The sequence below is a fragment of the Actinoplanes subglobosus genome (assembly GCF_042650585.1).
Taxonomy (GTDB): domain Bacteria; phylum Actinomycetota; class Actinomycetes; order Mycobacteriales; family Micromonosporaceae; genus Actinoplanes; species Actinoplanes subglobosus.
Genome location: NZ_JBHSBL010000019.1, coordinates 332,881 through 448,223, shown reverse-complemented (window position 1 = coordinate 448,223; position 115,343 = coordinate 332,881). Strand labels below are relative to the sequence as shown.

The 115,343-nt window shown below is 70.6% G+C and carries 87 protein-coding genes and 1 pseudogene (1 of these 88 running past the window's edge); 49 read left to right on the top strand and 39 right to left on the bottom strand.

The genetic code is table 11. The annotated features are described in order from the left end of the window. The 3 genes from ACFO0C_RS27485 to ACFO0C_RS27475 all read left to right on the top strand — a co-directional run. Positions 1-2,671 carry the 3' portion of a hypothetical protein gene (locus ACFO0C_RS27485; RefSeq protein WP_378069581.1) on the top strand. Its footprint begins 179 nt before the window's first position, so 2,671 of the gene's 2,850 nt are visible here — the last part of the coding sequence; its start codon lies off the left edge, out of view; it ends in the stop codon at positions 2,669-2,671. Next, positions 2,616-4,769 carry a hypothetical protein gene (locus ACFO0C_RS27480; RefSeq protein WP_378069580.1) on the top strand — a complete coding sequence of 718 codons (2,154 nt, stop codon included), beginning with the start codon at positions 2,616-2,618 and terminating at the stop codon, positions 4,767-4,769. Before ACFO0C_RS27485 ends, ACFO0C_RS27480 begins: the two co-directional genes overlap by 56 nt. 479 nt (positions 4,770-5,248) lie before the next feature. Further along, the gene (locus ACFO0C_RS27475) at positions 5,249-6,163 is read left to right on the top strand and encodes an NPP1 family protein (RefSeq protein ID WP_378069579.1); all 915 of its coding nucleotides are present in this window, start codon (positions 5,249-5,251) and stop codon (positions 6,161-6,163) included. Positions 6,164-6,203: 40 nt separating this feature from the next. Here ACFO0C_RS27475 and ACFO0C_RS27470 read toward each other — a convergent pair whose 3' ends face one another. From ACFO0C_RS27470 to ACFO0C_RS27460, 3 genes are all read right to left on the bottom strand, one after another. Then, a complete protein-coding gene (locus tag ACFO0C_RS27470) occupies positions 6,204-7,202 on the bottom strand; it encodes an Acg family FMN-binding oxidoreductase (protein WP_378069578.1) in 999 nt (332 codons plus the stop codon). Positions 7,203-7,481: 279 nt separating this feature from the next. Further along, positions 7,482-7,949 (bottom strand): hypothetical protein, encoded by a 468-nt coding sequence (locus ACFO0C_RS27465; RefSeq protein WP_378069577.1) that lies wholly within the window; start codon positions 7,947-7,949, stop codon positions 7,482-7,484. 83 nt (positions 7,950-8,032) lie between these two features. Continuing rightward, positions 8,033-8,716: a response regulator transcription factor gene (locus ACFO0C_RS27460; protein WP_378069576.1), complete on the bottom strand. Its 684-nt coding sequence runs from the start codon at positions 8,714-8,716 to the stop codon at positions 8,033-8,035. Between the two features lie 105 nt (positions 8,717-8,821). Here ACFO0C_RS27460 and ACFO0C_RS27455 point away from each other — a divergent pair, with 105 nt between their 5' ends. Further along, positions 8,822-10,213: a sensor histidine kinase gene (locus ACFO0C_RS27455; RefSeq protein ID WP_378069575.1), complete on the top strand. Its 1,392-nt coding sequence runs from the start codon at positions 8,822-8,824 to the stop codon at positions 10,211-10,213. A 21-nt stretch (positions 10,214-10,234) separates the two neighbouring features. Here the strand turns inward: ACFO0C_RS27455 and ACFO0C_RS27450 are convergent, their stop codons facing one another. Both ACFO0C_RS27450 and ACFO0C_RS27445 read right to left on the bottom strand, forming a co-directional pair. After that, the gene (locus tag ACFO0C_RS27450; RefSeq protein WP_378069574.1) at positions 10,235-10,888 is read right to left on the bottom strand and encodes a response regulator; all 654 of its coding nucleotides are present in this window, start codon (positions 10,886-10,888) and stop codon (positions 10,235-10,237) included. Continuing rightward, on the bottom strand, positions 10,885-12,006 hold the full coding sequence (locus ACFO0C_RS27445) for a sensor histidine kinase (RefSeq protein ID WP_378069573.1): 1,122 nt from the start codon (positions 12,004-12,006) through the stop codon (positions 10,885-10,887). The genes ACFO0C_RS27450 and ACFO0C_RS27445 overlap by 4 nt, the downstream gene beginning before the upstream one ends. A gap of 157 nt (positions 12,007-12,163) precedes the next feature. On the opposite strand from ACFO0C_RS27445, the gene ACFO0C_RS27440 reads away from it, so the two are divergent. Then, positions 12,164-12,571, top strand: a complete 408-nt coding sequence (locus ACFO0C_RS27440) for a DUF6326 family protein (RefSeq protein WP_378069572.1) — start codon at positions 12,164-12,166, stop codon at positions 12,569-12,571. Between the two features lie 49 nt (positions 12,572-12,620). Here the strand turns inward: ACFO0C_RS27440 and ACFO0C_RS27435 are convergent, their stop codons facing one another. From ACFO0C_RS27435 to ACFO0C_RS27425, 3 genes are all read right to left on the bottom strand, one after another. Beyond that, positions 12,621-13,019: a hypothetical protein gene (locus ACFO0C_RS27435; RefSeq protein WP_378069571.1), complete on the bottom strand. Its 399-nt coding sequence runs from the start codon at positions 13,017-13,019 to the stop codon at positions 12,621-12,623. A gap of 91 nt (positions 13,020-13,110) precedes the next feature. Beyond that, positions 13,111-14,334: a vWA domain-containing protein gene (locus ACFO0C_RS27430; RefSeq protein ID WP_378069570.1), complete on the bottom strand. Its 1,224-nt coding sequence runs from the start codon at positions 14,332-14,334 to the stop codon at positions 13,111-13,113. After that, entirely contained in the window at positions 14,331-15,482 is a 1,152-nt protein-coding gene (locus ACFO0C_RS27425) for an AAA family ATPase (RefSeq protein WP_378069569.1), read from the bottom strand. The genes ACFO0C_RS27430 and ACFO0C_RS27425 overlap by 4 nt, the downstream gene beginning before the upstream one ends. Positions 15,483-15,641: 159 nt before the next feature. Between ACFO0C_RS27425 and ACFO0C_RS27420 the strand changes: the two genes are divergently transcribed. Continuing rightward, positions 15,642-18,062 (top strand): hypothetical protein, encoded by a 2,421-nt coding sequence (locus ACFO0C_RS27420; protein ID WP_378069568.1) that lies wholly within the window; start codon positions 15,642-15,644, stop codon positions 18,060-18,062. Positions 18,063-18,087: 25 nt separating this feature from the next. Continuing rightward, positions 18,088-18,330 carry a hypothetical protein gene (locus tag ACFO0C_RS27415; RefSeq protein ID WP_378069567.1) on the top strand — a complete coding sequence of 81 codons (243 nt, stop codon included), beginning with the start codon at positions 18,088-18,090 and terminating at the stop codon, positions 18,328-18,330. A gap of 12 nt (positions 18,331-18,342) precedes the next feature. Here the strand turns inward: ACFO0C_RS27415 and ACFO0C_RS27410 are convergent, their stop codons facing one another. Genes ACFO0C_RS27410 through icmF form a run of 3 tightly spaced genes read right to left on the bottom strand, consistent with a single transcriptional unit; the run spans position 18,343 to position 23,020 of the window. After that, positions 18,343-19,092, bottom strand: a complete 750-nt coding sequence (locus ACFO0C_RS27410; protein ID WP_378069916.1) for a helical backbone metal receptor — start codon at positions 19,090-19,092, stop codon at positions 18,343-18,345. Positions 19,093-19,097: 5 nt separating this feature from the next. Continuing rightward, positions 19,098-19,811: a MarR family winged helix-turn-helix transcriptional regulator gene (locus tag ACFO0C_RS27405; protein ID WP_378069566.1), complete on the bottom strand. Its 714-nt coding sequence runs from the start codon at positions 19,809-19,811 to the stop codon at positions 19,098-19,100. After that, positions 19,808-23,020, bottom strand: coding sequence for a fused isobutyryl-CoA mutase/GTPase IcmF (gene icmF, locus ACFO0C_RS27400; protein WP_378069565.1), 3,213 nt, complete (start codon positions 23,018-23,020; stop codon positions 19,808-19,810). Before icmF ends, ACFO0C_RS27405 begins: the two co-directional genes overlap by 4 nt. A 110-nt stretch (positions 23,021-23,130) precedes the next feature. Here icmF and ACFO0C_RS27395 point away from each other — a divergent pair, with 110 nt between their 5' ends. After that, positions 23,131-24,138, top strand: a complete 1,008-nt coding sequence (locus tag ACFO0C_RS27395) for a tocopherol cyclase family protein (protein WP_378069564.1) — start codon at positions 23,131-23,133, stop codon at positions 24,136-24,138. A 40-nt stretch (positions 24,139-24,178) separates the two neighbouring features. Here the strand turns inward: ACFO0C_RS27395 and ACFO0C_RS27390 are convergent, their stop codons facing one another. The 5 genes from ACFO0C_RS27390 to ACFO0C_RS27370 form a co-directional block, all read right to left on the bottom strand. Then, positions 24,179-25,009, bottom strand: a complete 831-nt coding sequence (locus ACFO0C_RS27390) for an ABC transporter ATP-binding protein (RefSeq protein ID WP_378069563.1) — start codon at positions 25,007-25,009, stop codon at positions 24,179-24,181. Further along, entirely contained in the window at positions 25,006-26,061 is a 1,056-nt protein-coding gene (locus ACFO0C_RS27385; RefSeq protein WP_378069562.1) for a FecCD family ABC transporter permease, read from the bottom strand. Before ACFO0C_RS27385 ends, ACFO0C_RS27390 begins: the two co-directional genes overlap by 4 nt. After that, entirely contained in the window at positions 26,058-27,101 is a 1,044-nt protein-coding gene (locus tag ACFO0C_RS27380; protein ID WP_378069561.1) for a FecCD family ABC transporter permease, read from the bottom strand. The genes ACFO0C_RS27385 and ACFO0C_RS27380 overlap by 4 nt, the downstream gene beginning before the upstream one ends. Further along, on the bottom strand, positions 27,101-28,138 hold the full coding sequence (locus ACFO0C_RS27375; protein WP_378069560.1) for an iron-siderophore ABC transporter substrate-binding protein: 1,038 nt from the start codon (positions 28,136-28,138) through the stop codon (positions 27,101-27,103). The genes ACFO0C_RS27380 and ACFO0C_RS27375 overlap by 1 nt, the downstream gene beginning before the upstream one ends. Before the next feature lie 191 nt (positions 28,139-28,329). Next, positions 28,330-29,442: a hypothetical protein gene (locus tag ACFO0C_RS27370; protein ID WP_378069559.1), complete on the bottom strand. Its 1,113-nt coding sequence runs from the start codon at positions 29,440-29,442 to the stop codon at positions 28,330-28,332. Between the two features lie 252 nt (positions 29,443-29,694). On the opposite strand from ACFO0C_RS27370, the gene ACFO0C_RS27365 reads away from it, so the two are divergent. Both ACFO0C_RS27365 and ACFO0C_RS27360 read left to right on the top strand, forming a co-directional pair. Further along, the gene (locus tag ACFO0C_RS27365) at positions 29,695-30,114 is read left to right on the top strand and encodes a hypothetical protein (protein ID WP_378069558.1); all 420 of its coding nucleotides are present in this window, start codon (positions 29,695-29,697) and stop codon (positions 30,112-30,114) included. Continuing rightward, positions 30,111-32,132 carry a M48 family metalloprotease gene (locus ACFO0C_RS27360; protein ID WP_378069557.1) on the top strand — a complete coding sequence of 674 codons (2,022 nt, stop codon included), beginning with the start codon at positions 30,111-30,113 and terminating at the stop codon, positions 32,130-32,132. Before ACFO0C_RS27365 ends, ACFO0C_RS27360 begins: the two co-directional genes overlap by 4 nt. Before the next feature lie 102 nt (positions 32,133-32,234). Here the strand turns inward: ACFO0C_RS27360 and ACFO0C_RS27355 are convergent, their stop codons facing one another. Both ACFO0C_RS27355 and ACFO0C_RS27350 read right to left on the bottom strand, forming a co-directional pair. Beyond that, positions 32,235-32,663: a hypothetical protein gene (locus ACFO0C_RS27355; protein WP_378069556.1), complete on the bottom strand. Its 429-nt coding sequence runs from the start codon at positions 32,661-32,663 to the stop codon at positions 32,235-32,237. A 267-nt stretch (positions 32,664-32,930) separates the two neighbouring features. After that, positions 32,931-34,493: a helix-turn-helix transcriptional regulator gene (locus ACFO0C_RS27350; protein ID WP_378069555.1), complete on the bottom strand. Its 1,563-nt coding sequence runs from the start codon at positions 34,491-34,493 to the stop codon at positions 32,931-32,933. A gap of 131 nt (positions 34,494-34,624) precedes the next feature. Between ACFO0C_RS27350 and ACFO0C_RS27345 the strand changes: the two genes are divergently transcribed. The 8 genes from ACFO0C_RS27345 to ACFO0C_RS27310 all read left to right on the top strand — a co-directional run bounded on the left by ACFO0C_RS27345 (position 34,625) and on the right by ACFO0C_RS27310 (position 44,986). Then, positions 34,625-36,385 (top strand): SIP domain-containing protein, encoded by a 1,761-nt coding sequence (locus ACFO0C_RS27345; protein ID WP_378069554.1) that lies wholly within the window; start codon positions 34,625-34,627, stop codon positions 36,383-36,385. Between the two features lie 44 nt (positions 36,386-36,429). Then, positions 36,430-37,419, top strand: coding sequence for an ABC transporter substrate-binding protein (locus ACFO0C_RS27340; RefSeq protein ID WP_378069553.1), 990 nt, complete (start codon positions 36,430-36,432; stop codon positions 37,417-37,419). Continuing rightward, the gene (locus ACFO0C_RS27335; RefSeq protein ID WP_378069552.1) at positions 37,416-38,459 is read left to right on the top strand and encodes a FecCD family ABC transporter permease; all 1,044 of its coding nucleotides are present in this window, start codon (positions 37,416-37,418) and stop codon (positions 38,457-38,459) included. Before ACFO0C_RS27340 ends, ACFO0C_RS27335 begins: the two co-directional genes overlap by 4 nt. After that, positions 38,456-39,508 (top strand): FecCD family ABC transporter permease, encoded by a 1,053-nt coding sequence (locus ACFO0C_RS27330; RefSeq protein WP_378069551.1) that lies wholly within the window; start codon positions 38,456-38,458, stop codon positions 39,506-39,508. The genes ACFO0C_RS27335 and ACFO0C_RS27330 overlap by 4 nt, the downstream gene beginning before the upstream one ends. Further along, a complete protein-coding gene (locus ACFO0C_RS27325) occupies positions 39,505-40,317 on the top strand; it encodes an ABC transporter ATP-binding protein (RefSeq protein ID WP_378069550.1) in 813 nt (270 codons plus the stop codon). Before ACFO0C_RS27330 ends, ACFO0C_RS27325 begins: the two co-directional genes overlap by 4 nt. Then, positions 40,318-41,502, top strand: a complete 1,185-nt coding sequence (locus ACFO0C_RS27320) for an alpha/beta hydrolase-fold protein (protein WP_378069549.1) — start codon at positions 40,318-40,320, stop codon at positions 41,500-41,502. A gap of 176 nt (positions 41,503-41,678) precedes the next feature. Beyond that, a complete protein-coding gene (locus ACFO0C_RS27315; protein WP_378069548.1) occupies positions 41,679-43,232 on the top strand; it encodes an ABC transporter transmembrane domain-containing protein in 1,554 nt (517 codons plus the stop codon). Next, positions 43,229-44,986, top strand: coding sequence for an ABC transporter ATP-binding protein (locus ACFO0C_RS27310; protein ID WP_378069547.1), 1,758 nt, complete (start codon positions 43,229-43,231; stop codon positions 44,984-44,986). Before ACFO0C_RS27315 ends, ACFO0C_RS27310 begins: the two co-directional genes overlap by 4 nt. Positions 44,987-45,000: 14 nt before the next feature. Here ACFO0C_RS27310 and ACFO0C_RS27305 read toward each other — a convergent pair whose 3' ends face one another. Continuing rightward, a complete protein-coding gene (locus ACFO0C_RS27305) occupies positions 45,001-46,197 on the bottom strand; it encodes a hypothetical protein (protein ID WP_378069546.1) in 1,197 nt (398 codons plus the stop codon). 699 nt (positions 46,198-46,896) lie between these two features. Between ACFO0C_RS27305 and ACFO0C_RS27300 the strand changes: the two genes are divergently transcribed. The 12 genes from ACFO0C_RS27300 to ACFO0C_RS27245 all read left to right on the top strand — a co-directional run bounded on the left by ACFO0C_RS27300 (position 46,897) and on the right by ACFO0C_RS27245 (position 62,525). Next, complete coding sequence (locus ACFO0C_RS27300; RefSeq protein ID WP_378069545.1) at positions 46,897-49,242, top strand: glycosyltransferase; 2,346 nt, start codon at positions 46,897-46,899, stop codon at positions 49,240-49,242. Then, on the top strand, positions 49,239-49,841 hold the full coding sequence (locus ACFO0C_RS27295; protein WP_378069544.1) for a hypothetical protein: 603 nt from the start codon (positions 49,239-49,241) through the stop codon (positions 49,839-49,841). Before ACFO0C_RS27300 ends, ACFO0C_RS27295 begins: the two co-directional genes overlap by 4 nt. Next, positions 49,841-50,833, top strand: coding sequence for a hypothetical protein (locus tag ACFO0C_RS27290; RefSeq protein WP_378069543.1), 993 nt, complete (start codon positions 49,841-49,843; stop codon positions 50,831-50,833). The genes ACFO0C_RS27295 and ACFO0C_RS27290 overlap by 1 nt, the downstream gene beginning before the upstream one ends. A gap of 1 nt (position 50,834) precedes the next feature. After that, positions 50,835-52,928, top strand: coding sequence for an acyltransferase family protein (locus ACFO0C_RS27285; RefSeq protein WP_378069542.1), 2,094 nt, complete (start codon positions 50,835-50,837; stop codon positions 52,926-52,928). Positions 52,929-53,184: 256 nt separating this feature from the next. Beyond that, a complete protein-coding gene (locus ACFO0C_RS27280; protein ID WP_378069541.1) occupies positions 53,185-56,217 on the top strand; it encodes an AfsR/SARP family transcriptional regulator in 3,033 nt (1,010 codons plus the stop codon). Between the two features lie 243 nt (positions 56,218-56,460). Beyond that, on the top strand, positions 56,461-56,847 hold the full coding sequence (locus ACFO0C_RS27275; protein WP_378069540.1) for a hypothetical protein: 387 nt from the start codon (positions 56,461-56,463) through the stop codon (positions 56,845-56,847). Further along, complete coding sequence (locus tag ACFO0C_RS27270; RefSeq protein WP_378069539.1) at positions 56,844-58,124, top strand: WD40 repeat domain-containing protein; 1,281 nt, start codon at positions 56,844-56,846, stop codon at positions 58,122-58,124. Before ACFO0C_RS27275 ends, ACFO0C_RS27270 begins: the two co-directional genes overlap by 4 nt. A gap of 87 nt (positions 58,125-58,211) precedes the next feature. Next, complete coding sequence (locus ACFO0C_RS27265) at positions 58,212-59,078, top strand: pyridoxal-phosphate dependent enzyme (RefSeq protein WP_378069538.1); 867 nt, start codon at positions 58,212-58,214, stop codon at positions 59,076-59,078. After that, positions 59,066-59,338, top strand: coding sequence for a hypothetical protein (locus ACFO0C_RS27260; protein WP_378069537.1), 273 nt, complete (start codon positions 59,066-59,068; stop codon positions 59,336-59,338). Before ACFO0C_RS27265 ends, ACFO0C_RS27260 begins: the two co-directional genes overlap by 13 nt. Positions 59,339-60,267: 929 nt before the next feature. Next, positions 60,268-60,951: a TVP38/TMEM64 family protein gene (locus ACFO0C_RS27255; protein WP_378069536.1), complete on the top strand. Its 684-nt coding sequence runs from the start codon at positions 60,268-60,270 to the stop codon at positions 60,949-60,951. 11 nt (positions 60,952-60,962) lie between these two features. Further along, positions 60,963-61,541, top strand: a complete 579-nt coding sequence (locus ACFO0C_RS27250; protein ID WP_378069535.1) for a DUF998 domain-containing protein — start codon at positions 60,963-60,965, stop codon at positions 61,539-61,541. A 282-nt stretch (positions 61,542-61,823) separates the two neighbouring features. Then, the gene (locus ACFO0C_RS27245; protein ID WP_378069534.1) at positions 61,824-62,525 is read left to right on the top strand and encodes a hypothetical protein; all 702 of its coding nucleotides are present in this window, start codon (positions 61,824-61,826) and stop codon (positions 62,523-62,525) included. On the opposite strand, the gene ACFO0C_RS27240 is transcribed toward ACFO0C_RS27245, so the two are convergent. Beyond that, on the bottom strand, positions 62,505-63,317 hold the full coding sequence (locus tag ACFO0C_RS27240) for a metal-dependent hydrolase (protein ID WP_378069533.1): 813 nt from the start codon (positions 63,315-63,317) through the stop codon (positions 62,505-62,507). The genes ACFO0C_RS27245 and ACFO0C_RS27240 overlap by 21 nt on opposite strands. 154 nt (positions 63,318-63,471) lie before the next feature. Between ACFO0C_RS27240 and lepB the strand changes: the two genes are divergently transcribed. Next, the gene (gene lepB, locus ACFO0C_RS27235) at positions 63,472-64,029 is read left to right on the top strand and encodes a signal peptidase I (protein ID WP_378069915.1); all 558 of its coding nucleotides are present in this window, start codon (positions 63,472-63,474) and stop codon (positions 64,027-64,029) included. Between the two features lie 38 nt (positions 64,030-64,067). On the opposite strand, the gene ACFO0C_RS27230 is transcribed toward lepB, so the two are convergent. From ACFO0C_RS27230 to ACFO0C_RS27220, 3 genes and pseudogenes are all read right to left on the bottom strand, one after another. Continuing rightward, positions 64,068-64,853 (bottom strand): SMI1/KNR4 family protein, encoded by a 786-nt coding sequence (locus tag ACFO0C_RS27230; RefSeq protein WP_378069532.1) that lies wholly within the window; start codon positions 64,851-64,853, stop codon positions 64,068-64,070. A 40-nt stretch (positions 64,854-64,893) separates the two neighbouring features. Beyond that, positions 64,894-65,862 carry a phosphotransferase family protein gene (locus tag ACFO0C_RS27225; protein WP_378069531.1) on the bottom strand — a complete coding sequence of 323 codons (969 nt, stop codon included), beginning with the start codon at positions 65,860-65,862 and terminating at the stop codon, positions 64,894-64,896. An 89-nt stretch (positions 65,863-65,951) separates the two neighbouring features. Beyond that, positions 65,952-66,374: pseudogene (locus ACFO0C_RS27220) on the bottom strand (transposase); the annotation flags it as partial. A gap of 529 nt (positions 66,375-66,903) precedes the next feature. Between ACFO0C_RS27220 and ACFO0C_RS27215 the strand changes: the two are divergent. The 6 genes from ACFO0C_RS27215 (at position 66,904) to ACFO0C_RS27190 (ending at position 80,141) form a co-directional block, all read left to right on the top strand. Further along, positions 66,904-67,281 (top strand): effector-associated constant component EACC1, encoded by a 378-nt coding sequence (locus tag ACFO0C_RS27215; RefSeq protein WP_378069530.1) that lies wholly within the window; start codon positions 66,904-66,906, stop codon positions 67,279-67,281. Next, a complete protein-coding gene (locus tag ACFO0C_RS27210) occupies positions 67,278-69,383 on the top strand; it encodes a caspase family protein (RefSeq protein ID WP_378069529.1) in 2,106 nt (701 codons plus the stop codon). The genes ACFO0C_RS27215 and ACFO0C_RS27210 overlap by 4 nt, the downstream gene beginning before the upstream one ends. Positions 69,384-69,737: 354 nt before the next feature. Then, a complete protein-coding gene (locus ACFO0C_RS27205) occupies positions 69,738-70,118 on the top strand; it encodes a transposase (RefSeq protein ID WP_378069528.1) in 381 nt (126 codons plus the stop codon). Further along, positions 70,090-70,377, top strand: coding sequence for a hypothetical protein (locus tag ACFO0C_RS27200; RefSeq protein ID WP_378069527.1), 288 nt, complete (start codon positions 70,090-70,092; stop codon positions 70,375-70,377). The genes ACFO0C_RS27205 and ACFO0C_RS27200 overlap by 29 nt, the downstream gene beginning before the upstream one ends. A 626-nt stretch (positions 70,378-71,003) precedes the next feature. After that, positions 71,004-78,479, top strand: coding sequence for an alpha/beta fold hydrolase (locus ACFO0C_RS27195; protein WP_378069526.1), 7,476 nt, complete (start codon positions 71,004-71,006; stop codon positions 78,477-78,479). Between the two features lie 150 nt (positions 78,480-78,629). Further along, positions 78,630-80,141: a GGDEF domain-containing protein gene (locus ACFO0C_RS27190; RefSeq protein WP_378069525.1), complete on the top strand. Its 1,512-nt coding sequence runs from the start codon at positions 78,630-78,632 to the stop codon at positions 80,139-80,141. A 74-nt stretch (positions 80,142-80,215) separates the two neighbouring features. Here ACFO0C_RS27190 and ACFO0C_RS27185 read toward each other — a convergent pair whose 3' ends face one another. The 4 genes from ACFO0C_RS27185 to ACFO0C_RS27170 all read right to left on the bottom strand — a co-directional run bounded on the left by ACFO0C_RS27185 (position 80,216) and on the right by ACFO0C_RS27170 (position 83,532). Next, positions 80,216-80,761, bottom strand: coding sequence for a hypothetical protein (locus tag ACFO0C_RS27185; protein WP_378069524.1), 546 nt, complete (start codon positions 80,759-80,761; stop codon positions 80,216-80,218). Position 80,762: 1 nt separating this feature from the next. Continuing rightward, positions 80,763-82,430, bottom strand: coding sequence for an alpha/beta hydrolase (locus ACFO0C_RS27180; protein WP_378069523.1), 1,668 nt, complete (start codon positions 82,428-82,430; stop codon positions 80,763-80,765). 1 nt (position 82,431) lies between these two features. Beyond that, complete coding sequence (locus ACFO0C_RS27175) at positions 82,432-82,740, bottom strand: WXG100 family type VII secretion target (protein WP_378069522.1); 309 nt, start codon at positions 82,738-82,740, stop codon at positions 82,432-82,434. A 135-nt stretch (positions 82,741-82,875) separates the two neighbouring features. Continuing rightward, on the bottom strand, positions 82,876-83,532 hold the full coding sequence (locus ACFO0C_RS27170; protein WP_378069521.1) for a hypothetical protein: 657 nt from the start codon (positions 83,530-83,532) through the stop codon (positions 82,876-82,878). 124 nt (positions 83,533-83,656) lie between these two features. Between ACFO0C_RS27170 and ACFO0C_RS27165 the strand changes: the two genes are divergently transcribed. Further along, positions 83,657-85,801: an RCC1 domain-containing protein gene (locus ACFO0C_RS27165; protein ID WP_378069520.1), complete on the top strand. Its 2,145-nt coding sequence runs from the start codon at positions 83,657-83,659 to the stop codon at positions 85,799-85,801. A gap of 214 nt (positions 85,802-86,015) precedes the next feature. Continuing rightward, a complete protein-coding gene (locus ACFO0C_RS27160) occupies positions 86,016-87,602 on the top strand; it encodes a pectate lyase family protein (protein ID WP_378069519.1) in 1,587 nt (528 codons plus the stop codon). A 64-nt stretch (positions 87,603-87,666) separates the two neighbouring features. On the opposite strand, the gene ACFO0C_RS27155 is transcribed toward ACFO0C_RS27160, so the two are convergent. Continuing rightward, the gene (locus tag ACFO0C_RS27155; RefSeq protein WP_378069518.1) at positions 87,667-88,326 is read right to left on the bottom strand and encodes a hypothetical protein; all 660 of its coding nucleotides are present in this window, start codon (positions 88,324-88,326) and stop codon (positions 87,667-87,669) included. Positions 88,327-88,478: 152 nt separating this feature from the next. Between ACFO0C_RS27155 and ACFO0C_RS27150 the strand changes: the two genes are divergently transcribed. Together ACFO0C_RS27150 and ACFO0C_RS27145 are read left to right on the top strand one after the other, a co-directional pair. After that, complete coding sequence (locus tag ACFO0C_RS27150) at positions 88,479-89,054, top strand: GNAT family N-acetyltransferase (protein ID WP_378069517.1); 576 nt, start codon at positions 88,479-88,481, stop codon at positions 89,052-89,054. Between the two features lie 132 nt (positions 89,055-89,186). Then, complete coding sequence (locus ACFO0C_RS27145) at positions 89,187-89,807, top strand: PilZ domain-containing protein (protein WP_378069516.1); 621 nt, start codon at positions 89,187-89,189, stop codon at positions 89,805-89,807. A gap of 50 nt (positions 89,808-89,857) precedes the next feature. Here ACFO0C_RS27145 and ACFO0C_RS27140 read toward each other — a convergent pair whose 3' ends face one another. Then, on the bottom strand, positions 89,858-93,613 hold the full coding sequence (locus ACFO0C_RS27140) for a GH92 family glycosyl hydrolase (protein WP_378069515.1): 3,756 nt from the start codon (positions 93,611-93,613) through the stop codon (positions 89,858-89,860). Between the two features lie 195 nt (positions 93,614-93,808). Here ACFO0C_RS27140 and ACFO0C_RS27135 point away from each other — a divergent pair, with 195 nt between their 5' ends. Both ACFO0C_RS27135 and ACFO0C_RS27130 read left to right on the top strand, forming a co-directional pair. After that, positions 93,809-96,505 (top strand): hypothetical protein, encoded by a 2,697-nt coding sequence (locus ACFO0C_RS27135; protein WP_378069514.1) that lies wholly within the window; start codon positions 93,809-93,811, stop codon positions 96,503-96,505. A gap of 623 nt (positions 96,506-97,128) precedes the next feature. After that, positions 97,129-97,590, top strand: a complete 462-nt coding sequence (locus tag ACFO0C_RS27130; RefSeq protein WP_378069513.1) for a phage tail protein — start codon at positions 97,129-97,131, stop codon at positions 97,588-97,590. A gap of 9 nt (positions 97,591-97,599) precedes the next feature. On the opposite strand, the gene ACFO0C_RS27125 is transcribed toward ACFO0C_RS27130, so the two are convergent. Next, positions 97,600-98,010: a hypothetical protein gene (locus ACFO0C_RS27125; protein ID WP_378069512.1), complete on the bottom strand. Its 411-nt coding sequence runs from the start codon at positions 98,008-98,010 to the stop codon at positions 97,600-97,602. Positions 98,011-98,195: 185 nt separating this feature from the next. Here ACFO0C_RS27125 and ACFO0C_RS27120 point away from each other — a divergent pair, with 185 nt between their 5' ends. The 4 genes from ACFO0C_RS27120 to ACFO0C_RS27105 all read left to right on the top strand — a co-directional run bounded on the left by ACFO0C_RS27120 (position 98,196) and on the right by ACFO0C_RS27105 (position 104,335). Beyond that, positions 98,196-100,274, top strand: coding sequence for a M14 family zinc carboxypeptidase (locus tag ACFO0C_RS27120; protein WP_378069511.1), 2,079 nt, complete (start codon positions 98,196-98,198; stop codon positions 100,272-100,274). A 156-nt stretch (positions 100,275-100,430) separates the two neighbouring features. Continuing rightward, a complete protein-coding gene (locus ACFO0C_RS27115; RefSeq protein ID WP_378069510.1) occupies positions 100,431-101,774 on the top strand; it encodes a polysaccharide deacetylase family protein in 1,344 nt (447 codons plus the stop codon). A gap of 213 nt (positions 101,775-101,987) precedes the next feature. Beyond that, positions 101,988-103,064, top strand: a complete 1,077-nt coding sequence (locus ACFO0C_RS27110) for a hypothetical protein (protein ID WP_378069509.1) — start codon at positions 101,988-101,990, stop codon at positions 103,062-103,064. Between the two features lie 8 nt (positions 103,065-103,072). Then, positions 103,073-104,335, top strand: a complete 1,263-nt coding sequence (locus tag ACFO0C_RS27105) for an ABC transporter substrate-binding protein (RefSeq protein ID WP_378069508.1) — start codon at positions 103,073-103,075, stop codon at positions 104,333-104,335. Here ACFO0C_RS27105 and ACFO0C_RS27100 read toward each other — a convergent pair. Both ACFO0C_RS27100 and ACFO0C_RS27095 read right to left on the bottom strand, forming a co-directional pair. Further along, on the bottom strand, positions 104,332-104,496 hold the full coding sequence (locus tag ACFO0C_RS27100; protein WP_378069507.1) for a hypothetical protein: 165 nt from the start codon (positions 104,494-104,496) through the stop codon (positions 104,332-104,334). The two genes, ACFO0C_RS27105 and ACFO0C_RS27100, sit on opposite strands and share 4 nt — an antisense overlap. Beyond that, entirely contained in the window at positions 104,496-104,984 is a 489-nt protein-coding gene (locus tag ACFO0C_RS27095) for a DUF6624 domain-containing protein (RefSeq protein ID WP_378069506.1), read from the bottom strand. The genes ACFO0C_RS27100 and ACFO0C_RS27095 overlap by 1 nt, the downstream gene beginning before the upstream one ends. A 231-nt stretch (positions 104,985-105,215) precedes the next feature. On the opposite strand from ACFO0C_RS27095, the gene ACFO0C_RS27090 reads away from it, so the two are divergent. Continuing rightward, positions 105,216-105,752, top strand: coding sequence for a phosphotransferase (locus ACFO0C_RS27090; RefSeq protein ID WP_378069505.1), 537 nt, complete (start codon positions 105,216-105,218; stop codon positions 105,750-105,752). On the opposite strand, the gene ACFO0C_RS27085 is transcribed toward ACFO0C_RS27090, so the two are convergent. Genes ACFO0C_RS27085 through ACFO0C_RS27060 form a run of 6 tightly spaced genes read right to left on the bottom strand, consistent with a single transcriptional unit; the run spans position 105,688 to position 112,248 of the window. Next, a complete protein-coding gene (locus ACFO0C_RS27085) occupies positions 105,688-105,954 on the bottom strand; it encodes a CBU_0592 family membrane protein (RefSeq protein WP_378069504.1) in 267 nt (88 codons plus the stop codon). The genes ACFO0C_RS27090 and ACFO0C_RS27085 overlap by 65 nt on opposite strands. Before the next feature lie 9 nt (positions 105,955-105,963). Next, positions 105,964-106,974, bottom strand: a complete 1,011-nt coding sequence (locus ACFO0C_RS27080; protein WP_378069503.1) for a helix-turn-helix domain-containing protein — start codon at positions 106,972-106,974, stop codon at positions 105,964-105,966. Between the two features lie 52 nt (positions 106,975-107,026). Continuing rightward, positions 107,027-109,090, bottom strand: coding sequence for a hypothetical protein (locus ACFO0C_RS27075; RefSeq protein WP_378069502.1), 2,064 nt, complete (start codon positions 109,088-109,090; stop codon positions 107,027-107,029). Further along, on the bottom strand, positions 109,087-110,055 hold the full coding sequence (locus tag ACFO0C_RS27070) for a hypothetical protein (RefSeq protein WP_378069501.1): 969 nt from the start codon (positions 110,053-110,055) through the stop codon (positions 109,087-109,089). The genes ACFO0C_RS27075 and ACFO0C_RS27070 overlap by 4 nt, the downstream gene beginning before the upstream one ends. Continuing rightward, on the bottom strand, positions 110,046-110,993 hold the full coding sequence (locus ACFO0C_RS27065; RefSeq protein WP_378069500.1) for an AAA family ATPase: 948 nt from the start codon (positions 110,991-110,993) through the stop codon (positions 110,046-110,048). The genes ACFO0C_RS27070 and ACFO0C_RS27065 overlap by 10 nt, the downstream gene beginning before the upstream one ends. Next, a complete protein-coding gene (locus tag ACFO0C_RS27060) occupies positions 110,986-112,248 on the bottom strand; it encodes a toll/interleukin-1 receptor domain-containing protein (RefSeq protein WP_378069499.1) in 1,263 nt (420 codons plus the stop codon). The genes ACFO0C_RS27065 and ACFO0C_RS27060 overlap by 8 nt, the downstream gene beginning before the upstream one ends. 147 nt (positions 112,249-112,395) lie before the next feature. Here ACFO0C_RS27060 and ACFO0C_RS27055 point away from each other — a divergent pair, with 147 nt between their 5' ends. Next, positions 112,396-113,427 carry a hypothetical protein gene (locus tag ACFO0C_RS27055; RefSeq protein ID WP_378069498.1) on the top strand — a complete coding sequence of 344 codons (1,032 nt, stop codon included), beginning with the start codon at positions 112,396-112,398 and terminating at the stop codon, positions 113,425-113,427. Between the two features lie 120 nt (positions 113,428-113,547). On the opposite strand, the gene ACFO0C_RS27050 is transcribed toward ACFO0C_RS27055, so the two are convergent. Then, the gene (locus ACFO0C_RS27050) at positions 113,548-115,134 is read right to left on the bottom strand and encodes a cellulase family glycosylhydrolase (RefSeq protein ID WP_378069497.1); all 1,587 of its coding nucleotides are present in this window, start codon (positions 115,132-115,134) and stop codon (positions 113,548-113,550) included. Between the last annotated feature and the right edge of the window lie 209 nt (positions 115,135-115,343).

Here is a 115,343-nt window from a genome sequence, read left to right as displayed (position 1 = left end):
CCCCGTGCGGTGGCCGGCTGTTCTGCCAGGCTGGTACGAGGATCTGGTGAACGCGCTGCCGGGAACCCGGACCGGTTTACGGCTCGCTCCCGCCGTGCCGGTCTTCGTGTCGGGACCCCGGCAGCTCCTGACGCTTCCGCCGGAAGCCGTCCTGGACGCCGTCCTCGGCCGGGATCCCGGCCACCGATGGATCTTGATCGAGGACCGGGCCTCCGGCGCCGAGTCGCCACCCTTCGATCTGCCGCTCGTCATCGTGGGCGTCGGTGACCGGGGCGCGGATGTGCTGCGGGCCGCCCAGGAGAGCCCGTGGATCAGCGACGATCACGATCTGCAGCCGCACCTGGCCGACCTGATCTGGGTGGACGATGCCACCGGCGTGGCCGACCTGCTCGCCCGCCGGGACATCGATCTGCTGGTGCTCGACGCCTTCGACGCCGCCGAGCTGGCCGGTGCCGCCACGGCCCGCCCGACACGCCAGGCCCGGGTGGCCATCGTCCTCGGGTCCTCCGGCCCGCCCGAGCTGATGCCACCCGTGGGCGACACGTTTCCGGCTCGCAGTGTCTTCACCGTGACCGGCGCCCCGGGCGACCAGGACCGCCTGGTGACGTCCCTTCTGCGAGCCGTCAGCCATGACCTGCCGCTCCACGACGCGCTCGGCGAGATCCGGAACGGGTCACCGGCCGGCATCCGGCTGTCGGCGTCACCCGACTCTCTGCACGATCTCCGGCTGTCGTCGGCCTGGGCCGGAATCGACGAGAAGGCCATGACCATGTCCGGGTTCGTCGGAGCCGGTGTGGTCGAACCACCCGGGGATCTCCAGCCATTGACCGGTGACCTGGTGGCGAATCTCCAGGAGGCCCGCCGGCTCGAGGTGGACTTCGCGCGGGAGAGCCACGGCCTTCACGTCCTGGCCGAGGCACGGCTGCGCCTCGGCTCGGCAGAGCAGACCCTGACGGCCTTGCGGCAGGCGGCCCCCGCCGGCCGGACCGACCGGCCCGCCGATCGCGTCCGGGTCGTCAACCTGGCCTTGAAACGCCGAGGCGAGCAGGTCGCCCCGCAGGGAACGGGGTCCGTCTTCGTCGAGCGCGTATGTTCGCTGGCGGCCGGTGAACGCTACCAACTCGACGTGCAGGTGGGCGCGAACTGGCCGGTCAGCCTCGTCACCGGCGAACAGCCGGCGGTCGACCTGCTGCTGCCGGACGATCGGGACGGTCACGAGCTGCACGCGACGGTCTTCAGCGACACGGTCGACATCCTCGGTCCGGCCGTCGTCGCGATGCGGTTGCCGCCGTCCGGGCCGTCGGAGACGGTGACGTTCGCTCTCGCCACCCGGGCGCACGGGCCGGCGTGGGCCCGGGTGGGTCTCTATCATCGGGACCACCTGCTGCAGACGTACCGGCTGGAAATGCTGGTCGAGGAATCCGAGCGGCGGCATCCGGTCCCGGTCGTGCACGCCGTCCTCCAACACAGCGCCACGTGGGATTGGACCAACCTGGACACCTTGAAACCCCGCGCGCTGTCGCTCATCGTCAACCATGCTCCGAGCGGCGACCACCGGCTCTTCGTGAAGTCGGACGACGTAGCCGCCGCAGTACCGCTGAGGGGGCAGCGCGCCCAGGCCGCCACCGACACCATGCGTGAGATCCTGAGCGACGCGGTCGACGAGCGGATCACCTCGCCGGTGGCCCTGTGGCGCATCGCGACCCAGGGCCGGAGCCTGTTCCAGGCGATCTTCAACCGTGTCGACCCCGCCGTTGCGGAAGCCCTGCGTCGGATGAGGGCGGGGAAGGATCTGACGATCCAGATCGTGCGGGCCGACGTCGACGAAGCGCTGCCCTGGACGCTGGTCTACGACTGGCCCCTTCCGGACCACCGGTACGGCCAACCACCACCGCCGGTCTGTTTCGGCCGGACGGACGACGGGCAGCAGTGCGATCACGCGCCCGGCGACCGGCAGATCTGCGTGTACGGCTTGTGGGGCATCCGGCACCACGTCGAGGAACTGCTGGCGGATCCACGGGTCGCCGACATGCCGCCGAGCATCACGATCACCGATCCGGGCGCGCTGGTCGCCCTCGGCGTCGATGACGAGGCGACCGGTAGCATGCTCGGACGCCTGTCGCAGCTGCTGAATCCTCGCAATGTGCGCCGCCTCGGGGCTGAGGAACACCTGCTCGACAACCTCTTCGACCCGGCGCGTCCCGCTGTGGTCATCGTCCTCGGCCACCACGAGACCCGGGACATCAACGACCAGCCGCAAGGTTCCCGCATCGCCCTGCTGAGCGCTGACGGATGGCTGCAGCCCGACCGCATCACGGACCGCCGGGCCGACGACGGCGAATGGCAACCACCGCACTCCCTGGTGATGCTTCTGTCCTGCAGATCGGCCGCCGCGGGGCCGACCGAGCTGACGAGCTTCCTGTCTGCCCTCAACGGCGCACGCGCGGGCGCCATCGTCGGAACCGAGTGCGATGTCTACTCCGACCTGGCCGCCGACTTCGCCACCACTCTGCTGACGGCCATGAACGGCCCCGGCCCCGACGGTCATCCGCAGGCCTTCGCCCAAGCCGTCCGGGTCGCGCGGAGGAACATTGTGATCGACAAGGAGGACATCCGTGGCCTCGCGTTCGACGCGTTCGGGCCGGCGGACCTGGTATTCGCCCGCCGGTAGGCCCGCTGTCGCGCTCGTCGCGACCGTCGTGGCCCTGTTCCCGCTCGTCCCGGCAGCCCCGGCCGCCGCAGCCGACGTGGTGGTTCTCCCGGAAGGAGCCACCGGCACGATGCCGGCCGAGAACCCGGCGAAGGTCAGTATCGCCATCGGCCCCGCACCCGGAGCCGACCTGGATTCCGCTCCGATCACCGCCGAGGTACACCAGGTACTCCGCAACGGCGCCCCGCTCTCCGCCGCAGGCCTCGTCACCGCGACGGTCGTGACACCCATTCCCGCACTGGAACTGACGGTGAACACCGACCTGCTACCGGCACCCGGGGCGTACACGGTCCGTCTGTCGCTGGCCCAGGGTGCCGGGAAACAGCTGATCACCGTGACGCTGAACTGGCCACCCGGCCAGCTCGTCGCACCGGCCACCCTCACGCTCCAGCGGACCTTGCCGTTGTTGCCGGGCGACGACGCCGACATCAGCAAACCCCGGTTGACGGTTCGTGCCGGACCGGCCAGCCGCATCGTGGGCCTGTCCGATCATCAGGTCGAGCCGGACGACCCACAGATCGTGGTGAGCACACCCGGCCAGGGCCGGCCGTTGGGGCCGGGCGATCACGTCGATCTTCCGTACACCGTGACCGGCGGCACTGATCCGGGCTCCGTCGTACGCACGGTGCGGCTGTCGTCTCCGCAACTGTCCGAGCCGGTGCCGATCACCTTCACCGTCGTCACCCGCCGGCACCCCGGGCTCATCGCGGTGGCCCTGATCCTCGGGGTGCTTCTCGGTCTGGTCCTGCGGATCCTGTTGCCTCGTGCCGCGGCCTGGCGGGCCCGCGGGCAGCAGCGTAGAGAACTCGAGCTGCAACTGGCGGGCCTCGGCTCGCAGTACCCGGATGACGGGTTCCGGGCGTTTCTCGGCGTACAACAGGACCGGCTCCGTGGTGCCCGCGGACCGGCGATCACCGAGGTGGTGGCGACGGTCCGCAACGACGTCACCGCCCGGCTGCAGAGCCTGCAAGCCGAGCTGACCGCCCTCGACGACCGTTATCGGTCGCTGGCCGAAGTGCTGCGGCCGACGTGGCACCTGCCCGCCGCCTTCGGCGAGGACCTGAAAGCGGGTCGTGCCGCCGCGGATGCCGCGGACGCGGCGATCACCGCCGGGGACGCCGGATCGGCACGCGACAGCCTCGATACGGCGACCGACCGGACTGCGGATCTGGCCCGGCGCGCAGTCACCTGGAGCACCCAGCTCGGCGGCTGCCTGGACGATCTCCGGGCGGCCGCCGGCGATCGCAGCAAGGGCGAGCTGGGCAACCTGCTGATCGCGGTCCGCGCCACCGAGGAGCAGATTCCGGCCGCACCGGCGTCCGATCCGCCGACGAATGCCGAACTCGGCCGGCTACTTCGTCAGGTCCACATCACGGACGACCTGCTCGCGAACCTCCGGACCCGCATCGACGCGGTGCTGGCCGAAGCCGCCACCATCGTCGGGTCGCTGCGGACCGCCGGGCAGGATGTCACCGGCGTGGAGCAGGCGATGACCCAGGTACGCGAGGCGCAGCACCGGTTCGGCACCGACCCGATCACCGCGATCACCGCCGCCGCACCGGCCCTCGAACGCCTCGTCGCCGCGGAGCTGGAGGCCATTCGCCAGCCGATGAAGGCCCAGCCGGATCCGGCCGTCGATCAGAAGATGGGCACCGGTGACATGGTCGGCGCAACCGGCGACGTGATCGACAAGCTGCGGTCCACCGGACGCACGAAGCTGGGTTCGGCGCCCGCGGCGCCCGCGACAACCCCACCCGCCGATGTGGCCGTGCCCGCGTCCACCGCCCCGCCCGGTGTCGTGCTGGCCGCCCGGGCGCCCCTTCGGGACCAGCTGCGGGCCGCGCCCCAGGGGATCCTGCTCGCCGTGGCGGGCGCGGGCGTCCTGCTCCTGCAAACCCTGGCCGCGCTCGCCGTCGTGCTGCTCATCGGGTACGGCCTGTTCCTTCCCGGGTGGACGGGCACGCTGCAGGACGTGACCAAAGTCGTCGTCTGGGCCTTCGCGATCGACCTGTCGGTCGCCGGGCTCACGGCACTGCTGGCCCCGGCCAACGCACTGTGACCGGCAGGCTTGGGCTCAGTCGGAGTCGAGGCCGTGGCAGACGGTCGTGGTGCAGCCCTCGCCGAGGCCGTGGCAGGTCGGGCAGCGGTCGGCTTGCGCGGTGGTGGGGGCGGGATCCTTCATGACGATCTCCTCGATCAGTGGTGGTTCACTGATCACCCTGCTCCGGTCGCGGCGGCCCCGGCAGGGTCTTCCGGCCCGCCCACGGATGACCGAAAGCGGTCGCTGATGTCGTAGCCGGCCGGCCTGACATACTCTTGATCTTCCCTTGCGCAGCGTCCAGAATGTCCGCGGCTGTCACTGTCCACGGACTTGGACCGTCGTTCCCCATTCTTGATCCACGCGGATCAGCCGTTCCCCTCCGGCCACCGCAAGGAGCACCTCCGGCATGGGCATCACACCGTCCACCCTCGGAAACCAGCGAACGACTCGGCCTCCGACGGTTCCTGACCGTCGCGGGCAGCGCTCTCGCCCTGGTCGTGGCCACCTCGGTACCGGCGTTCGCCGCACCGCCGGCCGAACTGCCCGGTAACGCCGACATCCTGGAACGGACCTGGCAACCGGCCTACGACTACGACACCGATGGCTGCTACCCGACTCCGGCGATCGGCCCCGACGGCACCGTCAACGGCGGGCTCACCCCGACCGGTTCGCTCAGCGGCGAATGCCACGACACGTCCGACCTCGACAACACCAACGGGTACGCGCGATACCGGTGCAACAACGGGTGGTGCGCCATCGCGTACGGCCTGTACTTCGAGAAGGACCAGGCGCTGGCGAACAGCTCGATCGGCGGGCACCGGCACGACTGGGAACACGTCGTGGTCTGGGTGCGGAACAACCAGGCCGTCTACGTTTCCACCTCGGCGCACGGCGAGTTCACCGTGCACCCGGCGAGCAGCGTCCTCTGGGCCGGCACCCATCCCAAGATCGTCTATCACAAGGACGGGGCGAGCACCCACGCGTTCCGGCTCGGCAACAGCAGCGACGAACCGCCGGAGAACGCCTACGGTACCTGGCAGTATCCGTCCCTGGTCGGCTGGAACGGATTCCCCAGCACGACCATCCGGGACACCCTGAGCGGGTACGACTTCGGCAGCGCCAACTTCGGGCTCAAGGACGCCTACTTCGCCACCGCCCTGAGCCGGGCCATGCCTTCCGGGATCACCTTCGACCCCGGCTCGACGGCGACGAACGACCTCGAGCTGGTCAACCGGGCCACCGGCAAGTGCCTCGACGCCTACGACTGGTCCACCGCCGACTCCGGCCGGCTGCTCAACCCGAACAGCGGCAAGGTCGCCGATGTCGCCGACTGCGACAGCGCCGACGGCACCGACGTCCGGCTCTGGACCTGGCTGGGCAACCAGTGCCAGCAGTGGTCACTGCAACCCTGAACGTCAGGCTCCGTGGGAGCAGCCGGCCACCCGGTCCCGCTCAGTCCTCGATGTCGAGGACCTCGAACGGCTTGCGCCGCGGAGACGGGGGCACGGCTTCGGCCGAGTCGATGTAGCCGAGCCTGACCACCAGGTACGGGTCGCCGCCGTCGGCCAGCAGCCGGCTCAGCAGCTGCCGGGGCCAGACCACCTCGACCGCCTCACTGATCGGTGCGGTCGCCAGGCCCTCGGCGGTGGCCCGCAGGAGGAGCGCGGACATCGCTTCGCCACCGCGGAGCAGGTCCGCCGGCCGGTCCGAAGCGCCGAAGATGACGACGTAGGCGGCGCCTTCGTCCCGGCCGGTGCCGGCGGCCAGGCCGGGGGAGCCGCCCGGAAGGAACTCGCGGACAGGCACCGGCCGCGGGCCCGATGCGGCCACGGTGTCCGGCGGGACGCCGTCTCCGGTCCATGCCGGCCGGTGTGTCCACGCGGTGAGCTCGGCGCGGTGTGCCGGATTGATGTAGTTGACGTAGGCGGCCAGGTCGACCGAGTCGGCCAGCTCGCCGACCCGATCGTCGGGAACCACGTGCAGACGGGCGCCCTCGGCCTCGACGAGCGTGCGCAGGCGGCCCAGCGTCTGCTCGCTCACACGACGCTCACCGAACGCACGGCGGTCGGTGCGGCGCCGGCTGACCGCCGCGACCAGGCTCCGGGCGGCGGGATCAGGATCGATGCGACACGTGACACGGATCCGGGCGAGCAGGTCCGGGCGGTGCTCCGCGGGGAACCGCCGCACCTCGGCCCGCCACCCGGCAGCCGCCAGGGCCGTCCGGGCGTGGTGCAGGGCGCCGCCGCAGCTGAGCAGCAGAAGGCGTCCCTCGGTGTCGGTGGCTCCGAGACGGCGGTCCGGGTCGGCCGTCAGCTCGAGCACGTCACCGGCGAGGCGCCACCTCCACGGTTGGGTGTTGAACACCGACGGCGCTCGCAGGGAGACCCGGACAGCCTGTTCCAAGGCGTCGCGGGCTTCGGCACCGGCAATGTCGTTCGTCGAATCGGTCATCCGCAACACACCTCCGGAGGCGTCGGTGCCCTCACCGTGGCAGGCCCTTGCGGATGATCGTCAGGGTCGAAAGACCCGAGGCGGCGCACCGTCATCCGGCCCGGCCGGGAATGAATCGGACCGGAACCCGGCCGGGCAGGATGAGGACGGCTCCGGGTCAGGATGAAGCATTGGGCGCCGGAGCGACGCCGGCCGTGCAGGAGGACGGCGGCTCCGGGTCAGGAGGACGCGCTGGGCGCCGGAGCGATGCCGGCCGTGCAGGAGGACGGCGGCTCCGGGTCAGGAAGACGCGCTGGGCGCCGGAGCGACGCTGGCCGGCGGTGCCGGACGCTCCCGGCGGTGCTCGCCGCGGCCGTTTCCGCGGTCTCCGGGGCGCCCCTCTCCGCGATCGAAGCCGGGTCTGCCGGGGCGCGCGTCATGGTGGCCGCGTTCGTCGCCACGGTGACCGCCCGCGGCGAAGGCGCCGATCGTCACACCGGCGCCGAGCAGCAGACCCAGAGCCATGGCCGCGGCGACGGCGAGCACCGGCACCCGCCGGCGATACCACCGGTCACGGACCGGAACGGGCGCCGCTGCCGCTGCGGCTGCGGGGGGCGCCACGGCCGGTGGAGGCGCGGGCTGCGGGCCGGCGGGGGAGGGCGGCGGCGGTGCGGAGGGAGAGTCGGCCGGCGTGGAGCCGGCCACGGCGGACACGTGTGTCGTGTCGTCACCGTCGTCGTGCGGTTTGCCTGGCGTCAGGTCGCTCATCGGGATTCCTTCGGAGGGGGCCACGGATGCTGCCCCGCAACGTTCGCAGAGTGCACCTGAAATAATGCTGAAGAAGCTTCTGGTCAGGCGTTGCCGGCGATGCGGTAGCCCGTACCGCGAACCGTCTCGATGGTGTTGCGGCCGAACGGGTGATCGATCTTCTTGCGCAGGTAGCCGACGTACACCTCGACGATGTTGCGGTCCCCGCTGAAATGCGCGTCCCACACGTTCTCGATGATCGCGGCCTTCGTGACCGCCCGGTCCCGGTTGCGCAGCAGGAACTCCAGCAGGGCGAACTCGCGGGGCGTGACCGGGATCTGCGTGTCGCCGCGACAGACCCGGCGCTGTGCCGGATCGAGGGTGAGGTCGCCGGCGGCCAGGACGGCTGGTCGCTCCGGTGCGCCCCGGCGGATCAGGGCACGCAGGTGCGCGATCAGCAGCACGAACGAGAACGGCTTGGTCATGTAGTCGTCGGCGCCCAGGTCGAGGGCGTCGGCCTCGTCGTACTCCCCGTCCTTGGCGGTGAGCATCAACACCGGGGTCCAGATCTGCCGTGACCGCAGCTGCCGGCATACCTCGTAGCCACTGAGGCCGGGGAGCATGATGTCGAGGACGATCGCGTCGTACGCGCCGTGCGGACTCTCGGTGGCGGTCCACAGGCCGTCGGGACCGTCGTGGGCCAGGTCGACCGTGAATCCTTCCCGGGCCAGGCCGTCGCGGATCGTCTCCGCCAGTTCCGCCTCGTCCTCGACGACGAGAATCCGCATCGGGTACCTCCTGCTCCGGTCTCCAAGATTGCCCTCGACGAACTGAGAATCCGCTGAACAGCGTTTTCAGCGTTCGTTCAGCCGGCGCTGACTAGCGTTGCGGCCATGCGCAGGCTCCTGCCCCGCAGGCTCGGTATCCGCCTGCGATCCGCCATCGCCGCCGGGCTGGTGGTGGCGGTGGCCACCGTGCTCGCCGGTGCCGTGCTGCTGGTGACCGCCCGCGGCATTCTGCTCGACAACGTGACCACGGCGGCGACCGACCGGGTCGACCAGGTCGCCGCCGCGCTGCGGACCGGCAACCAGGCGGCGCTGGACGCGGCGTTGAGTCCGGCCGAGCCGGGCCGCACCCTGGTGCAGGTCGTCGATTCGGCCGGCCGGGTGGTCCGCTCGTCGCCGGGCCCCGGCCCGGACCGTCCGTTGTCGGCGTCGCGTCCGGAGCCGGGCCGCGTCGCGGGGGAGACCGGGCGGATGCGCATGGGCCGGCACGGGCCGTTCCGGGTGCTGGCCGCCGGGGTGGAGACGCCGTCCGGCCGGCAGACGGTGCTGGTGGCGCAGTCCCTGGAGACGGTCAACGAGGCCACCGGGGCGATCGTCGCCGCGTTGCTGGCCGGGATGCCGCTGCTGGCCCTGGTGGTCGGGGTGGCGACGTTCGTGTTCGTCGGGCGCACGCTGCGCCCGGTCGAGGCGATGACCGGCCGGGCGGCGACGATCACCGCGACCAATCTCGATGCGAGGCTGCCGGTGCCGGACTCGGACGACGAGATCGCCGCGCTGGCCTCGACGATGAACACGATGCTGGACCGGATCGAGGTGGCCTCGGCGGCCCAGCGCCGGTTCGTCGCCGACGCCAGTCACGAGCTGCGCAGCCCGCTGGCGACCATCCACGCCAACGCCGACCTGCTCCGGGCCGCCGTGCTGGAGGAGTCCGCCGAGCGGTCGGTGACCCGCATCCACCGGGAGAGCACGCGGCTGGCGCGCCTGGTCGAAGACCTGTTGCTGCTGGCCCGGGCCGACGACGGAGCGCTGCGGCTGCGCCGGGCGGAGGTCGACCTCGACGATCTGGTCTTCGCCGCGCGGGAGCGAGTCGCGGTGGAACGACCGGGTCTGCGTGTCGAGGGCGACGTCGTCGCGGTCCGGGTGATCGGGGACGCCGACCAGTTGCACCGGCTGTTGCGCAATCTGGTCGACAACGCGATGCGTCACGCCCGCGACCGGATCACCATCACCCTCGGCCGTGCCGGGGAGCAGGCGGAGATCGTCGTCGGCAACGACGGCCCCGGCATCGCGGCGCCGGACCGGGAGAAGATCTTCGACCGGTTCGTACGGCTGGACGACAGCCGGTCCCGTCAGGACGGCGGGACCGGATTGGGCCTGTCGATCGCCCGGGAGATCGCCGTCCGGCACGACGGCACCCTGACCGTCGACGACCTGACCGACGGCGCCGCCTTCCGGCTGCGGCTGCCGGCCGGGACCACCGGTGCGGCGTCACCGCCGTGACGACCCCGAGCGCGCCGCAGGTCAGGGCACGCGGCCGGTCTGGTATGCCCATATGGCCAGCTCGACACGGTTGCGGGCGCCGAGTTTGGTCATCAGGCCGGTGAGGTGGAACTTCACCGTGCTCGTGCTGATGTGCAGGTCCCGCGCGATCTCGGCGTTCGTCCGGCCCTGGGCCACCCTGACCAGCACGTCCTCCTCCCGGTCGGTCAGGGCCTCGACCGGTGGGGGCGCCGCGCCGGCCGGGCCGCCGGTGGCGAAGGTGGCGAGCAGCCGGCCGGTGACCGCCGGGTCGATGAGAGCGTCACCGCGGACGGCGGCGTGCAGCGCCTGGACCAGCTGCTCCGGTTCGGCGCCTTTGAGCAGGAAACCGCGGGCGCCCGCCCGGAGGGCACCGTAGATGTGCTCGTCGGTGTCGAAGGTGGTGATCACGACGACGGCGATCGGGTCGGAGGTCTCCGGTCCGGCGAGCAGACGGGTGGCTTCGATGCCGTCCAGGATGGGCATCCGGATGTCGAACAGGCACACGTCGGGTCGTAGACGGTGGGCGAGCGCGACGGCCGTACGCCCATCGGCTGCCTGACCGACCACCTCGATGCCGGGCCGGCCGTTGAGGATCGTCGACAGCCCCGCCCGGACGATGCCCTGGTCGTCGGCGATGAGAACGCGGATGGTCATGGCGTGCCGCCTTCGCGGGGGACGACGGCCCGTACGATCCAGCCGCGCTCTTGATCCGGCCCCGCGGTGAGTGAACCGCCCAGCAGTTTCATCCGCTCGGCCATGCCGACCAGACCGAATCCGGATGTGGCGGCCGCCGGCGTGATGCGCGCCCCGTCGTCACTGACGGTCAGCCGGACGTCGGTAGCGGTGCCGGTCACTTCGATCCGGACCCGGGTCGCCCGCTGGGCGTGGCGCTGGGTGTTGGTGATCGATTCCTGGGTCACGCGGTAGAGGGCGCCCTCGACGGCCGGTGGCAGGTTCGTCAGGTCACCGCGTAGTTCGACACCGACGTGCAGCGGATCGGTGTGGTCGGTGGCGAGGCGTTCGATGTCGGCGATCCGGCGCTCGGGGACAAGTGGTGGCCGCTGCCGGCGGTCGCGGAGCGCGCTGACCATCGTGCGCATCTCCGTGAGCGTCCGGGCCGCCTCCCGGTCGATGGTCTCGAGGGCCTCGGTCGCCCCGCTCAGCGACGAGGACCGGGCCAGGAACAGGCCGGCCTGGGCCTGGATCGCGATCGCGGAGACGTGGTGGGCCACCGTGTCGTGCAGTTCACGGGCCAGTCGCTGGCGTTCCTGGAGTTCGGCCTGCACGATCAGCTGTTCGCGGGCGATGTGCCGGTAGCGCACCGACGCCCCCACGGCCGCGGCGGACAGCACTACGGCTGTTCCGGCGGTCGTTTCGGCGTACCCCGGGAAATCGACGCCGACGATGACCGCCAGAGCCACCGTGATGACCGCCGACCCGATGGCCGCGTCCCGGCCGGAACCCCATCGCAGCAGCGAGTAGGCCAGGATCAGGACCGCCCACCCGCTGTGCAGGACCACGGGTGCGGTGCCGGTGACGAACGTGGCGGTGTCGAGGAGGGCGAACCCGCCGAAGGCGTACACCACCGCGGGCAGCGGATGGGTCCGCCGGACCAGGACCGCGAGCGCCAGGCCGGCTCCGAACACGACGGCGGCGGGCCGCCAGGTCAGGTCCAGGAAGATGCCTTCGTACGCGAGCACCGCCAGCACCGGGGCGGCGAGGATCCCATCGCGCCGCACGCCGGCCCGTAACGTCGTCGCAGCGTTCACCACGACTGTCACGGTATCGACGGGAAGCTCTCGCCGGACCGGTCTGCCGGCCAGTGGTCCGCCTGGCCGATGGGCCAGGGCAACGTCGGCCGGAGGACCCGGGCCTGCGGGTACCGGTGCGGCTGAGACTGAGGACCGTCCTACTGGGAGGAGGCGGCCCGTGATCGACACCAGGGTCGACGTGAAGGTCGTGCTGTGCGGACTGTGGGTGAGCACGCTGTTCGTGTTCGCCTATGTCGACATCTTCGGATTCTTCCGTGCCGACGTGATCAGTGGCGTGCTCGCCGGTGAGGTGTCCGGCACCGGGTTCGCGGTCGATCAGACCTTTCTGCTGCTCACGACGCTGTACATCGCGCCCGCGGCGCTGATGGTCGTGGTCTCGCTGCTCACCCGGGCGCGGGTCAACCGGATCGCCAACATCGGCGTCGGCCTGTTCTACGTGGTGACCGTCGCGGCGACGCTGATCGGTGAGAGCTGGATCTACTACCTCGTCGGCAGCCTGATCGAGATGGCGCTCCTGCTGGCGGTCGTGCGGGTCGCCTGGACGTGGCCGTCCGAAGGGGGCTGAACCGCCCCCGGCGGGGCGGTCAGCTCGGCGCGGTGCGCGGTCCTCGCGGTCAGCTGTACGTGATGCTGGCGAAGCCGCTCGTCGATTGGATCACGAACATCTGCAGGCAGTCGCCGTCACTGTCGGCGATTTCTTGAACGAATCCGTTGGAGGTCTTCACGATGAACTGGCTCTTCCCGGGCCCGATGATCGTCTCGTCATCGTCGAAGCGCGTTCCCTCGGTGGTATGGGCATAACGCTTTATGGCGTACGAAGAATTGTTGACCACGTAGAGATTGACGTCAGAGGTACTCGATTCCTGAGGTGGGGACGGTGATTCGCTCGTGCATCCCAGAACGAATACCCCAGAGTGGGTGAAAGGGCTGGGCTGGGCATGTGCGGGCGTACCGGGAATTCCCGCGAACATCAGTCCCGCGGCGGCCGCCAATGCCTTGTAGCGAGGTGTCATACCATTCTCCCTTGTGGTAGGTGAAACGGAATCGGAACTTCGCGTCGAGGCTACTCGCGGCCACTGGTGCCCGGTGCTGAATCGGCGAGGGTCAGATGATTCCCGGGACGACTTTGTGCATCCACGCCGGGACATCGCAGCGGTCACCGTCGAGGAGCAGGACCACATAGCGGGCCCGGGGATTCTGCGGCGGCGGTGTGTGGTGCCAGGGGGTGTCGCCGTCGGTGGCGACGATGACGATGTCGGCCGCGGGCCGCAGGGAGGCGGACGCGGTCAGGCCGGCCCGCATGTCGGTTCCGCCACCGCCTAACAGGGCGATGTCGTCGACGCGGCGGAGCCGCCGTGGCTGTGCGCTGGCGGCGTCACAGGCCAGAATGCGGACGCTGTCGCCGCGTAGCGTCCGGGCGATGACCCGTAGTTCGGCCTTGACCTGGGCGAGCATCCGATCCGAGACGGATCCGGAGGTGTCGATGACCATGTCGAGCCGCGGTGGTCGGGGCTGCCGCATGACCGGCAGGGCGATGCCGGGTACGGCACTGGCCCGCCGGGAGACACGGGTGTAGGTGTAGTCCCGCAGCCCGGCGACGGTGGCGCGAGTCCGGCTGACGACACTGTGCAACTCGCGACGCCAGTCGACCTGCGGGGTGAGGATCTCGTCGGCGATCCGCAGCAGACCCGCGGGCACGTCACCCATGGCTCGCTGGTGCGATGTGATGTCCTTGGCCACCTGGCGGCGGATGAGTTCGGCGCGGGCCCTGTCGACGCTACCGTCATCGGGATCTTCGGTGCTGTCCCAGGGCCGGAGGCCGCCGGTCACGCCGGAACCGCAGTCGTCGGGCGGGCCGACATCCGATCGAGGCCGAGCGGCTGACAGTGCCTCCACCAGGAGCCGGTACAGCTGCTCGGTGGTCATGCCGGGATGCGCGCCGGGAACACCCAGCCGGACACGAGCCCTGGCCGGAGGAAGCACGACGGAAGCTCCGTGCAGGATCTCGTTGACCACGACGTCGGCGGCTGTCGTATAGAGGTGTCCTCTGTCCTGAGGTTCCAGCAGCGCGGACCAGCGGTCGGCGTGCTGGTGCAGCAGATGGCTGAGTTGGTGGAGCCACAGCCCGGCGGTCTCCTCGACGGTGAGTTTCCGCACGAGCCCGGGGCTCACATAGATGCGCCAGCGGCTGTCGATGGCGCACTCCGGTACGAGCGGTGTCACCACCGGAACCATCGCGTAGAGGCCGGACCGCAGGTAGGGAAGGAGATCCCCGGCGAGGACGCGGCCGGCCGCCAGGCGGAGCGTGGCCTCACTCTCGGAGGTCACGGCGTTCGCCCGGGTTGCCGGGTGAGCATCCCGATCTCCTTGAGGATCGGCGCCAGGGCCGTCATCTGAGCCCGGCTCGGCTGGGCACCTTGTGGGCGGACCGTCCTGTCCGCCCACCGACGCGCGTAGATGAAGGCCATGTCGGCCAGGCCGGCCTCGGCGATCTTCGCCAGGATGTCACCGCAGGCCTGCCAGCGTTGCGGAGTGATGTCGCGGGACAGGGCGTTGAAGACGGCCGCGGCGGTCGCGAACACTTTGTCGCCGCGCTTGACGGGCACGATGTAGGAACCGGGGTCGAGAAGGAGCGCCTCCGGGTCGGGCAGGTCGAGTCTGCGAAGGAACTCGCTGAACTCGCCGGCGGCGCCGACCCCGACCGTGCCGTTGAGCAGCAGCGCGATGACCGTGGCGGGGCAACCGGCAGCGTTCGCGGCGGCGTACAGCTTGGCCGCCATCTCCCAGGTCCGTGGAGTGGGAAAGGCCCGCCCCGCGTCAGATGACGAGGAGGGCATCCTCGTGACGAGGTCCGGCCGAACGTTCAGGAAGGCCGCGACCAGAGCCTTGGCGTCGGTGAAGGCGTCCGCGATCGTCCGGTCGTCCACCGGCGGCACGGTGATCCGCGGCCAGCCGATGGTGAAGCCGTCCCGGACCACGTCGGCGGGCAGCGCCCATTCCAGGTGCAGGAACCGGTTGGCCAGTGGTGGTGCCAGGTCCCATCCGTCGGCCGCGACGTCCGGCGGGTTGGCCGCGGCGACGCTGCGAGTACCGGCCGGGAGTTTGATGTCGCCGACCCAGCCGGTCAGGATGGGGCGCAGCAGCGCGGCCTGGGTCGCTGGGGGAGTTGTGCTGATCTCGTCGTAGAAGACGATCGCGGTGACACCGCGGCTGTCCAGGTCGACGATCCGCCGGGCCCAGTCGGGCGGGAGTCTGCGGGCGGTGCCGGTGACCGGATCGATTGCCGGGATGCCGCCGAAGTCGCTCGGTTCGTGCAGCGAGGCGATCACGGTTTCGACGTGCACGCCGAGGTCGGCACCGAGCGCTTCGACCACACTGCTCTTGCCCTGGCCGGGGTCGCCCCAGAGCACCACGGGGACGTCGGCGAGCAGCGCCACTCCGAGGGCCGTGACGGTGTCTGCGTAGTGCCGGTTCATGCCGGTGATCATGGCGGAGGGACCTGGTGGGCACGCAGGCGGGTTGGGTACGGTCTCCGGAACTCGATCAACGGTAGGCGGGGCGGACCAGTGGCACTCGGTGATTCATGGACGGGCTCTCTGGCGCCGGCGCTCGCGGAAGCGATCACCACCGTCGCCGTGGCAGGCTCGGTCCGTGTCCCCGAGAGTCGGCAGGACCTCCTGGACTGGGTCGACGCCGGGCTGCCGCCGATCTGGACATGGTGCGACTACTCCATCGCTCGCGGTCACAGCACCGGCGAGATGCACGAGATCCGGATAGTCGGCGAGGCCGTCGCACTCACCCACCATGATGCCGCCGCCCGCGACGGTGAGATCGTCAGGGCAGAGGCCCGAGGGCGTCATCTCGCCTGCTACGCGATGGCCGAGGCGCTCGCCAGTGACCAGCCGATCAACGGCGCGACGGCTGCGGCCTGGCGTCTCGGGCGGGACGCCGCCAAGCGCCTCAAGCGCATGCGGTCGATCTGGACGGCGTACCGCTGGATCCGTGCCGGGCGCGACCTGGATGCCATGGATCCGGCCGTCCTGGGTCACCCGCTCGGCGCCGCTGCGTCGCAGTTCCTCGCCGTCCCGGCACGACCGCCGGTGGTGGTCCGCCCGGTCTGGGCGATCCCGGATGCGGACGGATCCCTGCCGTCCCAGGTCCGGGAGGCGCTTGCCGCTCTCACCCCGAAAGCCGCCGTGACCACTCCCCGGCAGCTGGTGGCGCTGGTCGAGGGAGGCCTGCCGCCGGCGCGGTTGCGATGCGACGGTGTCATGCACCAGATCCAGGTCGTCGGCGACCAGCTCCGGCTCAGGGACCACGACGACACCGACGTGCCCAGTGCCTGTCACGGCCTGGCGGAATCCATCCGCGGCGCCGAGCCGCTGACCCGTACCGGCCGCAAGGAGGCCGGCTACCCGCGGCAGCACCCGGGTGAGTTCCTCTCCAGCACCCAGACTCGCCGGGCCGAACAGGTGCGGACCGTGTGGCTCGCCTACCGGTGGCTGAAGGCCGGTCACACCCTGGACGAGGTGGGCCCGCTACTCGTCCGGGGGCCGGGGCCGGAACACGGTGGTGAGTGGCTCGACGCCGGGGTCGCGGCCCAGCAGGTGGCCGCCTGGTACGGGTATCAGGATCTGGCCGGCTGTCTCCGCTGGCGCCGGTCGCCACACGTGGACCCGGCTGCCAGCCTGGCACTCGACGAGGCCCGCTCCAGTGGTCGTTGGACGATGCGCGCGTGTCTCGCTCTGCTGGGTGACGTCCGTCGGCGGCCACCCTACCGATACATCGACGACAGTGAACTCAAAGAGGCTCTGCGCCGGATGCGGACCGAGGCCACCGGCCCGGCCGGAACCGCCGACGGGGACCTGCACGACTGGTTGCATCGCGGCTGGATCCGCGTGACGACGCCGGACGACTGCCTCACCTATCGCGCGGTTCTGACGGCGAGCGGACTGCGCCGTCTTGTCGCGCTGTGGATTCGATCCTCGTGGTTCCGTCAGCACGACCTTTCGCCACCGGCTCATGTGGACGAGAATTTCCGGGAGGTCCTGCGGTTCGCCGAACTGGTCAAGCTGCTCAGGCAGGCCGACGTCCACGAGGTGACGGTCGACTCGTCGGGCTCGATCACGCTCACCAACAAGTTCGACGGCCCGACTGACCTCGCCGACGTCGACCGGCTCGGATTGCAGCGCCGGGGTGGTCCTCGCCAACGGTTCGACCGCTCCCAGCGAAACGCCGTCATCGAGCACACGAGTGCGGTGGCCGCCCGGCACGGGATGCCGCTGCGAATCGATCTGCGCCGGATGACCGCCGAGGGATCGCAGACCAGAGGGCTGGCGGCCGGTGCACACTGGTGCGACACGGTGCCGGCCCTTCTCGCCGACGCGATCGCGATGGTGGATCCGGCCATGCAACCGGCGTCCGCGGACGAGTTCCGCCATTGGGTGGAGGCGGGTCTTCCCACTGTCGAGGTCCGCTGCGGCGAGGAGACACATCAGCTGAACGTGGTGGGCGAGCGCATCGTCTACACCGCCCACGATTCCGCGCTGCGGGAGGAGGACGAGTTCATGGCCGCCCTCTCGGGTGAGCCGATCGCCTGTTACGCCACCGGCGAGACGCTGAGCGGCACGGAACCACTGCTTGATCCGGACGACACCTATCGCCGCGGCGAAGGCGTACTCCTCGCGGCATACCGGACCGTGTGGCTGGCCTACCGCTGGCCGCGATCTCCACGAGATCGCGCCGCTCCTCGACGCCGGGCCCGGACCGGAGCAGGCCGGATCATGGCTCGCCGCGGGTGTTCCGGCCGACCGGGTCGCCGTTTGGCAGCCGCTGCACGACCTGGCCGGCTATCAGCGCTGGCGGTCCTGGCCGGAGGTCGGTGCGGTGCAGGCCGCGGCACTCGACAGGTACGGCATCGAGCCCGACGATCTGGACGCATGGCAGCGGCGCGGCGTGCCTGCGGCCTTCCTTGCCGGCTGGCTCGACCGCATTCGCGACGGCTCCGTAACCGAGGAGGAGGTCCCGGGCTGGGTCGCTGCCGGCATCGCCGGTGAGGACCACCTGCGCTACGACCTCGCGATGCCGCTCAAGCGGTTCCTCAAATGGCAGGCGACCGGCCTGCCGCCGCGTCACATCCGGGCCTACGAGGATTCGGGGCTCAAACCGAAGATCATTCAGGGGTACGGCCAAACGCTCGGCCTCGCCTCGGATCCCGTCAGATACGTGATCGAACGGCTTGGTCAGCCGCCCTACGGCGATCACACCCGTTCCCGGGTGGAATCGAATGCCAGGCTGCTGCTCGAATACTCGAAGAGCTGGTAGGTCGGATGGCGGTCAGCGGATCTGGTCGAGCAGGGCGGTGCGGGCGGTGGCCAGGGACGGGCCGTACCAGGTGAGGTGGCGGCCGGACACCAGGACCGTGCGGAGGCCGGGGAACGCCTCCGGGCCGTCGTCGGCGGTGAAGACGTACGGCTCGTCGGGGAGCAGCACCAGGTCCGCGCCGGCCGACCGCAGGTCGGTGAGGTCGACGTGCGGGTAACGGCCGTCGGCATCGGCGAATACGTTGACCAGGCCGAGCCGGGTCAGCAGGTCGCCGGTGAACGTGCGGGCGCCGACGACCATCCACGGGTCACGCCAGATCGGCACGATCACCCGTAGCTGCGGATCTGGTGCGGGACGGGTCCACTGGGACGCCGCCTCGCGCAACCAGCCCGGTTCACCGGCGGCGAGGACGTCGCTGAACAGGCGCCGCATCGAGCGCAGCGCGTCATCGAGGGACTCGATCACGGTGACCCATACCGGCACCCCGGCGGCGCGCAGACGGTCCACGTCGAGACGGCGGTTCTCCTCCTGGTTGGCGATCACCAGGTCCGGTTCCAGCGCGACGATCGCCTGCCGGTCCGGGTTCTTGGTTCCCCGTACCCGCGGAAGGTGAAGTCGGGGTGGGTGTGTGCACCAGTCGGTGACCGCGACCAGCCGGTCCGGGACCGTCACCGCCAGCGCCTCGGTGAGTGAGGGCACGAGCGAGACGATCCGGCGCGGCGGCCGGTCGACGGTGATCGGGAAACCGAGGTCGTCGGCCAGACGGCTCACTCGTCGAAATCCCCGGCGGCCTGGCGGAGGTCCCTGAGCGTGCCGAACAGCTGGTGCATGCCGGGGGAGGAGAGTTCAGCCCGGCCGAAGACCTGCTCGTTGAGCAGTCGCGTGGCCCGCATGGCGGTGTCGCGGCCGGCGTCGGTGATCGTGACGAGCACGCCGCGGCCGTCGTTGGGGTCCGGGCCCCGCTCGACCAGCCCGGCGGCCTCCAGGCGGGAGGCCGCGTTGGTGACGCTGGTCGGGTGGACCTGCAGACGGGCGCCGGCCTTGGCCATCGGCAGCCGGCCGTGCCTGGTGAACGACAACAGCATCAGCAACTCGTAGCGGGCGAAGCTGAGCTGCAGCGGCCGCAGCACCTCGTCGACCCATGACTGCACGATGGCCTGCGCGCGCATCAGCGAGGTGACGGCAGCCATCCCGTCGGCGGCGGACTCCCAGCCGTGGTCGCGCCAGAGCCGCGCGGCTTCCCCGATCGGGTCGAACGGGAGCCGTGCGCTCGTCACCGGTGTCCTCCTGGGGTCGTCCGGCAGCGGTTCGCCGGACAGCGGGTCGTCCGACGACGGATCGACGGACAGCGGGTCGTCCGGCAGCGGTTCGCCGGACAGCGGGTCGTCCGGCAGCGGTTCGCCGGACAGCGGGTCGTCCGACGACGGTTCGTCGGACAACCCGGAGATTACCGCGCGGCCGGAGACCGCCACCTCGGTCATACGTTGCGTCGATACTGGCCGCCGACCTCGAAGAAGGCGCTGGAGATCTGGCCGAGTGAGCAGTAGCGCACCGCGTCCATCAGGGCGGCGAACACGTTGTCGCCGTTCATGGCGGCCGCCTGGAGCCGTACCAGAGCGGCGGGTGCCTCCGCGGCGTGCCGGGTGTGGAAGTCGGCGAGCCTCGCGAGCTGCGACTGTTTCTCCTGCTCGGTGGCGCGGGCCAGTTCGACGGACTGCGGCGTGGTGTCGTCGCGATGCGGGTCGAGGAAGGTGTTGACACCGACGATCGGCAGGCTGCCCTCGTGTTTGCGGTGCTCGTAGAGCATCGACTCGTCCTGGATGCGGCCGCGCTGGTAGCCGGTCTCCATGGCGCCGAGCACACCGCCGCGTTCGGCGATCCGGTCGAACTCCTCCAGCACGGCCTCCTCGACCAGGTCGGTGAGTTCGTCGATGATGAACGAGCCCTGCAACGGGTTCTCGTTGCCGGCCAGGCCCCACTCCTTGTCGATGATCATCTGGATGGCGAGGGCCCGGCGCACCGACTGCTCGCTGGGTGTGGTGACGGCCTCGTCGTAGGCGTTGGTGTGCAGGCTGTTGGCGTTGTCGTAGATCGCGCACAGCGCCTGCAGGGTGGTGCGGATGTCGTTGAAGTCCATCTCCTGGGCGTGCAGCGACCTTCCCGACGTCTGCACGTGGTACTTCAGTTTCTGGGAGCGCTCGCCCGCACCGTAGCGTTCGCGCATCGCGACGGCCCAGATGCGCCGGGCGACCCGGCCGATGACCGAGTACTCGGCGTCCATGCCGTTGGAGAAGAAGAACGACAGGTTCGGTGCGAAGTCGTCGACGGCCATGCCGCGGGCCAGGTACGACTCGACGTAGGTGAATCCGTTGGCCAGGGTGAACGCCAGCTGGCTGATCGGGTTCGCCCCGGCTTCGGCGATGTGGTAACCGGAGATCGACACCGAGTAGAAGTTGCGCACCCGGTGGTCGATGAACCACTGCTGGATGTCACCCATGCAGCGCAGCGCGAACTCGGTGGAGAAGATGCAGGTGTTCTGCCCCTGGTCCTCCTTGAGGATGTCGGCCTGCACGGTGCCGCGGACGGTGGCCAGGGTGCGGGCCACGACCTGGTCGCGCGGCTCGTCGGGGCAGGCCTCGATCTGCTGGTCGATGGCGGTGTTGAGGAACATCGCCAGGATCGCCGGGGCCGGCCCGTTGATGGTCATCGACACCGACGTCGTGGGTGAGCAGAGGTCGAAGCCGTCGTAGAGCGCCTTCATGTCGTCGAGGGTGGCGATCGAGACGCCGGAGGTGCCGACCTTGCCGTAGATGTCGGGCCGCAGGTCCGGGTCGCGTCCGTAGAGGGTGACCGAGTCGAACGCGGTGGACAGCCGGGTGGCGTCGCCGCCGCGGCTGAGCATCTTGAAGCGCCGGTTGGTGCGGAACGCGTCGCCCTCACCGGCGAACATCCGGGCCGGGGCCTCGCCCTCGCGTTTGAACGGGAACACCCCGGCGGTGAACGGGAAGAACCCGGGCAGGTTCTCCCGGCGCAGGAACGACACCAGTTCCGCGTCGTCACGGGTCCGCGGCAGAGCCACCCGGCGCACCCGCGAGCCGGACAGTGTCCGGCGGGTCAGCGGGGTACGGATCTCCCGGTCGCGGACCTGGTAGATGAACTCGTCGCCGGAGTAGGCGGCGACCCGCAGCGGCCAGGACTCCAGCAGGTCACCGACCTCGGGCAGCACCTGACGGTCGTGGTCGGCGGCCAGCCGGCGCACCGGCTCGGCGGCCGGGGCGTCACCGAGCAGCTCCATCGTCGTGCGCAGGGCCTGACGGCGGCGCACCACCTCGGCCTGGTCGGCGGTCGTGCGGTGGTAGTCGCGGATCGCGTCGGTGATGTCGGCCAGGTAGCGGGCCCGGGCCGGCGGCACGACACTGGTCAGCCCGGAGGAGGCGCGCACGTCGACGGCCGGCAGCGTGCCCGGTTGCACGCGGAGCCCCCGGCCGGCGAGCAGGTGCCGAAGTTCCTGGTAGAGGGCGGTGACTCCGTCGTCGTTGAATCGGGCGGCGCTCGTCCCGTACACCGGCATCTCCTGCCAGCCGGAACCGAACGCCTGCCGGTTGCGGACCAGCTGCCGGGCCACGTCGCGGCGGGCGTCCTCGGCGCCTCGCCGCTCGTATTTGTTGATCGCGACGACGTCGGCGAAGTCGAGCATGTCGATCTTCTCCAGCTGCGACGCGGCGCCGAACTCGGGCGTCATCACGTACAGCGCCACGTCGGAGAACGGCACGACTCCGGCATCGCCCTGCCCGATGCCCGGCGTCTCCACGATGACCAGGTCGAACCCAGCTGCCTTGACCGCCACCAGGATGTCGTCGAGATTCTCGGGCAACTGCGATCCGGCGGTACGGGTGGCGAGCGACCGGAAGAAGGTACGCCCGGCCTGCCCCGTCTCCAGCGTGTTCATCCGGATCCGGTCACCCAGCAGGGCCCCACCGCCCCGGCGCCGGGTCGGGTCGACGGCGAGGACCGCGACGCGCAGCTTGTCCTCCTGGTCCAGTCGCAGTCGGCGGACCAGTTCGTCGGTCAGCGACGACTTGCCCGAGCCGCCGGTGCCGGTGATCCCCAGAACCGGGACCACGCGGGCGGCCGCCGGGCCGCGCAGCCGGTCGACGAGCTCGGGGGAGCGGCCCGCCTCGAGGACGGTGATCGCCCGGGCCAGGGCGGCCGGGTCGCCGCCGAGCAGGGCCTCGACGTCGGGACCGGCGGCGGACAGGTCGACGTCGCAGGCCCGGATCAGCTGGTTGATCATGCCGGGCAGGCCGAGTCGCTGCCCGTCCTCCGGCGAGAAGATGGTGACGCCGCGCTCGCGCAGCAGCGCGATCTCCTCCGGCACGATCACGCCGCCGCCACCGCCGAAGACCCGCACGTGCCCGACGCCGGCCTCGGCCAGCCGGTCCACCAGGTAGCTGAAGTACTCCACGTGGCCGCCCTGGTAGGAGGAGATCGCCACCCCCTGGGCGTCCTCCTCCAGCACGGCGCGCACCACCGTGTCGACGCTGCGGTCGTGGCCGAGGTGGATCACCTCGGCGCCCTGGGACTGCAGCAGCCGGCGCATCACGTTGATCGCGGCGTCGTGGCCGTCGAACAGGCTCGCGGCGGTCACGAACCGGACCGGGTGAACGGGGACGTGCAGCTCGGCAGCCATTGCCGCTCCTGACACTCAAGATACGTGGACGTCCTTGTACTTTAGGTCCAGATGCTAGGAAGTCCAAGTATCTTGGCCGGTGAAGACGTACCGGTGGGTAGAGTCCTGGGATGGCCCTCCGCGTACCGGAACGGTTCGTCACACGGGTGCGTTCGACGTTGCACCCCGAAGGATTCCACGGCCAGCGGGAGACCCGCGGCTTCTTCGAAGGCTGGTACGTCAAACTGGTCAGCGCCGACCGCGGCCATCGCTGGGCGGTGATCCCCGGTGTGTTCCTGGGACTCGACGGCGACGACGAGGCGTTCGTCCAGGTCCTCGACGGCACCACCGGCCGGTCCTGGTACCAGCGCTACGACCGGTCACAGTTCGCCGCCCGCCCGGACGCCTTCGACGTGACGGTAGGACCCAACCGGTTCACCGCGGAGGGGATGACCCTCGACGTCGAGGAGGCCGGGCTGCGGGGAGAGGTGCGGTTCACCGATCCGCTGGACCCGTGGCCGGTCCGGGCATGGTCGCCGGGCAGCATGGGCTGGTATGCATGGGTGCCCCGGATGGAGTGCTACCACGGCATTCTGTCGTTCGGGCACGGGCTCGACGGCACGCTCGACACCGACGGCGGCCCGGTCCGGTTCGACGGCGGGCGCGGCTATCTGGAGAAGGACTGGGGCCGGGCCTTCCCGTCGGCCTATGTCTGGATGCAGACGAACCACTTCACCGAGCCCGGCACCTGTCTCACCGCGTCGATCGCGCTGGTGCCGTGGCTGCGCGGCGAGTTCCGCGGCATGGTGGTGGGGCTCCGGCACGACGGGCGGTTGCACCGGTTCACCACCTACACCGGCGCCCGGACGACGGCACTGGAGGTCGACGACGACCACGTCCGGTGGCGCCTGCGCTCCCGGCCGGGCGCCACACTGGACCTCGTCGCGGACCGTACGCGAGGGGGTCTGCTGCACGCCCCGATCCGTACCCAGATGCACCGCCGGGTCGAGGAGACCCTCGACGCACGCGTCCGGGTGCGGTTCGCCGACCCGGACGGCCGGGTGGTGCTGGAGGACGAGGGCCACGGTGCCGGCCTCGAAGTGCACGGCGATCTGCGGAGGCTGCTCGCCGCACGCTGACCGGGCTGCCGGGGCGGTGCACGCCCCGGCAGAGCCGGTCTCAGGAGGTGGCGACCGCGGCCGGCTCCTCGGCCGGGGCGTCGTGCCGGCCGATCGGGATCACCAGCGGCTTACCGGAGACCGGGTCGTCGATGACCTTGCAGTTCATGCCGAACACCGTGCGGACGGTGTCCACCGTCAGCACGTCGGCGGGGTCGCCCTGGGCGTGGATCGCCCCGCCGGCCATCGCGATCAGATGATCGGCGTAGCGAGCCGCCATGTTCAGGTCGTGCAGCACCATCAGCACGGTGGTGCCGCGCTCCCGGTTGAGGTCGATGAGCAGGTCCAGCACCTCCACCTGGTGACTGACGTCCAGGAAGGTGGTCGGCTCGTCGAGCATCAGGATGTCGGTCTGCTGGGCGAGCGTCATCGCGATCCACACGCGCTGCCGCTGCCCGCCGGACAGTTCGTCGACCGGGCGGTCGGCCAGCGTCAGGGTGCCGGTCATCTCCAGCGCCCGGTGCACCGCCGCGTCGTCCTGCGCCCCCCACCGGGTCAGCACCCGCTGGTGCGGGTGCCGGCCGCGGGAGACCAGGTCGGCGACCACGATGCCCTCGGGGGCGATCGGCGACTGGGGGAGCAGCCCGAGCGTGCGGGCCACCTCCTTGGTCGGCTGCCGGTGCAGGTCCTTGCCGTCCAGCACCACCCGGCCCTCGCGCGGGGCCAGCAGCCGGGACATGGCCCGCAGCAGGGTCGACTTGCCGCAGGCGTTCGCGCCGACGATGGCGGTGATCCGGCCGGGCGGCAGACGCAGGTCGAGCGCGTCGACGACGGTCCGCTCGCCGTAGCCGAGGGTGACCTTCTCGACGTCGAGAGTGTGGGCTTCGGTCACAGGGAGCCTCCCGCGCGGTTGATGCGGATGAGCAGGAACACGAGGTACGGGGCACCCAGCGCGCCGGTGATCACGCCGACCGGGTAGCGGGTGCCGAACGCGTACTGCGCGGCCAGGTCGGCGACGAGCACCAGCAGTGCCCCGACGAGCCCGGCCGGCACCAGGATCGACCCGGCCGACCCGACGAGGCGGGCGGCGATCGGGCCGGACAGGAACGCGACGAACGCGATCGGCCCGGCGGCGGCGGTGGCGAACGCGATCAGCGCGGTCGCGGCGATGATCGCGGCGAGCCGGGTCCGTTCCACCGGCACCCCGAGCGCTGCCGCGGTGTCGTTGCCGAGCCTCAGCTGCTCCAGGTTGCGGGTCAGCAGCAGGAGCAGCGGCACGAACACGATCATCGCGCCCAGCAGCGGCTGCACCTGGTCCCAGGACGACGAGTTGAGGCTGCCGGTCAGCCACCGCATCGCCGTCTGCAGATCCCAGGAGGCGGCCCGGATGATGACGTAGCTGACGATGCTCTCGAGCATCGCGGCGATGCCGATGCCCACCAGGATCAGCCGGGAGCCGAGCATGCCGCCGCGATAGGCGAGCAGGTAGATGGTCAGCGAGGTGATCAACGCGGCACCGATGGCCAGCAGCGAGACCGTGGTCGCGGACGGGATCTTCATGATCACGATCGCCCAGACGGCCGCGGCGCTGGCACCGGTGGAGATGCCGATGACGTCCGGCGAGGCCAGCGCGTTGCGCAGCATCGTCTGGAACATCGCCCCGGCGATACCGAAGGAGAACCCGGTGAGGACGGCCAGCGTCGCCCGGGGCAGCCGCAGCACACCGACGGTGAACGTGGCCCCGCGGACCTGTTCGCCGATGATGACCCGCCACACCTCGCCCGGGGTGTAGAAGGTCTTGCCGACCATCAGGCTCACGCAGTAGACGGCGAAGACGAGGAGAGCCAGGACGGTGACCACCGTCCGTACCCGGCGGGCCCGCCGGGTACGGCCCCGGACGAGGTCAGCGACGCCGACATCCCTGGTGATGGTCGCGCTGCTCATAGGGCGGACACCTTCTGCCGTCGTGCGATGTAGATGAAGAACGGGGCACCGACCAGGGCGGTGACGATGCCGACGTCGACCTCCGACGGGCGGGCGACGACCCGGCCTATCACGTCGGCGGTGGTCAGCAGGATCGCGCCGACCAGCGCCGAGTAGGGCAGCAGCCAGCGATGGTCGATGCCGATCAGCAGCCGGCACACGTGCGGCACGACGAGCCCGACGAAGCCGATCGGCCCGGCGACCGCGGTGGCCGCACCGCAGAGGATGAACGCACCGGCCGACGCGATCATCCGGGTACGCATCACGTGCTCACCCAGCCCGGCCGCGACGTCGTCGCCGAGCGCCAGCGAGTTCAGCCGGCGGGCCGAGACCGCGCAGATCACCACACCGACCAGCAGGAACGGCAGGATCATCAGGGCCCGGTCGTACGTCGCGCCGCCGACCCCGCCGATCTGCCAGAACCGGAACTCGTTCATCACGGTGATCCGCGGCAGCAGGATCACGCTCACCAGCGAGCTGAGCGCGGCCGCGGTGACCGCGCCGGCGAGCGCCAGCTTGAGCGGGGTCGGTCCGCCGCTGCCCATCGACGCGATGAGGTAGACGAACGCCGCGGCCAGCACACAGCCGGCGATCGCCACCCACACGTAGGTGAACGGGTTGGACAACCCGAAGAACGCGATACCGAGCACGACGAAGAACGACGCCCCGGAGGTGACGCCGAGCAGTTGCGGGTCGGCGAGCGGATTGCGGGTGACGCCCTGCAGGACCGCGCCGGCCAGCCCCAGCGAGGCGCCGACCAGAATGGCCATCACGGTGCGCGGCACCCGCTGGAGCACCGCGGCCTCCGCGATGCCGTCGCCGCCGCCGGTGAACGCCGACACGATCTCGTCCAGGCTGATCACCCGGGCGCCGAACGCGACCGAGGCGGCACAGACCAGGGCGAGAACGATCAGGGCGACGACGAACCAGCCGGTACGGAGCACCGCCGGCCGCCGTGTGGTGACGGCGGCCGGCAGTGGTCCGGTGGTGACAGTGTCCACTAGATCTTGTCGGCGGCGGCGGACAGTGCGGCGAAGTACTGGTCAATGCCCCAGCCGATGGACAGCGGCGACGGGTTGGCGGAGGCCGCCAGCGGCGTCGAGTCCTGCATGCCGGCCACCGAGCCCCGGGCGATCGCCGGGATCTTCGACATCAGCGCGTCCTTCTGCGCGGCGGCGAGGATCGAACCCTTCGCGTCGTCGTAGGTGATGATGATGTCGACGTCGGCGAACTGGTCGGCCTGCTCGGCGCTGATCGTCTCCCAGAACGTGCTGGACTCGGCCGACTTCTTGGCGATGGCGGCCGGGGTGCCGAAACCGGTGTCGGCGAGGAAGCCGGCCCGCGGGTCGTGCAGGGTGTAGAAGCCGACCTGGCTGAAGTCCTTCGGGTCCAGGTAGGAGAACATGACCTTCTTGCCGGCCAGCTTCGGGTACTTGGCGTACGCGTCGGCGGTCTGCTTCTTCAGCGAGGCGATGAGCGCGTCACCCTGGGTGGCGAGACCGAGCGCCTGGCTGTTCAGCTTGATCATGTCGGCGAGCGTGGTGCCCCAGGCGAGCTTGGGGTACGCCACGGTCGGCGCGATCTGGGTGAGCTTGTCGTAGTCCTCCTTGGTCAGCCCGCTGTAGGCGGCCAGGATGACGTCCGGGTTGGTGTCGGCGACCGCCTCGAAGTCGATGCTGTCGGCCTCGTCGAACAGTACCGGGGTGCTGGCGCCGAGCTCGGTCAGCTTCGTCTCGACCCAGGGCAGGACGCCGTCGCCGTCGTCGTCACCCCAGGCCGCCTTGGCGAAACCGACGGGCACGACACCGAGGGCGAGCGCAACCTCGTGGTTGGCCCAGGCGACCGAGGCGACCCGCTCCGGCTTCTTGTCGATCGTCGTGGTGCCGAACGCATGGGTGATGGTGACCGGGAACTGCGCCGTGGCCGGGCCGGAGGAGGTAGCGGCGGGCTCCTCCTCCGACGAGCCTCCGCACGCGGCGAGGGAGAGCGCGACGGCGATGGACGCCGCGGCGGCAAGAAGTCTGGAGGGGGTACGCATCAGGACTCCACGATTTTCAGAAAGGACGAGCACCAAAAGGTTAGGCTAACCTAAGCGCTGCTCGTCCAGTAGGTGTGACCCAAACGCGAACCCCGGACCCCGGTTACCGGCCGTCCGCCGGCTGGGGGTATGTCCTCGGGACACGCTCACCGTCCGACATCGATCGTCACGGCCGACCGCGGACGCTCCGGCTAGCGGGGGACCAGGCGGAGCAGCAGCATGTCGCCGGCCCGGGCTCCCGGGTGGCCGCCGTACTTCTTCGCGAACAGCGCGAGGACCTCGGCCGTCGTGCCGGAGGCCGGCTCCTCCTCCAGACGGATCAGGCCGAACTCACGCGTCTGCTGCCCGGACCGGCGGGGCGGCCAGACGGCCAGGGCGCCGAACGACGCCTCACCTGGCGGCTGCTCGCCCGGGCCGGCCAGCACCCGCGCCGCGAACTGGTTGGCGAGCGGCCCGGTGCCGTCGATGTAGATACCGTCCTCGGCACTGACGTACGGCACCGGCACCGCCTCCAGCGACGTCCCGCCGTGGGTGAGCGTCACCGTGAGCCGCCAATACCGGTCCAGAGTGCGGATGTGGTCGCGATGGTCCCACAGCTCGTCGAAACGCCGGTCCACGAACTGACCCCACGGGCTGGCCATGTCGACCTCGAGCTGCGGCACGTCGAACGAGACCTTGCCGATCGGGAAGAACGAGATCAGCGCCCGCCCGTCCCACTGGTACAGCTGGATCGACGGTGACGCGTCGTACACGCAGACCTTCAGCCGGGACCGGAGCTCCGCGCTGCCGAGCTCCTCCCGGAACAGGTACAGGTGCCGCAGGTTCTCCATGATCTGCGCCGTGACGTCGATCTGTCGCCGCTCCAGCTCGTCGGCGCGCTGCTGAGCCGCCGCCGAATTCGGGTCGAGCAACAGCACCCGGATCGTCGCGCCCTGGTCGAGCGCCTCCCGCATCGCGCTGAACGTGCGAGCCCGGGCCTTGCCCTCCAGCAGGATCGTCCAGGTGTCCAGGATCCGGATGTTGCGATGGGTCTCCCGCATGCGATTGATGAAGGTGGCCTGGTCGAACCGGTCGTGCTCCTGAATCCGGGCTTTCCGGGCCTCCTCGAAGATCGGGTCGAAGATCAGGTAGGAGACGGCGGCGAGCACCAGGCTGGAACCCAGGTTCAGCAGCAGGTCACTGGAGAAACCGTGCATCGACCGGGCCGCCGCCAGCATGCCGGCCGAGACGGCGAGCAACAGGCCTCCGATGACGAGGGTGCGCATCCGCACCCGTGGGCCGGGACCGAAACGCCACCGAGACAATCGCCCTCCCTCTCCGTCGACCGCCATGGTCGCCGACCGAGGCAAGCGAGCGGTAGTCGGCGATCACGCGGGCCGTCGGCTCCTCGATGGACACGTCGGTCGCGGCTCCCGACACCGTTTCAAACCACCCTAACGTGGGAACGGCCCCGATCGGTGACTTGATCGAACGTGCAGGTCGCGGTGCCTACGTGAATGTGAATCCCAACATTTGGCAGGTGCGGCGGGTCGGCCGGCGGACCTAGGGTGAGCCACGTGGAAGCCGCCTTGGTCGCCGACCTCTGTCGCAGCACACTCGCCCTGTCCTATCCGGACGAGGTCGAGGAGGTGGACGCGGCGCTCGCGCGATTCGGCGGCGGAGCCCGCAGGAGCCCGCCGGTGGCGATGGGGGTGCAGTTGCTCCCGCTCGCCGACCATCTCTTCGCCGCCCTGATGTTCCTCACCGGAGCGGCCGCCACCCACGTCGCCGAGCGGGGCGTCGACGCGGTGTTCAACCGGGTCCGGGAATTCCTCGGCCGGCGGTTCGACCGGCGACCGCCACCTCCGATCAGCGCACAGGACGAGCAGGACGTGGTGATCGTCCTGCGGCGCCTGCTGGACGAGGCGACCCCGGAGGAGGCCGACAGGATCGGCCGGGCGTTCATCATCGTGTTGCGTGACGAATCGTCCCCGTGACCGGGCTGACGCCGAGCCGGGGCCACTATCTCCTGCTCCTGGCGGTTCTGGTGCTCAGCGGTGCGTACGCCGGATCCCTGATGTTCGACAACCTGACCGCCCGGACCTGGGCCTGGCAGGAACAGGCCTGCGCGGCGGAGCAGCAACGCCGGTTCGGCCCACCGGCCGACGACTACGAGGCGATCGAGCAGGAACTCTGGGAGATCCGCTGCATGGAACCCCTGGAGCGGTCCAAGAGCCTGACCGCGGCCGGATCCGCCTTGATGGTGCTCTCCGGCGGATACGGCCTGATGGTCCTGCTGCCCAGGGTCGACCGGTGGCGTCGCGGCCGGCTCCGGCCCCCGTCGCCGGGCTGGCCGGCCGCCGGGGCGCGAGCGGCCACCGCCACCGGCCTGCGGCAGATCCCGGCGGTCGCCCTCGGGCCGCCCGGACTCACCGAGGCGTACGCCGTCCGCTATCAGGGCGCACCCTGCATCGTGCTGCCCGCCGGGGCCCGCCGGCTCGACACCGGACGCCTCGACGCCGTCCTGCGGCACGAGTCGGCACACATCGCGGCCGGTGACATCGGTCTGGTCTGGCTGACCCGCGGGCTCTACTGGGCGCTGCCCTGCGTGGCCCTGCTCCCTCTGGTGTGGCCCCTGGCCCGCTGGTCGGCCGGCGTCCCGCCCGGCGACTTCGACGCCGGGGCCTGGCTGGACTTCAGTATTCGGGTGGTGGTGCTCGCGGTGGTCGGGTTCACGCTGTCCCGCAAGATCAGCCGGGTCCGTGAGCACGAGGCCGACCTGCGCGCCGCCGGCTCCGGCACCGGGGAGGGACTGACCAGGCTGCTGCAGCCGGGTGCGGCGCCGGACGGCCCGTCGCGGTCCTGGTGGGCCCGTCTGACCAGCCCGCACCCCAGCCCGTCCCGCCGGCTGGCGGTGCTGCACCGGCCCGGCCTGCTGCTCCGGTTCGACCTGATCGACGACCTGGCCGCCGGGCTGCTCGCCGCCACCGTCCAGATGACCGTTTCCGAGCATGTGACGAACGCCTTCAACGGCGGCGAACTGGGCCAGTACGCGACAGCGTTCGGGGCGATCGCCGCCGGTGTGCTGCTCGCCGCCACGTGGGGGCTGACCATGTGGCGGCGAGCGGTCACCGACCCCGGTGCGTCCGCCTGGCACAGCCTGTACGGACCCTCCCTCGCCGTCGCGCTGGGCACCCCCGCCGGGCTGCTCCTCGGACTCGGGAACATCACCGCAGGCGGACCGTACGGGCACTGGAGCGTGATGGTCACCCTGCCCCTGATGCTGGCCGCGGCGGGCGCGATCAGTCTGCGGCTGGCACGCGCGTGGGCTCGGCAGGGCGGCGTACGGCCGATCACGCCTCTCCTGGTCAACTCGCTGCTGTTCGGAGCGGCCGGGTGGATCGGATCGACACTCGGCATCTTCACGGCCGGCTACTACACGCCGCGGCGTTACCTGCTCGTGCTCGGGCTGATGCCCTGGGGGTACGGCGCGATGGCGGCGGTCCTCGGGACGGCTCTGCTGGCGTGGTGGTGGCGGATCCCGGGCCGGCGGGTGACGGTGATCGCGGTGCTCGCCGCGGTGGCCGTGACCTGGCCGCTGCGGTCGCTGATCGCGGTGCCGGCCGGTGCGGTGCCGATGCGGCTGGACATCTGGGCGGCGGCCGCCGCGGGAGTGGGCTTCGCGGCGGTGATGCTCGCACTGCCCGGGGCCGGGCTGGTGGCGGCGTTAAGGGGCGCGCCGATCGTCACGTTCCTGCTGGCGGCCGGCTGGTGGGCGGCGCACGGTCCGCCGTACCCCCTGCCTGGTCCTTTCCTCCGCACGGCGATGGCGATGTTCGCGTCGGGGTTGTTCCTTTTCGGCGTGCCGCTGCTGTTCCTGCCCCATAATCCGATCCGGGGCCGTCCGCCGGCCTGGTCGCCGGTCGTGGCCGCCGCTGCCGCCCCGGCCGCGCTGGCGGCGACGGTGCTGCTCGCCGCGGGCGCGATGGCCTACGACTTCGATGTCACGTTCTGACCGCCGACAGGGAGCGGTCCGGGGAGTCCACGCTGGAGGCGGCGAGGCGTGCCAGTCCGCCCGGCGGGTTCTCGGACCCGCCGGGCGAAGCCGCCGTGCGGGTCAGGAGATCAGACTGATGTCGAAGCCGACGAAGGTGGTGCCGGTCGCGCGATAGGTGGCGACGTTGCTGCTGGACGGCGTGAACCGGACGAAACCGTGACCCTGCCCGGAGGTGCCCAGTACGGCTGAGCCGTACGGCGTGACCGCCAGCGCGTCGGCCGGCACCCCGATCTGCGACAGCGGCGGGGTGGTCCGGGTCTGGTTGATCGGGTATTGCCCGCTGTTCCAGTCGGCGGTGTGCCAGGTGCCGTCGTCGCCGCTGAGCCACTGGACCTGGAACGAGAACACGTACCCGCCGTTGTTGACCACTGAGATCTTCGAGACGGATTGCAGTCCCGCACTGGCCGCGACGGTCGGCAGCACGCTGAACAGCAGCATGGCCGCGGCCGCCACGACGCCCATGCGGCGGAGCAGGTTGTGCTTCTTCATGAGAACCCCCGTGAGATGTACGACTGTTTCTCGATGCCGTGCGTGGGTGAGCGTCGCGGGCAGGCCGGTGCCTTCGCCCACGCGGAACCGCGAGCGATGCTCATGGATATCGGTAAAGGGTGCCGCCGGATGTCGCCGAAGCCACTCAGGTGCTTCTGACCAGGGATTTCGCGGCGATCTTCGCGGGCGAAGGGCACCCGCGGAGTCACGCTAACAAAGGCGGTGGGCCCCTGCCGGGGAACAGGCGGTCCGACTTTCCATGTGCGATCAGCCGTTCGCGGTCTCGCGGTCCCGGTATTCGCGTGGGGAGAGGCCGTGGAAGCGGGTGAAGGCGGTACTGAAGGTCGGCAGGTGGGCGTAGCCGACGCGGCGGGCCACGGCGCTGGGTCTGCCGCCGCCGGCGAGCAGGTCCCGGGCGATGCGCATGCGGGCGGCATAGCGCCAGCGGGCGAAGGTCATGCCGGTCTGATCGCGGAAGGCCCGGTGGATCGCGGCGGGGACGTCGGGCGCGGCCGATTCGCCGGGGACGTCGATATGGCGCAGGTAGTCCAGCGCCGCCGCGCGGGCACGCGGGTCGGTGGGCATCGGCACGGACCGCGCCCGCTGCGCGACGACCTGCTCGGCGAACAGGTCGAGGATGTGCCGCGGGTCGTAGTCGTCGGGGTGCAGTCCGGATCGGGCGCTGATCGCGCAGTGCATCAGGTAGTCGTCCCACGCGGGTGAGAACCGCACCTGCAGCGGCTCGGTCAGTGAGAGGTCGGCGGTGCCGGCGTTGCCGAGGGGCAGTGAGATGGAGTTCTCGCGGAGGCCGGTGATGTGTCTGCGGCCCGCGGGGATCCAGGTCGCGACGCCGCGCTGTCGTTCGTAGCGGCTTCCGTCGATGTCGAGGTAGCCGCTGCCGCGGTACATCCAGCTGAGGACGTGCATGTCGTTGGCATGTGAGGAGGTGCGGGCGGCGGGCAGCGGATCGGACGCGGTGGCGAGGGAGTCGCCACGGACCAGGCGCATGAGCTCATCGGTCTGCCGGGCCAGGGTGGCGCGCGGTGTCAGGTCGACACGGGCGGGACTGGCGGCGAGTCTCCCGCTGAAGTCGTGGGGCGTCAGCCCGTACCGCTGCTTGAACGCCCGGGTGAAGCCGTTGCGGCTGGCGAAGCCCACCCGTGCGGCCACCTGGTCGGCGTCGAATCCCGCGGTCAGGAACTCGACCGCCGCGATCAGCCGGTGGCGTAGTCGCCACTGCTCGAAGGTGAGCCCGGTGCCGGCGAGGAAGTCCCGGCGCAGGGTCCGCGGGCTGGAGAGTGCCCTGGTCGCCCACTGCTCGACGGTGAGGTCGATCGCCGGGTCGCGGAGCAGCTGCTCGGCCACCGCCCGGGCGCCGGTGGCTCTCGGCATCTCCGGCAGGGTGGACGCGGATGTGGGCGGCTGCCCGCCGAGCAGGAGATCGGTGATCGCCTCCGGGAGGCGCCCGTCCCCGCTCAGCGGGGTGACCTGCAGGTTGAAGTGCTGGATCAGCCAGTCCTGCCAGCCGCCGGGCACCTCGAACCGGGTCGTCTCCGCCGGCCCGCCGGCACCGGGGTGGAACCACAGGGGGAAGGCGACGGTCCCCGGCTCGGTGATGATCGCGCGGTGGTCCCATCCGGCGGCGGGAATCCAGGTGCCCTCCCCGGCGGCGAGGTGGAACACCGCGTCGCCGTCGATGTGCACGTGTGCTGTGCCGGTGCGGACCCAGATCAGCAGTGGGCGGCGGGGGTGTCCGGTCGAGTCCGACCGTGCCGCGGGAATCGGCGGGGCATCGGTCGCGTCGGCGGGAATCGGGGAGGAGATCGCCACGCCCCTAAACGATACGGCAGTCTGCGCACATCAGATTTAGTGAGGATAGCCTAACCTTAGCGGTGCCGCCGTGCCGGACGACCAGAGAGAACACCATGCCGAAGACCACACGCCGACTCACCGTGCGCCCAGTGACCCTGCGCGAGGTCGAGGTCCTCCGGGTGGTGGACCTGACGCCGGGGATGCGGCGGATCACGCTGGGCGGAGCCCAGCTCGGTGCGTTCACCTCCGCCAACGGCTTCCCGCAGCCCGCCTTCGACTCGTCGGGTTTCGACGACGACATCCGCCTGGTGTTCCGCTACCCCGGCCACACCGAGCCGGTGCTGCCGGTGCAGACGGAGCGGGGCGTGGACCTGCCGAGAAACCCCCGGCCCCTGTCGAAGGTCTACACCGTCCGCCGCTGGAACGCCGAGGCCGGCGAACTGGATGTGGACGTCGTCAGGCACGGCGTCGGCGTGGGCACGACCTGGGCCTACGGCGCGCAACCGGGCGACCGCGTCCACATCTACGGCCCGGGCGCGTCGCGTGCGCTCCCGGCCGACGCGGACTGGCTCCTGGTCGCCGGCGACGACACCGCGGTTCCCGCCATCGCCCGGCTGCTGGACGAGCTGCCCGAGGGCACCCGGGCCCGGGTGTTCATCGAGGCTGCCCACCGGCTGGACCTGCGCACGCCAGCGGGGGTCGAGGTGACCTGGCCGGCGGGCGGCCTCCTGGACGCGGTCCGCGACAGCGGCTGGTGGGAGGGGCGACCGTTCGCGTGGCTCGCCGGGGAGCACACCGCCGTGCGGGACCTGCGCCGCCACCTGGTCGAGGACCGCGGGATGCCGAAGGAGGACATCGACTTCGCCGGGTACTGGCGTCGCGGAGAGATCGGCGCTCTGGACAGGACGCCGTTCGAGAAGCTGAACGCGCTGGCCGGGCTGACCGCGCCGCTGGCCCTGCGCACCGCTGTCGAACTCGACATCCCCGAGCTGATCTCCCGCGGGGTCACCAGCGTGACGGACCTGGCGGCCCGGACCGGCTGCGACGAGCGGGCGCTGGGCAAACTGCTGCGCTACCTGCGCACGCTGGACGTCCTGACCGTCACCGGACCCGGCCACTACCGGCTGACACCGGTGGGCGAGGTCCTGACCCTCGAGTTCATCGCCGACCGCCTGCACCCGGCCGGAGTGGTGGGCCGCGAGATGCTCGGGCTGCACGGGCTCACCGAGTCGATCCGTACCGGGCGGCCGGCGTACGCCTCGGTCACCGGCCACACCTTCGCCGAGGTCCGCGCCGGACAGGACTACGAGGACCGCTACCTGGAGCGCCTGGCGAAGTTCCAGGCCGCGCTGGCCGAGCCGATCGCCAAGTCCGGCATCCTCGCCGGTGTCGAGCACCTGGTGCTGCACTCCGGCGGCGCCGGCGCCCAGGCCCGGGAGTTCCTGGCCGCCCACCCCGGGCTGCGGATCACCATCTGCGCGCTGCCCGCCCAGGCCGACTGGCTGCGCCGCGACCTGCCCGACACGATCCCCGACGACCGGCAGCGCGCCCGGGTCGGCGTGGTCGAGCAGTCGGTCTTCGAACCCAGCCCCGCGGCGGACGCCGTCTTCGTCATCCGCGCCTTCAAGTCGCTGCCCGACGCCGACGCCGCCCATGCCCTGCGCCGGGCGGCCGAGCGCCTGCTTCCCGGTGGCCGCGTGCTGGTGGTCGAGGAGACCTTCGACCTCGACGACCCGGACGAGCACGACGGTGAGGCGGACCTGCTCGCCCTCACGGTGCACGGCTCCGGTCTGCGCACCGCCGCCGAACTCGATGCGGTCATCGCCCGGGCCGGGCTCGTCCGCCGTGCGGCGCACACCGTCGGCTGGGGCGCCACCGTCCACGAGCTGGCGCCCGCCGGGGCCCACTGACCTGCCTTCGTGCCTCGTACAACAAGTAAGAGAAAGAGAAGATCATGACCAGAACACCTTTGCGACGACGCGGTACGGCACTCGTCGCCGCATTCCTGAGCAGCGCACTCGTCCTCACCGCCTGCGGCGGCGACAGCGATGACACCGGCGACACGGCCGCTGTCACGACGCGCAGCGTCACGGGTGGCAACGGCGCCGTCCAGGTGCCCGCCGACCCGCAGCGGGTGGCCTCGATCGGCAACACGACGCTGCCGTTCATCGACATGGGCGGCAAACCGGTGGGCGTCACCGAGGTGGGCGCCTCGGAGCTAGCGCTCATCCCCGCCGACCAGAAGGCCACATTCGACGCCGCCGTGAATCTCGGCGCCAGCGGCGACCAGGTCGACATGGAGAAACTCGCCGGCCTGAAGCCGGACCTCATCCTGGCCCAGCTCCCCGCCAGCGAATTCGAGGGGATCAGGAAGCAGCTGGAGTCGATCGCCCCGACGGTCTTCTGGGGACTCGACGTCGAGTGGAAGGCCCTCGCCGACGGCGTCTCGCAAGCCGGCAACGTGACGGCCGGGCTCACCGACCAGAAGGCGCAGTTCAAGGACAAGATCACCAAGATCCGGCAGACGTACGGCCAGATCATCGGCGCCACCAGGTTCGTCAACGTCGATCGCTGGGAGAGCTCGGATCCCGGCACGTTCTCCGTCGCCGACTTCGGTTGCGTGGAAATCGCCCAGGGCGACCTCGGCATGAACTTCCCCAAGGCCGCCGCCGGAGCGGACCCGCTGGGCTGGACGTCCCTGCCGTTCGAGCAGATCGCCGAACTGGCCCAGTACGACGTGATCACCTACCCCGTCGACGCCGCCGGCCAGCCGAAGACGTCCTTCGCGCCGGTGGTCGCCACCAACACCTGGAAGGCGCTGCCCGCCGTGAACTCCGGTCGCGCGCTCGGGGTCTTCTGCCCCGGCAACAACTCCTACGGGCCGGTCCTGCGGTACCTGGACTCGCTCGACGCCGCCCTGGCGACCCTGCCCGCCAAGGAGTGACGACTCTCGCCCCGCGCCACGACGGTCCGGGCACCGTGACGGTGCCCGGACCGCGTCGGCGCTCGACCGGTCTGGTCGTCGCGCTCGTGGCACTTCTGGTCCTGCTGGTGCTGAGCGTGATGATCGGGTCGACGGCGATCGCGCCGTCGGTGGTGTGGGACGCCCTGTTCCATCCGTCCGCCGACATCGACCAGTTCGCGATCCGCGACTACCGGCTGCCCCGGACCGTCGTCGGCCTCGTCGTGGGCGTGGCACTCGGCGTGTCGGGAGCGTTGATCCAGGCACTGACCCGCAATCCGCTGGCCGATCCGGGCATCCTCGGCCTGCACGCGGGCGCCTCCTTTGCGGTGACGGTCGCCGTGGGTGTGCTCGGAGTCCGTGACATCGGCGGCTACCTGTGGTTCGCCTTCGCCGGGACGCTGCTCGTCACCCTCATGGTGCTCGCCCTCGGATCGACCCGGCAGGGGCAGTCGCCGGTGGTCATGGTGCTCGCCGGGGTCTGCGTCGGCGCGGTGCTCCGAGGGGCCGGGTCGGCGCTCGAACTGACCAACCCGGAGGCGTTCGACGCCATGCGGTCCTGGAACGCCGGTTCGATCGTCGCCCGGCCACTCGATCTGGTGTGGCCGATCCTGCCGTTCTTCGCCGTGGCACTCGTCGTGGCTTTCGCCGTGTCAGGTCCCCTCAACGCCCTGGCCCTGGGGGAGGACCTGGCGGCCGCCCAGGGTGTCCGGCTGGCCCGCACCCGCGTCCTGGCCGTCCTCGCGCTCACCCTGCTCGTCGGCGGAGCGACCGCGATCGCCGGGCCCATCGCGTTCGTCGGGCTCATGGTGCCGCACGTGGCTCGCTGGATCGTCGGCCCGGACCAGCGCTGGATCCTGGCCTACAGCGTCCTGCTGGCCCCGATCCTGCTGCTGGCCTCCGACATCCTCGGGCGCATCGCCATGCACCCGGGCGAGATCCCCGTCGGTATCGTCACCGCCTTCGTCGGCGCACCCGTTCTCATCGCCCTGGTACGACGGAGAAAGGCGAGCGGCCTGTGACCGGGCAACGGGTCGACTTCGGGCGGCGGGTGCTGGTGCTGCGGCGCCGGAGGTTCGCGGTACGGCTCGACCGGCGCCCGGTCGTCGTGTGCGCCGTGCTCGTACTGGCGGCCGCCGGCACAGCGGTCCTCGCGCTGATGACCGGCTCGTACCAGATCGGGCCGGGCCAGGTGATCTCCGCGCTGACCGGCGGCGAGACCGGGCTCGTCCACGACATCGTGGTCGAGTGGCGGCTGCCCCGGGTGGCGGCGGCGCTGGTGTTCGGCGCCGCGCTCGGAGTGTCCGGTGCGGTCTTCCAGTCGATGCTGCGCAACCCTCTCGCCGACCCCGGCATCATCGGGTTCTCCCAGGGCTCCTACACCGGGGCGCTGGTCGTGATCCTGGTCGTCGACGGCACCTACGCGCAGCTGGTCGGCGGGGCGGTGCTGGGCGGGATGGCCACCGCCGTCGTCGTGTACCTGCTCGCCCACCGGCGGGGTGTGCAGGGATTCCGGCTGATCACCGTCGGCATCGGCCTGTCGGCGATGCTGGACTCGCTGAACACCTGGCTGATCCTGAAAGCCGATCTCGAGGTGGCGATGGCCGCCGCCGCGTGGGGTGCCGGCTCCCTCAACGGGGTCTCGTGGGATCAGGTGGTGCTCGGCGGGTCCTGCATCATCGTGCTGTTGCTGCTGGCAGGCGTGTTGAGCCGGCCGATGCGACAGCTGGAACTGGGCGACGACGCGGCCGCCTCGCAAGGGGTGCGGGTGCCGTCCGTACGCCTCGCTCTGATCGTGGTGGGGGTCGCGCTGACCGCGACCGTGACCGCGGCGTCCGGGCCGATCGCGTTCATCTCCCTGGTCGCCCCGCAGATCGCCCGCCGCCTCGCCCGCACCGCGGGGATCACCCTGGCACCCGCCGCCTTCGTCGGCGCCCTCCTGTGCCTGGCGGCGGACTACATCGCCCAGCACATCGCCCCCACCCCGCTGCCGGTGGGGATCATCACCGTCGTGCTCGGCGGCGGCTATCTCGGCCGGCTGCTGTTCACCGAAGTCCGGAGACGCATATGAACGGCTCACGCCTGCGCGTGCAGGAGGCGACCATCGGCTACGACAAGCGGGTCATCAGCGAGCGCCTCTCGGTGGCGATCCCGGACCGGTCGTTCACGGTGATCGTGGGCCCGAACGCGTGCGGCAAGTCCACCCTGCTGCGCGGCCTGTCGCGCCTGCTCAAGCCGTCGGCGGGGACGGTGATCCTGGACGGCGCCGACATCAACTCGTTCAGGACCAAGGAGGTGGCACGGCGGGTCGGGCTGCTGCCGCAGAGCTCGATCGCCCCCGACGGGATCACCGTCGCCGAGCTGGTGGCCCGGGGCCGGTACCCGCATCAGGGGTTCCTCCGGCAGTGGACCGAGGCCGACGAGCAGGCCGTGGCCCGGGCGATGGGCCAGACCGCGGTCACCGACCTGTCCGCCCGCCCGGTGGACGAGTTGTCCGGTGGTCAGCGGCAGCGCGTGTGGGTGGCGATGGCGCTCGCCCAGCAGACCGGCATCATGCTGCTGGACGAGCCGACCACCTTCCTCGACATCACCCACCAGATCGAGCTGATGGAGCTGTTCACCGACCTGCACCACGCCGGTCACACCCTGGTCGCCGTCCTGCACGACCTCAACCAGGCCGCCCGCTACGGCACCCACCTGATCGCCATGAGAGACGGCCGGGTCGTCGCCGAGGGCACTCCCGACCAGGTCGTCACGGCCGAGCTGGTCGAGGCGGTGTTCGGCCTGCGGTGCCTGGTGGTGCCCGATCCGGTGGCCGGGACCCCGCAGGTCGTCCCGCTCGGCCGCCGGCGCGCGGCCCGTACCGAGGTGGAGATCTGAATGGCCGATCCGTTCGTCGAGAAGCTGTCCACGGGGCAGTGGAGCCCGGAGCGGTTCCGACGGCACCTGGAGGAGACCGCCGCTCCGCTCGTCGGGCCGGTCGTCGCGGGTGAGGTGGACGTGACGTTCGTCGACGAGCCCGGGGACGGCCCACCGGCCACCCTCGCGGTCGTCCTCGGTCCCGCGATCGCCTTCAACCGGATCGACGCGGAGTTCACCGCGGTGCCCGGGACGCCGTTCCGGTTCCTCACCCTGCGGATGCGTTCCGACCTGCGCTTCTCGTATGTGTTCGTACGGGGCGGGCAACAGGTTCCGGACCCGTTCAACCCGCCGCCGAGGTTCTCCGCATGTTCGGTGGAGAGGTTCTCCGGGGCGTCGGTGGCGGTGCTGCCCGACGCGGCACCGTTGCCCTGGCTGGATCAGGCCGAAGCACAGCCGGCCCCGGCGATCGACTCCGCCGTGCTGGTCAGTGAGCTTCTGGGCAACGAGCGCCGGATCTGGGTCTCGATGCCTCCGGGGGAGTTCCCGGCCGGGAGCGCGCTGCCGTTCGTGATCCACCTGGACGGTACGCCGGACCACAGCGCGCCGAGCGTTCGTGACGCCCTGGTCCGGGCGGGACTGATCCGCCCCTGTGCCGTCGTCCTCGTCGACCAGCTGGGGCTGCGGCGCTACCGGGAACTGCTCTGCGACCCGGGGTTCTCCCGGATGCTGGTCGACGAGCTGCTGCCGTGGCTCCACGACCGGTATCCGCTCTCCCGGGACCCCGGTGACGTGGCGCTGGCCGGTGAGAGCTTCGGCGGCCTGTGTGCCGGCTGGACGGCGCTGCACCACCCGGAGACGTTCGGCAACGCCATCCTGCAGTCCCCGTCATGCGGCTACCACCCGGACCTGAAGGGCGGTACGGGGGCCGGTGAACTGCTGCGCCGGACCCCGATGCCGACGCTGATCGCCGATTACATGACCGCTGAACCGGCACCGATCCGGGTCTTCCACGATGCCGGTGAGCTGGAGGGCTCGAACACCCACAGCCGCTGGCTGGACCATGTGCTCACCGGGAAGGGCTACGACACCGTCTACCGGGAGTTCGCCGGCGGACACGACTACGCATGGTGGCGGGGACTCTTCGCCGATGCTCTGCTCTGGTGTTTCCCGCTCGGTGCCGGACGCCCGTGGGAGGCCCGTTGACCAGGGCGGATCCGAGCGGGCTGGGGCGGGGTCCGCTGACAAGGTGGCTGCCGGTACTGGGACAGGCCTCCGCGGAGCCTCCGGACGTCCGTCCGTTCGCGGTGACGGCGGGGGAGCGGCCCGGCAGGTTCGTGGCACGCGTCGTCCTCTCGCTGCCACGTCTCACGGTCCCCGCGATGCTGTCGGCGACCGCGTGGCAGGTCGGCGAGTCGGCGGTCCTGGTGGTGATGGGCCTGGCGATCGACCGGGCCCTGGCGACCGGGGACACCGGGCAGCTGGTGCTGTGGCTGGCCGTACTCGTGGCTCTGTATGTGCTGCTGACGGCGGCGGCCCGGCTCACGAACCGGCTCAACGCGCATGTGATCCAGCTCTTGCAGCACCGGCTGCGGGCCACCCTCTCGACCGGTGTGCTGCATCCCGGCGGCGGCGCGGTACGGGCACCGGACGCCGCCGTGGTCTCGGTGATGACCAACGACGTGGCACGCCTGGCCAACGCCGGGCTGCTCGTCGTCCTGCCGATCGCGCGGATCACCGCGATCGGGTTCATCGCCGTCTCGCTGCTGATGATGTACTGGCCGCTCGGGATCATGGTGCTTCTCGGCGCGCCCGCGGCGGTCTGGTCGATGGGCCTGCTGAGCGAGCGGCTCTCCCGCGACACCCGTGCCTACCAGGACCTGCTCGCCGGCACCGTCGGACGGGCCACCGACCTGGTCGGCGGCTACCGGGTGATCAAGGGTGTGCGCGCCGAGGCGGAGGCGACCAGGCGATACCGGCAGGCCAGCCTGGAGACCCTCGCCGGTGCCAGGCGCAACGCCGGGCTGCTCGGACGGTTTCTCGTCGGGTCCGGGCTGGTGACCGGCGTGTTCGTCGCCACGGTGACGGGCCTGGCGGGCTGGTTCGCGGTGAACGGCCGGCTGAGCATCGGCGGCCTGATCACCGCGGTCGGCCTTACCCAGGCGCTGCTCCCGCAGATGCAGGCGATCGCGGGCGTGTCCATCCCCAATCTCGCGGGCGCCCGAGCCTCCGCCGCCCGCATCCTCGACGTGCTCGGCGACAGCCGCACCACCCCGGCCCCATCGCGGCGTGTGCCGGACGTGTCCGGGCCGGACACCGGAGTGCTGGACGTCGAGCTGCCCGGCGCGTCGATCCGGGTGGAGCCCGGTGAACTGGTCGGAGTGCGCGCCGACGACCGCACCGCGGCCCGCCTCGCCGACGCACTGCTGAACCCGCACCGCGAACCCGGGAACGACATCGACGTGCGACTCGGCGGACGTCCGGCGCGCGAACTGGCCCCGGCCGACTACCCCCGCCGGGTCACCGTCGCACCCCACCGGGCCACGCTGTTCACCGGCACCATCCGCGACAACCTCACCACCCCCGTCAGCCGGCCCGAGCTGCTGGACGACGCGGTCCGGGCGGCGGCCTGCGAGGATTTCGCCGCCGACCTCGACCGCCCGGTCGGTGAGAACGGCAATCGCCTCTCCGGTGGCCAGCGTCAGCGGGTCGCCCTCGCCCGCGCCCTGGCGACCGGTGCTCCGCTGCTGGTGCTGCACGACCCGACCACCGCCGTCGACCCGGTCACCGAGCAGACCATCGCGGAACGGCTGGCCGCCATCCGTACGGGACGCTCGACACTGCTGATCACCTCGTCCCCGGCGCTGCTCAGCCGCTGCGACCGAGTCGTCGACCTCCGCCAGGACACGCCGGCGCCCGGAAGGACGGCGTCGTGACCGGGGCGCCGGCGACGGCCGGGGACGCACTGCCGGTCGCGGGCGGCCGCGAGACGGCCGGAGAGGTGTGGCGGCTCAGCCGCGGCAACCGGCTCAGGCTCGCCGCCGTCCTGATGGTGGGGATCGTCAGCACCGCCGTCGACCTCATCGGGCCGGTCGCTGTCGGTCTGCTCGTCGACCGGGTGCGAGCGGGCGCCGCCGGCCTCGCCACCGTCCTGACCGTCACGGCCGTCCTGGCGGTGTCGGCGGTCCTGGGCGCCGCGGGTACGGCGGTGACGATCACGCTGGCCACCCGCGCCTACCACGACATCCTCGCCACCCTGCGCGAAGAGCTCATCGCGCGGGCTCTCACGCTTCCACAGCACCGGGTGGAACGCGCCGGGACCGGGGACCTGATCTCCCGGTCCAGCGACGACGTCACCGCCGTCGCCGACGCCGCCCCCGCGGTGATCCCCGTCATCACGGTCACCGCGTTCACCATCATCGTGTCGGTCGGCGGTCTCGCGGCGCTGGAATGGCCGTACGCGGTCGCGTTCGCCCTCGTGCTGCCGGTCCATCTGCTGGCCATGCGCTGGTATCTCCGGACCGGGCCGCACGTGTACCGCGCCGAACGGGCCGCGATGAGCGCCCGCGCCCAGCAGATCGTCGAATCGCAGCGGGGCCATGCCACCGTGCTCGGTTTCGGGCTCGGCGAACAACGCCACCACACCGTGCTGACCGCTTCCTGGGCGGTCGCGGCGCAGACGCTGCGCGCCCGCACCGTGCAGAGCATGCTCAACGCCCGTCTCAACGTCGCCGAATGCCTGAGCCTGGGCGCCGTACTCGTGGCCGGCTTCGTCCTCATCGGCCACGGAGCCTCGACCGTCGGCGGCGCCACCACCGCCATGCTGCTCGTGCTGCGCCTGCTCGGGCCGGTGAATCAGCTGATGTTCGTGATCGACACGCTCCAGTCGGCCCTCGCGTCACTGAACCGCATGATCGGCGTCGTCACGATCCCGGCGGGGTCTCCTCCCGGGCCACCGCTGACGGCGGACACGGCGACCGCGGTCCGGCTCCGCGAGGTCTCCTTCCGCTACGGGGCGGGTCCTCGCGTACTCGATGACCTCACCCTCGACATCGCGGCCGGTGAACGCATCGCCGTCGTCGGCGCGTCCGGGGCGGGCAAGTCCACCCTGGCCGCGCTGATCGCCGGTATCCATCCACCCGAGACCGGGACAGCCGTGCGGCCCGAGCGCATCGCGGTGGTGACCCAGGAGATCCATGTGTTCGCCGGCACCCTGCGCGACAACCTCACCCTCGCCGCCCCCGGCTCCACCGACGACCGGATCCGCGCCGCGCTGGAGGCCACCGGCGCGGCCGGGCTGCTCGACCTGTCGCCGGCCGGTCTCGACACAGCGGTCGGCACCGGCGGACATCCGCTCACCGAGGCCCAGGCGCAACAGCTCGCCCTCGCCCGCCTCCTGCTCGCCGACCCGGACCTGGCGATCCTCGACGAGGCCACCGCCGAAGCCGGCTCCACGCAGTCCGGGCTACTCGACCGTGCCGCGGACGCCGCCCTCACCGGCCGCACCGGGCTGGTGATCGCCCACCGGCTCGCCCAGGTCGCCACCTGCGATCGGGTCGTGGTGATGGAACACGGCCGCATCATCGAGAGCGGAAGCCATACCGACCTGATCGCCGCCGGCGGGGTGTACGCCGGCCTGTGGGCGGCGTGGCGGGCGGGACAGCACCTCGCCGCGAACGGCCCGAAATGAGGTCCGGGCGGCGCTCACTGGGTGCGCAGCACCGACCGGTCGCCCTCCGGGTAGCGGCCGACGCCCAGGGAACGGGCCCGCCTGGGAGAGAGCAGCACGAGTTCGCCGTCGACCCGGTGCAGGGCGCCGGTGAGGCTGACCCGCGCGCCCGGCTGGAGTGAGGTCAACTCGCCGCCGAGGTAGTCGTACTCCTTCCCGACGGTCTTGAAGAAGTTGACCAGCCCGCCGGAGCCCGGCGACTCGGTGTCACCGGCCCACACCTGGGGCAGCGCGAGGTCGACGTCGGCCGGGTCGACCTTGACGAGGTGGTTCTTGATCTGCACCAGCAGCGGCGCGCTCGACTTGGTGACCTGCTCGGCCTGGAAGACCCGCTCGGTGTGGTCGATCCGCCACATGTTGAAGGCGATCTGGGTGACTTCGTGCCGCACCACCACCCGGGTGCCGTCCGGCTCGTACCGGTCGGTGGTCATCATGTTGCCGGTGACCTCGTAGACCTCCTCGGACCAGGTCCGCCGGGTCTCGGGGCTGACGCCGAGCCGCCAGGCGAGGCACTGGCCACCGATCAGCGGGTGCACGACCGTCCCCGCCGGTCCGGCCCCGGCGACTCCGGCGACGGTGCACCAGCCGCCGCCCTTGGCGAGGACCGCGTCGATGTCGTCCATCGCCTTCTCGGGCATGGTGATCGGGCGGGCCCGGAGCAGGTGCACCTTGCGGGCGGCGATCGCGGGGATGAGGAACAGCGCGGCGACGAACTCCCACGGCCCGGTGTCACCCTTGATACCGATGCTCGGCACCTGGCCGAAGATCAGAGGCGCGGGCTGTCCCATCAACTCGCCGATCATGAACCACCACATCAACGCGTAGACGCGGACGGCGGTGGCGAAGGCGGGTAGTTGCGGGCCGGCCGGCGGGCGGCCCTGCCGCATGCGCCACCACTGGTACCGGCGCCAGTAGTACAGTCCGGCGGTCACTCCGCCGATGATCAGGACGGCGGCGAGGGTGGCGGCGATCATCACCCGGGTCTGGGCGGCGGCGAGGTCGGTCGTGCAGCCGAGCCCGACGGTGTTGAGCGGTTCGAGCGCGCCGCACCATCCCCACCGGTTGTCACCCATGATCGCGCTGGACAGCTGTAGCACCATGACCGCGCTGATCACGCCCACGGCACCGGCGGCCACCGCCAGGAACACCGGCGACTTCCTCGCACCACGCATCGGCCGACAGACCTCCACACACGACCGAGGCCGACCCGCACGCCGCCACCGACCAGAAACCGAGAACCCTTGAAGATCAAAATAGGAGCGGTGGCGGTACGGAGTGTTCGCCGATTCGGTCAGTCCCGGAGGTGCCATGGGCCGGTCCGCACCAACCTTCGGCCCGCCGGGGCCATCGGCCTTTCGGTGCCGGGGGCCGGGTGCACGGAACCCGGGGAGCGGCTCGAGCCGGCGGACGCCACGGTGAGTGATCTTGACGGGTGGCCCCCTCGTGGCCGGGTGATCAATTCGACACCACCGTCGGTAGCCGCCGCCATTCGAACCGGGTCGGTTTATTTCGCGCGTGATTCCCGGAGGATTCGAGTTTTCCGAAAGGAAACATCGCACGTTCGAGATAGGTCGACGACCATGCCGTTCGCCCGATTCGGCGATTGCGCAGCCTCCATGATCAACTGTTCGGCCGGTTGACGACGACTGAACGACGGAGTCCCCTTCGGCGTCTCGGCCGACACCCGCGGTGAATGGAAGGCAAAGGTCCGAAAAATGGTAGGACATTTGATCTCACGGCGGTGGACCGAGGGTATGGCCGTTCCTGGACCGCCCGGGCCGTTCACTCTGGGTATCCAGAATGGGCCGTCCATTGCCGTAATCTCTGCATCGAATTGATGCGCGGCAGTTTTAGGAAATAGGCGGGGGTTCATGGCTGACGTCACCATCGTCATCCCGACATTCAACGAAGCGGGAAACGTGCCCGAACTGCTCGCCCGCCTCGACACCTGTTTCCCGCCCGGCACCGCGGAGGTGTTGTTCGTCGACGACTCGACCGATCACACGCCACAGGTCATCGAGGAGGAGGCCACCCGCCACCGGATCCCGGTCCGCCTGCTGCACCGCGCCGGAGCGGCTCGCGTCGGCGGCCTGTCCGGGGCGGTCATCGACGGCATCCGGCACGCGCACACCGCACGCGTCCTGGTCATGGACGGCGATCTGCAGCACCCGCCGGAAGTCGCCGTGCGACTGCTGCGGACCATGGACGACACCGCCGCGGACGTCGTCGTCGCCTCCCGCTACGTCGACGGGGGAGACGCCGGCGGCCTCGGCTCGACCCTGCGGCACGCGGTCTCCCAGGGCAGCACCCTGCTGGCCCGGGCCCTGTTCCCACGCCTGGTCGGCAGCGTCTGCACCGACCCGATGACCGGCTTCTTCTGCGTACGCAAGGAAGCGCTCGAACTCGTACGCCTGCGCCCCCGGGGTTTCAAGATCCTGCTCGAGATCCTGGCCAGCCACCGGGTGCGGGTGGCGGAGGTCCCGTTCACCTTCGGCGACCGGACCCACGGCGCCAGCAAGGCGGACTGGCGTAACGGGCGCGCGTTCCTGGCCCAGCTGCTGTCCCTGCGTCTCGGGCCCCGGCGGCCCTCGCAGCGATCCGGCATGCTGCCTCAGCCGCCGGCCGACGCCGAGGTCGACGCCTACCTGAAGCGGCCGCAGCATCGGTGGATCTTCTGGGCGCAGGCCCTCGCGTTCGCCGGTGTCGCGGTCAGCATGTGGGGGCTGTCGAACAACAGCTACTGGACGCTCGCCTTCCTCGCCCCGCTGGTGGCCCTGCTCCTGGAGCAGGCGCTGGCGCTGCGCACGTCCACGTTCCGCCGGACCGTCACCACCGCCTCCCATCAGGCGCTGCTGGACGGCTATCGGCCGGACCACCATCCCAGCGTCGACGTCTTCCTGCCCACCGCGGGCGAACCGGCGGCCATGCTGGAGAACACCTACCGGCATGTGGCCCGGCTCCGCTGGCCGGGCATCCTCACCGTCTTCGTCCTCGACGACGCGGGCCGCGCCGAGGTGGCCGCCCTCGCCGCGAAGTACGGTTTCCGGTACGTCTCCCGGCGCGGCAGCGAGTTCAAGAAGGCCGGCAACCTGCAGTACGCGCTGGAGCGCAGCGTCGGCGAGCACGTCACGATCTTCGACGCGGACTTCACGCCCCGCCCGGACTATCTGCTGCAGCTGATGCCCTACATGGACGATCCCGTGGTCGGCATCGTGCAGAGCCCGCAGTACTTCGAGACCGCCCCGTCGATGTCGTGGCTGGAACGCTGTGCCGGCGCCACCCAGGAGATGTTCTACCGCTTCATCCAGCCGTCGCGGGACGCGGTCGGCGCCGCGATCTGTGTCGGGACCTCGGCGGTCTACCGCCGGGAGGCGCTGGCCGCGATCGGCGGATTCCCGCTGATCGGGCACAGCGAGGACGTCTACACCGGTGTGCGGATGGGCCGGGTCGGCTACCGGGTCAAGTACGTGCCCGTCCTGGTGAGCCGGGGGAAGAGCCCGGACGACGTGGATTCCTTCATCAACCAGCAGTACCGCTGGTGCGAGGGCTCGATGTCGCTGCTGGTCGAGTCCGAGTTCCACGACGACACCACCCTGACCCTGGACCGGCGGCTCAGCTTCTGGTCCGGCTTCGTCTACTACCTGACGACGGCGATGAACGCGCTCCTGGCCCCGCTCGCGGTGCTGGTCATGCTGTGGTTCTTCCCCGACCGGGTGACCAGTTCCAACATGCTGCCCCTGCTGGGGGCGTTGCTGGTGTGGCTGGCGCTCTATCCGGCGATCAGCTATGGCCGCTGGCGGTTCGACGTCCTGCGGGTGCAGACGATCTACGGCTTCGCGCACCTGTTCTGCGTGCTGGACCTGGCCCGGGGCAAGGTCGCCGAGTGGGTCGCCACCAACGCCACCCGCAGGTCCGCGGCGAAGCCGACGTCACGGCGGCCCCTGGCGTGGCGGGTCCGGCTGGCCATCGCCGTCTACCTGACCGTCACCCAGGTGGCTATCCTGACCGGCCTCCTGCACGGGGCGTGGACCGCCGGGCTCGCCGACTACTGGGCGAACCTGCTGCTCGCGCTGGTGAACGCGTACATCTTCATCCCCGTCGCGACGCTGTGCGTGAGCGCTCTGCTCCGGGACCGGCGTGCCGCCCGGGCGGCACGCGCCGAGCCGGCCGTCCCGGTGAACGCGATCCGGGCGACCCCGGTGGAGGTGCAGGCATGACACCGACAGCCGATCCCGGCACCGTGACCAAGCGGCTGACCCCGCTGCGTCCCACGAATCCCGTGGCGGTCGACGCCGACGCCCCGGCCCGTCCGGTCTGGGCGGCCGCCCTGCTCTCCTTCGTGCCCGCCGGCCTGCGCGACCGTGCGGATCCGTGGCTGACCCGGCTGCCCGTCATCGCGATCCTCGTGCTGCAGGCCGTCCTGACCTTGCGCCTGCACAACGTGGTCTTCAACGACGAGGGTCTCTACATAAACGCCGGGCACGAGTACCTGCGCCAGTTCACCGGCGGCGCGGCGGCCCCCGACTCGTACGGAGGCTACTTCTCCGGGTTCCCGATGGCCTACCCGGTGTTCGCGGCACTGCTCGACTCCGTCGGCGGCGTCGGACTCGTCCGCCTGTCGAGCCTGCTGCTGATGTCGGTGGCGACACTGGCGGTCGGCCACATCGGGCGACGTCTGGCACCGGCGGGGCAGGAGAACCGTGTCCGCCTGGTCTCGATGCTGGCGTTCGTACTGACCGGGGCCGTGCTCTTCGTCGGAAACCTGGCCACCTACGACGCCGCCTGCTGTCGCTGCTCGCGGTCAGCACCGCGCTGATGATGTCCGGCCGGGGCTACCGGTCGGCGTTCGCGGCCGGGATCCTGATCGCCGCCGCCGGCATCTGCAAGTACTCCGCCGCGGTCTTCCTGCCGGTGGTCGCCGTCCTGGGCGTGCTGGCCCCGCTGCCCCCGCGCCGGGCCCTGCTGCGGGGCTGCCTGTTCTTCGTCTACGGGCTGCTGGGGATGCTGGCCGTCCTGGTGCCGTTCGCATCGTTCATCATTCCCGGGATCGCCTTCACCACCTCCAACCGTGTCGCCCTGAACCCTCGCCCGTTGTCGCTGCTGCTGGCCGAGTTCGGCCGCGGCGCCGGCCTGCTCACCGTGATCGCCGCGGCCGCCGTGATCGTGCTCCTGCACCGGTGGTGGACACGGCGGGACCGCCCGAGTCTCCAGGTCGCGGCCACCGCGGTGGTGCTCGCCGGCGCCGGCCTGGCGATTCCGCTGGGCCAGTTCCGGATGCACGAGTACGTCTCCTTCAACAAGCACCTGGCCTTTCTGGCGATCTTCCTCGCGCCGATCGCGGCGCAGCTCGTCACGGTCGCGGGCCGGGTGGTCAAGGGCGTCGCGTTCACCACCGCCGTCTATCTCCTGGCGGTCGGGGCCCTGTTCCGGTCGTCCTTCATGTTCACCGAGTGGCCGGACACCACGCCGGTGAGCGAGGCCGTCGCGCACTACGGCCGGCCGGGGACCTATCTGGCGTATGCCGGCAACACCATGGCCTTCTACGCCAAGGACCGCCCGGACATGACGTTCGAGGAGTACTACGCGCTGTTCGGCGCCGGGAAGCCGGCCATCAAGGCCGCGATCGACCAGGGTACGTACGTCGGCGTCACATTCGTCACCGGATCGACCGGGGACGCGGACCTGGACGAGAACACCGCCTACCTGATCTCCCTGCTGAACGAGAGCACCCGGTACGAGCCGGTCGGGTCGTGGCCCAAGCACGAGTACGACGCCAACCGGTTCTACCTGTACCTGCGGACCTCGTGAGATGACGACACCCACGACCGTCCCGCTGCCCGCCGTCGAGATCACCACCCGGCGGCTGACGCCACCGCCGGCACCGTTGCGGCGCTTCCGGCCGGACGTGCAGGGCCTGCGTGCCGTGGCGGTGCTCCTGGTGCTGCTCTACCACGCCGACGTTCCCGGTTTCGGTGGCGGTTACGTCGGTGTGGACGTCTTCTTCGTCATCTCCGGATACCTGATCACCGGCAACCTGCTGGGCGAGATCACGCGGCGGCGCCGCATCGCGTTCGCGGAGTTCTACGTGCGGCGGGCCCGGCGCCTGCTGCTTCCCGCCGCGATCGTCGCCGTCACCACCCTGGTGGCCGCCGCCGTGGTCCTGCCGCCGCTGCGGGTGCGGAGCCTCACCTGGGACGCGATCCTCACCGCCGTCTACGGGCTCAACGTCCGGCTCGCGATCGACGGCGTCGACTACCAGAACGCCACCGATCCGCCCAGCCCGCTGCAGCACTTCTGGTCACTCGCCGTCGAGGAGCAGTTCTACCTCGTCTGGCCGTTGCTGATCGCCGCGGTGGTGCTCGCCGGCCGGCGGTACTGGCGTGCCTGGCTGTGCGTCGCCGTGGCCGGTGCGACCGTGGCGTCGCTCGTGGTGTCGCAGATCCTGGTACGGGACGACGCGCCGCTGGCCTACTTCTCGTTGCAGTCGCGTGCCTGGGAACTCGGTCTCGGCGCTCTCGTCGCCGTCGGGCGCCGGCAGTGCGCCAGTCTGCCGCGGCCCGTGCGGGAGGTGTCGGTCGTCGCCGGGCTGGCCGCGATCGTCGCCGCCGGTCTCGTCTACGACGACTCGACCGCCTTCCCCGGGTGGAACGCGCTGCTGCCGGTGCTCGGCACCGCCGCCGTCATCGTCGGCGGGAGTGGCGTACCCACGCTCGGCGAACGACTCCTGACCCCGCGCCCGATGCAGTGGGCCGGCACCCTCTCGTACCCGTGGTATCTGTGGCACTGGCCGCCGATGATCATCGTCCCGGCCCTGGCCGGGCACGACCTCGGCTGGCCGGCGAAGGTCGCGCTCTCGGCCGGTGCCCTCGGCCTCGCCCTCCTCACCCACCTGGCCGTCGAGCGTCCGGTCGCCCGGGCCCGCGTCTCCCGGGCCGGCTGGATCGCGATTGCCGCCCTGCTCACCGCCACGGTCTGCGTGACCGCGCTGCTGGTCCGGCTGAGGGCCGACGTCGAACTCGGCGTGCTGACCGCCGACGACCGCGCGAACCGGCCGGCTGCCCTCTTCGCACCGGACAGCGCCGCCGATCCGTTCACCGGCGCCACGAGCGGCCCGGTCGAACCCGGAGTCCTCGACGCGGTCCGGGACACGCCCCGGCACCCCGCCGAATGCATCGTCGACCTCAAGGACACCAGCTCACCGCCGTGTCTCGTCGACCCTTCCGGAAACCCCACCACGGCCGCACCGGACCGGGACCGGATCGTGCTGATCGGCGACTCGCACGCCGGGCAGTGGTACCCGGCGGTGCAGGCGGTCGCGGCATCACACGGCTGGTCCACCGAGATCCTCACCAAGGCCGGCTGCCCGCTGCCCGAGCTGACGGTGAACAACTCGGCGCTCAAACGCCGGTACTCCGAATGCGACACCTGGCGGACGAACACCCTGGCCCGGCTGGCGGAGGAGCCGGCGCCGCGGATGGTCTTCGTCAGCGCGCTCAACTGGTATGCCCAGGGCCCCGAACTGATCGCCGGCTGGCGGGCCACACTGTCCCGGCTCGCCGCGCCGGGCGTCCCACTGGTCTACCTCACGGACACCCCGACACCCACCGTGGACGTCCCGGCCTGCCTTTCCGGCTCGCTACCGGACTGGGACGAGTGCGCCTTCAGCCGTACGGACGGCCTGCGCGCCGACCCGCTCGGCAGGCCGGACACCGCGACGTCCCTGGGCCTGGCGGCCGTGGTCGAGGTGAACTCCTACCTCTGCCCGGGGACGGGGCGGCAGTGTCCCGCGGTGCGGGGCGGTGTGACGCTCTACCGCGACGCCTCGCACCTGACCGACACGGCGATGACCCTGCTGACCCCGGCGATCCGGCACCAGCTGAAGGCAGCCGGCCTCCCCGGCTGAGCCGCAGGTCAGGCAAACGTATGGCAAATGTATGGCGGATGTGTCAACCGGGTGGCCGACCATAGGGGACCAGGGGAGCAGCAATGCTCCGGGGGTCGTTCGTGCTGATCGGCTCCGTCACGGTGGGGGCACGGGGCCCGGCCGCGGCGGAGTCCAGCGGCCGGGCGGGCCTCCGCCGGACGATTCTCCCGGCCGTACACTGTCGCAATTCATCATGAGATCGAGTTTTGTCGGTGTCGCCGATAGCCTGATCTCGATGCCATCCGAGAGCGTTCACTATCGAATCCTGGGCAACGTGGAAGTGCTGGTCGACGGTGCGAAGGTGGTCATCGCCCGGCCGCGGCACCGGGCGGTCCTCGGTCACCTGCTGCTCAATGCGGGCCGGGTCGTCACCGTCGAGGCACTGGCCGAGGCGATGTGGGGCGGCGCCGAGCCGGCCACGGCCCGGTCCCAGCTGCAAGCCGACATCTCCGCGATCCGCCGGGCCGGCGACGGCCGGCTGGCGCTGGTCAGCCAGAGCGGTGGCTACCTGCTCGAAGCCGGGCCGGACGAGGTCGACCATCTGCGCTTCCATGAGCTCGCCGCACCGGCGGGCGACCTGCCGCCCGCCGAGCGTGTCGCGCGGCTGCGGGAAGCGCTCGCCCTGTGGCGCGGCCCCGCTCTGGCCGACGCCGCCGGGGCCTACGTCGGGGCCGCACGCCGTCGGCTGGCGGAGGAACGGCTCGCCGCCTGGGAAGAGGTCTTCGACCTCGAGCTTCAGGCCGGCCGGCACCGCGAGGTCGTCCCGGAACTGGCGGGGATGGCCCGCGACGAGCCGACCCGGGAACGGCTGTGGATCGCGCTGATGACCGCGCTGCATCGGGGTGGCCGCCAGGCCGACGCGCTCGCCGCGGCCCGTGAGATGCGCCGGTTCCTCGCCGACGAGCACGGGCTGGAGCCCGGCCGGGCATTCGTGACGGCGGAGCGAACCGTCCTGCAAGCCGTCGAAGCCGCCGAGGACGGCGAGGAGGGTCAGACGGTTCCGGCGCAGGCCCCCGTGGTCCCGGCACTCCTGCCTTCCGCCATCGTGGATTTCACCGGCCGCGCGGCCGAGGTCGAGTGGCTCGACGCCGCCCTCGCACCGGGTGACCGGCGGCCGGTCGTGACGATCACCGGGATGGGCGGGGTCGGTAAGAGCACCCTGGCGGTGCATGCGGCGCATCGGGCCGCCCACGCCTATCCGGACGGTCAGCTCCACGCCAGGCTGCACGGCACCGAGGCGCATCCGGCCGAGCCGGGCGACGTGCTCGCCCGTTTCCTGCGTGCTCTCGGTATGAGCGAGCGGGCCATCCCCATCGATCTGACCGAACGTGCCGACGCCTACCGGTCGTGGACGGCCGGGCGCCGGGTCCTGGTGATGCTGGACGACGCGGCCGACGAGGCGCAGATCCGGCCGTTGCTGCCCGGCGGGGACACCTGCGCGACAGTGGTGACCAGCCGTTCCGGCCTGGACGGGCTGGAGGGCGCCGAGCGTCTGCAGCTGGCGGTCTTCTCCGGTGAGGAGGCGGTGGCGTTCCTCGGCCGGGTCGCCACCGCGCACCAGGTGACCGGCGAACCGGGGGAGAGCACCGCGATCCTGCAGCTGGTCGGGCGTCTTCCCCTGGCGGTCCGGATCGTCGGCGCACGTCTGCGGTCACGCCCGGCGTGGCCGATGTCCCGGCTCACCCGGGCCCTGCGTGACGAGCGACGGCGTCTGGACCATCTGGTCGCCGGTGACCTGGCGGTCCGGACCTCGATCGCCGCCAGTTACCGCGCGATCGGCGCACCCGCCCAGCGACTGGCCCGCCGGCTCAGCCTGTTCACCCTGCCGGATCTGCCCTCCTGGCTGGCCGCGGTCGTCACCGGGGCGGCGGCCGAGGAGGCGGAGGATCTGCTCGAGGAACTGGTCGACGCCCAGTTGCTGCTCGACGCCGGCACCGACAGCTCCGGTGGCGGACGCTACCGCTTCCACGATCTGGTCCTGCTCTACCTGCGCGAACGTGCCCGTGACGAGGAACCCTCCGAGGGTGCCGGGGTGCTGAGTGACGGGTTCGGTGGCTACCTGTGGCTCGCCCGCCGGATGAGCGAGCGGATCCCGGGGCCGTGCTACGCCGCGGTACGCGGCGACGCCGCCGAGGTGGCGGTGGACGGGGCCGGCAACCTGCCCGACCCGCTCGACTGGTTCGCCGGCGAGCGGTTGTCGTTGCCGGCCGCGATCCGGCAGGCCTGCGACATCGGCGCGCTCGACGTGGCTTTCGAGCTGGCCGGTTGCCTGGAGAAGTTCTTCGACATCCGGGGCGTCTACATCGACTGGCGGTCCACCAACGACTATGTGCTCGCCGCCTGCCGGGCCGCCGGGCACCGCCTCGGGGAAGCCGTCATGTTGCGGGGCCTGATCCAGCTCTCCACCTGGCACGAGGCGGACCACCCCGGATCTGCCATGGAACGCATGCTCCGCGACGCCGATCACCTCTTCGACCTGTTCACCGAGGCCGGGCACGGCCCCGGCACGGCCGACGCGGCGGTGGATCAGGCGTGGGCGCTGGCGGCGACCGGCGACTACGGCCGGGCCGCCGAGCGTGCCGACGCCGCGATCGAACTGGCCGGACAGCACGAGCACCTCGGCGGACAGGCTCGCGCCCATGTGGCCCGCGCCGTCGTCCACGGCGAGTCGCTGGCGCTGGCCGAGGCCGAACGGCACCTCACCGTCGCCCTGCGACTGGCCCGGCGGCTGGGCAACCAGCGGTACGTGGCGACCACCCTCCAGTTCATCGGTGTGCTGAACACGCGGGCGGGACGCAACGCCGAGGCGATCAGTGTGCTGGACGAGTCACTGCGGATCCTGCGGCGCTACCAGGACCGGTATGCGGAGGTGCTGACCCTGCTGACATTGGCCCGGGCGCACCTGCCGGGACATCCGGCGCGCGGATACGCCACCGAGGCCCTGACGATCGCCCGCGAGTACAACCTTCCCCATCACACCGCCGACGCCCTCGGGGTCCTCGGCGCGATCGAACTGGCCGAGGGCGACCACGACACGGCCATCGGCCATCTGGAGGCCTCCGTGCGGCTGTGGCGGCGACGTGGCTGGCCCGCGTTCCTCGCCGACGCGCTCCGCAAACTCGGCGACGCGCAGGTCCGGGCCGACCCGGTCGCCGCCCGCCGGGCCTACATCGAGGCCCGCAACGTCCACCAGCGGCTCGGGCACGCCGACCGTACGGCCGAACTCGTCGCCCTGATCAGTGCCCTCGACCACAGCGCACATTGCTGACCCGCCGCACGCTGGACGTCGCCGAGGAACACCGGCGGTTCCGGTCACCGTGAGACCCCGGTATCGGCAGGGGGAATCAAAGACACCGATCGGGGTACGGCCATCGCGTCACACCGAGCCGGTGGCGGCGTGGACCGTACCCCGGATGAGGTCCTGAACCGCAGGTGAAGCCCGCTCGTGACCGTAGTGGATCAGGACCGGTCCGCTGTGGCCGTCACTGTCGCCACCGGACATGATGCGCCGGTGTCCCGTACACCAATGGTGATCACTGCGACGGTGTTGCTCGCGGCGGCTCTGACCGGCTGGGCGGTGTTCCTGTCCGGCCAGGGCCTGGAGAACGCCGACCGCTGGGTGACGGTCGTGGGATTCTTCGTCACCACGATCCTCGCGGCGGGATCCTTCGCCGCCGGATGGTCGGCGTCGCGGCCACCCGCCCCGCGGCAGCCGGCGTCGGCCGACCGGGTGACGGACAGCGGCACGGCACACGCCGGCGAAGGCGGGCGGGCCAGCACCGGGATCGAAACGTGCGGCGACGGCCGTACCGCTGAGGTGAACCGGTCCGGAGACGCGACCGCGAGAGGGCCGGGGTCGGTGGCCAACACGGGCGTCTCCCGGCAGCCGCGGACGTGACCGCCGACGAGATGCCGGCTTCGGCTGTCTCCGAGTCCGGTGACGGCCGGGCCGATCAGGGCGGGATCGCCAACACCGGCGTCATCCACGGTGACGTCAGGGCCGAGTTCCACGTGCACCACCACCATCCGCGCGAGCTCCACGACGTGCGGCCGGAGGGCCACGGCGAGGGGCGGCGGCCGTGGTCACATCGGAGGCTGACGCGGCGGCTGCTGATCGGCACGGTCGCGGCGGCGGGTCTGGGCGTCTCCGGCGCGGCCACCGCCTGGCGGTACGGGACCGAGAGCGCACGCCGGAGCTCGCCGACGCCGTCCGGGACGGTGACGTTCGGACCGGACGCTCGCTACGATCCCGCGGGCCGGAAGGTTCGCCCAGCGGGCAGGACCATCTGGTCCATCGCCGCCGGCACGCTTCGGGGCGAGCCTCTGGTCGTGGCCGGGCGTGGGGACGGCCGGATCCAGCTGTGGAACCCGGTGACCGGCCGGGCTCGCAGCGACCTCCTCCCGGCTCATCACGGGAAGGTGTTCGGCCTCGCCCTGCACGGCACCATGGCCGCGTCCACGAGTGTCGACGGCACCATGCGCGTCTGGGACCTGACATCCGATCCGCCGCGCGCCACGGCACCGACCACCGGGATCGCCGGCGGTGTCAACGGAGTCGCGTTCGCCACGGTCGGCGGCCGGACCGTAGCCGTGACCGCGTGCGGCGACCGGACCGTGCGGATCTGGGATCCCGCACATCCCCAGCGCGGCGGCCGGGCCCTGGGGTCGGCGCTCGGCGCGCCGGTCAACAGCATCGCCGTCGGCACCATCGATGGGCGGGCGATCGCGGTCACCGGCAGCGCCGACGGCGCCATCACGCTCTGGGACGTCACCGGTGAACGCATGCTGCGGGAACTCGGCAGCCACACGGGCGAGGTGTGGGGGCTGGCCGTCGGGATCGTGAACGGCAAGCCGACCGCCGTCTCCGGCGGCGAGGACGGCGTGCTGCGCCGATGGGATCTGGGAGCCGCACAGCCGTCGGGCGAGCAGCTCCTGAAGCTTACGAAAGCGTTCAAGACGGTGGCGATCGGCGAGGTGGCCGGGCGGACCGTCGCCGTCTCCGGCTGCGACGACAGCGGTATCCGGATCTGGGATCTCGGTGCCGGACAGCCGTACGGCCGTGCTCTCACCGGCCCGGAGAAGACCGCCGAGGCCATCGCGATCAGCGACTTCTCCGGCCGGCCCACCGTCGTGTCCGGCCACTACGACGGCACCATCTGGGCCTGGACCCTCTGACCGGCGCCCCGCACGGCCGGCGGCACCGGACGATCCCGGAAGGATGATGGTGGTTGACCTCCACCGGGGTTCGGCGATACTCGGGCCATGATCACTGCGGTTCCGCTGGGTACGTGGCCGACGCCCGTCGAGGAGGCGCCGCGGCTGGCGGCCCGGCTCGGGCTCGCGGCGCTGTGGTTCAAGCGGGACGACCTGTGCGGGCTCGGCGCGGGCGGCAACAAGGTCCGCAAGCTGGAGTTCCTGCTGGCGGAGGCGGTGGCCGCGGGTGCCCGTACCGTCATCACGTCCGGTGGTCCGCAGAGTAATCACGCTCGGCTCACGGCTGCGGCGGCCGCCCGGCTGGGTCTGCGGTGTGTGCTCGTCCTCGCCGGTGACCCGCCCGCGACGCCCGGCGGCAATCTGCTGCTCGACCGGCTGGCCGGTGCTGACGTCCGGTGGGCCGGTGGCCGGCCGCTGGCGGCGGCCGTCGAGCAGGAGCGCGGCGACGCCTTCGTGATCCCGTTCGGTGGGTCGTCGCCGGTGTCGATCGAGGGCTACGCGCGATGTGGCCGTGAGCTGCGCGAGCAGGTGGCCGATTTCGACGCCGTGGTGGTGCCGCTCGGCTCCGGCGGAACGATGGCCGGGCTGGTCCGGGAACTCGGGCCGTCGCGGGTCGTGGGCGTCGACGTCGGTGCGCTGCCCGATCCCGCCGGCGCGGTCCGCGGGTTGCTTGGCGACGAGTCGCTCGATTTGCGCGTCGACCGGGGCCAGGTCGGCGCGGGCTATGCGGCGATGACCGATGCGGTACGCCAGGCGCTGGAGCTCACGGCCCGGCTCGAGGGCGTCTTCCTGGACCCGACGTACACCGGCCGGGCGATGGCGTCGCTGATCGCCGGCGGTCACGGGTCACGTGTGGTGTTCCTGCACAGCGGCGGACTTCCCGCCCTGTTCGCGCATCCCGAATGGATCCGGTAGCGCGCTTCGTGATGAACCCGCAGATCAAACACATCCTGCTCTATCGGACTCCGGACCGGTGGCGCATCTCGGTGACCGAGGAGGACGACGCAATCGGATGCGGCGGCCTGCCCGGCACCGCAGCCGACGCACCGATCGAGGTCGCCCAGCAGGACCTGCTCGACCACCTGCGGCGGCACTGGGGTTTCACCGGCGATCTGTCCTGGCACGAAACCGAACCGGACTGGTGGGCAGCCGAGCCCACATCCGCGGCCGCATAGAGAGCATTCCTGGACAGGGCCCGTCGGTCGTGGCTCAGGTCGACATCGGCTGTGCAGAGGGTTCGGCCGCCCCGGTCACCGGCGGCGACGGTGCGAGCACACGCAACGCCTGCATGTGATTTCACCGTCGCTTTGAAGGTTCCGCGGCGTTGCCTGCTGGCCTGCCGTCAAGTCGCCCGTTTGAAGGATCGCGTCCGCTGGCGTGTTGTAAGCGTCGGCTGGCGCTGATCGAGGTCCGCCTTGCCGGCGATTCGGGAGGGTAGTCCGGTTTGCGGCCTGCCTGCCCGCGTCGCCTCGACTCGGAGTGGCTTCGCCCAGCGTTGGTCGGCGCACACGATCGCCTTTGGTGTGCGCTGGTGGTCGCTATGGCGAGGGTGGGCGATCCCGATCAGTGGATTGGGTGCGTTCATCGTCGCTATGGCGGCGGTGAGGTCGCACGCTGGCGTTCTGTGTGCTCGCGTCGTTGCTCCGGCCGGAGGTGACATCGGCCGCGACCATCGCCGCCCCCAGCCCGTGGACCCTCCCGTTCCGCGGCCCTTCCTATGGCGACTACCCGGGCACACGGTCGGCGATCGTGTGCCCTTACCCGCGCTGCCGCCGGGCCCGGCCGACATGGCGGCCGATGACCGCGGCCGGCCCACGGTCCGGTTCGGCGATTCCGACCGACGATCACGGCTGTCGTGATGCCCGGCACCGCGCAGCTGTCCTTCGCTCCGTGGCCCACCACCCACACGTGTTCGAGCGTGTGTCCGCGCCGATACCCAGGAAACGAACGGTCCCTGGCAGCAGTTGCCGCGTGAGATGCGGCGGATGCGGGACCATGCCTGGCCCGGCGACGGCCTGTGTCGTACCGCCTATTGTTTGGACATGATCTGTACCGCCACCTGGTTCGCCGCCCCCGGCTCGACGTCGGCACGGTGAACCCCGACGTGCTCGAGAGGCCCGCGCGCGCGGGCAGGCCGCGCCGGGCCGGCATCCGGATGGCCGTGCTGGCCGGGGCCGTCGCCGCCGCGGCCGGTGTGGTTTCGGTGACCGGAGTACCCGACGCGGACCGGATCGCGGCACTCACCGCCGGCTGGGGGCCGTTCGGACCGATCGCGATGATCGTGCTGGCAGCGGTGCTCATGGTCGCCCTGGTTCCGCGTTCCGCGCTCGCCGCCGGCGCCGGCCTGGCGTTCGGGCCGTGGCAGGGCAGCCTGTACGTGCTCGGCGGGGCGGCGGTGGCCGCGCTCGTGGCGTTCGCCGCCGGCCGGATGCTGGGCCGTGACTTCGTCGCCGCCCGCGCCCGCCTGTCCGCCGTCGACAGCTGGCTCAGCGCGCGCGGCGCCTTCGGGGTGGCTCTGCTCAGGTTGCTGCCGGTCGCCCCGTTCGGCCTGGTCAGCTACGGTTACGGCACCACCGGGATCCGGGTCGGCAGCTATCTCGCGGGTACGGCGATGGGTGCGGCACCCGCCACCGTCGTCTACGCCGGTCTCGGCGCCTCCGCGACCGAGCCGGGCAGTCCCGCGTTCCTGCTCGCCGTCGTGGCAGCGGTCACCCTGGCGGTCGGCGGCGCCGTGGCGTCGGCGATCCTGCGCCGTCGGCGCGTTGCCGCCAGGCCCGCGGAGAGTTGAGGGTTTCGGCTGTGCCATCGTCTCTGCCCTGGTGGGCGCTGGTGTCCTCGACGGCGGCGCCGGTCGCGCTGATCGGCGGCTGGACCCTTGCCGCGCGGCGACAGCCGGCCGGCTTCGACAGCACCGCCGACACGATCAGCGCCCTGGCCGCGGTGGATGCCACCGACCGCTGGCTGATGACGACTGCCCTGCTGTGTGTCGGCGTCGCGCACATGGTCACCGCGTCCGGGCTGTCCCGGGCGGCTCCGGCGGGCCGGATCGTGCTCGCACTCGGCGGCGTGGCGACGATGCTGGTGGCGGTGTTCCCGCTCCCGGCCGAGGGCGGGTCGCCGGGACACACCGTGTCGGCCGCGCTGGCGTTCGGGGCCCTGGCGGTGTGGCCCGCGGCCGCCTGGCGGCGTGGCCGCGGCCCGGTCGCGTTACGCCCTGCCGTGTCGGTCGCCGCAGCGCTGGTGCTGCTCGCGCTCGTCGGCTGGTTCGCCGCGACCCTGGCCGGCGGCGGTCCGGTGGGCCTCACCGAACGCGTCGCCGCGGGGGCGCAGGCCTGCTGGCCTCTCGCGGTAGCGCTGTCCTGCCGACGGACTCCCTGAACTCGTCCAGACCTACAACCAGGCTCAGATCAAGGACTGTGACGTCCTGTTCGACGGCACGGTCCGTGGTGTCTTTCACCCATTCGGAGCAGTGGAAAGCCGGCTCACAGGATGTCTGCCGGGCCTGGGCGATCACTACGCTCGCTGTTCGTGCTCACGGGGAGTGCGAGCGGTCCACGAAGAGACAAGCGGGGCACAGCATTGACCAACGAGGCCGCTACCGAAGTGCCTCGCCTCCGGGCACCGGCCGGGACAGCGGGTCCGGGCCGGATCCTGCTCATGATGACCGTGGGGCTCGGCGTGCTGACCGCCGCGTACGTGAGCTTCGGGATGCCGGCCCTCGACGTGCCCGGTGAGGTGACCGACGCCGGCATCGAGGGGCAGAACGTCGTGCGGTGGTACGGGTGGGTGGCCGTACTGCTCGCCGTTGTGCCGGCACTCGTCGCGGCCGCTCCGCTCGTTCTGCCGGCGAAGACCCGGGGCTGGGTCGCGGCCGCCGGCGCGGCGGTGCTCACCGTGTTCGTCCTCGTCTCCGGCAACCTCGGCCTGTACTACTTCCCGGTCGCGCTCATGCTCTGGGCTGCCACGATCGTGCCATGGGTGCTGCGCCGCGGTATCGGCCGCGCCGCGGCCCGGGCCTGGCATCTCACCGCCGCGGTGTTCCTGACCCTGCCCGCGCTGCTGATCGGCTCCGCGGTCTTTCACGACACCGTCGAGGTCACCTGGCCCGCCGTGGTGCTCTGGGGTGTCCTGCCGCTCGTTCTCGCGGTGCTGTGCGCGTGCGGAATGCGGGCCGGCTACGCCGTGACCGCGGTGGCCGGCGCGCTGGTCATGGTCACCTCGCTGTTCGACCAGGGTCTCCTGTTCGCGGCGTTCTGGCTCTTCGCGGCGGTGTATCTGACGATCGGCGCCAGTGGTTTCACCGCGACCCGGCCCGGCCAGACAGGAGCGGCCGGCCGCTGGTCACCAGACGGCGCCGAGTAGCAGGATCGATCCGACACCGACCGCCGCCATCAGCCACACGACCACCGTCTCGGTCGGCGAACCGGTGCGGAACCGCATCCATCGTGGGGTGCCGACGGGCGTCCACCGGCAGCCGCGGATCCGGATCGGCCAGCACAGCGGCACGGCGGAGAAGGTCAGCGCGTCACCGAGTGAATGGGCGAGGCAGCCCCAGGACACGGCCAGGCCGACCCACCACCAGGCGCCGGCACTGCCGTGAATCGCGGCGACGAACACTCCGGCGACCAGGATCGCACCGACGGCGGCGGCGAACCGGTGGGCACCCTTGCCGAGGCGACGGAACCGGCCGGGCAGCAGCATGTCCCCGATGCGGGCGCGGGTGCCGGACGACAGCGCGGCGTGGGAGGCGAGCCACACCGACAGGCCGACGATCCACAGGCCGGCGGCCGGTCCGGCCAGCGCGCAGAGAACGCCGGCGAGCAGACCGAGGATGATCGCCCCGGTCGCGGTGTGGGTGATGCCGCGGTGCCCGCCGCGGGCGCGGCGGCCGGTGAGACAGTGCCGGCACGACACGCCCCGCAGCCTGGCCGCCGTGGCGGCGACGCCGAGCGCGGTCCAGCGGGTGATCGGGCCGAGGGATCGGGAGATCGTGGACTCGGGATGGTCGAGGTCCGGGGCGAGAGCCATGCCGGTGGACACGGCGGCCCCGGCGACGACGGCGACAGCGGTCGGGGCGTGTCCGGCGGCCGCGAGCAGGGCTGATCCGGCCAGCCAGCCGACGCCGCCGGACAGGGCGTGGGACTTACCGAGCATCGGCGGTCACCCCTCCAGGTTCGCCGGAGCGTGCAACCGCGATCACGCTGCGCGAACCCGGCCGCCGGATGGGTGGCGAGGAGCTTGTAGGGTGCGGTGGGTGTCCACAAGCACCGATGCTCCACCGACCAGGCGGGCGCGCTGGATCGAGTTCATGGTCCTGATCGTCGTCGCCGTCGTGGTCGCGGCCGGGGTCCGGACCTTTCTGGTCCAGACGTTCTACATTCCGTCGGAGTCCATGGAGCGGACCCTGCTTCGCGACGACAAGGTTCTCGTCAACAAGACCGCCTACTGGTTCGATGCGCCGGGTCGCGGGGAGATCGTGGTCTTCGTGCCGCCGCCGCAATGGTCGGCCGTTCCCGGTCAGAACTACATCAAGCGGATCATCGGGGTGGCCGGCGATCGCGTCGTCTGCTGCGACGCGGATCAGCGGATCACCGTCAACGGGCAGGCGCTCGTCGAAGACTACCTGTTCCCCGGTGACGTTCCGTCCGACAGACGGTTCGACGTGACCGTCGGCGCGGGCCGTGTCTTCGTCCTCGGCGACCATCGCAGCGCCTCCGGTGACTCGCGCGAGCACCTCGGTGCCGCGAACGGCACCGTCCCGGAGGACCGGCTGGTAGGCCGGGCGTTCGTCACCTTCTGGCCGGTGACGAGGGCTCGGACCCTGTCGGTGCCCGCGACGTTCGCCGACGTCCCGGCCCCGCGCTGACTCGCCGTCAGTGCCCTGCGATCAGGCGGTGGGCCTCCTCAAGGCCGTTCGCTGTCGGGCGACACCGGTTCGAGTCGGCCGTCCGCGTCGTAGAACAGGTAGGGCCGGAGTCCGGCGGATTCTTCGAGCTTGCGGTGGAGCGCGTAGGGGCGGCCATTCCGGACGGCGAGGAACGGCTGGCGGGCCAGTAGCTCGCGGGATGTGTCGATTCGCCAGGTGGCGGTGAGTAGCTTTCTGAGCTGCATCAAAGTCCTGAGGGAGTCGTGTGGCACCTGATCGATATAGATATCGGCCGTTTCGGGCAGGGTGGAGGCGAACGTGGCCGGCGGGGTGTGGCAGGCGCAGTCGGCGAGTTCCGCGATGTCGGTTCGCCCTCGGCATGCCTGTGGCAGGTCGCCGGCGATCGGCCAGCATTCCGGCGGGTAGCTGTCGTCGTGGGTGACCCAGCCGATGCTGCCCGCGTGTGCGGCGACGACCGGGTATTCGCCGTGGGCGTCGGCGGGTTCGCGCATGTCGAACAGGTAGAACACGCCGCCGCCGTTGAACGCGAACGGCAGCGCTCCGGGCATGTGTTCCGGGAGTTGGTAGGCCAGCGTCATCGCCCGTACGCCGCTCGGGCCGTCGGTCGGGAAAAGCTGCAACACGCGGTCGCCGTTGGCGAGAACACCGCCGTCCGACCAGGTCAGCAGGCCGAGATAGCTGGGTGGCAGCGGCCGGTCCGGCAGCCGCCAGGGGCTCGCGTCGATCGGCTGACGAATCTCGGCGATGAAGTCGGCAAGCCGTCGCGGTGTCGCTCCCGGCTGACGATCCTGATGCTCGAACACCGACGACCAATCCACAGGGCCAGATCATGCCGCATGCCCGTCATCGGCTCCCCGTTACCGCGCGGTAGGCCATCAGCCGGCGGATCTGCTGTGCACGATGTTCGACAGCGGGGTGCTCCGGTGGGCGGCGCAGTGGCGGTCCCAGCCAGCGGCAGAGTTGACGCAGCCCGAGGAGGATCGCGCCGTCGTTGATGGCGATCTCGTGCCCGGGTGGCAGGGGGCGGATGCGCTGGTAGCCGCTCAGCAGGGCGGGTAGCAGGGCGGCCGGTCCGGTTTCATGATCGTGAAGATGGAAGTGGCTGAGGTCGAACCAGGGGTCGGTGCCCCGGGTCTCCCCGAAGTCGATCAGGCCGGTGTAGTGGCCGTCGGCGCAGAATATCTGCGTGAGGTCGAAGTCGCCGTGCGAGAGCGTCGCCGGAGCCGGCGGGCCGGCGCGTTCGCGCTCGACGAGGTCTTCGACGGTGCGGATCGCGGCCCGGTCGAACAGGGAGGTCAGCGGCCCAGGCCATGGCTTCGGTAGGTACGAAACCAGGAAATCCTCGTATCGCGGGTACTCGGCCGGTAACGGCCACTGACGGTTCTGCCTGCGGATGAAGCCGAACCCGTCGACCGGGATCCGGTTGATGACGGCGAGGTCGGCGCCGGCCTGCTCGACGATCGAGGCCGCGAGCGCCGGGTCGTTGAGGTGAGCCACCGGTGCGCCCACGATTTCGGTGGTGACCATCGTCGAGCGCCCGATGTCGCTGTTGAAGGGTTCGACGTGGACGATGTCAGCGACCCTGACACCGAGTAGCCGCAGGCGCCGGTACAACTCGGCTTCCGTTTCGAGGTTCTCGTCGGCTTCCTCGGCGATACGCAGGTAGAAGACCTCTGATTCCCGCTGGATCCGGTAGACCTGCGTGGAAACACCCTCCGCGGTCCGCTGACAGGTCACCGGTACGGAGGAGCCGAAGATCCTGTGCAGGAGCGCATGGGCGGCGGTCTCGTCGATGTCTGCCTTCCGGGGCAACCGCGTCCTCCATTGCCTGAGCCCGCCGGTAACCGACCGGTTTTACAGGTCGTCAGCAGCTCTCTGTTGTCCTCGGGCGTCCGGGCCATCTATACCTGAGGAATCAGGTAAACCCGACGATGTGGTCGTGGCACTGTCCGGCGGTCAGTGATGGGGATACGGGCCTGCTGCGTTGGTCGGCGGCCACGTGCAGCTTGGTACTGAACCCGCCCCGGAAGCGGCCCAGGGTTTCGGGTTCGGTGCCGGTCGGCGTCAGGATAGGACAGGGTCTGCGAGGGTTGGTGGTGGGCGCCGGCGGCGTGTTGGTGGGCGCGGACGACGGTGGAGTCGATGCCGACGGTCCAAATCGGGGTCGTCGGTGTCCGGGCGCAGCCGCTCGGCGATGCGCTGCCAGATCCCGTCCCGACCCACTGGCGTTTGCGCTGGTATTCAGTCCGCCAGTTCCCGAAGCGGGGTGGTAGGTCACGCCATTGGATACCGGTGCGTTCCCGGAGCAGGAATCCGGAGATGGCGGTCCGGTGGTCGTTTCAGCGGTGACCGCGGGGTGGGGTCTGCGGCAGTAGTTGCTTCGCGCAGCTCCCGCTCGGCGCCCGCCGATGTTCCTGACAGGTTCGTCAGGTATCGCGCCGCAGCCAGCGGGATCACAGCTGGCAGGTTGAGCCAGTCGGTCTGCGCCCTGCGTCCCGATTCGGTCGGCCTGAGTAGACTGAGATCCCTGATGGTCTCCGGTTCCCCGTTGCCGCCAGGCCGCTTGCGGCAAGCACTCGACGTCCTTGAGGTGGCCTGCTGCGGCGCGCCCGCGTGGGGCAGGGGCCGACCAATCCTGCCGGGTGAACCCTTGCGGTTTGGGCCTGGGTTGCTGACAAACAGGCCCGCATCATACGAGATGCGTTGAGGCCGTCAGAAGGCTTGTAGCCCAGATTGTCTAGGCGTCCAAAGTGTCCACAATTGGGAACTGTAGTTCCGTTGCTCACTGATCGACATCACGCGAGCGTGGACGTGACGAGTCCCTCCCATTACCCTTGTTGTTCGGGAGGAACTGTGACCGATGTAGTCGTTACCGCTACGACCCCTGATGGTTCTCGCCATCAAGAAGTGCTCGGTGAGTGGCTTCGAGCCGAAGATGCCCTTCGTGGCCGTGTGCGTAATTCGATGCAACCACAAACCCAAGAATCAATGGGGGCATTGTCGGACGGAATAATCGTTGCTATCGGCTCAGGGGGTATCCTTACCGCCTTGGTCACATCTCTTGTGAACTGGCTCACGCGTGACAAATCGACAGCCTCGGAAGTTAACAGGCCGATAATCACGGTGACTCTTCCGGATGGCATGGTTATTAGAATTGATAGCCAGGGCGCGCTAAATCCGTCGGAGGTCGCGGCGGCCGTCGAATCTATTGACCGCCGGGCCGAAGAATGACTTTGTTTGACCCGGCTAAGTCTCGTGCAGTTTATGTTGGCGTGAGTCGATATGAGCATATGCCAGATCTGCCATCCGTTGAACAGAGTACCTTGGATCTCGCGTCGACTATGTCGGATGCGTATCTCGGCGCGATTCCTGAGGCAAATTCAACAAAGTTGATCAACCCTCCGGATCAACAGACTGTCGGCGACGCCTTGGAGTCGGCTGCTGATTTCGCGGACGATATGCTTCTCTTCTATTACGCTGGCCATGGTGTCAGCGGATTGACTAGAAGTGATCTTTACCTTTCCCTGCCCGGGACAAGGCCGCCGAGGCCTGCGTTCAACGCTGTCCAATATAGTCTCGTGCGTGAAGTCATTCTTGGCAGTAAAGCGGCCGTTAGGGTCGTTATGCTTGATTGTTGCTTCTCGGGTAGGGCGGCGCTGCCGGGCCTCTCGGAAAATCTGAGTCGTGTCAAGGCTGAACTCGAGATTGCTGGCGCCTACGTCTTAACGGCGAGTCCAGCCAACGCCATAGCGCTTGCGGGTGAGACGCACACCGCGTTCACCGGTGAGTTGATAAATCTCCTAAATGAAGGTGTGCCGAGCAGCGAGAAGTACCTTACACTTGACGCAATATATACGCAGCTACGTTCACGTATGCGAAGGCGAAACTGGCCTGAGCCTCAAAGGCTCACAACAGCTTCGGCTGACCAGCTGGGATTAGTCATAAACCGGTCTTACAGTGCCGACGAATCGCCGCGTCAATCGATACCTCGCCCTTCCGCGCAAATATCATCTGAGCGTTTGCAGTTCGAGAATTCAAGGTTCTCGGCACTTCAGGACCGCCAAGCCAAATTTAGGAAAAAGTATGGAAAAAGAGATCGGGGTGTCCGGGTCAGGCTTCGTCGCGCCGTAAATGGAATTTTAGGTCCTTCGGGAAGCGGGCGCGAAAATGACTGCTGTCTTGTTCCTGCGGGTGCCTCGCGGCGAATATTCATGGCTGCGAGTTCGAGTCGGCCACTGAAGACTTTAAGGTGTCCTATCTGCGGCAGTGTCATAAACGACTGGAGCAGTGAGATCGCCCCGCGCTTCCTGTGGGTCGATGAACCCGGTGGTTCGATCATAAAGATCGATAAGGGTCAGTATAAGACTCTGCTTGAGCGCTTTCCTGATGGGCGGCTGGATGCCATGCGAGAGTGCACGGTGTTGCACGGTAGTGATTGTCATTCGAGGTCATCGCATGCGCTTCCTGACCTATATGGAGAGTATGGTTCACCGATAGCGATCGGGCTGATTGGTGGCATTGCCGCAGGAAAGACTCTTCTGCTCGCGGCGATGATCAACGAATTGACCAACAATATTGATGTGCAGCGAAAATTCGGTGTTACGCCATCGCCGTTGCACCTCAGGATTGAGCGGGAATACTTCCGTAGAACTGTTCATCCGTTCTGCAATTTACGCAGAGAGGCGTCGAAGACATTGGTAATGCAGAGCGAGCTAACATATGTTCTCAAGTTGGACAGTGACTATGCTGGACGCTCCTTTGCGGTGGCCTTCTTTGATCTTTCTGGAGAATACTTCTATCAGCTCGACAGTGTGCGTGCAACCGGTTTCGTTAAGGGTGCGAGCGCCTTCATATTTGTCGTTGATCCTGTTTCTGCGACTCCCACCCTGGTGCCGCCCGGAAAGGGGCGATGGCCTGCTCCTTCCGGATTTGCCGCACCTGTGGAAGTGTTGAGGGAATGCCGCGCAGATCCGGGAGACCCATTTATTCCTGCGCCGGCGGCCATTGTGGTGACCAAAGGGGATTTGATTCGTGACGCTGATCCGCTGATCGGCAAGTGGCTCGATCGCGAAGACACCTTGGATCTCAAGACGTCCAGCGAGGAGAGCAAGGACATTTACTCGTTCCTTGCAGGTCGGGATGCAAGGCCTTGGCTGTATCCAGCGGAGGCCTTCATGGACGCGAGTCTTCATGTTGCTTCCGCGTCGGGAGTTGACGTCCTCGACAGCGGCTATTTTCCCTCTCACGGATTTGGGCAGCGCCGGGTGTTGCGGCCATTGCTGTCTATTTTTGCAGCGCTGGGAATCGTCGATCGCCGATTGCTATTTCCTTAATCTTAGCAGCGTGGCAGGTCTTTGTTGCAGCGCTGGGTGCGTTCGATATAGGAGCTGGCGGCTGAAAGCTGGTTCCATCGGAATCGTTAGTCCTGGAGAGACGGCCGAACCCTTCCGTACCGAGAGCGCCGTCAAGCGCTGTACCTGGACAACACCGAGGTGCAGCTGAACACCACGACCGGGGCGGTGGCCGCCTACCGCTACTACGAGTTTGACGGTCGAACCGTGGCGATGCGCCATACCTGGCTTCGGCGTTGTCGGTCCGAGGCTGATCGGGTGGAGCGGTCTTGTACGTGGTGCGTAGTGGCTGCTCGTGGCGTCAGCTGCCGGTTGACTTCCCCGCCCTGGTAGACGGTGTTCGGGCAGGTCCGGCAATGGGAGAAGCGCCATGTCACCGAACGCATCGTGGAGGAGCTACGCGAAGAACTGCGTCTGGAGCAGGAGCGCGGAGCCGAGCCGTCGGCTGGTGTCATGGACTCGCGGTCGGTCAGAACCGCCGACGCGGTCCGTAGCGATACCTGCGGCTACGGCGCCGGGATGAAGATCAACGGCCGGAAGCGGTTCATCGTCACCGACACCCTTGGCCTGCTGGTCACGGTGTGCGTGATGTCGGTGTCGTGGCAGGACCGTGGCGGCGCGAAGACGACCCTGCTCGACACCTATCCTTTCTCGCCTATCCGGCACGTGTTCGCCGGCCAGGGGCTTCGTGGGCCGGCTGGTCGACTGGGCCGCTGAAACACTCGCTACCACCGTCGAGATCGTCCGCAAGCCCGCCGGCCAGGTCGGCTTCGTCGTACTTCCGAAGCGGTGGGTGATCGAGCGTCGCATCGCCTGGCTGACTGCCCACCGTCGTCTGGCCCGCGACTACGAACCTGACCCCGCAGTGTCCGAGGTCTTGGTCGGCTGGGCCGCGATCAACACCATGACCCGCCGCCTCGACCGAGGCAGGCCCGCCACTCGCCAAAGCCGCCGGACGTTCAGCACGTCCGGATAACAGCACTCCCAAACGCTCACTGAGATTCCGAATCCGTGAGGCCCTCGCCAGCAGCTAGCCGGACGCCTCCCGATCGGCGACCTGGCGGCGCTTGAGCACGCGAACGCCCTACGGATAGGCCGAGGCTGATTGAGCGACAGTGCTCCTGAGCGTTCCAATACGAAGCCCTTGTAGTCGATTGGCATGATCGGACAGTGGTCCTTGCCCACGATCCACACCGTCTGGGGATCGGGTGCATCCTTGCGGCCTGGCCCGTCGCCTCTCGCCCGTCGTGGCTGGACGATGGCGCGGGTCTCGTTCCAGCCGCAACAGTGACGGGAACATACGAAACGCCAACGTGTGATCTCACCATCGCGACAACGAGGATGAACGGACACGATCATGGACTGTGATCGCCGATCCTCGCTATGGCAACGACGGGAGCGCGTGATCGGCCAATGTGTGCGCTGACCAGCGCTGCCAGCCGTGTGGCGCCTTGATCTCGTGCACGCCGCGGTCCTTCGCCGAACCGCATCTGCCAGTCGTGCAGGTCACGGTCGCACACCGAGAGCGCGACATGGCATTACGCGGCGTATGTCACCATGGCGACCACAATGGATGGTGATCGAGATGGGTGGAGCCTCCGGATGGGCCAGCACGACATGATCCGGCCGCTACCGCACTTCCTGAAGGACAATGCCCTGCGGTACGGCGACCGGCTCGCGTTCGCTGACGACCACCGGCGGGTCACCTGGGCAGAACTGGCCGACCGGACGGCGCGGCTGGCGTCGGGGCTCGGTGCCGGCCGCGGCGACCGGGTGGCGTTCGTGCTCGGCAACAGCGTCGATCTGGTGGAGGTTCTGCTGGCCACCGTGCGGGCGGCAGCGATCGGGGTACCGCTGAGCCCACACGCCACCGACGCCGAGCTGACCGCCCTGCTGGCCGACTGCGAACCGGCCGTGCTGGTCACCGACACCCGGCACGCCGACCAGGCCCGCCGGGTGGCCGGCGGAGTCCGGGTGCTCGTCACCGGCGACATCCCGCTGGGGGAGACGGCGGCCCTCGACGATCTCGGCCTGGACGAGCCGGCGTTCATGCTCTACACCTCCGGCACCACCGGCTCGGTCAAGGGTGTCGTCTCCACCCAGCGGGCCGCCCTGTGGTCCGCGGTCACCTGCTACGGCCCGGTGTTCGGCCTGACCGCCACCGACCGTCTGCTCTGGCCGCTGCCGTTGGCCCACAGCTTCGCCCATTCCCTCTGCGTCCTGGGTGTCACGGTCGCCGGGGCCAGCGCCCGGGTCACCGCGCAACCCGGCCCGGCCACACTGGCCCGCCTGCTGGCCGAGGAGGAGCCGACGGTTCTCGCCGGCGTGCCGGTCATCTACCGCCAGCTGCTCGACGCGGGGCCGATGGACGGCTCGTCGTTGCGGCTGTGCCTGACCGCGGGAGCGACCAGCGATCCGGCGTTGCGATCGGATGTCGAGAAGCTGCTCGGCGCCCCGTTGCTCGACTGCTACGGCAGTACCGAGACGTGCGGGATGATCGCCGTCGAGCCACCCGGCGGGCCCCGCACTCCCGGCAGCAGCGGCCCGCCGGCCCCCGGCGTCGAGGTCCGGCTGATCGACGGCGAGATCAGCGTGCGCGGCCCCAACCTGATGCTCGGCTACCACCGGCGCACCGACGCCCTGACCGACGGCTGGTACCGCACCGGTGATCTCGGCCGGTTCGACGCCGACGGCAATCTCAGCGTGGTCGGCCGGGTCAGCGACGTGATCAACCGTGGCGGCGTCAACGTGGACCCCGCCGAGGTGGAACTCGCTCTGCTCGCCCTGCCCGGTGTGCGCGACACCGCAGTGGTGGCGCGCGCCCATCCGCTGCTCGGCGAGGTCCCGGTCGCCTTCGTCGTCCCGGCCGACGAGTCGGCCGATCCCACCGGCATGCTGCGGGAACTGGCGCGACGGCTGTCGGCGTACAAGATCCCCGAGGAGATCGTCCTCACCCCGATCATTCCGCGTACGCCGTCCGGAAAGCCCCGTCGCCACCTGCTGCGGTCGGCGTTGGCAGCCGATCCCACCGACCGGTTCACCGGCACCTCCTCGGCCGCGCTGGTCCGGGCCGAGGTGGCCGCGCTCTGTGGCCCGGTGACCGACCTGGACGTCGCGTTCGCCGACCTGGGGCTGACCTCGATGGGCGCGATGACCATCTGGAACCGGCTGAGCCGGCGCACCGGGCTGCGACTGCCCGCCACCCTGTTGTGGGACCACCCCAGCCCGGCCGCACTGATCACCTGGCTGGACGCGCGGCTCGCCGGCGCCGCCACCGCCACCGGCCGGACGTCGCGGCCGCGGACCGAGCCGGTCGCGATCGTGGCGGTCGCCTGCCGCTATCCCGGCGGCGTGCGCAGCCCCGAGGACCTGTGGCGGCTGATCGACGGCGAGGTCGACGCCACCGGCGAGTTCCCCACCGACCGGGGCTGGGACGTCGACGGCCTGTACGACCCGGACCCGGACCGGCTCGGCACCACCGTCACCCGGCGTGGCGCCTTCCTGTACGACGTCGCCGATTTCGACCCGGCCTTCTTCGGGATCTCGCCTCGCGAGGCCCTGGCCACCGATCCTCAGCAGCGGCTCCTGCTCGAAGTCGCGTGGGAGGCCTTCGAACGCGCCGGAATCCCCGCGCCCAGCCTGCGGGACTCCGACACCGGCGTCTTCGTCGGGCTGATGCCCAGCGACTACGGTCCGCGCCGGGAAGCCCACGAACTCGAGTCACACCTCGCCATCGGTTCGACCGGCAGCCTGGCCTCCGGGCGCATCGCGTACACCCTCGGTCTGCGCGGGCCCAGTCTGACCATCGACACCGCCTGCTCGTCGTCGCTGGTCGCGATGGACCTGGCCGCGAAATCGCTGCGTGCCGGCGAGTGCGGTCTGGCACTGGCCGGGGGCGTGACGGTGATGGCGTCGCCGCAGTCGTTCATCATGTTCAGCCGCCAGCGTGGCCTGGCCCCGGACGGCCGGTGCCGGCCGTTCTCGGCCGGCGCCGACGGCACCGCCTGGGGTGAGGGCGCCGGCGTGGTCCTGCTCGAACGCCTGGACGACGCCCGCCGCAACGGGCACCCGGTACTCGCGGTCCTGCGCGGTTCGGCGGTCAACGCCGACGGCGCCTCCAACGGGCTCACCGCCCCCAGCGGCGAGGCCCAGCGTGACCTGATCCGTCTCGCCCTGGCCGACGCCGGTCTGGGACCGCCCGACGTCGACCTGGTCGAGGGCCACGGCACGGGTACCCGTCTCGGCGACCCGATCGAGGCGAACGCGCTCGTCGACACCTACGGCCAGGGCCGGCCGGAACCGGTCTGGCTCGGCTCGGTGAAGTCGAACATCGGGCACACCCAGTCCGCCGCCGGCATCGCCGGGGTGATCAAGGTGATCGAGGCGATGCGGCACGGTGTGATGCCCCGATCGTTGTACGCCGACGACCCGTCCCCGCACGTCGACTGGTCCGCCGGAGCGGTGCGGCTGCTCGATACGGCCCGTCCGTGGCCGGCGGGTCCGCGTCCGCGCCGTGCGGCGGTGTCCGCGTTCGGGCTGGGCGGCACCAACGCCCACGTGATCATCGAAGAGCCGGCGATCGAGGAGTCGGACCCCGGCCGGCCGTCGCCCGGGTGGCCCGCCGTGCCGTGGCTGCTGGGCGCCGCCGACGAGGCGGGACTGCGGGCCCGGGCCGCCCACCTTGCCGCGGTGCCCGCGGCGGGGGAGACGGGCCGGACGTCGCTGGATGTGGCGTTCTCCCTCGCGACCGGCCGTGCGCCGCTGCGTCACCGGGCCGCCGTGCGTGCCGGTGACCGCGAGGGACTGCGTGCCCTGGCCGACGGCATCCCGCACCCGGCCGTGACCAGGATCCCGACCCGTCCGGAACCGTGTCTGGCCTTCCTGTTCACCGGTCAGGGCGCGCAACGGCTCGGCATGGGCCGCGAGCTGGCCGCCGCCTTCCCGGCTTTCGCCGAGACCTACGACCTGGTCGGTACGGCGTTCACGCCCTACCTTCCGCGACCGCTGCGTGAGGTGGTCGACGGTACGGACGCCGGCCTGCTCCACCGCACCGACTACGCCCAGCCCGCCCTGTTCACCTTCGAGGTGGCACTGCACGCGCTCTACCGGGCCTGCGGCGTCCACCCGCACCGGCTGGCCGGACACTCGATCGGGGAACTGACCGCCGCGTACGTCGCCGGGGTGCTGTCGCTCGCCGACGCGGTCCGCCTGGTCGCCGCCCGGGGCCGGCTGATGGCGGCGCTGCCGGCCGGCGGCACGATGATCGCGGTGCGCGGCACCGAGGCCGACGTGGCGAAACTCCTCCCCGACGCCGGTGACCTGGTGGCGATCGCCGCGGTCAACGGCCCGGACACGGTGGTGGTCGCCGGGCCGGAGGAGGCGGTGACGGCGCTGGCCGAGCGGCTGGACGCCCGATACGACCGGCTGCACGTGAGCCACGCGTTCCACTCACCGCTGCTCGATCCGATGCTCGACGAGTTCCGCATCGTCGCGGAGTCGGTCACCTACCGTCAGCCGTCGGTGCCGGTGACGAGCGCGCTGACGGGTTCGGCCGACCTGGCGACCGCCGACCACTGGGTGCGGCACGTGCGGGAGACGGTCCATTTCTCCGCCGCGATGGCCGACCTCGCCGCCGTACCCGTGTCCGCCTTCGTCGAAATCGGCCCGGCCGCCGTGCTGTCCGTGCTGGCCGAACGGTGCGTCTCCGCCGACGCCTTCGTTCCCGGTGCCGGAGCGCTCGCCGGTTTCCTCGACAATCTGGCCACCCTGCACGTGCACGGTGTGCCGGTGGACTGGCCCGCCGTCTACGCCGCCAGCGGCGCCCGGCGCTGTGACCTGCCCACCTACCCGTTCCAGCGGCAGCGTCACTGGCTCAACGGCGCCGAGCGGCCACCGCTGCTCGGTGGCCCGCTGCCGGATGCCGACGGCAGCCGAACCCGTAGTTCGGGAGTCCTGTCGACGGCCCGCCAGCCCTGGCTGGCCGACCATGTGATCGGCGCGGACCCGATGGTCCCGGCCGCCGCCCTGGCCGAACTCGCCTTCCAGTCCGTGGCCCCTGCCGCCGCGGGGACGGCCGTCCGGCTCGCCGAGCTGTCCCTGGGCACGCCTCTGACGCTGACCGGCCCGGCCGACGTCCAGGTCGTCCTGGACGCCCCGGACACCGCCGGCGACCGCGAGCTGACCATCTGGTCACGGCCCACCGGGTCGGCGGACCGCTGGATCAGCCACGCCACCGCCACCGTCACCGCCCCGACCGGCAGGATGCCCGCGGTGCCGGGGACCTGGCCGCCGCCCGGCGCCCGGCCGGTCACCGTCGACTACAGCCGCCTGGTGGGCGCGGGATTCCATTACGGTCCGGCGTTCCGCGCGGTCACCGCGGTGTGGCGAGGACCCACCGAGGTGTACGCGGAAGTCGCTCTGCCGCCGGCGGCGGCCACCGACGCCACCCGTTTCGGAGTGCACCCCGCCCTGCTCGACGCCGCCCTGCACGCCAGCCTGCTGGCCGAACCCCCCGACCGGCCCCGGATCCCGTTCGCTCTCGAAGGCGTGGAACTGCACACCGCCGGAGCGGCCACCGCACGGGTCGTGCTGTCCCCGGTCACTCCGGACACCACCCGGGTCACCATGACCGATCAGCTCGGCCGGCCGATCGTCACGATCGACGCCCTGGTGACGCGCCGCATCGCAGGCCAGGACCCGATCGTTCAGCGAGCACTGCACCGCCTCACCTGGCCGCCCGCACCCACTGAGGTGGACGGCAAACCCTACGAGATCTGGTACGCCGACGCCGGAGAGGTGGCCGCCGATCCGCCGGCCCGAGCCCGGGTGCTGCTCGAAAGGACCCTGGCCCGGGTCACCGGGTGGCTCGCCGCCGATCGCCCCGGCCGTCTCGTCGTGGTCACCGAGCGGGCCACCGGCGAGGACCCCGACCCGGCCGCCGCAGCGGTCTGGGGGATGCTCGGCAGTGCCCAGGCCGAACATCCCGGCCGTCTCACCGTCGTCGACCTCTGCGGCGAACCCGCTTCCACCGCGGTCCTGCACCGGGCGGCCGCCCTGGCCGAGCCGCGGGTGGCCATCCGGGCCGGAATCGTCCACGCGCCCCGCCTGGCTCCCGCCGGCGTCGCCGACACCGTCCCGCCGGCACTGGACCCGGCCGGGACCGTCCTGATCACCGGCGGGACCGGCGCTCTGGGCACGATCCTGGCCCGCCACCTGGTCACCGGCCATGGAGTACGGAATCTGGTGCTCGCCAACCGGACCGGAGCCGTGCCCGCCTGGGTCGCCGACCTCGACGCACAGGTCACCGTCACCGCCTGCGATGTCGGTGACCGTGCCGCCGTCGCCGCCCTCGTCGACTCCTGCGGACCGGCTCTGACCGCGGTGTTCCACCTCGCCGGGCTCCTCGACGACGGCGTCCTCACCGCGATGACCCCGGCACGGATCGGCGCCGTGCTCGGACCCAAGTCGGACGCGGCCTGGAACCTGCACGAGGCCACCGAACACCGGAGCCTGGCCGCCTTCGTCCTCTACTCCTCGGCTTCCGGGGTGATCGGCCGGCCGGGACAGGCCAACTACGCCGCCGCGAACGCGTTCGTCGACGCCCTGGCCGCCCACCGCAACGCCCGCGGCCTGCCGGCCCAGTCCCTGGCCTGGGGATTGTGGGACGGCGACGGCCACGGCATGGCCGGCCGTCCGTCGCCCGGCCCGGCGCGCCGCGCGCTGACCGGGGGTGGCATCCGGGCGATCAGCGCCGAGCAGGGGATGGCTCTGCTCGACCGGTCGCTGCGCAGCACCGACTCGTTGCTGGTGCCGATCGCGATCGACGTCCCGGGCACCGGAGCGCCCGCGATCCTCACCGGCCTGGCTCCCGCGGCCGGTCCCACCACGGCCGCGAAGCCGATCACCTGGCGGGACACCCTGGCCGGTCTGCCGGCCGGCGAACGCGGCGGCGCCCTCCGGGAACTGGTCGGGGCGGTGGTCGCCGACCTGCTCGGATTCCCGGACGCCACCGCGTTCGGGTCCGGCCGTCACTTCAAGGACGTCGGACTGGACTCACTCGCGGCCATCCAGCTCCGTGACCGGCTCAGCGTCGCCGCCGGTGTCCGCCTGAGCGCCACGATCGCCTTCGACCATCCGACGCTGGCGGAGCTCACCGAACACGTCCGGACCGTCATGGGCGACCCCGTCACGGACCGGCCTGCCGCCGGCGAGCCGCCGACGGCACCGCCCGGGCAGACCACCGGCGAGCGGTTCACCGCGATCTACCATCGGGTGATCCGCGAGCAGGGCCCGTCCGCGGCGATGACGTTGCGTTACCTGGCCTCGTACGGAATTCCCACGTTCGACGCCGGCCACCGGGCCGCGCACACGCCCGCCCCGTTGCGGCTGGCGACGGGTCACCCGTACCGGGAACCGGTCTTGATTTTTTTGCCCGGCTATCTGGCGTTGCACGATCCGGCGCCGACCGGTCTGGGTCAGGCGCTGGACGGCCACCACGACCTGTTCATGCTCGCCCACCCGGGCTTCGGGACGCGGCCCGGACCGGTCCCGGACAGCGTGCCGACGCTGGTCGGGCTGCATGCCGCGACGGTTCGTGAGCTGGCCGGTGACCGGCCGTTCGTGCTGATCGGGCACAGCACCGGCGGGGGCGTGGCGCATGCCGTCGCCACGCACCTGACCGCTGTGGGCAGCCCGCCGCGGGCGGTGATCCTGGCCGACGCCCATCACAGCAGCGCCGGTCGTGAGGATCCGCGGGCGCTCGCGCTGGTCGACGCCGACCGGAATCGGCCGGCGGAGATGTTCGACGGTGTCTTCTCGGACGCGGTGATGATCGCCGGAGGCGCCTACGTGCGCCTGTTCGAGGGCTGGGAGCCGGAACCGTCCCGTCTGCCGACCCTGCTGGTGCGGGCGGCCCCGACGAGGGAGATGCGCGAGATCGATCCGGCCGGGCGCTGGGAGCCGTGCTGGCCGTGGCCGCATGACGTGGTCGACGTGGCGGGCGACCACTACTCGATGCTGACGACCGATGCCGGGGCCACCGCCGACGCGATCCGCTCCTGGCTGGAGGGTCTACCTTAGGAAACTCTTAATAACGTTAAGTGTTGGAAGGGTAGCATAGAGTCAATTACATTGTTATAGGCATACGTATGGATCTATGCGCTGTTGCGGTAGATCAACTTGCACGGACGGCTCTGTATCGTTGGAACCTTCCGGTCCAAAGTGATGCCCGTGAATTCCACCGGTATGGCAGGTTCCTTCAACCGCACGGGCCCGTCGGCCTCAGCGTCCGTCTGGTTCGCGACGTCGGGCTTCATCGCGATCCTCGGTTTTCTCCTCCTGCCCTACATCGGCCTCGGCGGAGACGGCCAGAACTTCTACTACATGGGGATCAGCGCCGCCACCACCTGGGCGGTCATCGCGGGAGCACAGCGTGTGCGCCGGTCACGTCGGCTGCCGTGGCTGGTGCTCGCCGCGGGACAGTTCTCCTACACCCTCGGCGACGTCGCCTACTACGTCGCCCACGCGATCTTCGACAGTGACGCCTTCCCGTCCGTGGCCGACCTCTTCTACCTGCTGCAATACCCACTCGTGGGTGCCGCGCTGGTCCTGCTGGTCCGCCGGCGAACCCCGTCCTGGGACATGGCGACCCTGCTCGACGCGGCGATCCTGGCGCTCGGTCTCGGCCTGCTCTGGTGGGTCTACCTGATCGGCCCGCTCGCCACCGACTACGACGCGTCCGAGTCACTGGCGAGCATCCTGGTCTCCATCGCCTACCCGGTCATGGACCTGATCGTGCTCGCCACCGCCATCCGGCTCGCCGTCGGCGCGGGCTCCCGCTCGACGGCGTTCCGCCTGCTGATGGCCAGCCTCCTGGCCATGCTCGCCGCCGACATGCTGTACGGGCTGCAGACCGCGAACGACACCTACCAGGACGGCGGAGCACCGGACGTGCTGTGGCTCACCGAGTACGTGCTGCTCGGCGCGGCCGCACTGCATCCGAGTATGCGGACGCTGGACCAGCGGGCCAAGGTGGCGCTGCCCAACGTCACCGGCGGCCGGGTGCTCCTGCTGACGTTCGCCGCGCTGCTGCCCATGGTGCTGCTCTACGCGCGGTACATCACCCAGGAGAACGCGGGCGCACCGATCGTCCTGCTCTGCGGTGTCAGTCTGTTCGCCCTGGTGATCACCAGGATGTGGATGGTTCTCGGCATCCAGCAGCGTCTCGCGATCGTCGACGATCTGACCGGCCTCAACGCCCGCGGCGTCCTGTTGTCCCACCTCGACCTGGAAGTCGAACGAGGACACCGATACCGGCAGGAGGTGGGATTCCTGCTGATCGACGTCGACCAGTTCAAGCTCATCGAGCAGATCCACGGACAACCCGGCGGCCACGAGGTGCTCGCCGAACTGGCGCAACGGCTGGTCCGGCTCTCCGGGAACGCCGCGATCCTCGGACGGATGGGCGCCAACATGTTCGGCGCCGTCCTGCCCGGCTACAGCGGCGGCAACCTCAGAGGCGCCGCGATCCGCGTCCGGGAGGTGATCGAGACGGAGAAGTTCGCCGTCGGCGACCAGGAGGAGGTCCGCGTCACCGTGTCGATCGGTCTCGCCGGTCTGCACGAGGACGGCGTCTCCTCCGGTGACCTGCTCGACCACGCCGAGAAGGCCCTGCGACGGGCCAAGACGGCCGGCCGCAACCGCGTCTACGCCAGCACCGGGCCCGTCGAACCGCGCTGGTAGCGGCACTCCCGGATCCAGCACGTCCCACGCACCGATACCGTCCTCCTACTACCCGCCGGGCCGGTACACCATGATCAGCGGTTGGCGGGGTCCTCGCCGGGGGCGGGTAGGTAGCAGGTGCTGGCCAGCACGACGGCGACCCGGCCGAGGTCCTTGGTGGTGGTCACGGTGACGGAGGTGCCGGTGGCCGGGTCGAGTGCGGACACGGTGCCGCGGGTGTCGTCGGCGAAGGTCTGCTGATCGGTGATCTGCCAGCCCCGCTGCTGCCAGTCGTGAGTCAGCCTCTGCAGGGCGCTGAGCTGGTCGCCGGCGTCGACGGCGATGTTCGCGGCTCCTTGGAGCTGCCAGGCCCGGTCGGGGCGGTCCGTGCCGGTGGTGCCGGAGCACGGCACGGTGGTGGTCTTCCAGCCGTCGAGGCGGTTGCCGAGCGCCGCGGCCACCTGGTTGACGCTGTTGTCGGCCTGGGTGGTGGCGTCGGCCACCGTGCGGGTCTGCACGGGCTTCTCCCTCGCTGGTCGGCTGCTGACGGGGGTGTTCTCCGGGGTGCGGTCGGTGCATGCGGCGGTGGCGACGATCGTCGTGACGGTCAGCAGGATGCCGGCGTGGCGTCGGCGGTTCACGTCAGGGGGCCTTTCCGAAGGCGCGGGCGGAGTCGTAGTCGCCGGCGATGATCGCGGCCTGGGCGGACAGGATCCGGCTGGGCTGCCCGCCGGAGTTGTCCCAGTAGCCACTGTGCCCCGAGGTGTCGGCGTGCAGCAGGTTGGCGCCGAAGGCGGGGTCGTGCGGTGGCGGGCCGTGGACGTCCTGGGCGGCTCCGTACAGCCAGGTTCCGATGATCGGTACGCCGATCATCCAGCCGGTGCTGTGTTCGGGGCGGGCGACGAAGTTGTCGTCGCCGGCGGCGCTGACCCACGTGTGGGTGGTGCCGGTGCTGAGCTCGCTCGCGTTGTCGACGCGCATGCCCGGGCTGCCGACCGCGACCATGTCGGACACGGCCAGGCCGTCACCGGTGCTGCCGGCCTCGCCGAGCACGGTGCTGCCGTAGCTGTGCCCGATCGCGGTGATGTGCACGTCGCCGCTGGTGTGGGTGGTGTGCAGGCCGTCGACGAACGCGTCCAACGCGGCCGCGCCGTCGCGGCTCTTGTCGCCGAACGGGGCGGTGACGATGTCGGTGTCGATACGTGGCGGATCGTAGCCGAGCCAGGCGATCACCGACACCTGTTCGCCGGGTGCGGTGAAACCGGCCGCGGTGTTCTGCAGGGATTCGGCCCGGCTGATCTGGCCGCGGATGCCGTCGAGTTCGGTGCCGACGCCGGGCACCAGCAGCGCGGTGTGCGCGGCGGTGTCGGGGTCGCCGACCGCTACGGCGGCTCTGCCGTCGCCGGTGGGGTCGAAAGTGAGCAGCAGCAGAGGGGTGGACCCGGTCTCGGCGTCTTCGAGCCGGTTCAGCAGGTTGACGGCCCGGTCGTGCTGGGTGTTGCCGTGATCTTGGCGGTGGTTGACGTTGTCGCCGATGTAGTTGCGCAGCGCCAGCTGGTTGGCGGCGTCGCGGTCGGCGGCGGGTAGCCCGTCCAGGGTGCCGATCCGGTCCGGCCATCCGGTCAGGTAGAGCTGCCGGTCGTCGGCGGACAGGCCAGCCCACCAGACTCTGACCGCGGCCGGGTCGGTGCCGGCGGCGGGGATGCGGTCCGGGGTCAGGCCGAGGACGGCGGCGGCGGCCCGCGCGGCCTGGCCGGCCTGGTGGTACTCCCAGGCGTTCTGTCCCCGGGAGACGTCGCGGAGCGCGGTGAGAGCACGGGCGACACGCTGGTCGGCGGCGGTGGCCTCGGCCACGATCCGGGTGAGCAGATCGGTGTAGATGCCGGCGTTCCGCACATGCCGGCGGTGTACCTGCTCGAGATCCGGATCATCGGCGGCGAGCAGGCTCATCGCCGGGGGAGTGACCCGGCCGTCGTCGTCGACGGTCAGCCCGGCGGCGACGGCGCCGTCCACGGCTCCGCGCAGACGCCGCTGCAGGTCGGTGAAGTCGTCGACGGCCCGGCGCAGCACGCTCGCCGCGGTGCGGGCCCGCATCGCGGCGACCTCGAACTCGTCGTCGAGGTCGCCGAGCCGGTCGTGGGCGGCCGTGGCCGCGGCCCCGGCCCAGCCGGAGGCCCGTAGCGGGCCGGTCAGCCCGGTGCCGGTGTCCTGTTCGAGCCGGGTGTACCGGTCGGTGAGTTGCTGCCAGGCATCGGCGGCGGCCGCGAGCCCCTGTGGTCGGGCGTCCTGCAGGTCCGGGTAGGAGACCATGTCACCGGCCCCGGATGTCGAACAGGTCGGCGTTCGCGTGATCGGTGTACCGGTAGTCGCGGGCGCATCCGGCCAACGCGTCCCCGAGCGCCTCCAGGTACCTGCCGAACCGGGTGGCGTCGCCGGTCCAGGCGTCCAGGAGCGACTCCAGCGCCGCCCTGGTCTCCCAGCCGGGCAACCCGGACATCGCCGTCTCGGTGGCCGGGCCGACGTCGCGGGCGCCCTGCCCGACCCGGTCCCGCAGTCCACCGCACACCCGCGCGGCCGTCTCCAGAATCAACGGATCAACCCGTACCTCATCGGCTTCCACGCCTCGGAACCTATCAATGCGCGGCAAAACGGCTGGTCACCACGATCACCTCGCGGGCCACCCGCCGCGTCTCCCGCAAACCCCGCGTGACGTCCTCGCCGATGAGCAGGTGCGGGAGAAAGTAATTCCGGCTGATCAGGTGGGACCGCCCGGCTCGGTTCCGGGAGTCGTCGCTCTGTCGAGCTTGCGCGCACCGGCGGCGACGATCGCCGCGAACTCGGCGTCGGTCACGTAGTTCGGCTCGTCGCGCGGGCGCTCAGTGGTGAAAGTCGCGACCACGTCACCACGGGCCACCGCGGCCGTCAATTCCCGGGCCCCATTGAGACCGCCCTCCGACATGACGACACTCCAGGATTCCGCGATGGCGGCCGCGTTCGTACCGGCGCCGGGTAGCGGCACGCGAGTGACGCGGTAGTCGGTCTCCTGCATGGCGTCGCTGTATTCGGGGCACATCGTCGGCTGCTCCATGAGGTCCTGAACTGTCGCGTTGGCCCACGTGGCTCCCGGCTCGCCGATCGTCATGGACACGGACCGTCCGTCCCGGACGAACGATCGGTGGAGCGCGTACCCGGAAAGGGTCTGGTCGTTGGGGTTGAGGCGCCGGAACCCGCAATAGTCGGTATAGCCGTATCGCTCTTCCACCACATTCGGGTCGGTCCCCGCGGACAGTTCGAAACCCGCCGGCATCTCCGCCACGGTGAGCAGCGCGGCTTCGAGGTGCCCGAGGTCGGGTGGATCGACGGTGACCATGGCCGCGGACATCGCGAGGGACACGGCAAAGGAACTCGGCATTCCTCCGACGGTAGGGCGCCGCAGACCGGTGCCAAGGCGGATTCGGGCTATCGCCCGCCTGATCCGTTCGCGGGCCCGCCGAAAGCGTCGGTGCGATCGCCCGCAGCGCCGTAGCGTCATGAGGGTGTCCAGGGATGGTCTGTCACGAGCCGCCGTCCTGACGGTGCTGATGTCGTTGTTCGTCGCGACGGTCGCGACTCCGGTGCGCGCTGTCCCGGCGGCGACCTGGTCAGACGTCGCCGCGGGGGATGACCACACCTGTGCGATCCGTGACGACCGTTCGGCCTGGTGCTGGGGAGACAATGCCGACGGTACCGTCGGCGACGGCACGACGCAGCGCCGCACCACGCCGACCCGGGTCGCCGGTGGCGGCTCCTGGAAGTCGGTGGTGCCGGGTTACAACCACACCTGCGGGATCCGTACGGACGGCACGCTGTGGTGCTGGGGCGCCAACTCCTACGGCCAGCTGGGGATCGGCACGGACGGCAGCGGGCGCACCACGCCGGCCCGAGTGGGCACGGAGGGCACGTGGGCCTCGGTGCACACCGGCGGCGTCCACACCTGCGCGATCCGCGCCGACGGCAGTCTGTGGTGCTGGGGCGGCAACTTCGACGGCGAACTCGGTGACGGCACGACAGACAGCCGTTCGACCCCGACGAGGATCGGTACCGGTACCGATTGGACCAACGTCGCGGTGGGGGCGGTCACCTGCGGTCTGCGTACCGCTGGAGCACTCTGGTGTTGGGGAAAGGTGACGGAGAACGGCAACCGGCCGACACCGGCACGAGTCGGTACGGCCTCGTGGCGCTCGATCAGCGGATCGTTCTCGCACGTGTGTGCCGTGGACACCGCGGGGGCAGTGTGGTGCTGGGGCGAGTATCCGGGCGGCTCCGTGGTGCCGGTGCCCTTCCGCATCGGCACGGCGACGTCGTGGTCGTCCGTCACGAGCGGCGACGGCCATGACTGTGTGCTCTCCGCTGCCGGCGCGACCTGGTGCTGGGGCGGTAACTACTACGGCGAGCTCGGTGACGGCACCCGGTCCTCCGCGAGCGCGCCGGTCCCGGTCAACACCGATCTGGTCTGGAAGCGGATCTCCGCCGGAGGCGACCACACCTGCGCCATCACCACCGCGGGCAGCCTCTGGTGCTGGGGCTTCAACAGCAGCGGGCAGGTCGGCGCGGGCACGAGCCCGGAGTCCACCGAAAGCCTCACCCCGCTGCGTGTCGGTGCCGGCACACGATGGTCCTCGGTTGCCGCGAGTGAGAGGCACACCTGCGCGCTGCGTACCGACAAGACCTTGTGGTGCTGGGGTGACGACACCGACGGCGAGCTCGGCGACGGTCCCGGGGTGACCCGCACCGGACCGGTCCGGGTCGCCGGTGGCGGGACCTGGAAAGCGTTCGACGTGGGCGGCCGCGACACCTGCGGCATCCGTGCGGACGGGACTCTGTGGTGCTGGGGAGAGCGTCTCGGAGGCAGGCTGTGGACCTTCGAACCCCAACGGATCGGCGATCTCGCCACCTGGTCGAGTATCAGTGTCGGCGCGGACCATGCCTGCGCGAGACGGGACGACGGCACCCTCTGGTGCTGGGGCATGAACGGCGACAACTCACTCGGCACGACCGAGGTCGACACCGACAAGCCCGTTCGAGCACGCCCTGACCTCGGCAGGACCTGGGCGGAGGTGTCCACCGGGGCGGATCACACGTGCGCCCGCACCACCGATCGCCAGCTGTGGTGTTGGGGCTCGAACTCCTACGGTCAGCTCGGCACCACGACACCGGCGTCACCGGTCAGCCTTTCCGGCGGCGAAGGCACCCCCGCGGTCGCCCTGGTCCGGGCCGGGTCGCGCACCTCATGCGCGATCGCCACCGACAAGGGGCTCTGGTGCTGGGGTGAGAACGCCCACGGCCGGCCCGCCGACGGTTCGCAACCGGTGAGCACCGAGACTCCCGCGCGTATCGGCTCCGCACGGGACTGGCTCACCGTGTCCATCGGCTACGAACACATCTGCGGTGTCCGAACCGGCGGCAGCCTCTGGTGCTGGGGCGCCGGCGGTAGCGGCCGGCTCGGCGACGGCGCCACGGCGAACCGGACCGAACCTGTAGCGGCCACCGCGGCCGGGACCTGGGTCTCGGTGACTGCCGGCGGCTACCACACCTGTGCCATCCGGGCCGATCAGAGCCTGTGGTGCTGGGGCAACAGCGACCACCAGCAGCTCGGCAGCCCAGTCCTCGTCCGGCGGCAGGTCCACGACCCGCTCACCTGAGGACCGGCTCGGCGCGGATCTCGGTTTCCGGCCGGAGTCGATGTGGCGCGGCCCGGAACGGGTGGGCTCAGAAACTTTTCTGGACGCGGGCAACCTAAGGCTGCCGGGCCGCCACTACCTGATGATCGACCGGAAACCCGGCGGCCGTCCCCCAACCGGCCGCCGGCCATCCCCACACGCGCATCCCGGTGCGCGGGAACAGGTGAGTCAGAAGATGAAGAGGTCAGTCGCGCTGCGACTCTCCGCCGTGCTCGGCGTCGCCGGTGTCGCGGGTGCCATCACGTTCGGTGTGCCGTTGCTCCAGGCGAACGCCGATGCCGTGCTCGCCGCCGACGGGTTCGCCGGCCAGAACGGCGGCACCACCGGCGGTTCGGGTGGCACCACGGTCAAGGCGACCACCGGCACGCAGATCCACGAGGCGCTGTGCAATCGCGCCGCCGTCGACACCCCGATCATCATCGAGGTGGAAGGCACGATCAACCACGGCAACACCACCAAGGTGTCCGGTGACAGCTGCAACACCGCCGCCGACAGGATCGAGCTCAAGGAGATCAGCAACGTCACCATCGTCGGTGTCGGGGCCGGGGCCACGTTCGACCAGCTGGGCATCCACATCCGGGACTCCAGCAACATCATCATCCGGAACGTGACGGTGCAGAACGTCAAGAAGTCCGGGTCGCCGCTGTCCAACGGCGGTGACGCGATCAGCATGGAGAGCACGGTCCGCAACGTGTGGGTCGACCACTCGACGCTGGTCGCCTCCGGCGGTGAGTCGGCCGGCTACGACGGGCTGTTCGACATGAAGGACGACACCGAATACGTGACGCTGTCGTACAGCATCCTGCGCAACTCCGGCCGGGGTGGCCTGATCGGCTCCAGTGAGACCGACACCGGCAACACCAACATCACCTTCCACCACAACAAGTACGAGAACCTCGACTCGCGGGCGCCGTTGCTGCGCGGCGGTGTGGCCCACATGTACAACAACCACTACTTCAGCCTCAACGAGTCGGGGATCAACTCGCGGGCCGGGGCCAAGGCGCGCGTGGACAGCAACTACTTCGAGGACTCGAAGGACGTGCTGGGCACCTTCTACACCGACGCGGCCGGATACTGGCAGGTGTCGAACAACATCTTCGACAACGTGACCTGGTCGGCGGTGGGCACCGAGAACAATCCGGCCGGACCGGACGTCACCTCCACCACCACCGTGAGCATCCCGTACGCGTTCACGCCCGACAGCACGTCGTGCGTACCGTCGATCGTCGCCGCGACCGCGGGCGCCGGGACCGGGCTGAAGGTCTCCGACGGCAAGTGCAGCGCCACCGCCGCCCCGACCGCCACTGCCACCGCCACTGCCACCGCCACCGCCACCGCTTCTCCGTCGGCGACTGCTTCGGCGACCGCGACGCCCTCGCCGACTGCGACTGCCTCGCCTTCCGGGACGAACCTCAGCATCGGCGCCGGGGCCGACGGGTCCAGCAAGGCGAGCGGCACCAGCTACGGCAACGTCAAGGACGGCAAGGCGGCCACCTTCTGGTCCCCGAACGGCGCCACCGGTGACGTCTCGATCAAGTGGCCGGCGGCCACCACGGTCTCCCGGGCCGTCGTCGTCGAGGCCTCCGGATCGGCGATCGGCTCCTACCAGCTGCTGAACGGCGCCACCGGCGCGGTTCTGGCGTCCGGCACCGGCGGTGGCACCATCACCTTCCCGGCGGTCTCCACCACCAAACTGACCTTCAAGATCACCAGCTCCACGGGTACGCCGAAGGTCGCCGAGTTCCAGACCTACGCCTCCTGACCGTGCCGCCGGACCGGGGGTCTCCCGGTCCGGCGACCACATCGCGGCGCGGTCGCCGGTCGGCTCAGCAGGCCAGGTTCAGTGCGGAACCCAGACCGGCCAGGTCGTGGCCGACCAGACGCTCGGAGTCGAAGTAGACCTTCGGTGACAGCCCGGCGATGTCGTCGATGTAGGACGGGAGTTCGCTGGGCCGCAGCGGTGCCCCGACATAGGCGGTGGCCAGCACGGTCGCGCATCGGCCCACCGTGAGATCCTCCGGAGCTTCGACCGTGGCGAACCGGCGGCCCTCGACGGTGACCCGGGTGCGTTTGACGGACTTGATGTCGAACTCGTAGTCGGCCCCGGCCGGTGTGAACGTCACCTTGAAGAACTCGACCTGCATCGTGACGGGGTCGCAGAGCTCCGGGGTGCTCGGCGAGATCTCCACCGCGGTGGTGGAGACGTCGACGATGTCGCTCAGCCAGTCGGCGGTCTGCTCCTGGCTCCAGCCTCTGCTCTGCCGGCAGGGCGGCGGTGCGGTGGGTGACACCGTCGTGCGGGCCGGGGCCGGAGACGACGACGTCGTCGCCGGTGCTGTCGGGGTGGCCACGGCCGGCGCGCTGGTCGCCGATGGGCCGCCGTTCGGGGACGCCGCGTCACGGGTGCCGCCGCACCCGACCGGCACCACGGCCAGCGCGCACACCAGGGCCGCGCCGCGGATCCATCGGGGACACATCGAGGTCATGGCCGGATGCTCTCAGGCCGTGGTGACCTGGCCGGGGCGGATTGGACAGCGTCGGACAGGCATCGTTGCCCGACCGGGGCGGACGTCCCCGTCCCCGTCTGGTTGGATGTGCATGCCTGTTCGAACAGGCACGTTTCGACGAGGGCGGGCGCATGACCACGAGCACGGCACTCGCCGCACTGCCGTGGCCGGTGCACACCGACCGTCTGACGTTGCGGCCGGCGACCGCTGACGACGCCGACGCCACCTGGCGGTTCCGGCAGCGTGCGGACGTGTGCCGCTGGCTCACCCGCGCCCACACCGCACCGGACGCGCACCGGGCCTGGTTCCAGGCGCCGGACACACTGGCCAGGACCCTCGTGATCGAGCGCGGCGGCACGATCGTCGGCGACCTGATGGTGAAGATCGAGGATGCCTGGGCCCAGGACGAGATCGCCGGCCGTGCCCGTGGCGTGCAGGCGGAGCTGGGCTGGGTGCTGGACCCGGAGTACGCCGGTCACGGCTACGCCACCGAGGCCGTCCGGGAGGTGCTCCGGCTCTGTTTCAAGGATCTCGGACTGCGCCGGGTGACGGCCGTCTGCTTCGCCGACAACGAGGCGTCGTGGCGGCTCATGGAGCGGGTCGGGATGCGCCGTGAGCTGTACACCGTGCGGGACTCCCTGCACCGGTCCGGCCAGTGGCTCGACGGCGCCGGCTACGCCCTGCTCGCCGACGAGTGGACCGGGTAGGCGTCGGAGACCTCGTCGGGTCTTCTCCTTCAGATCGCCGCCTACCTGTCGAAAGGGTTGGTCACCCACAGACGTGGCGGCGACCGTGCACTCGGCGGGCCGCTGCCGCAACATCCCCGGAAAGGCATCCCCATGGTCGAGCTTCCGCCGGTCGGTACGCCGGTGTTTCTCGCCGCCGATGCGGAGTCGAGCTACCGTTCCCGGCTGGAGGAGGTCGACGGAACGCAGATCACGGTCGCGGCGCCGTTGGAGACCACCGACCGGATCACCCTTCAGCCCGGTCAGAAGCTCGAGCTGTTCTGGGCCCAGTCGCGGGCGCGGGCCGTCGTGCCCTGTCAGCTGGTGTCCACCGGTGACGACGCCTCGTCCCGGTGGCTGCTCAAGGCCCTAGGTGCTCCGGTGTCCAGCAACCGCCGCCAGTTCGTCCGCGGCGGGGGCGGCGGCGCCCTGCACCTGCTGGCCGAGGAGCAGGATCCGCTCGGCGCCCGGCTGCTGGACATCAGCGAGGGCGGGCTGCGCTGCTGGACGGAGCACGCGGTGCAGGCCGCGGTCAACGACCGGATCCAGGCCGCGGTGTCGCTGCACGGCGGTCAGGTCGAGATCGACGGTGTGGTGCACGCCGTCCGGGACGCCTGGGACATGCCGGGATACAACGTGGTGATGAGGTTCCAGGCAGAGGAGGCCCTGGCGCAGTCGATCAGGCAGCACATCTTCGCGGCGGAGATCGCCGAGCGCCGACGCGGTCAGGGCTGAAACCTGTCCGGTGTCCGGCCAGCCGGACACCGGACAGGTTTGACGAACGGCTACGCCAGCAGTTCCAGCTCGGCCACGGTGGCCGGGTCGGTGAACTCCAGGCGGTAGTGGGTGTACGCGCCGGGCGACGCCACCGTGAACGGGCGGGTCTGCCGCCGCCACGGGAAGGCCTGCCCGGACCGGGTGTCGAGTTCGGTCCAGGTGGCGCCGTCGGCCGAGCCGAGCAGCCGCCAGCCGGCCGGGTCGCCGCCGGCCGCCGCCGCGGACGTGACGGTGTACTGGCCGGCCTCGGCGGCCTCGGGCAGGGTCCACTCCTGGGTCGTGACGGTCGCCTCGGTCGCCGAGGAGTCGTCGGCCAAGGCGGCCGTGGTGACCGTGCCGGTCACGTCCTTCTGCGGGTGGGCCGGCTCGGAGCCGGAGGTCAGCGACGGCGGCACCGCCTTCGTCCCGGTGGCCCACTTCGACGGCTTCGGGCCCATGGTGAAGTCGAGGGTGGCGCCGCCGGCGAGGACCGAGTGCGGCAGGTTCGTGGAGTTCCACGCCTTGCCGTTGATCTTCAGGGACTGGACGTAGACGTTGCGCGACGAGTTGCCGTGCGCCCGGATGACGATCTTGCGGCCGTTCTCCAGGTTGATGGTGGCCTTGGTGAACAGGGGCGAGCCGATCACGTAGTTGGGGCTGCCCATCTGCAGCGGGTAGAAGCCCAGCGCGGCGAACACGTACCAGGCGGACATCTCACCGTTGTCCTCGTCGCCCGGGTAGCCCTGGCCGATCTCGCTGCCCAGGTAGAGCCGGTCGACGATCTCCCGGGTCAGCGCCTGGGTCCTGGACGGCTGCCCGGTGAACGCGTACATCCACGGGATGTGGTGCGACGGCTGGTTGCTGTGGCCGTACTGTCCCATCCGTACGTCCCGGGCCTCGGTCATCTCGTGGATGACACCGCCGTACGACCCGAACTTGAGCCCGGTCTCCGGCGTCGAGAAGAACGTGTCCAGTTTGTCGGCCAGCGCGTCCCGCCCGCCGTACAGGTTGGCCAGCCCCTGCCCGTCCTGCGGCACGTGGAACGCCATGTTCCAGCCATTGGTCTCGGTGTAGTCGTAGCCCCACACCTCCGGGTCGTACTGCGCGGGCCCCCACCGCCACTGGCCGGCCGAGCTCTTGCCCTGGAAGAAGCCGACCGCCGGGTCGAACTGGTTGACGTAGTTCAGCGCCCGCCGGCGGTAGTAGGCGGCCTCCTCGGTGCGGCCGAGAGCTTGGGCCATGTTCGCGATGCCGTAGTCGTTGATGTACCCGTCCATCGCCCAGGACATGGCCTCGCCGGTGAGGTCGGCCGGCGTGTACCCCTTGAAGATCGAGGTGGTCAGGCCCTTGCGGCCGACGTTGTCGTTCGGCGGCGCGACCGAGGCGTTCTTGACCGCGGCCGCATAGGCGTCTTCGAGATCAAAACCTTTCACGCCTTTGAGGTACGCGTCCGCGAACGCCACATCCGAACTCGTGCCGACCATCAGGTTCGCGTATCCCGGCGACGACCAGCGGGAGATCCAGCCGCCGTCGCGGTACTGCTGCACGAACCCGTCCACCATCTCCCCGGCCAGCGACGGCGTGAGCAGCGAGTACGCCGGCCAGGTGGTGCGGTAGGTGTCCCAGAAGCCGTTGTTGACGTACACCTTCCCGTCCTTGATCGGGGCCCCGGTCCCGGTGGGCGTGCTCGGCGGCGAGGTCGTCGACGACTGGACCGCGTGCCGCCACACCGGGGCCGCGTTCGTGCCGGTGTTCTCGTGTGCCGAGTTCGGGTAGAGGAACATCCGGTACAGGCTGGAGTAGAGGGTGACCAACTGGTCCCGGCCGGCACCGTCGACCTCGACGGTCCGCAGCTTGGCGTTCCAGGCGGCTTCGGCGCGATCGCGGACCGTCTCCAGGGTGTCCGCGGCGGCGATCTCCAGTTCCAGGTTGTGCCGGGCCTGGTCGACGCCGAGCAGCGAGGTGGCCACCCGCAGGTTCACCGTCTTCGCGCCGACGGTGACGTATCCGGTGGACGGCCGGTTGCCGCTCGGCAGCATCCCGCCGCCGAGCACCGGGGCGTCGACGGTGGCGTAGAGGAACATCCGGGACGCGCCGTTGGACAGGCCGCTGCGCACGTCGGTCCATCCGGTGATCGTGCCGGTCGCGGCGTCGACGGTGAGGCCGGCGCTGTCGTTGACGTTGTCGAAGATGATGTTGCCGCCGTCGCCGGTGAAGGTGAACCGCAGCAGGGCGGCGTGGTCGGCGGGCGCCATCTCCGCGGTCAGTCCGCTGTCGAACGTGACTCCGTAGTAGTGCGCCCGGGCGGTCTCGTTCTCGTGGTGGAACGACAGTGCCCGGGCGGTCCGGTCGGCGTTCGGCACGCCGGTGCCGTCCTGCGGCATGAACTGGAAGGTCTGCCGGTCCGCCATCCACGGGCTCGGCTCGTGACTGACCGACAGCGCCTGCAGCTGCGGCAGGTTGGCCGCGTTGTTGCCCTTGTGGTATTCGTACAGCCAGCTCAGAGTGGACGCGTTGGTCACCGGGGTCCAGAAGTTGAAGCCGTGCGGCACCGCGGCGGCGGGGATGTTGTTGCCACGGGAGAAGCCTCCGCTCGACTGCGTTCCGCGGCGCGTCTCCACGTACCCCGCAAGGCTCTCGATCGGCTTTTGATCTTTGACGTCGCTCAGGGTGACGTCGTCGAACCAGGCCCGCCAGGCGCTCTGCGGCCCGGACGGCTTGTCGTAGGCGACCAGGATCCGGTCGACGGTCTTGCCGCGGGCGACCCCGCCGATCCGCGATGTGATCTTGTTCCACTGGTTCGCGGACAGCTTCTTCGCCGCGCCCTGCGCCTGCGGGCTGACCACGGTGCCGTGCTGGTCCCGGGCCTTCAGCGCGCTCAGGAACGTCCCGTCGGTGAACGCCAGATCCACCGCGGTATAGGTCGCCGGATAGCTCAGGTCACCCCGGCTGAACTCGGGGAACACCAGATAGCTGAGTTCGGTGTCCGGACCGATTTCAAGATCAACGTCATAGATCCGGTGGTACGTGTACCCGCGCCCGTCGGTGGCGTGACGTCCGGCGAACTCCAGCGATGCCAGGCCGGAGTACCCGGCGCGCGCCTTGGCGGCCGGCGCGTTCGACGGCCCGGTGCCGATCGCGCTGCGGGCCGGCGCGGGCGGTGGCGGCGTCTCGTCACCGTCGGACAGTTGCAGGTCGGCGAGTTGCACGATGGTCGCGCCACCGTTCGCGGTCACGGTCAGCCGGTAGAAGCCGTAGTCGCCGGGCGTCGCGACGTCGAAGGTGGTCGTGGTGCCGCGTTCGCCGAGGGTCTGCCCGGTCCGGGTGTCGACGGTGGTCCAGGTGCCGCCGTCGGCCGAGGCCTCGAGGCGCCAGTCGCGCGGGTCGCGGGCGGGCACGTCGTTGGCGGTGGTCAGGGCGTAGCGGGTGACCCGTACCGGGGCGGTCAACCGGTAGGACACCCAGCCGGTGCCGGCGAAGACCAGCCACTTGGTGTCCGGGTCGGCGTCCAGCAGGTTCTCCTTGACCTCGCCGCCGGCGGTGTTCTCGCCGGAGGCGGTGACCGCGGCGACCCGGTCGTTGACCGAGCCCGGGATCCCCACCTGGAGCCGGCCGTCCACTCCGGATGTGCGTTCGGCGGTGTTCTGCCAGGTGGGCGGCGGATCCCCGGTCTCGAACGAGCTGCTGAACCTCGGCGCCGGGGCGGCCACGGCCGGCCGGCTCACCACCACCGATCCGCCGACAAGGGCAAGCGATGACAGGGCGGCGAGCAGCGTACGGCGCATGGGGCCTCCATCGACGAGGAAGATCGCCTGTCATCTTCAATCGTCAGATATCGATCTGTAAAGATCCCTTAACGCGAGCTGGGCGGCGGCGACCTTACCTGCTGGTAACAAATCCGTAACGCGCTCTTTCGGTGTCTCATGTGACCGGTCACACTCGTCGTCACGTCCGAGTCGCCGGTCGAGTAGGGAGAATCAGTGAACAGACTTGCCATGCTGACCGCGGGCGTCACGCTCACGGCCGGAGTCCTGTCCGGGTCCGCGGGAGCCGGTGCGGCCGAGTCCACGGCCGACGTGCTGAGCGTCGACTTCGCCCGCAGCACCGGCGAGTTCCGGGGCGGCGCGACCGGAACCCTCTACGGCTTCGGCGACGACGGCGCGCCCACCCAGGCGCTGATCGACGGCGCCCACATCACCAACACCTCGCAGAAGGCGCCGTACGGCACCCAGCACCCCAGCGGCGACGCGATCAAGGTGGAGGACGGCTTCTTCCACAAGCACGGCAAGGACATGTACATCTACGTCCAGGACTACTACCCGGACTGGTCGTACCACGGTGGGGTCCGTCCCGGCGACAGCCGCACCTACGACCAGGCCGACGGGACGTACACCAGCACGCCGAACGGGATCTGGGACTACCTCGAGGTCGTCGAGTTCGTGACCGAGGCCGTCGCCACCACCTCGTCGCGCCCGCAGGACTACGTGTTCATCCCGTTCAACGAACCCGACGGCGGCAACTGGTACGCCGACTGGGGCCGGTTGAAGGACACCTTCCTGGCCGACTGGAAGGCCACCTACGACACGATCCAGCAGGTGTACGCGCGGCACGGCCTCGGTCACGCCCGGATCGGCGGTCCCGGCGACACCCGGTGGCAGCCCGAGCGGTCCGCCGAGATCCTCACCTACGCCAAGGCCAACGACGTGCTGCCGGACGTGTTCATCTGGCACGAGCTCGGCATCGACAACCTGCGGACCTTCCGCTCGCACTACGCGGACTACCGGGCACTGGAGAAGCGCCTGGGGCTGACGCCGATCCACGTCAACATCACCGAGTGGGGGATGCTGCGTGACATGGGCACCCCGGGCCAGCTGGTCCAATGGCTGTCCATCATGGAAGACCTGAAGATCGACGGGCAGACCGCGTACTGGGCGTACGCCGGGAACCTCAGCGACAACAGCGCCCGCGCGAACGCCGCGAACGCCGGCTGGTGGATGTTCAAGTGGTACGGCGACCTGGAAGGCAGCCGGACCGTCGCCGTCACGCCGCCGGCGCCGGACACCGTCGACACCCTGCAGGGCATCGCGGCCGTCGACAAGCGCAACAGGCGGGCCACCGTCCTGTACGGCGGCGGCGGCAAGCCCGTCTCGCTGCGTCTGTCCGGGCTCGACCGCGACATCTTCGGCAAGCGGGTCGACATCGAGGTCCGCGAGATCACGCTGTCCGGCGCCGAGGGCGTCTCCGGCGCTCCGGCCGTGGTCAAGGTGCTCGACGGCGTACGCCTGGACCGCGGCACCATCGACCTCGGCGTGCCGACCTACGACCGGTACGCCGCGTACCAGGTCCTCATCACTCCCGAGCAGGACCGCACCCCGGTGGCCGGTGCCGTCTGGAGCGCCTCCGTCGAGGCCGAGGCCACCGGTCTCACCGCGGCGACCGTCTACGACCAGGACCCGCAGGGTGGCGGCGGCTGGAAGTTCCTCGCCTCGGGCAGCCGCGACGTCGGCTCGTTCAACCGTCCCGCCTCCAGGGCCGACTGGACCGTCACCGTGCCCAGGACCGGCCACTACCGGTTCCAGGTGATCGGCGGCGCACCGGGCGTCCCGGGCCGGCACGCGTTGTTCACCGACGGCGCGAGCCCGGTGACCGTCCAGTACACCGCCGACCTCGCCCTCACCGACGTACAGCGGTGGCAGTACCGCGGCAGCTCCGAGGTGACCATCCCACTGACCGCCGGAACGCACACCCTGTCCTTGCGGGCCAGCCTGAACGGCACCACCGTGCTGCCGAACTCCGACATCACCCTGGACAAGTTCCTGCTCACCGATGTCACCGACGGTGAGCCGACCGCCTACCCGGCCTCGACGCTGCGCTACTACGGCGGCGCGCACGTCGTCTACGACCGGGAGAAGGCGCGCGGCCACGGCGAGATCCGCGGTGCCGGGGAGCGGGCCGACGCGTACGTGCACGCCTGGGAGACCGGCTACCACGACGTCAGCCTGGACTATCGCAGCGACCGCCGCACCGACGTCGACGTCACCGTCAACGGGCGTCCGTTCGCCACGCTGTCGGCCGCTCGGCCCGGCGCCTGGCGTTCGACCGTCCGTCTGCACCTGAGCCAGGGCATCAACGAGATCGAGATCCGCTCGAAGCGCGGCATCCTGCTCCAGCAGCTGACCACCACCCGGGTCGCCCCGGCCGACAGCGCCGCCGTCACGATCGAGGCGGAGAACACCGTCCGGCACGGGACGGTCGCCGTCACCACGCACGCCGACGCCACCGGCAGCAACGCCTCCGGCGGGAAGTCCATCGGGTACGTCGGGCCCGGCGCCGGCAACACGTTCGAGATCCCCCGGCAGCCCGGGTTCGACCGTCCCGGGGCGTACGACATCGTCGTCGGCTACGCCAACGCCGAGCTCAGTGGCCGGCACGACTACAACCCGCAGGTCATCGACCGGCGGCTCGAGGTCACCGAGGACGGAGGCGGCAGCGCGTACGGCTACTTCCGCTACACGTACGCCTGGAACAGTTTCCTGGAGAAGACCATCCCGATCACCCTGACCACCGCCGGTGGCTCACTGACCTTCGGCAACACGCGGGCGTACGCGCCGGATGTCGACAGGATCACCATCGCGCCCGCCGTCCTCGGGCAGCCGGTGACCGTGAGCCGCCGGTAGACCGTCCTCCCAGCGTGCGGTGGCCCGCGTGGAAAGCCGGCGTCCACCGCCGGCCTCGCCCCTCCTCGCCTCGGAGTGGGTTCGTCCCACGTTGATCAGCGCGCACAGATCGCCATTCGTGTGCGCTGGTCGTCGCCCTGGCGCAATGCGGCGCGCTCGAGAGGTTTCGCGTGTCGGCAACACCCGTCCGGCTGATCCATACCATGCTGAAACAGGCTTCTCGGGCAGGTCCGAGTTGCTCGATCTCGCTGCGGGCCGTCGGTAGGGTCCGTGGGCCGGTCAGTGGGTGCCCGGAGTGGCGGGTCCGGATAGCAGCCGATCGCCACCGGTGCGCTGACTGCCGGCCTTCACCGGGTCACCCCGCCGGATCTTGAGTATTTTTCCACCGTTTCCGGTGGTCAGCCGGTCAAGATCGGCCCAGGCCAACCCCGGCAGACGTCGACGGTCACCACACACGCTGCCCGTGATCCCGATCGGCGATGCGCTGACCGAACTGTTCGCCGCCGCCGATGCCGGATTCGCTGGTGTGTCCGCGTCCGGTGGGCCTTCGGTCAGACGCCCGCCCAGCGGTGCCGGCGGGTTTACGGTGGTCCGGTACCGGGCTGATATCGGAGGATGCTGCTATGGCCTATGTCGTGGATTTCGACACCGTGTCGACCGTCGGCCTGGAGTCGTCACCGGTCGCCGACGCGCTCGCCGGCCTGCGGGCCAACGAGGCCCGGTACTTCCGGAACAAGTACGGCCACGTCTTCACCGTCGAGCCCGCCGCGGAGGCGGCCGAGGCCGTCGACTGGGTGCACCGCATCCTCGAGGAGGAGCGGGGGCTGGTCATCGCGTCGCCGGCGCTGGAGGCGACCGCCTTCCAGGTGGAGAACATCCGGATGGCGTACGTGTTCTACCGGAGCGGACTGTCGATCAACGTGATGTACACCGTCGACGAGGGCGGGAAGAGGGCGGTCGGTTTCAAACTGTCCGACGGCATGGACGTCCCGGAGGAGCTCGGGGCGTTCAAGTTCGCCCGCCAGCGCTCGAAGCTGGCCGGGACGATCCGCGGCACCTACTTCGTCGTCAAGAAGGAGCACTGACCGGCATCGTCACTGCTCCGGCCGGGTGATGGGCCGGGTGTCCTCGCCGGGGCCCTGCTCCGGCCGTCGGTAGACGTTGCCCGGCATCGCCACCCGCCCGACCGCCCGGGTCCAGACCACACGGTCGGCCAGTTCCCGCAGCGCCTTCTCCATGTCCAGGCGCATCGCGGCGACGGCGTTCTCCAGGGCGATCCGGATCTGATCGCAGGTGTCACAGCCGAGGCCGCACTCCTGCCGGTGCGCGATGGCGATGTTGAGGATCGCGGTGTGCTGCAGGCTGGTGTAGGCGGCGGTCGGCGGCAGGACTCCGGAGGTGAGGACCCGGTGGGCCTCGGCGATGCCGTCCTCGGTCGCCTGGAACTCGTCGGCGAGGCTGCTGGTGACGGCTAGCAGGTCCTGGCTGTCGTCATTCTTGTCCACTGATCCCCGCCGTCGTCCGTGGAATGGATGGAACGGAACGTTACGCCTGCCGCACGATCGGGTGAACCGGCCGGACAGACGATTGATGCCCGCCGTCTTCCCCGGCAGGGCACCGTTGATATTGACATGTGACGATATTTGGACTGCGGTGGGAGGCGACATCCTTCACAGCCGCAGGAGGTTCCATGTCGTCCGGACATCGCTGGCTGGCCACCGCCGCCACCGTCCTGACCGCCGCTCTGCTCACCGTCCAGCCCGCTGCCGCCGTGCCGGTCGCCGTCCCGGCCGAGGCGCCGATCGCCCTCGCCGCGGGGGAGCGGGCCCTGATCCGGTTCCGGTTGCCCGACGAGGCCGCCGTCGACCGGCTGCTCGCCCGGGGTGCCGACGTGGCCGCACGGCCACGGGCCGTCCCGGGCGCGATCCTGCTCGACGTCGTCGTCGACGACCGTGAGCTGGACACCCTCACCGCGGAGGGCGCCACCGCCGTCCAGCTGATCCAGCGCGAATCCGACGGCGCCCGGAGGCTGGCCGAGAGCCGGACCGTCGCTCCGGCGGCCGCCGACACCCTGCAGTTCCTCCAGGCCTACTGGTGGAGCAGCAACGGGCGCACCTTCCTGCAGACGCAGGTCGCCACCACCGCCAGCGACGATCCGGACGTCGAGATCACCGTCACCTGGCGCACCGCCGACGGCACCACCGGCTCCTACCCGCTGATCCGGTTCGAGGACGCCGGCGAATACCAGTACCACTACGCCGTACCCCAGGCGCTGCCCGCACGGCCGGTGACGATCACCGCCACCTCCAGCCTCGGCGGCACGTCACGGGCGACCGTCCCGCAGACCTGGCCGGGTTCCACCCCTCCGGCGCTGCCCAGCGGATACCAGAAGGACTTCGTCGACGCCTACATGACGCCGACCGACATCAGCGCCCGGATCCGGCGGCTCCACCGGCAGTACCCGGCACTGGTCGACGTCATCAACCTTCCCAACAAGACCCAGGGCTATCGGCGTACGGCCGTCGCGTACCTCGGCGACCCGGCGGTCGCGGCCGTGGTCGTGGAGTCGGTCCGCTTCGGCGATCAGGGGATGAACGGTGTCCAGGTCAGAACGGTCGACCCGGGCCGGCCGGATCGGGCGCTCGATGCCTCGTACCGCGACCGGGTCCTGACCGTGCGTCTCGCCACCGATGCCGGAGGCAAGGTGATCACCTCGACCGACGAGGTCGCCGCCCTCATCACCGCCCGGTTCCCGCAGCGGTTCCGTGCCTTCGTCGAGGACGGCTCGGCCGGGCTGCCGATGCCGGTCGTCGCACCGGTGCGGCTCGACGACGGCCTGGAGGGGACCGAGGTGCCGCGCGGCCCGCAGACCGTACAGGCGCTGCGGATCGGGAAGTACCGGGACGGGTCGAAGCCCGGTGTGCTCACCTACTCGCAGGAGCACGCCCGGGAGTGGGCGACGCCGCTGGTCACGCTGGAGTTCGCGGAGCGGCTGCTGGCCAACTACGCGACCGACCCGGCCACCCGCGCGCTCGTCGACTCGGTGGACGTCTTCATCATCCCGACGGTGAACCCGGACGGGGCGAACTACGCGTTCAACGACTACAACTTCCAGCGCAAGAACCTGGTCAACCACTGCACGGGTACGTCGCGGGATCCGCGGTACCGGGACTCCTGGGGCGTCGACGTGAACCGCAACTACGCGGTCGGCTCCTACTTCGACGGCTATGTCGGCGGCAGCCCGAACTGCCTGTCCGGCACCCACGCCGGAACCGGTGAGCTGTCCGAGGCGGAGAGCCGCAACGTCGTCGCGCTGGCGTCCCGGCACACCAACATCCGGTTCTCGCTGAACGTGCACAGCTACGGCGGGTACTTCATGTGGTCGCCGGGCGCCTACAAGATCCCCGGCCGGGTCACGCTGCCCCGGCCGTCGATCGACGAGTCGAAGTTCTTCCTGGACAGTGCGAAACGGATCGTCGGCGCCATCGCCGCGGAACGGGGCACCGTGACGTGGCCGGCCTACACCGGTCCGGTCGCCGACGTGCTCTACTCGGCGGCCGGGAACTCGGCCGACCACCTCTACTACGACCTCGGCATCACGGCGTGGAACTTCGAGGTGGGCAACGACCGGTGGAACGACGCCACCCAGGAATGGGAGGGCGTCGGGTTCCAGCCACCGTTCGACGAGGCGCACGCCGAGGCGCAGGAGTACGCGGGTGGCCTCGTGGAACTCGTGCGCATCGCCCGCGATCAGGTCCCGTCGCCCTGAATGTGGCGCACGCCACCATGATGGTGAATGTCGGCGGGTGAGGTGATCGTGTGATCACCTGTGGTTTCTGTTGCAGGTCAGGCCGGTTCCGGTCGGTGTTTCACAGCTGAGACACAGATGGCGACCGATTTGACCATGGACGCGACAATCCCACCGATGAACACCGATAGGCCCGCCGCGGCAAACCAGAGCAGCACGTCGTCGGATGAACCCACGGTCGTCGTGGGTTCATCCGACGAGCCGACGGTCGTGGTCGGCCCTTCGCCTTCGGTTTCGCCTTCGCCTTCGGCCGAGCCGACGGTCGATCTTTCGGCGGATGACGGGGACGAGGAGACGGTCACGCTCTCGGCCGCGGACGAGGCCGAGCCGACGGTGGCGCTGTCGCTGCCGGACGAGGCCGAGTCGACCGTGGCGTTGTCGCTGCCGGACGAGGCCGAGCAGACCGTGGCGCTGGCGGCGGTGGATGTGGCAGAGCCGACGATCGCCCTGCCCAAGCCACGGGTCTCACCGGAGGCGAGCACGTCGGCTGCCACCGCGCGGCCACCGGAGCCGGAAACGACGGTCGCCCTCCCTCCGGTGCCCGCCCAACGGTCCGCCTCGACCGCCCCGACCGTCGCGCCTCCGCCCGCTGAGCCGACGATCGCGCTGCCCGTCTCGGTGCCACCGGTGGCCGTACCCTCGCTGAGCCGCCGTCGTCTGCTCTGGGCGATCCCTGCCGTAGCCGGCACCGCCCTGATCGGCGGCACCATCGCCGCCCTGGCCGGGCGCGGCGAACCGGAAGCCGCCAAGGCCCCGAACCTACAGGTCAGCGAGCCCGCGCCGGCCCCCACGCAGAGCCCGGCCCCGGTGCCCACCGCGCCGGAGCCGACGACCGCGGTCATGTCGACACCCGTGCACACACTGAAGGACTTCCGCAAGGTGGTCCCGGGCGACCCGTTCCCCGCCGACGCCATCGCGCTCACCATCGACGACGGCCCGCACCCGGTCTGGACCCCGAAGATTCTGCGTCTGCTGGAGAAACACGACGTCCCGGCGCTGTTCTGCATGATCGGAAACCAGGTCCTCGGCCACGAGCCGACCGCCCGCGACGTCGCCGGCGACGGCCACCTGATCGCCAACCACACCTGGAGCCACCCGATCGACCTGGCCGAACTCCCGGGCCACGCGGCGCTCAAGGAGATCCACCGGGCGCAGGACAAGATCTACAGCACCACCGGGATCACCCCGAGCCTGTTCCGCGCTCCCGGCGGCGCCTGGTCCAAGGGCCTGTCCGAGTCGGTCTCGAAGAGCAACGTGATCCCGATGGACTGGAGCGCCGACCCGAGCGACTGGTCCCAGCCCGGCGTAGCCCACATCACCCAGCGCCTGCTGGCGGCCAAGCCGGGCCAGATCCTGCTGTGCCACGACGGCGGCGGCGACCGCTCACAGACGCTGGCCTCACTGAAGACGGTGATCCCGGCCCTCCAGGCGAGGGGCCTGAAGTTCGTCGCCCTGAAGTGAGCCTGGCGCCCGTTCCCGGTGGTCCCGATCTTCGCGCTCCCGGGCCTGTCGTGGTGTCCGGGTGCGGACGCCGCGATGGATCTTGCGTGGTCCGGGTCCCGCCGCTACCTGGCCGCCGTCGCCGGTCGGGACGCCTGAGATCGTTCGGTGATCGGCTGGACACCGGCCGCTACTGTGCCTCGCGAGTGGGGCGCCGTGCGGGAGGGGTAGTCGTTGGCCTGGTTCGGGATCCGCGCGGGAACCACCCGGGCCACCCTGTGGCGTTCGATGGTCGTGCTGGAGCTGGCGCTCGTCGCCGTGCTCGGCATGTCGGCCTGGGTGGCCCAGGGGACACGGGCCACCACCGAGCGGGTCGAGGCGCACTCGGTGCCGTCGATCATGCACATCCTGGCCGCGCACGCCGCGGTCGTGGAGGCCGACGCGGCCGCCGTCGACAGCTTCCGGACCGGGGCGGCGGGACTGACCGGGCCCGGTGAGCGCTACCAGAACCAGATCGCGCTCGCCGGGCAGAGTCTCACACAACTCGCGGCGGACAGCGTCGCCGGCGCCTCGGTGGGCCAGGGCATCCAGCTCGTGCAGGGGCAACTGGCCGCCTACACCGGGCTGGTCGAGCAGGCCGACGCGCAGTTCCGCCGGGATCCCGCGTCGATTCTGGCGAGAGCCGATCTCTGGTACGCCTCGCGTCTGCTGCACCAGCCCGGCAGTGGCATCCTCGCGCAACTCGACGACCTGCTCGCCGTCGAACGGGAGGCGCTGGCCGTGCGGCTCACCGGGGGCCGGATGGCACCGGGCTGGGTGGCCGTCTGGATCATCCCGGCGGTCCTGCTGCTCACGTTGCTGGTGGGCACCCAGGTTTTCCTGAGCAGGCGCTTCCGCCGTACCCTCAATGTGCCTTTGATCGGAGCGACCGCCGCCGTGCTGGTCCTGGCCGCCGGGATGTCCTTCGACTTCGCCGCCCGCGGCGAACTGTCCGCGACCCGCGACGCGGGCGACGCGCTCGTCGGCGTCTGGCAGGCCCGCATCGACGCCACCGACCGGCACGGCCAGCAGATGCTCGGCGAGCTGGTCGCGGCCGCCTGCCCGGACGGGTGCGGTGCGGCGGTCGGCCGGCCCGCCGCGGTCGGCGATCCGCCGGGTGAGGAGTCGCTGACCGCCCGCATCACCGACGTGGACGGACACGCCGCGGCGGCCGCCGACCTGGCCGGCCGGCAGATGCTGCTGCTCGCGGCACTGCTCGCGATGGCGCTGGTGCCGCTCGGGCTGTATCCGCGCATCGACGAGTACAGGTAGGGGCGGCGATGCGTACCGTACGGGCCGTGGCCATGGCCGCTGTCGTGCTCCTGCTCGGCGGGAGCGCGGCCTGCGCCGGCCGCGACGATCAGGGCGTGACCGTCCTCGCGTCGTGGACCGGCGGTGAGGCCGACGCGTTCCGGCAGGTCCTGGACCGGTTCACCGACCGGACCGGCATCACGGTCGACTATCAGGGCACCCGCGCGCTCAACCAGGTGCTGACCGCCGAGGTGCAGAAGGGCACGCCACCCGACATCGCGGTGCTGCCCAGCCCGGGCGACCTCGCCGGCTACATCCGCCGGTCCGCGGTGCGGCCACTGGACGACGTCATCGACGCCGGCGCCGGGCAGTCACACAGCCCGCAGTGGCTGCGCCTGGAGCGGATGGGCGACGCCCGCTACGCGGTGGCGGTCAAGACCTCTCTCAAGAGCCTCATCTGGTACGACCCACGCAGGGTCACCGGCTTGTCCGGTGGGGAGCCGCCGACCTGGGACGCACTCGTCCAGCTCAGTGAGCGCCTCGGTGCCGGGGACGGCGCCGCGTGGTGCATGGGGATGGGATCCACCCCGGTCTCCGGCTGGCCCGGCACGGACTGGATCGAGGATCTCGTGCTGCACCGGGCCGGGACCGCGGCGTACCGGCGATGGTCCGCGGGGAAGACGGCCTGGACCGCCCCGGAGATCCGCCAGGCGTGGACGGCGTGGCGTCAGGTCGCGCTGCGGCCCGGGCTGGCCCGCGGTGACGCCGGCGGCGTGCTGTTCACCGACTTCGGCGACGCGAGCCGGACGATGCACACCGTTCGGCCCGGCTGTTTCCTCCACCATCAGGCGTCCTTCGTGGTCGGACCCGACCTGGACTTCGTGCCGTTCCCGTCGGACCGCCCCCGGGCGTGGGAGGTGTCCGCCGACCTGGCCGCCCTGTTCACCGGCAAGCCCGAGGCGCGCGAGCTGATGCGTTTCCTCGCGACCGACGAGGCGCAGAGCATCTGGCCGGCGGTGAGCCGCGGGTCGGTGTTCTCCGCCAACCGGGGCGTCGACCCGTCGATCTACGACGACCCGGTGAGCCGGCGGGTCGCGCAGACCCTCACCGGGCAGGCGGCACTGTGTTTCGACGCGTCCGACCTGATGCCGGGCGCGATGACGAACGCCTTCTACCGGGCGGTGCTGGAGTATGTCCAGTCACCGGACCGCCTCGACGCCATCCTGGCCCGGCTCGAACAGGTCCGTACCGCCATTCCCGCCGGTGACTGGCTGGACGTCCCGTGCGGTTAGCCGGTCGCGATCATCATGGGCTGGAAGAATCCGGTCGCGGCCGCGGTGGTCCGGCGGGCGTCGCGTAACCCGGCGTCACGCACCAGCCCGGACAGCCCGGCCCGCGTCCAGGCCCGGTAGTAGGTCGCGGCCAGGTCGGCATAGAAGCCCCGCGTGCCCATCAGGCGGGAGCGTGCCTGGCGACGTGCGCCGCGAACGGTTCGAGGCCCACCTCCACGCGGCGCTGGTCCATCCGCTCCGGGTCCTCGCACGGCCACGGGACCGGTGCGCCGTCGACGACACCGGCGATCTGGGTGCCGTAGATCTGCGGGCGGCCCTCGTTGACCAGGAGCCGGTCCCGCAGCATGGCCAGCTGGGTGGGGTTGCCCCGGCTCGCGGTCATCAGCTCCAGTGCGCGCCGCTGCAGATCCAGTTGCCGGTCGGCGTGCTGCGCCACCAGCCAGGCCCGGCGGGCGGCCTCCTCGCCGACGAGTGCGGCGGTGGGCCAGCCGTACTCGTCGATGATCTCGGCCAGGCGGTCGGCGTTGCGGACGGTGACACGACGGTGGGCCAGCTGGGCGGTGAGGTCGTCACCGAGGGCGCCGGCCTGGAGCTTCCGGTCCTCGTCGGTCATGGCGATCAGTTCCTGCGCGAGCGCGTCGTTGGGCATGCTCCGCACGCTAGACGAGCCGCTTCCGGTCTCCGCCCACCCCGGCCGTTCAATGGACGAGCATCGATTACAAATACTTGTAGAGACGCACCGGCCGCCCTTCCTCCACCGGAACGGCAGGCTGCGGGCCGCACCTTTTCAAGAAATGCGGCGACGGCCTGTTCAGCGATGCCGGTGTCCGGCGCGGGCGGGCCCGAGACCGCTGCGGACCCGTAAGGTGGGCCCGATGGGATGGGACGCGCTCGCGCGGTGGTGATGACCTACGTCGAGGGCGGCCCACCCGAGAGCCCGGCCGACTGGCGCCGCGTCGCGGCCACGCTCCGTGACCTGCACCGGCTCACCCGCGGCTGGCCGCAGCGCCCGGGCCGGCGCTCCTCGCTCGACCTGCGGCACACCCTGACCGGGACGCGGATCGACCTCGGCGCGATGCCACCCGAGGGGGTCGCCGCCTGCCGGGCCGCGTGGGCACGGTTGGCCGGGCGCGAGACGTGCGTCGTGCACGGCGATCTCAACCCCCGCAACGTACGGGTGACCGCATCCCGCATCGCGTTGATCGACTGGGACGAGTCACACGTGGACGTACCCGACCTGGATCTGGCCCTGCCCGGCAACGCCGCCGGTCTCGACGACCTCGCCCACGACATCGCCGCGCAGGCCTCCGCCGCCTGGCAGGCCGCCGTCTGCTGGGACGACGACTACGCGATCAGGCGGCTCGCCGAGGTCCGCCCGGCGCGGCCGGGCCCGGCGTCCGGAGCTGCCACAGCTTGACGATCGCGACGATCGACCAGACACCGTTGAGGACCACGAAACCCCAGGTGGTCGAGAGCAGGCCGACCGTCGTCAGCAGGGCGGCGCCGACCAGGTTGAGGAGCTGGTAGACGACGGTGTCAACGGCGAGCCTGCCCATCTGGAGGCCGACGAAAGCGGTGAGTACGAGGAACGCGCCGGCCAGCGACAGTGTTTGCACCATCGGCAGAAGCTACTCGACGGGAGCCGCCGGTGGCGGTGTGGTGACCGTGGCACGGATGGCCGCGGCCAGCCACTCGTACGGGAACGACTCGGGTGGTGTGCCGCTGGCCGCTGTCACCAGCGCCATGTAGCGGTCGAGTGGGCCCTCCGGGTCGGGGGGAGTGCGGTCCCATTCGGCGCCGGCCAGCATGTGGTCGGCGGTCTGGATCCGGAACTCCGGGGTGTCCGGCATCCCGGGGCTGTCCGGTGTCGCGAAGATGCCGGTCAGCCAGGCCATCCACCGGTCGGCGATCCGGCGTCCCTCCGCGGAGTCCGGTGCCAGCTCCGCCCGTACCGCATCGATCGCCGCCTGGCCGATGGGCGTGCCCGCCTCCAGGCTGTCGAGCATCGGTGACGAGGTCATCAACGGCCCGGCGCCGGTGGTGCACACCTCGATCAGTTCGCGGCGGACGGCCCGCCGGATCTCGCCGTCGCGGACCAGTTCGGCCAGGTCGATCCAGGCCTCCAGCTGGGCGGCGGTGGGGTCGGCGGGCAGTTCCGGGCGGGCCGCCCGCCACCAGGAGACCATCCGTTCCGGTGGTTCCCAGCCGGTGGTGACCTCGGTCCAGAAGTCGTCGATCAGCCGGTCGCGTTCCTCGTCGGTCATGCCGGCCAGCCGGTGCATCAGTGTCGCCTGCTCGGCCGTGGTGTCCTGCCGCAGGATCGCCGACAGCACCGCGCGGCGGCTGCGCAGCCGGGCCTCCTGCCGGGTCAGCAGGTCCAGGTGGGCGGCCGCGAGTTCGCGCAGTGTCGTCCGGCCGGCCAGGACCTGCCGGATCCCGTCCAGGCCGGCCCCGAGTTCCCGCAGCGTGCGTACCAGTTCGAGGCGGGCGATGGCGGACACGTCGTACAGGCGGTGCCCGGCCGGGGTGGTGGCGGCCGGCTCGACCACACCGGCGTCGGCGTAGTACCGCACGGCGCTCACACTCAGGCCGGTCCGGCGGGCGACATCACCGATGGCGTACAGCTCGTTCAGGTCCACGACGCCCACTATGCGATCTCAAGCGGCTCGAGATGCAAGCCGCGGTGTCGTTCTAGGGGATCCGGCGCCGCAGGACGTAGGTGACGCCGGTGAGACGGTGCGGCTGTTCCGGATCCGACATCGCATGCCGCTGGTAGACCTGCCAGCCGACTCTCCCGGCCCGGTTGAGGTGGCGGAGGTCGTCGAATCGTTCGTCGGTGCCCCACCTCAGCACACCGCCGGGGTGATGGAAGGTCGCCGTCCAGTCCATGAACCGGTCGTTGCCGAGCGAGCCGGTGGGCCGGTATTCGAGTCGCGCGAACTCCCAGTCCCCGGAGGCCGGCGGACGCTGCGGACGGGGTGCGGGCTCCGCCGGTTTCGGTGGCGGGAACCACTGGTCGAGGTCGTGCAGCAGCAGCGCCTCCTGGCCGGTGGAACCCGGGCCACTGACGACGAGTGCGACGATCCCGTCGAATGCGGCGGACCACAGTGCGGCTCCGCTCCACACCGACGGTGACGTCGTCAACGGGCTGATCGCTATCCGGCCGTCGGGCATCGGCCGCCCGAACGTGCCGCGAACCGTGGCGATCGCGCGGCTGTCCCGGAAACTGCCGGCCGTGTGCCACGTGTCGTCCCACAACTGGGCGGCGGTCGGTTTGCGGACCGCGGCCGGTACCGCGGCCGCGGGAGGCGCCCCGGCCAGGTCGATGAGCGTCACCGGGGAATGGTGGAACATCGCCCGGACGGCGACGGCGGACCGGAATCCGTCCACCTGGAACGTCACGGAGAGGTCGTCGCTGTCCCCTCGGGCGGTCTCGGGCAGGACGGTGAGGACGCGTCGTCCGTCGATCAGGACGCCGTAGCATCGCCACAGATGATGCCGGGACTCGATCAGTACAGCCCACGGCGTCGTCTTCGCCCCGGCGCTGGACAGAACCCCGGTCAGCTCCGCCACCAGCGGCTGTATCCCACCGGGCGTGAGGTCGGTGACCCGGACGACCGTCTGCCGCCCGCCCATCGGTGCCAGATCACCGGCCTGGTCGCCTTCGAACATCACCGACAGTACCGGGGTGTCACCGAAGAAGCGCACCACCTCCGGATCATGGGTGGACTGGCACAGCAGGATGACGCAGTCCTCGCTGCGTGGCGGCGAGTCATCGGTGAGGGAGCTGTGGATCCGGATGTCCACGCCGGCGAGCCGCAGGAGCTTCCAGAGCAGGTCCACCCGTGGCCAGCCGGCCGTCGGCTCGTCGTAGACCCACAGGTGGGCCCGCGACCCGGCTGGTGCCGTGCCGATCTCGTGGATCGTGCCGTCGGCGGTGTGCAGCCAGACCAGCGGTGACTCCCCGACCGTGACCTCCACCGGCGATTCCGACGTGATCCGGACCGTGGACGTCCGCACCGCCTCGGTGTCGAACCAGCTCACCGCCGCGATCGAGGGTTCGGTCTGCGCGACCGGGACGGCGGTGCCGCGTTCCCCGCCCAGGATCACGACCCCGTCGCGTCGTTCGATCATCAGGTCCGTCTGCGGCATGTGCGGCGCGATGATGTGCACGTCGCCCAGGCCCAGGGAGGCCGGTGCATAGGGGCCGGCCTGTTCCCCACGGCTGGCCAGATGGGCCAGTTGCCAGGCGGCCCGCGTGCCCCGTACCGCATCGGGAAGCCTTGCCCACGCACCGCCGAACCAATCGGCGACCCCGGACCGGCCCTCGGTGACGACCGCGTTCACCGCGGGCCGCAACGCGGCCTCGATCTCGTCGAGGTGATCGCCGGGCAGCAGGGACAGCCAGGTCAGCCGCTCCTCCAGCAGCAGCGCGGGCGAGGCCGATCCGTGCAGGTCGGCGATCAGGTCCCAGACCCGGTGGGCCGGGTCGTGCGGTGTGTCCGGAGCGGCGAGACGTTCCGCCAGCCGGGTGCGCAGCCACGACGCCACCTCGGCACGCAGCACGATCGAGTCCGCCGCGCGTGTCGCGATCCACGGGCTGAACCACAGGTCCGCCTCGGCGCCGACGTCGGTGCCGGTCATCAGCCGGAGGCGGACGTGCCGCAGCAGCTCCGGTTCGATGTGCACGGCGACGCTCACCAGCGTCGCCAGTTCGGCGGCGGCCGGGTCGAGCGGCGGCGGAGTCCAGGTCATCGGCCGGCCTGCGCCGCACGCCAGACGGTCAGGGTCCGGTCCCAGCTCAACACCGGGAACAGCGGCAACGCCCAGCCGGGCACCCGGGCGAGGGGATAGGGAACCAGGACGATAGCCCGGCACTCGGCGCGCCGGACCAGCTCGGCGAAGTCGGTCCACTCCTGCCGGCGGGCGCGTCCCGGATCCGGCCAGGGGCCACCGATACCCAGGTGGGAGAGAACCAGGATGCGGCTGCCGGGCGGCGGCGGCCGATAGGTCGTCCAGGTCCACACCGGGCCGTCCCCGGCACCCCGCAACGGGGCGTCCGCGAACGAGACGACGCTGGTGATGTCGTCGCCGACGAGGTCCCGTACCCCCTGAATGAGGTCTTCCTGGTCCTTGACGAACGGCGCCATGCCGTCGCCCTCGTCGCTGAGGACCTGCACCCCGAACCGCAGCGTCCGCGACGGCCGCCGCGGCATCCCGGTCACCCGGTGACTCGCCACCCGCCGGACCAGCGCCTCCACGTCGATCGGCCCCTCACCGCTGGGCTGTGCCAGCAACTCCTGGAGCACACTGCGGCCGAGCCGCGGATCGATCAACGGCAGATGCGGGCGTACGGGTGACGCGCCGCCCGGCCGGGGCAGGGTGGTAGTCGCGGCGGCGACCGTCACCGGCTCGACGCCGATCCGGCGGATCTGCCCGCCGTCGTCACCGGCCTCCTCGTCGGTGTCGCCGGACGCCCCGGTGTCCTCGTCGGCCGGATCCTCCGCGACCTCGCCCGCTTCGGACGGCAGCCCCAGGTCGCGCGTTGTGGGCTCCCGGCCCGGTTCGTCCACGGTGCGCCGGCGTGCCCGGTCGAGCGGTGAGTCGCCGAGCCCGAGGAGGCGGGCGACGGCGTGACGCTCCTCTTCGGTGCGTGCGCCGACCGCAGCCCAGGCCCGGGCCAGATCGCTCAACCAGATCTCGCCCACCGTCAGCTCCACCCCGGCTGGTCGTCCTTGCGCAGGGTCATCCGGCACAGGGCGGCCCACTGGTCGTCGCCGACCACGATCTTGAGTTGCAGGCAGGCGAAGAACGTGTCCAGGTACTCGGCGGTGCTCGGCGGCCGTCCGCCGTGCAGGGCCGCCTCGTTGCGTACCTTCTGCAGCTCGTCGGCCAGGTGACGGGCGAGACCGGCCGGGTCCGGGTGCTCGTGGGCCACCTTGTAGGTGCGCAGGTGCCGTTGCGCGATCTCGACCAGCCGCTTGTGGTCGGGTGCCGGCAGCGTCAGCACGACGCAGCGGCGCAGGAACGCGGCCGGCAGTTCGCGCTCGTCGTTGGTGGTGATGATCACCAAGTGGTTGCCGGTGCTGCCCTCGGCACCCTGAACCAGCGTGCCGGTCTCGGTCACGGTGAACTCGCGTGAGCCCAGCGGGACCAGGAGCGCGTTGGGGACGTCCGGGTCGGCCTTGTCGATCTCGTCGATCAGCACCACCGCGCCATCGCGTTTGGTGCCCCTGTTCAGCAGCGGAAGCGGCTCCAGCGTGGGATCCGGCTCGGCCGGTGGCGGTGCGCCGCGCCGCAGAGCGGACTCCCGGTCGAAGGCCCACCAGAGTACGCCCGGCGTCACGTACCGGCTCTCGTCGAGCTTCTCGTCACGTGCCGCGTACACCGGGGCGTCGGCGAAGCGGCGCACGATGTCGAACGACCACATCAGGTCCTGCGTCTGGGTCCGCGACGTCACGACGTGTTCGTAGTAGCGCCACTTCTCCCGGGCCGCCACCCAGGGTGCCAGCGACGACTTCCCGGATCCCGGCTCACCGCGCAGCAGCAGAGGCCGCCCGGTCGCCCGGGCGACCCGGATCGCCAGGTCGGTCTCCGGGGTGGACAGATAGACCCGGCCGTCGCGGTGGTCCGGCCCGGCCGTGCGCGGCTCAGCCATCGTGCACCCCCACGCGGCCGCCCAGCTCCTGGAAGGCCTGCACGACACGGTCCATGGCCTCCTCCTCTCCTTCGGACAACGTGGGTTCGAGCAACACCGGTTCCTCCCCGTCCAGCGCCGCGGTGACCTTGCCGGGCGACGTCGACAGGATGATGACGATCAGCCAGGGAATCCGGGCATGCAGGCGGCTGATCACCTCGGTGACCGGCCCCGGCGGGCACTCGGCCAGGTCGATGGCCAGGTAGCAGGCCTCCACCATGCCGCCCGGGCCGGGTTCGATCCGGGAGATCGCCTCGTAGAGCCGCTGGCCGCGGTACCTGCTCGGGTTCAGGTGCAGCATGCGGGCGAGCGCGGCCTCACAACGCTGTTCGAGCTCGGCCACGCCCTCCTCGCCGGTCCGCGCGGAGACACCGGCGATCCGGTGGGTCCGCGCACAGCAGGCCGCCCGGGACACGTACAGCGCGGCGGTCGCCGTCGACCGGGCGTTGAGCAGGTAGATCCGGGGCCCGGAAGCGTACGGGCGGAGCAGCACGTGCGCCGCCACGCCGTCGACCAGGGCCGGCGCCGACAGTTCGGCGAGCTGCGCGGTACGGTCCGGGCCGATCGCATACCGCACGGAGTCCACCGCGAGGAAGGTGTCGTCCGGGCGTGGCCGGCCGAGCAGCTGGTGGGCGAGGAACCGGTAGCAGCCGGGCGCGGACAGGCCCTTGGCCTCGGATCTCTCCAGCCCGACGTGTCTGGCGAAGGAGCGCAGGGCCAGCCCGACCGGCGCGGCACCGAGCTGGCTGGTGACGTCCTCGATCCAGGTCCGCATGTTGTCGTCCGGCTCGTCGGGCATCGCACCGAACGACGCCACCACCTTCGCCGCCACCTCGGCCGGAGCACAGTCCGTGGCGCCGAGGAACTGCAGCTCGACGAGCTCGCCGTAGCGATGTGCGCGGATGTCGCCGGGCGTCACACCGTCCAGGAGGACGACCCGGATCTCGACCGAGCCCAGGTGCTTGCGCCAGAGCAGATTGGACACCTCACGGTGGACCCACCAGGAGGTGAGCGCGGCCCGGTCCATCAGGACGACCGCCGCGTCACAGATCGCCAGCTCGTCGTAGATGCGGCCGCGCCACCTCTCACCGGCGTGGATCCGAGCGGCCTCGAACGGATCGTGGCCTTCCTGCCCGAGGGTGGTGACGAGAGCCTCCAGAAGCGACTGTGCGGTGCTGCCCTCACCCGCGCTGTGACTCAGGAAGAACTTGGCCATGAACCGCCCGACGCCGACGACTTTCTGCCCGCGAAGTTTCTCAGGCCACGCTCTGCGTTGGCAACGACTCTTCGTAGTAACATCCGGACACTCCGCTTCCCAGGGTGAGGACGATGCATGCCCGATCCACGGCCTTTGATCGCCTTCGTGGGTAGTGCTGAAGCCGGGCGGCAGTATTCTCCGCCGCTGCGCGACGCCGACAACGCCGACGGCGCCTGCGTGGAGATCGGGGCCGCGCTCGCCGAGGCCGGTTGCGATCTGCTGCTGTTCTCCTCCCGGGCGCGCTATGTGGAGGCGGCCGCGTTCCGCGGGTTCGCCGGGGCCGGAGCCGGTGGCCGGGTGGTGGTGCGGCCACCCCAGCACGCCACCGTCGAGTTCCAGGCGCCGGAGGGCAGCACGGTCGAGGTGCAGGTCGAGCACGACGCCTCGGGGGAGTGGGAGCTGCCCTACTACCGGTCGCTGATGACCTGCGACGGGGTGGTCATCGTCGGTGGTGGACAGGCCAGCCGGATCGCCGGGCTGTTCGCGCTGCTGCACCAGGTGCCGGTGCTGCCGGTCGCCGCCTTCGGCGGTGGCGCCGCGCAGGTGCGGACCAATCTCACCACCATCCGCAACGACATCACCGACGACGATCTGAAGCTGCTCGGCCGCCCGTGGAAACCGGGGCTCGGCGCCGACCTGGCCACCAGCCTGCTCGGTCAGGTCAGCCGGCGGCGCGAGCGTCAGGTGGCCGAGGACCGGGCCCGCGAGCGCGGCCGCTGGGCGAACCGGATCGCCCTGGTCGTCACGGCGATCGCGGTGATCGCCACCTGGTTGTCCTTCCCGCTGGCCGGTACCGTCCCGGCGAACAGCCCTCTCGGCCTTCTCCTGCTGGTCGTGGCACCGATGCTGGCGGCGGTCGCGGGCGCGCTGCTGAGAAGCTCCCGGCGCGGCGACGGACAGTGGGCCTGGCCGGCCCTCAGCGGCCTGGCCGCCGGCTTCCTGACCGTCTTCCTCTACCTGGTCGGCGAACTCGTCAGCGTCCCCGACCTGTTCGAACGCCTCAACACCCAGCGCCTGCTGCTCTTCCTGGCACCGCTCGCCTTCATCAGCGGCCTCACCTTCGATCAGGTGCTGGAGCGGGTCCTCAAGGGCAACACCCGGGTCCCGTCCGCCGGAGCCGGCCTCCCGCCGGTCTGATCGGGGCCTGAACCGCCCTGGCCTTCCCGGTCACCGCGGTTCCCCTGCTGGTGTCACCGGGAGGCCGAGGAACTCGGCGAGGCCGGAGGGCGCCCGGGGTGGGCGCCCTCCGGCGGGCGGTCAGCCGGCCATGATGGCGTCGATGATGCTCTGCTGGGTGACGGTCGCCGAGTTGCGGTCGAACAGGGCGAACCCGTACTGGCCGTTGTGGCCGTTGTCCCAGTAGGCGGTTGCCGCGCCGTACTTCTTGGCGGTGGCGACCAGGGTGCGCGCGTAGTCGGCCCGGTAGCGGTTGTTCGTCGAGTCGGCCGACGTCTTGTCGATCGAGCCGTACTCGCCGACGAACACCGGGTAACCCTTGGTGACGAACGCGTCGTACGTCTTCTTCAGCTGTGCGTCCATGAAGTCCTGCTGGCCCCACGTCGACTTCTTGGAAGCGTCCGTGGCGTTCGGGCCCCACTGGGTGATGGCGCCGCTCTCGGTCCCGGTGAAGTCCCACGGGTCGTAGTAGTGGACCGAGATCATCAACCGCTTCTCGGCGGCCGGGATCGACGACGACCGGTACTGGTCGGTCGGCAGCACGAAACCGCTGCCCACGGTGTGGTCGATGTTGGTGTTCCAGCCCGGCACCAGCAGCCATCGCGACGTGTTGGTGCCGCCGGTCTGCCGTACCGTGTCCACGAAGATCTGGTTGTACGCGTTGATGTTCGAGTAGCACGGCTGGGTCGGGTTGCCGTACTGGCCGTCGAAGTTCTCGTTCATCGACTCGAAGATCAGCCGGCCGCTGTAGCTCGCGAACTTCGACGCCACCTGCTGCCAGACCTTCTGGTACTTGGCCTTGATGGTCGTCTGGTCGGCCGCGTCGCAGATCAGCCACGCGCCGCCGACGGTCTTGTACCCGTCGCCGTGCATGTTGATCAGTACGTACAGCCCGCGGTCGTGAGCCAGGTTGACGACCTCCTGGATCCGGTTCAGCCAGGCGGCGTCGACGGTGTAGTTCGGGGCGGCGCCGATCTTGCCGAGGTAGGACACCGGGATCCGGATCGTCTTGAACCCGGCCGCCTTCACCCGGTCGATCAGCGCACCGGTGATCACCGGGTTGCCCCACGCCGTCTCGCTGGGGATCCCGTTGACGTTGGCCTCCAGCTGGTTACCCAGGTTCCAGCCCTTGCCCATGTCGGCGACGAGCTGGGCGGCGGTGCCGGTGACCGGCCCGGTGCTGGGGGAGGTGGACGGGCTGGGCGAGGCGGAGGCCGACGCGGAGGCCGACACGGAGGCACTGGGCGAGGGGGTGGTCACGCCGCCGGTGCACGCGGTGCCGTTGAGGGTGAACGACGCGGGCACCGGGTTGGACGACGTGAACGCGCCGTTGAAGCCGAACGACGTGGAGCCGTTGGTGGCGATGGACCCGTTGTACGACACGTTGCGGACCGTCACCGCGGTCCCGGCCTGGGTGAAGGTGCCGTTCCACAGCTGGGTGACGGTCTGGCCGGTGCTGAACGGGAACGCCAGCGTCCACTGGGTGATCGGATCACCGAGGTTGGTGATCTTCACATCGGCACCGAAGCCGCCCTGCCACTGGCTGGTCACCTTGTAGTCGACCCGGCAGCCGGCGGCGGCGCTCGCCTGCAGCGCGACGGCGACCGCACCGCCGGCGGCGACCGTGGCGACCGCGGCAGCGGTCAGCGCTTTTCGTGTTCGAGACATGGGGATGAATCCTTCGAGGGATCGGGAGCGCTCCCATATGGGGGATGGAACGCGACTCCGAGAGGGACGGGGATGACCCAGATACTACCGTCGATCGATCCAGCTGGTGTCCAGTGCACATCCAGGGGTTCTGCATAGCTTCTGCCGCAGCACATCACCGACAGGCGGAAGAGGACACCATGAGGACACGGATCAAGAAGGTCATCGCC

Bases quoted from the DNA above. Each gene is read 5' to 3' on its own strand.
- ACFO0C_RS27245 (WP_378069534.1), top strand. From the start codon at position 61,824: ATGACCGTGGGGCTCGGCGTGCTGACCGCCGCGTACGTGAGCTTCGGG.
- ACFO0C_RS27210 (WP_378069529.1), top strand. From the start codon at position 67,278: ATGACTTTGTTTGACCCGGCTAAGTCTCGTGCAGTTTATGTTGGCGTG.
- ACFO0C_RS27325 (WP_378069550.1), top strand. From the start codon at position 39,505: ATGAACGGCTCACGCCTGCGCGTGCAGGAGGCGACCATCGGCTACGAC.
- ACFO0C_RS27075 (WP_378069502.1), bottom strand. From the start codon at position 109,090: ATGACCTGGACTCCGCCGCCGCTCGACCCGGCCGCCGCCGAACTGGCG.
- ACFO0C_RS27060 (WP_378069499.1), bottom strand. From the start codon at position 112,248: ATGGCCAAGTTCTTCCTGAGTCACAGCGCGGGTGAGGGCAGCACCGCA.
- ACFO0C_RS27290 (WP_378069543.1), top strand. From the start codon at position 49,841: ATGATGTCCGGCCGGGGCTACCGGTCGGCGTTCGCGGCCGGGATCCTG.
- ACFO0C_RS27265 (WP_378069538.1), top strand. From the start codon at position 58,212: ATGATCACTGCGGTTCCGCTGGGTACGTGGCCGACGCCCGTCGAGGAG.
- ACFO0C_RS27170 (WP_378069521.1), bottom strand. From the start codon at position 83,532: ATGCCGAGTTCCTTTGCCGTGTCCCTCGCGATGTCCGCGGCCATGGTC.
- ACFO0C_RS27260 (WP_378069537.1), top strand. From the start codon at position 59,066: ATGGATCCGGTAGCGCGCTTCGTGATGAACCCGCAGATCAAACACATC.
- ACFO0C_RS27105 (WP_378069508.1), top strand. From the start codon at position 103,073: ATGCGTACCGTACGGGCCGTGGCCATGGCCGCTGTCGTGCTCCTGCTC.
- ACFO0C_RS27240 (WP_378069533.1), bottom strand. From the start codon at position 63,317: ATGCTCGGTAAGTCCCACGCCCTGTCCGGCGGCGTCGGCTGGCTGGCC.
- ACFO0C_RS27375 (WP_378069560.1), bottom strand. From the start codon at position 28,138: ATGCGTACCCCCTCCAGACTTCTTGCCGCCGCGGCGTCCATCGCCGTC.
- ACFO0C_RS27145 (WP_378069516.1), top strand. From the start codon at position 89,187: ATGGTCGAGCTTCCGCCGGTCGGTACGCCGGTGTTTCTCGCCGCCGAT.
- ACFO0C_RS27455 (WP_378069575.1), top strand. From the start codon at position 8,822: ATGCGCAGGCTCCTGCCCCGCAGGCTCGGTATCCGCCTGCGATCCGCC.
- ACFO0C_RS27115 (WP_378069510.1), top strand. From the start codon at position 100,431: ATGAACACCGATAGGCCCGCCGCGGCAAACCAGAGCAGCACGTCGTCG.
- ACFO0C_RS27320 (WP_378069549.1), top strand. From the start codon at position 40,318: ATGGCCGATCCGTTCGTCGAGAAGCTGTCCACGGGGCAGTGGAGCCCG.
- ACFO0C_RS27435 (WP_378069571.1), bottom strand. From the start codon at position 13,019: ATGACACCTCGCTACAAGGCATTGGCGGCCGCCGCGGGACTGATGTTC.
- ACFO0C_RS27150 (WP_378069517.1), top strand. From the start codon at position 88,479: ATGACCACGAGCACGGCACTCGCCGCACTGCCGTGGCCGGTGCACACC.
- ACFO0C_RS27300 (WP_378069545.1), top strand. From the start codon at position 46,897: ATGGCTGACGTCACCATCGTCATCCCGACATTCAACGAAGCGGGAAAC.
- ACFO0C_RS27180 (WP_378069523.1), bottom strand. From the start codon at position 82,430: ATGGTCTCCTACCCGGACCTGCAGGACGCCCGACCACAGGGGCTCGCG.
- ACFO0C_RS27465 (WP_378069577.1), bottom strand. From the start codon at position 7,949: ATGAGCGACCTGACGCCAGGCAAACCGCACGACGACGGTGACGACACG.
- ACFO0C_RS27155 (WP_378069518.1), bottom strand. From the start codon at position 88,326: ATGACCTCGATGTGTCCCCGATGGATCCGCGGCGCGGCCCTGGTGTGC.
- ACFO0C_RS27065 (WP_378069500.1), bottom strand. From the start codon at position 110,993: ATGGCTGAGCCGCGCACGGCCGGGCCGGACCACCGCGACGGCCGGGTC.
- ACFO0C_RS27195 (WP_378069526.1), top strand. From the start codon at position 71,004: ATGGGCCAGCACGACATGATCCGGCCGCTACCGCACTTCCTGAAGGAC.
- ACFO0C_RS27470 (WP_378069578.1), bottom strand. From the start codon at position 7,202: ATGACCGATTCGACGAACGACATTGCCGGTGCCGAAGCCCGCGACGCC.
- ACFO0C_RS27095 (WP_378069506.1), bottom strand. From the start codon at position 104,984: ATGCCCAACGACGCGCTCGCGCAGGAACTGATCGCCATGACCGACGAG.
- ACFO0C_RS27425 (WP_378069569.1), bottom strand. From the start codon at position 15,482: ATGAACCGGCACTACGCAGACACCGTCACGGCCCTCGGAGTGGCGCTG.
- ACFO0C_RS27415 (WP_378069567.1), top strand. From the start codon at position 18,088: ATGCCGCTCAAGCGGTTCCTCAAATGGCAGGCGACCGGCCTGCCGCCG.
- ACFO0C_RS27160 (WP_378069519.1), top strand. From the start codon at position 86,016: ATGAAGAGGTCAGTCGCGCTGCGACTCTCCGCCGTGCTCGGCGTCGCC.
- ACFO0C_RS27285 (WP_378069542.1), top strand. From the start codon at position 50,835: ATGACGACACCCACGACCGTCCCGCTGCCCGCCGTCGAGATCACCACC.
- icmF (WP_378069565.1), bottom strand. From the start codon at position 23,020: ATGGCTGCCGAGCTGCACGTCCCCGTTCACCCGGTCCGGTTCGTGACC.
- ACFO0C_RS27305 (WP_378069546.1), bottom strand. From the start codon at position 46,197: ATGCGTGGTGCGAGGAAGTCGCCGGTGTTCCTGGCGGTGGCCGCCGGT.
- lepB (WP_378069915.1), top strand. From the start codon at position 63,472: ATGGTCCTGATCGTCGTCGCCGTCGTGGTCGCGGCCGGGGTCCGGACC.
- ACFO0C_RS27140 (WP_378069515.1), bottom strand. From the start codon at position 93,613: ATGCGCCGTACGCTGCTCGCCGCCCTGTCATCGCTTGCCCTTGTCGGC.
- ACFO0C_RS27355 (WP_378069556.1), bottom strand. From the start codon at position 32,663: ATGAAGAAGCACAACCTGCTCCGCCGCATGGGCGTCGTGGCGGCCGCG.
- ACFO0C_RS27395 (WP_378069564.1), top strand. From the start codon at position 23,131: ATGGCCCTCCGCGTACCGGAACGGTTCGTCACACGGGTGCGTTCGACG.
- ACFO0C_RS27085 (WP_378069504.1), bottom strand. From the start codon at position 105,954: ATGGTGCAAACACTGTCGCTGGCCGGCGCGTTCCTCGTACTCACCGCT.
- ACFO0C_RS27385 (WP_378069562.1), bottom strand. From the start codon at position 26,061: ATGAGCAGCGCGACCATCACCAGGGATGTCGGCGTCGCTGACCTCGTC.
- ACFO0C_RS27450 (WP_378069574.1), bottom strand. From the start codon at position 10,888: ATGACCATCCGCGTTCTCATCGCCGACGACCAGGGCATCGTCCGGGCG.
- ACFO0C_RS27050 (WP_378069497.1), bottom strand. From the start codon at position 115,134: ATGTCTCGAACACGAAAAGCGCTGACCGCTGCCGCGGTCGCCACGGTC.
- ACFO0C_RS27280 (WP_378069541.1), top strand. From the start codon at position 53,185: ATGCCATCCGAGAGCGTTCACTATCGAATCCTGGGCAACGTGGAAGTG.
- ACFO0C_RS27130 (WP_378069513.1), top strand. From the start codon at position 97,129: ATGGCCTATGTCGTGGATTTCGACACCGTGTCGACCGTCGGCCTGGAG.
- ACFO0C_RS27460 (WP_378069576.1), bottom strand. From the start codon at position 8,716: ATGCGGATTCTCGTCGTCGAGGACGAGGCGGAACTGGCGGAGACGATC.
- ACFO0C_RS27340 (WP_378069553.1), top strand. From the start codon at position 36,430: ATGACCAGAACACCTTTGCGACGACGCGGTACGGCACTCGTCGCCGCA.
- ACFO0C_RS27295 (WP_378069544.1), top strand. From the start codon at position 49,239: ATGACACCGACAGCCGATCCCGGCACCGTGACCAAGCGGCTGACCCCG.
- ACFO0C_RS27090 (WP_378069505.1), top strand. From the start codon at position 105,216: ATGGGACGCGCTCGCGCGGTGGTGATGACCTACGTCGAGGGCGGCCCA.
- ACFO0C_RS27405 (WP_378069566.1), bottom strand. From the start codon at position 19,811: ATGACCGAGGTGGCGGTCTCCGGCCGCGCGGTAATCTCCGGGTTGTCC.
- ACFO0C_RS27120 (WP_378069511.1), top strand. From the start codon at position 98,196: ATGTCGTCCGGACATCGCTGGCTGGCCACCGCCGCCACCGTCCTGACC.
- ACFO0C_RS27100 (WP_378069507.1), bottom strand. From the start codon at position 104,496: ATGGGCACGCGGGGCTTCTATGCCGACCTGGCCGCGACCTACTACCGG.
- ACFO0C_RS27315 (WP_378069548.1), top strand. From the start codon at position 41,679: ATGCTGTCGGCGACCGCGTGGCAGGTCGGCGAGTCGGCGGTCCTGGTG.